Raw genomic sequence first — 102428 nt, 5'->3', positions numbered from 1 at the left:
ACCCCGAACCAGCCCCCACCGGATCGGTCGCCGAGGCGACGTCGGCGCTCGCCGCACTCACGGGCGTTCCGGGGGCCACGTTCCACGACGGTCAGCTCGAGGCGATCCTCGCGCTCGTCGACGAACATCGTCGTGCGCTCGTCGTCCAGCGCACCGGTTGGGGCAAGTCCGCCGTCTACTTCATCGCGACCGCCCTCCTGCGCCGACGGGGCGCCGGGCCGACCCTGTTGGTCTCGCCGTTGCTCGCGCTCATGCGCGACCAGGTGGCGGCCGCCGAACGCGCCGGCGTGCGCGCGGTGGCGATCAACTCGGCCAACGCGCACGAATGGGACGACGTCCGGGCGCGGCTGGAGGCAGACGAGGTCGACGTCCTGCTCGTTTCACCCGAGCGGCTCAACAATCCGCGCTTCCGCGATGAGCAGCTCCCGACCCTCGTGGCCCGTACGGGCATGCTGGTGGTGGACGAGGCGCACTGCATCTCCGACTGGGGTCACGACTTCCGACCCGACTACCGTCGGCTCGCCGAACTGATCGGGCGTCTTCCTACCGAGGTCCCGGTCTTGGCGACCACCGCGACGGCCAACGCACGCGTCGTCCGCGACATCGCCGAGCAGCTCACCGCACCCGGTGCCGCAGGCTCCCGCGGAGCCGAGGTGCTCACCATCCGTGGCTCACTCGCGAGGGCGTCCCTCCGGCTCGGCGTGCTCCGGCTGCCGGAGTCACGGGACCGCCTCACCTGGCTGCTCAGCCACCTCGGCGGGCTCACCGGGTCCGGCATCATCTACACGCTCACGGTGTCCGCCGCGGAGGACACCGCGCGGCTGCTGCGAGAGGCCGGTCACGAGGTCCGGGCCTACACCGGCCGGACCGATCCCGACGAACGCGAGGAGTCCGAACGGCTCCTCAAGGAGAACCGCCTGAAGGCGCTGGTCGCGACGAGCGCGCTCGGCATGGGGTTCGACAAACCGGACCTCGGGTTCGTCGTGCATCTCGGCGCTCCGTCCTCGCCGGTCGCGTACTACCAGCAGGTCGGCCGTGCGGGCCGTGCCACCGAGCACGCAGACGTCCTGCTCCTGCCCGGAGCTGAGGACGAGGAGATCTGGCAGTACTTCGCGACCGCGTCGATGCCGGACGAAGCGCGGGCCACCGCGGTCCTCGACGCACTCGACAGCCAGCCGCGGTCCACGCCCGCGCTCGAGGCACTCGTGAACCTGCGTCGCACACCCCTCGAACTCCTCCTCAAGGTGCTCGACGTGGACGGCGCGGTCCAGCGGGTGGCCGGGGGGTGGGTGTCGACCGGGCAGCCGTGGGTCTACGACCGTGAGCGGTATCGGCGGATCGCCGAGGCCAGGGTGGCGGAGCAGCAGGCGATGCTGGCCTACGAGCGGGGCGACGAGTGCCGGATGCTCGTGCTGCAACGTGAGCTCGACGACGCGAGCGCGGTGCCCTGTGGCCGATGCGACCGGTGCGCCGGGCCGTGGTTCCCCACCGAACTCGACAGTGCGGCGGCCGCTTCGGCGTCGGAGGCGCTCGGGCGGGTGGGCGTCGAGCTCGAACCGCGGGCGCAATGGCCGACGGGAGCCGACCGCCTCGGCGTCACCGCGGACGGCGCAGCGGTGAAGGGACGCATCGCGCTCGAGGACCGCCTCGAGGCCGGGCGCGCCCTCGCTCGGCTCACCGACCTCGGCTGGGGCGGTGTCCTCCGCGAGCTCTTCGCCGCGGGCGCGCCCGATGCTCCCGCCTCCCGCGCGGTCATCGACGCGAGCGTCCGCGTCCTGGCGGATTGGCCGTGGACGCAACGACCGGCCGCCGTGGTCAGTGTGCCGTCACGGTCGCGTCCGCAGCTCGTCGACTCCGTGGCGAGGGGCATCGCGTCGCTCGGGCGACTGCCCTACCTCGGGGAGCTCGACCTCGTCGGCGACGGCCCGCGCGGTGGTCCCGGCGGCAACAGCGCCTACCGGCTGGCCGGGGTCTGGGACGCCTTCACCGTCGGATCCGAACTCCGGGCGCAGCTCGCAGCGCTCGAGGGTGCGCCGGTCCTGCTCGTCGACGACCGCGCCGACAGTCGGTGGACGCTCACCGTCGCCGGTCGCGCGCTCCGTCGCGCAGGGGCCGGCCCGGTCCTCCCGTTCGCGCTCGGGATCGTGGGCTGATCGCCCGTCAGCCCTCGTGGAGACTGGAGCGGGCGTCCTTGGCCAGGTGCCGCGGCAGCAGGATCGTGCAGACGAGTCCGACGACGGCTGCTGCAGCGCAGATCGCGAAGCTCAGGCGGAAGGCGTCCGCACTGGGTGTCGTGACAGCTCCGTCGGTCACGACCTGGGAGGCCAGGATGGCGCCGATCACCGCACTCGCGATCGTGGAACCGAGCGTCCGCATGACGGAGTTGAGTCCGTTGGACGCCGCCGTCTCGCTGGGCGGGACGGCACCCATGATGAGCGTCGGCATGGCGGCGTAGGCGAACCCCACCCCGAAGCCGACCGCGGTGGCCGTGAGCACGGTGTGCCAGACCTCGGTCATGAGTCCGATCGCGATCGCGTAGCCGACCGCGATGATCGCGATGCCGATCAGCAGGCTCAACCGGGCGCCCTTGGCTGCGGTCAACCGCGCGGCGACCGGCGACATCGCCCACATGATGAGACCGCTCGGCATGAGGCAGAGGCTCGCGATGAGCATGTTCTGCCCGAGACCGACCCCGGTGCCGACCGGCGCCTCGAGGATGCCCGGGAGGACGACCGTGCTGCCGAAGAAGGCGAAGCCGACCGTGATGGACGCGAGGTTCGTGAAGAGCACCGTCCGCCTGGCGGCGATGCGCAGGTCGACGAGCGGGCTGGCGGAGCGTACCTCGAACCACCCCCAGAGCAGGAGCACGACGACGCCGCCGATCAAGCAGCCGAGCGTCCCGACGCTCGTCCAACCCCACTCGTTGCCCTTCGAGACGGCGAGGAGGATGGGGACGAGGCCGGCGGCGAGACCGATCGCGCCGATCCAGTCGAAACCACCTTCACTCCGAAGGGTGCTCACCGGGACGAAGCGTGCGACGAGGACGAAGCCGATGAGCCCGAGGGCGCCGGCGACCCAGAACAGCACGTGCCAGTCGAGGTACTGCGAGATCACCGCGGAGATCGGCAGACCGACGGCACCACCGATACCGAGCGTGGCACTCACGAGCGCGACCGCGGGGCCGAGCCGCTTCGCGTGGAGCACGTCGCGCAGGATGCTGATGCCGAGCGGGATCACGCCCATCGCCATCCCCTGGAGGGCCCGGGCGACGATGAGCGGGACGATCGTGGATGAGAAGGCGGCGAGCGCCGAACCGGCCATCATGATCCCGAGCAGGACGAGCACCATCCGTCGTTTGCCGTAGAGGTCGCCGAGCCGACCGGCGATCGGGGTCGCGACCGCGGCCGACAGGAGCGTCGCCGTCACGACCCACATGCTGTCGGAGGCGTGCACGCCGAGGATCGTGGGGAGCGACGGCACGAGCGGGGTGACGAGCGTCATCATGAACGCCGCGACGAGACCGGTGAACGCGAGGCTCGTGACGACCGCGCGCTCCGGAAGCGGCTTGCGGAGCGCCGCCCGCTCCTCGTCGCTGAGCCAGGGACGCTCGGCCTCAGGCTGGTCCTCGTCGTGGTCGTCGGGCTGCGCTGAATCCTGCGTCACGGGTCCTGTTCCTGTGGAGAGTCGATGCGGCCGAGGCCACTCGGAGTCGAACACCGTCCGTCGGTGCGGTATTCCCGGCTCGGCCGGGCCGATGTCGTCCGGCCTCGTCGTCGGTTCAGCGCGGGAGGCGGGGGATCGCCGCGATGAGCTGCTTCGTGTAGGCCTCGGCGGGATCATGGAGGATCTGAGCGGTGGCGCCGGCCTCGACGACCTGCCCGTGTCGGAGGACCACCGTGCGTTCACACAGCGCTGCCACCGTGCCGAGGTCGTGCGAGACCATGACCAGGGCCAGGCCGTTCGAAGCCCGCAGCTCGGCGAGGAGCTCGATGATCTGGATCCGGGTGCTCATGTCGAGGGCGCTGACGGGCTCATCGGCGAGGAGGAGCCGGGGGTTCGGGACGATCGCGCGGGCGATGGCGATCCGCTGCCGCTGGCCGCCCGAGAACTCGTGCGGGAACCGCGACGCCGCGTCGGCGGGCAGTCCCACCGCCTCGAGCGCCGCGGACGCGCGGACGGCCGCCTGCTCGGTGGTCGCCAGCCGGAGGGAGCGCAACGGTTCGGCCACGATGCGCCCGATACGTTGCCGCGGGTCGAGCGAAGAGTACGGATCCTGGAAGACGGCCTGCACCGATGCGCGGAATCGACGGACCCGCGTCCGGTCGCGCGGGTCCAGCGCGCCACCGTCGAACCGGACCGAGCCCGAGGTCGGCCGGTCGAGGCCGAGCAGCAGTCGGAGGAGGGTGCTCTTGCCGGCGCCGGACTGACCGACGATCCCGACGGCCTCGCCTGCACCGACGGCCAGCGAGACGCCGTCCAGGGCCTCCTGACCACCGCGGTATCGGAAACCGACCGCGTCCAGCTCGAGGATCGGCGTCGTCGTGATCGGTGCATCGGTCATCGCGGGTCCTCCAGCGCGTCGTCGAGCGCGCGGGCGCTGGCGACCAGACGACGGGTGTCCTCGTGCTGCGGTGCCGTCAGCACCTGCGCCACCGCGCCACGTTCCACGGCCCGACCATCGCTCAGCACGACGACCTCGTCGACCATGGCCGACACGACGGCGAGGTCGTGACTGATGAACAGGAGCGCCATGCCGCGTTCCCGGACGAGCCGGTCGATGAGCGCGAGCACCTCCGCCTGGACGGTCACGTCGAGGGCCGTCGTCGGCTCGTCCGCGATCAGGAGCTGCGGGCGACCGGCGAGCGCGATGGCGATCGCGACCCGCTGCCGCTGCCCGCCGGACAGCTCATGGGGGTAGGAGGCGGCGATGCGGGCGGTGTCGGTGAGGGACACCTCGACGAGGGCCGCTTCGACGGCCTCCTCGAGCCGTTCGCCCCGGAGCCCCAGATGGCGACGCAGGGGCTCGGCGAGTTGGGCGCCGACCCGCATGAGCGGGTCGAGTGCGGTCAGCGGCTCCTGGAAGACGAGTCCCGCCACCCGGCCGCGGAGCGGCCGCAGCGCGCGGTCCGGGGCGCCGATCACCTGGGTGCCGGCCAGTTCGACGCTGCCGCTCGCGCTCAGCTGCTCGCCGAGCAGCCCGATCACTGCGAGGGAGGTCAAGGACTTCCCGGACCCGGAACCGCCGATGAGGCCGAGGCGACCCCCGGCGGCGATGGTCAGGTCCAGCCCGTCGAGGAGCGGCCGGTCCGTGCCGTCGGGAGCTCCGCGCCGGATGCCTCGGGTGATGGTCAGGCCGGAGATGTCGAGGAGATCGCTCATGCGCCGCGCCTCCTCGTCGGATCGCCGAGGTCCCGCAGGCCGTCCGCGATGAAGTTCACGCCCACCACGAGCATCACCACGGCGACGCCCGGAGCGATCGCGCCGATCGGTGCCGTCGTGACGGTGGCCTGGGCCTCCTGCAGCAGGCGTCCCCAGGAGGCGTTCGGCGGTGGCGCACCGAGGCCGAGGTACGACAGGCTCGCTTCGGCGAGGACGGCGATGCCGAACTGCAGTGCGAGGTTGACGCTCAGGGTGGGCCAGATGTTCGGGAGCACGTGCTGGCCGATGACACCGGCCCAGCTCGTCCCGGCGGTCCTGGCCGCGACGACGTACTGCTCGCTGAGGACCCGCTTCGTGAGGATCCGGGTCAGGCGGGCCACGATGGCCGACATGGCGAGTCCGATCGCGATGATCGCGGTGCCGAGTGACGCGCCCTGCGCGGCCACGATGAGCATGGCGAGCAGGAGCACCGGGAAGGCGATCACGACGTCGAGCGCGGCGGAGATCGTGTCGTCCAGCCAGGCCGATGCGAAGGCCGCGGCGAGTCCCACGGTGATCCCGATGACCGCCCCGACCGCGACGGCCCCGGCGCCGGTCACGAGCGCGATGCGCGCGCCGATCATGAGCTGGGTCATGAGGTCGCGACCGAGCTTGTCGGTACCGAGCCAGTGGGTGCCGGTCGGACCTTCGAGACGACCGCCGGCGGTGTCCGTGGGGGCGAAGGGCAACCACACGAGCGAGACGGCCGCCAGGACGGCGATGACGCCGACGAGGACCAGTCCGACGGTCAGCGTCGCGGACCTGGCGCGTCGCCGCACCGGGCGGCGGTCGGTGAGCGCGGTCTGGGCGTCGACGGCGCTCATCGGAGCCCGTTCCCCGAGATCGAGGTGCGCAGACGCGGATCGATGAGCCGCTGCGCGATGTCGGCGACGAAGCCCGTCAGGAGGACGACGAGGGTCGAGACGAGGAGGATGCCCTGGATGTTCGGGTAGTCGTGCTGCTGGATCGCCGTCAGGAGCATCGACCCGAGGCCCGGCAGGCTGAACACGCTCTCGACCACGACGGCGCCGAGGAAGGTGGTGGCGAGCTCGATGCCGAGGATCGCGACGACGGGCACCGCGGCGTTCCGGGCGCCGTGTCGGAGCAGGGCCTCGCCGAAGCCGGCTCCCTGCGCCCGCGAGGACCGAAGGTAGTCGCTGCCGACCACGTCGAGCGTGGCGGAACGGACGTACCGGGTGATCGACGCACTCATGACGATGGCGATGGTGATGACCGGAAGGGCGAGGCTCGTGAGCGCCGCGGCGGGGTCGGCCCAGTCGTCGCGCGGGAAGCCGCCGGACGGGAACAGCCGGAGCGTCACCGCGAACACGCTGACGAGCAGGATGCCGACCCAGAACACCGGCACGGCTATCCCGAGCTGCGAGAGGCCGGACAACGCGATGCCGTACCAGCGGTCGGCTCGCAGCGCGGACACGACACCGGCCACGAGGGCGAGCACCACGGCGAGGAGGAACGCGAAGAGCGTCAGCGGCACGGTGACCTGGAGGCGCGACGCGATCTCGGGCCCGACCGGGAGCGAACTCACGAACGAGGAACCGAGGTCGAGGGTCAGGACGCCGCCGAACCAGGCCGCGAACTGCTCGCCGAGCGGCCGGTCGGCTCCCACCTGCTCGCGTGCAGCGTCGATCTGCTCCTGCGTGGCGTTCACCGAGAGGAGGGCATTCGACGGGTCGCCCGGCAGCAGGCGGAGCAGCACGAACAGCACGGTCATGGCGACGAGGAACGACACCACGAGGAACGCGGATCGGCGCAGCAGGTAAGCGAGCATGGTGGACCTCAGCGTAGCGAGGCCCGGGCCGACCGGGCGGTGCCGGTCGGCCCGGGCGACGACTACTTGCGGACGATGTCCGCCACGAAGAACTGCGAGTTCAGTCCGTTGACGCCGTATCCCGAGACATCACTCGCGGCGACGACGATCTGCGGGTAGAGGTACAGCCACACGCTCGCCGCGTCCTCGGCGATCTGCTCGTTGACGAGCTTCAGCTTCGCGGTCTGCTCCTCGGTGGTCGTCGCCTGTTCGGCCTCCGACACCCACTGGGTCACCTCGGGGTTGTCGTAGCCCCAGTAGAAGTCCGGGTTGCCGTACCAGACGACGTCACGGTCGTTCACATGCTCCTGGAGCGTCGCCTGGAAGTCGCGTTCCTTGAACACCTTCGAGTACCACTCGTCGGCACTGATCGTGTTGATCTGGACCGTGATGCCGACCTTCGCGAGTTCACTCTGGAGGAACTCGGCGACGGCCGGGTGCGGGTCGTAGCTCGGGGTGTCGAGCGTGAACGTGAAGCCGTCGGCGAAGCCCGCTTCGGCGAGCTGCTGCTTGGCGAGCTCGGGGTCGTAGGGGTTCACCTGCGTGAGGTCCTCGTACCAGGGGTCCGTCGGCGGGACCATCGACCCGATGAGTGTGCCGTAGTCACCCCAGATGGACGAGAGCAGCTTCTTGGTGTCGATCGCGGAGTACACGGCCTTCCGGACGAGCGCCTGGTCGAACGGGGCGACCCGGTCGTTGAAGGCGAGCAGCTCCTTCGTCGTGGAGTCGCCGTCGGAGACGACGTAGTCCGCGTTGTCGGTGAACTGGCTCAGCTGGTCGGGGCTCTGCACGCTCGTGATGATGTCGATCTGCTTCGTGACGAGCGCATTGCTGAGCGCGGTCGCGTCGGTGAAGTAGGTGAAGACCACCTCCGCGTTCTTGGCGGGCTCACCCCAGTAGTCGTCCCAGCGCTCGAGGCTCAGGGTGCTGCCGCGCTTCCAGTCGCCGAGCGTGTACGGACCTGTGCCGTCCTCGGTCGTCTTGAGGTCCTTCGCCGCGTCGTTGACGATCCAGACGTAGCTCAGGTTGTAGATGAAGGAGATGGAGCGCTCGGAGAGGGTGATGACGACGGTCTTGTCGTCGGGGGTCGCGATGTCCGAGATCACCGCGAAGCTGCTCTTCCGCGCCGACTGCGAGTCCTCGGCGGTCACGGCCTCGATGCTCGACTTCACATCTGCCGAGGTGAGCGGGTCGCCGGAATGGAAGGTGACGCCGTCCTTGAGGGTGAAGGTGTACGTCAGGCCGTCGTCGCTCACGGTGCTGTCGGCGGCGAGCACGGGCTCGACCTCACCGTCGTCCGTGAGGCGGTAGAGGCCCTCGTACACGTTGCCGGTGAAGGCCTCCGTGACGCCCTGGCCGCCGCCGCCGGTGTTGCTGAGGTTCTGCGGCTCGTAGAGCGAGCCGACGGCGATGGTCGCGTCGTCGCCCGTCGCCGAGCTGCCACCACCACCGGCGCAGCCGGCGAGGGCGACGGCGGCGGCGACGGACAGGGCGACGAGCCCGATGGTTCTCTTCACGGATACTCCTGTGGTGTGGGGGTGCTGGTGCTGGGTGCGGGCTGTGGGGTATGGCGGTGTGGACGGGTCAGACGGCGTAGAGGTCGAAGCCCTCGCGGAACCGGACGATCCGTTCCCCGGCGAGGACCGCTCCGGCGAACCGGTTCTGCGGCGGCGGCATCGGACAGTTGTACTGCACGGAGAAGCCGCAGGGCGGCACGAACGCGCGGTTGAAGTCGAGGACGACCTCGCCCGCCGTGCCGAAGCCGCCGTCGTCGGTCCGCTGCACGAACAGGAACCGGCCGGCGCCGTAGGTGCCCGATTCGTCGTCGCGACCGTTCGTCGCGTCGCCGAACACGAGGAGCAGCGTGCCGCCGTCGTCGAAGGCACTCATCGTGTACTCGACCCCGTCTCGCGTGAACACGATGTCGCCGGGGACGACGAGCTCCCGTGATCCGCCGTTGTCGCGGATGTGCTCGAAGGGCACGGTCCGCGAGCCGTCGACCGGCGTGAACCGCGCCGTCTGGACCCAGGCGGGGTCGTACGGGAAGACGTCGATGCCCTCGAACGCGCGGATGGCGGGTGCGTTCGCGTCCCAGCGGCGGACACTGACCTCGTCCTGGCCCGTGTCGAGGTGGGTGCGGCGGAGCGTCGTCACCGTGACGCCGCTCGGCTGCTCGGCGGCGATGGCGGCTGCGGCCTCGTCGACGGTGGCCGGCGTCTCCTCCGCGAGCCACCGTGTCTCGACCAGGGCGAGGTTGCCGAGCGGCGAGGTCACTGCGGCTCGGCGGTCGTCGCGCCAGGCGTCGTGCTCGGCGATCGCGTTCGGCTGCGGGGCGGTGTGGATCGGCATGTCTCGATTCTCCGGATGACGGCGGGCGGGTCCCAATCGTGTGTCCTTCGGAGTCCAGCTCGTTTCGGGCGGGAACTATTCCCGAGCCCGGCGACGACCCTGCGCAGGACGGCGAGCGACGGGGTCGCGCCGTTCTGGGAGGATGTCCTCATGAACGCCACGCTCGTCCGCATGCCCGCCGATCGACTGCGGGGGTGGATGCTCGCCGCGAACGCGCAGTACCGCCTCGAACGCATCGAAGCGGGGGAGACCGAGGCGGAGGCGACGGCGAAGGCGGCGCAGTCCCTCGCCGAGACGTTCCCGGCCGGCCGGCTCCAGGTCGGACACCTCGTCTTCGAGGTGGTCCTCGACGACGCCGCGGTCGGCGTGCTCTGGATCGGACCGCGGAGCACGAGCCACCCGGACGAGTGGTGGGTCTGGGACGTGGAGATCGACGAGTCGTTCCGTGGCCGTGGGCTCGGTCGGCAGGCCATGCAGCTCGCCGAGACGGCGGCGAAGGAGCAGGGCGCGAAGACGCTGGGGCTGAACGTGTTCGGGTTCAACCGGATCGCGCGCGGCCTGTACGAGTCGCTCGGCTACGAGACGATGGCCGTGCAGATGCGCAAGGCGCTCTAACGCGGGTCCAGCCCGTCGATCAGCTCGGTCATGACCCGGTCGGCGAGTGATGGAGGCTTCGGGTGCCCGTCGGCGGTGGTCCGCGAGGTCGTCGCGCGGTCGAGCGCGAGGACCTCTCCGTGGAGGTGCTCCATCTTCGCGTCGAGCCTGGAGGCCGCTTCGGCGGCGTGCTTGAGCTCGGCGAGCAGGCTGTCCGGCACGGCCTTGTCGTACTTGTAGTAGATCTTGTGTTCGAGGCTCGCCCAGAAGTCCATGGCGATCGTCCGGAACTGGATCTCGACGGGCACCTGCACGACGCCGTCGGACATGAACACCGGAACCTCGACGATCACGTGGAGGCTCTGGTACCCGTTCGGCTTCGGGTTCGCGATGTAGTCCTTGACCTTCACCACGGTGATGTCCTGCTGGCTCGTCAGGAGTTCGAACACCTTGTACGTGTCGGAGATGAAGCTGCAGGTGACGCGGATGCCCGCGATGTCCGTGATGTGTTCGCGGATGTCGTCGATGTCCTGCCCGTACTGCTTGCGTTCGATCTTGCCGATGATGCTCTCCGGCGACTTCAACCGCGAGCTGATGTGCTCGATCGGGTTGTAGTCGTGGATCTGCGTGAACTCCTCCTTGAGGATGTTGAGCTTCGTGGTGATCTCGTCGATGCCGAACTTGTACAGCATCATGAACCGCGTGAACTCGTCCTTGAGGCGCTTCAGCTCCTCGAGGTTGTCCGACGACGTTGGTCCGGTCATGGGCGTGCACTCCAGCTCTGTCTCCGACGGGCCGACGGCCCGCTCGCACTCTACTGAAGCGGCCTTGGAACGCCTCTCAGCCTCCTGTGAATCAGGACCGTGCCGGGCGCTTCAGTGCTGCAGGGCCGCGCGGCGGCGTGACGAGGCCTGGAGCCGGCGGGCGCGCCCGGCGGTCAGCATCAGGCCGAGGACGACCCCGGCGACGGCACCGGACGTGTTCGCGAGGAGGTCGCGGGGATCGCTCACGCGTCCGGGGATCGCGAGCTGCGCGGCCTCGATGCCGACCGTCAGCGCCGCTGCGACGAGGATGGCGAGCCACCAGCGCCGCCGTCCGAGCAGGAGCAGGAAGAAGACGCCGATCGGGACGAACATGGCGATGTTCGCCCCGAACTCGAGGCGTGCGTAGGTGATCCAAGCCGTCGACTCCCACCGAGCGAGGACGTCGACGAGTCGGTACACGAGGGATTCGGTCCTGCCGTCGAAGGGCCGAGGGCCGAGGGTGATGGTCGCCACGAGCGCGAGGTACACCACGGTGAGGGTGCTGAGCACGGGATGGCGGCGGAACATCGGCCCAGCATGCCCGAGTCACCTTGGCGGCGCTTGAGTGTTCCCTGGACGGGGTCGATGCGTCGCCGATGAGGCCGGTCGGATCGTCAGCAGCGCGTCAGCGCCCTCGCAACCGCTCGATGTCGCGTCGTTCACGCTTCGTCGGTCGACCGGCGCCCCGGTCGCGGACGGCCACGACCTGCCGTTCCGCCGGCGTCGGCAGCGGGGGAGAGCGGTCGATGAGACATTCCGCCGCGACGTCCGCGCCGACCCGTTTCACGATGAGGCGCCGGACCTCCACGATCCGGTCGAAGCCCGCCACGCGGAGCCGGACCTCGTCGCCGATCCTGACGGCCTGTGCCGGCTTCGCCCGATCGCCGTTGACCCGGACGTGGCCGGCTCGGCAGGCGGTCGCGCCGGCCGAGCGGGTCTTCGTCAGCCGGACCGCCCAGATCCATGCGTCGACGCGTACGCTCGACGGGCTGTCCATCCTCCGATGGTAGAGCAGCCCATCGGTAGACTCGACCCGTGACTGACGGGGCGGGGCGCGGGGCTCGACGGACCGGTGAAGACCGCGTCGTCACCCTCCCGAACGCGCTCAGCGTCTTCCGGATCCTCCTCGTCCCGGTCTTCCTGATCCTCCTCGTGCAGGGGCAGGACCTGTTGGCCCTCGCGACGCTCGCGTTCTCCGGCGTCACCGACCTGCTCGACGGGTGGATCGCGAGACGGTTCGACCAGATGACGAAGCTCGGCCGTCAACTCGATCCGGCCGCCGATCGCCTCTACATCCTCGCGGCGTTGATCGGTCTCGCGGCCCGCGGACTGATCCCGTGGTGGTTGCTCGTCGTCGTCTTCGCCCGCGACCTGCTGCTCGTCGGGCTCGCCGTCGCGCTCCACCGGTCCGGCACCGGCGTGCTGCCGGTCATCCGCGTGGGGAAGTGGGGTACGGCGCTGCTCTTCATCGGGCTCCCGGTCCTCATGCTCGGCCAGGCGTTCCCAGCCGTCGCGATGATCGCGGCGCCGCTCGGTTGGGTGTCGGTGATCGCCGGAGCGACGCTCTACTGGTGGGCCGGCATCCTCTATCTGCTGCAGACCGTGCGCATCTCGGGGGATGCCCGTTCGAAGCAGCGGGAACGGGCCGGATCCGGCGGGTCACCCTCGACCGGGCGGCTCGACAGCGACGCCACATCGGATACGCTTGACGGAGAGGAGGTCGACGGTGGCTGAGCACGATGAGAAGTATCCCGCGACCGGGGCGTACACGCCGGGAGCCGTCGACGACGGTGCCCCGACGAGCGGCTCGGGCGATCGGGAAGTCGACACGACACTCACCTTCGGTGAAGACCTCGGAGCGGCCCTCGCGGCGATCGACTCCGACGTCACCGCTGAGGAGCACGAGGCGATAGCGGCCCTGCCGTCCGGCTCCGCCCTGCTGATCGTCCGTCGTGGTCCGAACGCCGGTGCGCGGTTCCTCCTCGACGCCGACGTCACGACCGTCGGACGTCACCCCGAGGCCGACATCTTCCTCGACGACGTCACGGTGTCGCGTCGGCACACCGAGTTCCACCGTCACGGGACCGCGTTCGAGATCCGCGACCTCAACTCGCTGAACGGCACGTACTTCGACGGTGTCCGCATCGACAAGGCGATCCTGCGTGACGCCGCCGAGGTGCAGATCGGCAAGTTCCGCCTCACCTTCTACGCGTCGCGGATCGACCTCGCCTCCCAGCTGGGAAGCTAGTGGCGGCAGCCAGCGCGAACGCGCGAAGCGATGGCGCTCCGCTGCTGAGCATCGGGCAGGTGCTCGCACGCCTCACTCCGGAGTTCCCCGAACTGAGCAATTCGAAGCTCCGGTTCCTCGAGGAGCAGGGGCTGGTGTCCCCGGCACGGACGAAGTCGGGCTACCGGAAGTTCTCGAGTGAGGATCTCGAACGTCTGCGGCTGATCCTGTCGATGCAGCGCGACCACTACTTCCCCCTCAAGGTCATCCGCACCTACCTCGTCGAGGTCGACGCGGGACGCTCGCCCCTGTTCCCGGGCAGCGGGCAAGCCGTCGGCGCGCCGTCGATCCATCCCGGCGTTCGCAGGTTCTCGCGGAACGAATTGATCCGCGAAGCCGGCGCCACCCCGATGCTCTTCAACGACGCCGTGAGCGCGTCGCTGATCCTGCCCGCCGAGAACTACGGCGAGGACGTCGCGTCCCTCCTGAGGATCCTGGTGGAGTTGCAGCGCTCCGGCATCGAACCACGGCACCTCCGCGGGTTCCGCGCCTCGATCGAGCGCGAGGTCGGGCTCATCGAGAGCGCGTTGAGCGCCGTCGCCAAGCGGAACGACGCCGCCGGCCGGGCACGCACCGCCGACCGGGCGCTGGAGATCGCCGCACAGCTCGAGGGCGTGCGGTCGAACCTCGTCCGCTCGGCACTCGAGCGACACCAATCCTCCTGATCGACCTCCCAGGGCGTAGACTGCCCTCATCCATCACGGCCAGGTCACAGTTCGATCACTCGTCACGACACGCCGTCCGTTTCGAACGGATGTCGCAGCGTTGACCGGGGCGGATCGGTAGCGTGGTGGGAGTGGTCAAGCCGTCTCGACGCCCCCGTCGAGACCGTACCGACCGTGCAGCGAACATCGAGGAGAAGCAGACATGAGTGAACTCAGTCGCGACGGGGCGTCACGGTACGGTGACCTCGGGCTGCTGTTCACCGACGGGCTTCCAGAACTCGAAGAGGGCCAGGGCTACCGCGGAGCGGTCGCCGCCCGCGCAGCCGGCATCAGCTACCGCCAGCTCGACTACTGGGCCCGGACGGGTCTGGTCGAGCCCACCGTCCGCGGCGCATCCGGATCCGGAACGCAGCGCCTCTACGGCTTCCGCGACATCCTCGTCCTCAAGCTCGTCAAGCGACTGCTCGACACGGGCATCTCCCTGCAGCAGATCCGCACGGCGGTCGACCAGCTCCGCGAAGCGGGCATCGTCGACCTCGCTCAGACCACGCTCATGAGCGACGGCGCGAGTGTCTACCTCTGCACCTCGAACGACGAGGTCATCGACCTCGTCAGCCGCGGACAGGGCGTCTTCGGCATCGCCGTCGGCAAGGTGCTGCGCGAGGTGGAGTCCACGCTCATCGAGTTCGACGCACAGTCGGCCGACCCCATGGACGAGCTCGCAGCACGTCGCTCCGCTCGTAGCGCCTGACCCGAGCCCGAGCCGCCGGTCGCTGGGCCTGACGAAAGGCCGCTCCCTGAGCTGGTCGAAGCGCTCACCGACGCGCGCCGAACGTTCCCTGAGCGCTCCCACCGGAGCCTCAGGGCTTCCGCCTGCCCCTCAGCGCTTCCGCCGGCCCCTGAGCCTGTCGAAGGGCAGAGCGAGCGCCTGCCTGGTCCGTGAGCCGACCGAATCGTCTCGCCGCGACCTCAGCTGTCGGTGGAAGGCGCTTCGACGGCGGCGGGGCTGGTGACGGCAGCCGGCTCCGGGGGAGCGCCGTCGGCGTACTCGCCGACGCGGCCCGTGCGCAACACGCGGTCGAGGAGTGAGTCGAAGTTCTTCGCCATCTCCTGCGCCGTGTCACCCGGCCACACGTGGACGGGCTTGGCGGCACCCTGCGCCTGCTGGAGGGACGTGCGCTCCAGCAGCTGCGGGTTGAGGATGAGGGGACCGAACATGTCGCGCAGTTCCTTGATGCGGAACTGGTGCTCCATCGACTGCGGACGCACCCGGTTGACGATGATGCCGAGCGGCTGCAGCCGGGGGCTCAGCCCGCGACGGATCTCCTCGACGGCGCGGAGGGCGCGGTCGGCTGCGGAGACCGAGAACAGGCCCGGCTCCGTGACGACGGCGACGCGGTCGCTCGCCGCCCAGGCGGTGCGGGTGAGCGCGTTGAGCGAGGGGGCGCTGTCGATGAGGACGAGGTCGTACTCCTCCTCGACGTGCGCGAGTGCCTCTTCCAGGCGCCAGATGTCGCGGATGCTGGGGTGCGGGCCGTCGAAGTTGATCGCAGACGGGCTGCCGATCATGACGTCCATCTTGCCCGGGTGGATCTTCGTCCAGCCGCTCGCCACGATCGCCTGCTCGACGATCTTCTTCTTCGGCGAGGTCAGCACATCCGTCACCGTGAGGTGCCCTGCGACGTCGACGGCCATGCCGGTCGAGACGTCGGATTGGGGGTCGAGATCCACGACCAGCGTGCGGATGTCCTTCGAGAACGCGGCGGAAGCCAGGCCAAGGGTGACGGTGGTCTTGCCGACGCCCCCCTTCAGGGAGCTAACGCTGAGTACATGCACAAGGCTCAACGTTACCGTGACTAGGCTAGGGAATCTCAACGTTTGCTGAGTTGGCTGTTGTGGGAAGGGTTCCATGTTCAGGAAGATTCTTGTCGCCAATCGCGGAGAGATCGCCATCCGGGCGTTCCGTGCCGCGTACGAGCTGGGGGCGAAGACGGTTGCGGTGTTCCCCTATGAGGACCGCAACTCGATGCATCGGCTGAAGGCCGATGAGGCTTACCAGATCGGCACGGAGGGTCATCCGGTGCGCGCCTACCTCGACGTCTCGGAGATCATCCGTGTCGCGAAGGAGTCGGGCGCCGACGCGATCTACCCCGGATACGGCTTCCTCTCCGAGAATCCGGAACTGGCCGAGGCCGCCCGGGCAGCCGGCATCACCTTCATCGGTCCGCCGTCCTCCGTCCTGGAGATGGCCGGTAACAAGGTGACCGCCAAGGAGCACGCCATCGCGGCCGGGGTCCCGGTCCTGAAGTCGACGCCGGCCAGCCGCGACATCGAAGAGTTGCTCGCCGGTGCCGCCGACATCGGGTTCCCGATCTTCGCGAAGGCGGTCGCCGGTGGTGGCGGGCGTGGCATGCGCCGCGTCGACAACGCCGAGGACCTCCGCGGAGCCCTCGAGGCCGCCATGCGCGAGGCGGACAGCGCCTTCGGCGACCCGACGATGTTCCTCGAGCAGGCCGTCGTCCGCCCCCGGCACATCGAGGTCCAGATCCTGGCGAGCGCCGACGGCGAGACCATCCACCTCTTCGAGCGCGACTGCTCGGTGCAGCGCCGGCACCAGAAGGTCGTCGAGATCGCGCCGGCCCCGAACCTCGACGAGGACACCCGTCAGGCGATGTACCGCGACGCCATCGCGTTCGCCAAGTCGATCGGCTACGTCAATGCCGGGACGGTCGAGTTCCTCCTCGACACCGCGGGGGAGCGGGCCGGCCAGCACGTGTTCATCGAGATGAACCCGCGCATCCAGGTCGAGCACACCGTCACCGAGGAGGTCACCGACGTCGACCTCGTCCAGTCGCAGATGCGCATCGCCGCCGGCGAGTCGCTCGGCGACCTCGGCCTCACGCAGGAGTCCCTGCACCTCCGCGGCTTCGCGCTCCAGTGCCGCATCACCACCGAGGACCCCACGGCGGGCTTCCGTCCCGACACCGGGAAGATTACGACCTACCGTTCTCCGGGCGGCGGCGGCATCCGACTCGACGGCGGTACGGTCGCCTCCGGCGCCCAGATCAGCCCCCACTTCGACTCGATGCTCGCGAAGCTCACCTGCCGCGGGCGCACCTTCGAGGCGGCCGTCACCCGCGCCAAACGCGCCCTCGCCGAGTTCCGCATCCGCGGCGTCTCCACGAACATCCCGTTCCTGCAGGCGGTCCTCGAAGACGTCTCGTTCGTGGCCGGCGACCTCAGCACCTCCTTCATCGACGAGCGTCCGCAGCTCCTCCGCGGGCACGTCTCGAAGGACCGCGGGACGAAGATCGTCAACTGGCTCGCCGACGTCACGGTCAACCAGCCCAACGGGTCGCGTCCGTCCGGACCGGACCCGGTCGAGAAGCTGCCCGCGATCGACATCACGGCCGACGCCCCGGCCGGCTCGCGTCAGCGGCTGCTCGAGCTCGGACCGAAGGGCTTCGCTGACGCCCTCCGCGCCCAGACCGCCCTCGCCGTGACCGAGACCACCTTCCGCGACGCCCACCAGTCGCTCCTGGCCACGCGCGTCCGGACGAAGGACCTGCTCGCGGTCGCACCGTTCGTGTCGCGGCTCACCCCGGAACTGCTCTCCGTCGAGGCCTGGGGTGGCGCGACGTACGACGTGGCCCTCCGCTTCCTCGGTGAGGAGCCGTGGGAGCGACTGGCCTCGCTGCGTCAGGCGATGCCGAACATCGCGATCCAGATGCTGCTGCGCGGCCGGAACACCGTCGGCTACACGCCCTATCCCACGGAGGTGACGAACGCCTTCGTGCGGGAGGCCGCCGACACCGGTATCGACATCTTCCGGATCTTCGACGCCCTCAACGACGTGTCGCAGATGCGCCCGGCCATCGATGCGGTCCTGGAGACGGGGACGACCGTCGCAGAGGTCGCGGTCTGCTACACCGGGGACCTGCTGAACCCGGCCGAGGACCTGTACACCCTCGACTACTACCTCCGTCTCGCCGAGAAGATCGTCGAGTCCGGTGCCCACGTGCTCGCCATCAAGGACATGGCGGGGCTCCTCCGTCCATCCGCGGCGGCCAAGCTCGTCGCGGCGTTCCGCGAGCGGTTCGACCTGCCGGTCCACGTGCACACGCACGACACCCCCGGTGGACAGCTGGCGACCCTCCTCGCGGCGAGCAACGCGGGCGCCGACGCGGTCGACGTCGCGAGCGCGCCGATGGCCGGCACGACGAGTCAGCCGTCCGCGTCCTCGCTGGTCGCCGCGCTGGCCCACACCGAGCGCGACACCGGCATCTCCCTGCAGGGGATCGCCGACCTCGAGCCCTACTGGGAGGCCGTCCGCGCGATGTACCGGCCGTTCGAGTCAGGACTCGCGGGCCCGACCGGTCGCGTGTACACGCACGAGATCCCGGGCGGTCAGCTGTCGAACCTCCGCCAGCAGGCGATCGCGCTCGGACTCGCAGACCACTTCGAGCTCATCGAGGACATGTACGCGGCCTCCAACAAGATCCTCGGTCGGGTGCCCAAGGTGACCCCGTCGAGCAAGGTCGTCGGCGACCTCGCCCTCCACCTCGCCGCCGTCAAGGCGGATCCGGCGGACTTCGAGGCCAACCCCGACAAGTACGACGTCCCGGATTCCGTCGTGGGGTTCATGGCGGGCGAACTCGGGGAGCTCCCGGGCGGATGGCCGGAGCCGTTCCGCTCGAAGGTCCTCGCCGGTCGTTCGGTCGACATCGGGATCACGCCGATCTCCGCTGAGGACCAGGCCTCGCTCGACGGCGAGTCCACCGAGCGCCGCTCGACCCTCAACCGCCTGTTGTTCCCGGCGCCGACCAAGCAGTTCGAGCAGCAGCGCGACCTGTACGGCGACCTCTCCGTCGTCGACACCGCCGACTACCTGTACGGCCTCGAGCCGGGCATGGAGCACGTCGTCGAGATCGACAAGGGCGTCCGGCTGTTCGTCGGGCTCGAAGCGATCGGTGCGGCCGACGAGAAGGGCATGCGCACCGTCATGGCGACCCTCAACGGTCAGCTGCGGCCGGTGTTCGTCCGCGACCGCAGCATCGAGGTCGACTCCCGCGCGGCCGAGAAGGCCGACACCTCCGTCCCCGGCCAGGTGGCCGCCCCGTTCTCCGGTGTCGTGACCGTGAAGGTCGCCGTCGGCGACCGCGTCGAGGCCGGCCAGCCGGTCGCCTCGATCGAGGCCATGAAGATGGAGGCGGCGATCACGACCGCCGTCGCCGGCGTCGTCGAGCGCCTCGCCATCCCGGCGACCCAGCAGGTCGAGGCGGGCGACCTGCTCGTCGTCGTGAAGCCGAGCGCCTGACCCTCCCGAGACCGGCCGCGTCCCTCCTCGAGGCGACGCGGCCGGTCTCCGCGTCCACCACACCTGTCCCGCCCGGAAGGATCCAACCCGTGACGACACGACCCATCAGACACTTCGGCGACCCGGTCCTGAAGGCTCCGACGGCCGAGGTCGTCACGATCGACGACGACATCCGCAGCCTCGTCCGCGATCTCGTGGACAGCGTGGAGCTCCCCGGCCGTGCCGGCGTCGCCGCGACGCAGATCGGCGTCGGACTCCGCGTGTTCAGCTACAACGTCGACGGCGTCATCGGGTACCTCATCAACCCGAAGCTCGTCGAGGTGCGCGGCGAACTCGAGGAGATCGGCGAGGGCTGCCTGTCGGTGCCCGGACTCTGGTTCCCGACGCCGCGCCATCCCTACGCCCGTGCCGTCGGCATCGACCTCGACGGGCAGGAGCTCGTCGTCGAGGGTGAAGGACTCCTCGCCCAGGCGTTGCAGCACGAGACCGACCACCTCGACGGCATGCTCTACCTCGACCGGCTGTCGAAGGAGCACCGCCGCGAGGCGATGAAGCAGGTCCGCGAGAGCGACTGGTTCTAGACGCCGGTCGACGGGCCCGGCGGTCGTCGACCGACCGCCGAGCCCGTCGAGGCGCTACTTCAGGGACATCCCCTGGGTCTCGGGCGAACCCGCTCCGAGGTACATGCCCTCGATCGTCTCCGCGAAGTCCTTGAGGATCACGTTCCGCTTGATGCTGAGCTTCGGCGTGAGGTGCCCGCTCGCCTCCGTGAGCTCGTCGTCGAGGATGACGAACTTGCGGATCGACTCCGCGCGGGACACCTTGGTGTTGGCCTCGTCGATGGCGCGCTGGACGGCGGCGAGCACCGCGGGGTTCCGAGCAGCCTCGGCGGCGCTCATCGAGGCGTCCTGGCCGTTGTTGGCGAGCCATGACGGCAGCATCTCGGTGTCGAGCGTGATGAGGGCGCTGATGAACGGCTTCTGATCGCCGACGACGACGACCTGGCCGACGACCGGGGTCGCGCGGATCGGGTCCTCGAGCGCCGCCGGGGCGACGTTCTTCCCGCCGGCGGTGACGATGATCTCCTTCTTCCGCCCGGTGATCGTGAGGAAGCCGTCGGCGTCGAAGGAGCCGATGTCGCCGGTGCGGAACCAGCCGTCGTCGAAGGCCTCCGCCGTCGCCTCGGGGTTCTGCCAGTACTCCTTGAAGACGTTGATCCCGCGCACCTCGACCTCGCCGTCGTCGGCAATGCGGAGGGAGACGCCGGGGAGCGCCGGTCCGACCGTCCCGATCTTCGACTTCTGGGCGAGGTTGACCGTCGCGGGCGCGGTGGTCTCGGTGAGGCCGTAGCCCTCGAGGATCACGATGCCGAGCGCGTGGAAGAAGTGACCGAGTCGCGGACCGAGTGGAGCGCTGCCGGAGACCGCGTACCGCACCCGGCCGCCCATGGCCGTGCGGATCTTCGACAGCACGAGGCGGTCGAGGACCCGGAACTTCACCTTCAGGCCGAACGGCACGGAACCGCTCTCGAGGGCCTTCGAGTAGGCGATCCCGGTCTCGGCGGCTGCACGGAAGATCTTGCCCGTGCCGCCGGCCTCCGCCTTCTGCTCGGAGGAGTTGTAGACCTTCTCGAAGACCCGGGGGACCGCGAGGAGGAACGTCGGCTTGAACGTGCCGAGCGAGGGGAGCAGCTGCTTCGTGTCGGGCTGATGGCCCGTCTTCACGCCGGAGTGCACGCACAGCACGGCGATGAAGCGCGCGAAGATGTGCGCCGTCGTGATGAAGAGGAGGGTGGAGGCACCGGGAGCGGACACGACGTCCTTGAGTGCGACTGCCGAGTTCCGCGACAGCTCGACGAAGTTCGAGTGGGTGAGGACGCACCCCTTCGGCCGACCGGTCGAGCCGGAGGTGTAGATGAGGGTCGCCATGTCGGAACCCACGGCGAGGTTGCGACGGCGTTCGATCTCCTCGTCGGGGACGTCGACGCCGGCGGCCGCGATCTTGTCGAGGTCACCGAGGTCGATCTGCCAGACCCGCGCGACGTCGGGGAGGTCACCGTGCACCTCGTCGAAGCGGGCGAACTGGTCGGGTGTCTCGACCAGCACGCTGGTCGCTCCCGAGTCGCTGAGGATCCACTGCACCTGGCTCGGCGAGCTGGTCTCGTAGATCGGGACGAGGAGTGCTCCGGCGAACCAGACGGCGAAGTCGATGAGGGTCCACTCGTACCGGGTCTTGCACATGAGCCCGATCTTGTCGCCGGGTTCGATCCCCGCGGCGACGAGGCCCTTCGCCAGGGCGACGACCTGCGCGTGGAATTCGGCGGTGGTCACGTCCACCCACTCCGACCCGCGGGGAACGGCGAACAGCGCGGCGTCGGGCGCAGCAGCCAGGCGCTTCACGAGCAGATCGGTCGCATTGGCGGATGGGTCTGCTGCGACGACTGCAGGGACGTCGAACTGTTCCACGGCAACTCCTTCGGTACCAGGTCGGCAAGATGTTGCTCCATCCTAGAGCACGGGTGTTTGCGCGGTTTCTGTGGCGCGCAGACGCTCAGTAGACTCGACTGCGGCGCGCGGGCGACCGACTCGACTGACGGTCGGTCACACGCCGCTGCCGGTATCGGCGACATCAGGACAGGGAGACGGCACCGTTATGGCAAACGCGATCGGCATCGACATCGGCGGGACGAAGATCGCGGGCGGGGTCGTCGACGACGACGGCCGGATCCTCGCGGCCGGGCGCACGCCGACGCAGGCCTCCGATCCCGACGCCATCATCGACGACGTCGTCGCCATGGTCCGGTCCTTGGACGACGGCAGCATCTCGAGCGTGGGCGTCGCAGCGCCGGGGTTCTTCGACGCCACGCGCTCGACCGTCTACTACTCGCCGAACATCGCCTGGCGGAACGAGCCCCTGCAGGCCCGGCTGGCCGCGCGGCTGCCCGACAAGGTCGTGACGATCGAGAACGACGCGAACGCCGCGGGTTGGGCCGAGTTCCGGTTCGGTGCGGGGCGCGAGGAACGCAGCATGGTCATGGTGACGATCGGCACGGGAGTCGGCGGGGCGATCGTCCTCGACGACCGGCTGCTGACCGGTGGCTTCGGCAGCGGTGCGGAACTGGGACACATGCGCCTCATCCCGGACGGTCTGCCCTGCGGCTGCGGCGCGCGTGGCTGCGTCGAGCAGTACTGCTCGGGGAACGCGTTGCTCCGGCTCGCGAACGAGGCAGCGGACGCCGGTGGCGACGGTGCCGCCCTCGCCCGAGCCCGTGCCGCGGCCGGCGGGCTGCTGAACGGACACCACGTCTCCGCCCTGCTCGAGTCCGGCGATCCCGGCGCGCTCCGGTGCCTCAATGAGCTCGCCGATCTGCTGGGGCAGGCTCTTGCGAGCATGTCGGCCATCCTCGACCCCAACATCTTCGTGATCGGCGGCGGCGTCGCCCAGGCCGGCGACCTCCTCCTGGACCCCGTTCGTGAGGCGTTCCTGACACACCTCCCGGCGCGCGGGTTCCACCCGGAGCCGTCCTTCAGCATCGCGCAGCTCGTGAACGACGCCGGGGTCATCGGCGCCGGCGATCTCGCCAGGAGCGCCCTCGTCCTCGGCTGACGACGACGGCAAGACGGAGGAGCACGATGTTCTACTGGTTCATGAAGTACCTGGTCGCCGGCCCGATCCTCAAGTCGATCTTCCGGCCGTGGGTGATCGGCGCCGAGAACATCCCGGAGCACGGCGGCGCGATCATCGCCAGCAACCACCTGTCCTTCATCGACTCGGTGATCCTCCCGCTGTGCGTCGATCGGCGGATCTCCTTCCTGGCCAAGAGCGAGTACTTCCGCGGCAAGGGTTTCGGCGGCTGGGCCACGAAGACCTTCATGCTCGGCACGGGGCAGCTCCCGATCGACCGGTCGGGAGGTAAGGCCTCCGAGGCCTCGCTCAACACCGGACTCGCGGTCCTCGGTGGCGGTCACCTGCTGGGGATCTATCCGGAGGGCACCCGTAGCCCCGACGGGACGATGTACCGCGGCCGCACCGGCGTCGCGCGGATGGTGCTCGAGGCCGGGGTCCCCATCGTCCCCGTCGCGATGATCGACACCGAGAAGGTCATGCCCATCGGCACGAAGCTGCCCCGGATCCGTCGGATCGGGATCGTCATCGGCAAGCCGCTCGACTTCTCGCGGTTCGAGGGCATGGAGGGGGACCGCTTCATCCTCCGCAGCGTCACGGACGAGTTGATGGTCGAGCTCCGCAAGCTCTCGGGCCAGGACTATCGCGACGTCTACGCCACGAGCGTCAAGGAGCGCGCCGCGTCGGCGTGACGCTAAGCTGAAAAACCGGGCCGCGATCGCGGTCCGTTCCCCCTTCCGGGCGGGCTCCGGAGCGCGTCCGGTCGAAGAGAAACAGGAAATCCGTGTCCCACGCTACAGAACCAGTCGTCATGGCCGAACCCTCGGTGATCGCCGGACTGGACTATTGGCGTGAGCTGCCGATCAAGCAGCAGCCGTCATGGCCGGACCAGGCCGCGGTGGCGCGTGCCTCCGCCGAACTTGCGACCCTCCCTCCGCTGGTCTTCGCCGGCGAGGTCGACATCCTGCGCGACCGGTTGGCCCGGGCGGCGAGCGGCAACGCGTTCCTGCTCCAGGGCGGCGATTGCGCCGAGACCTTCGCCGGTGCGACGGCCGAGCAGATCCGCAACCGCGTGAAGACGGTTCTGCAGATGGCCGTCGTGCTCACGTACGGTGCGTCGATGCCGGTCGTCAAGATGGGCCGGATGGCCGGGCAGTTCGCCAAGCCGCGCTCCAACGACTCCGAGACGCGGGGCGACGTCACCCTGCCCGCCTACCGCGGCGACATCGTCAACGGCTACGACTTCACCCCGGAGTCGCGCACGGCCGACCCCGCTCGGCTCGTCAAGGGGTACCACACCTCCGCATCGACGCTGAACCTCATCCGGGCGTTCACCCAGGGCGGGTTCGCCGACCTCCGCGAGGTCCACAGCTGGAACAAGGGGTTCGCCGCCAACCCGGTGAACCACCGCTACGAGGGACTGGCGCGCGACATCGATCGTGCGATCAAGTTCATGGAGGCGGCCGGAGCCGACTTCGACCAGCTGCGGGGTGTCGAGTTCTACTCGAGCCACGAGGCGTTGCTCATGGACTACGAGCGACCGATGACGCGGATCGACTCGCGGACCGGCACGCCGTACAACACCTCCGCCCACTTCGTGTGGATCGGGGAGCGGACCCGCGAGCTCGACGGCGCGCACGTCGACTTCCTGTCGCGAGTCCGCAACCCGATCGGCGTGAAGCTCGGCCCGACCACCTCGGCCGACGACATGCTGCGTCTCATCGACAAGCTCGACCCCGAGCGTGAGCCCGGGCGCCTGACGTTCATCACGCGGATGGGTGCGGGCAAGATCAGGGACGCCCTGCCTCCGCTGCTCGAGGCGATCAAGGGTGCCGACGCGACGCCGCTCTGGGTCACCGATCCGATGCACGGCAACGGACTCACGACGCCCACCGGCTACAAGACGCGTCGCTTCGACGACGTCGTGGACGAGGTCAAGGGGTTCTTCGAAGCCCACCGCTCCGCAGGGACGCACCCCGGCGGCATCCACGTCGAGCTCACCGGCGACGACGTCACCGAGTGCCTGGGCGGCTCGGAGCAGATCGACGAGGCCACCTTGGCGACGCGGTACGAGTCGCTGTGCGATCCTCGCCTCAACCACATGCAGTCGCTGGAGCTCGCCTTCCTCGTGGCGGAGGAACTCGCCGCCGCGAAGTAGGTCTCACACGACGAAGCGCCCGTGCCGGATCCGGCATGGGCGCTTCGACGTGTGACAGCCGTGTGGGTCGAGCAGGTGTCGCCGTGGCTACAGACCGAAGTCGGTGATGTTGACGGTCGAGCCCTTCTTGACGGACTTGCCCGCCGGGGGATCGGTCTTCTTCACCTTGAAGATGTCGCGGAAGGCCTCTGCCACGGCGATGTCACCGACGGTGAACCCGGCGTCCTGGAGTGTCGTGATGGCCTGATTGATCGTCTGGCCGGTGGTGTCGGGGACGGCGACCAACTCGACGCCCTTGGACACGATCAAGGTCACGTCGTCGCCCGGGATGAAGGCCGTCTCGTTCCCGTCCGCATCGGTCTTGGCCTGGATGCCGATGACCTGCCCAGCGGGGATCGTGTCGTCGAACGCCTCGTCGGAGGTCCCCACGCCGAGCCCGACGGATTCGAGGGCGTCGCGCGCCTGATCCGGCGTCATCCCCGAGACCGAGGGCACCTGTCCGGCCGACACGAGCAGCGTCACCGTGGAGCCTTGGAAGGACGGCCCACCCTGGCTGTAGTCGGCTCCCGAGGTCGCGTCGGTCGCCGCGAGCACGATGTCCTTCGCGATGCTCGGGTCGAACTGCTGGTTCACGGTGCCGACGGCGACGCCGAGCGCGTCCAACTGCTGTTCGGCGTCGGACTGTGCGAGCCCGGCGAGGACCGGGATGTCCACCGGCTGCGGTCCCTGGGAGACGAGGACCGTGACGGAGCTGCCCTTGTCGATCTTCGAGCCGGACGGCGGATCACTGCCGGCGACCGTGCCGGCCGGGACGGTGAGGCTGAACGTCGCGCCTTCGACGGGCACGAAGCCCAGCTCCACGAGTTTGGCTGACGCCTGGTCGAAACTCCCGTCGGCGACGTTCGGGACCTCGACGAGCGAGCCGGGGCCCTGGCCGAAGTACCATCCGGTCCCACCGGCGAGCGCGGCGAGCATGAGGACGATCGTGAACAGCGCGACGCCCACGCGGCTGCGCTTGCGCGCCTTCGTGGCGAGCTTGCCCGGACCGTCCGTCGCGTCGGCGCGCACCGGGACCTGCTGCGGTTTGGTGTTGCGGCCGATGACCTGGGTGACGTCGTCGGCGTGCTCGCTCGAGTAGGAGGCCGGCATGACGATCGTGGGCTGCGCCCCGGTGGCGACCGAGGTGAACCCGAGACTGGACTCGATGGACCGCAGGCGCTCGAGCATCTCGCCGGCGTTGGACGGACGATCGTCCGGTTCGCGCTCCGTGGCCCAGAACACGAGGTCGTCGAGTTCCTTCGGGACGGCGGGGTTCTTGGCGCTCGGTGCGGGGACCGACTCGTTGGCGTGCTGGTAGGCGATCTGCATCGGCTGCTCGCCCTTGTAGGGCTGCTCGCCGGTGAGCATCTCGTAGAGCATGATCCCGAGTGCGTAGATGTCGCTCCGCGCGTCGGCCTGTCCACGGGTGACGAGTTCGGGGGAGAGGTAGGCGATCGTCCCGAGGAGTGCCTGGCCGGTGGCCGTGTTCGCGCTCGCGGCTCTCGCGAGGCCGAAGTCGCCGATCTTGATGCGCCCGTCGTCGGCGAGCAGGACGTTCTCCGGCTTGACGTCGCGGTGGACGATGCCGGCGCGGTGCGCGGCGGCGAGACCGGACAGCACGGCGTCGAGGATGTCGGCGGCCTGCCGAGGGGTGAGCGTGCCGTTGTCGCGGATGAGGTCGCGGAGGGTGATCCCCGGCAGGTGCTCCATGACGAGGTAGGCCATGTCGGAGTCCTGGCCCTGGTCGAACACGCTGACGACGTGAGGGTTCGCGAGCCGGGCGGCGGAGCGCGCCTCCTGGATGAAGCGGTTCTTGAACGTCGTGTCGTCCGAGAGATGGCCGTGCATGACCTTGATCGCGACGCGCCGTTCCAGCCGGAGATCGGTGGCGAGGTACACCGTCGCCATGCCGCCCCGGGCGATGCGTGAGCGCACCTGATATCTCCCGTCGAGGAGACGGCCGATCATCGGATCGGTCTGCTGGTTGCTACTCACCAGTCGAGTGTATGGAACGTCGGGCGCGAAGAGCTGTCAACACCCCGGGAGGGCGGCGAGGCGCCCGGATCGTTACCCGAACGCGATCCGACGGCGCCGAGCGGAGCGCGGTCGTGGCAGACTGCTGTGCGTGACTGAGCAGAATTCCGAACTCGTGTGGTTCACCCTTCCCGATCTGGCGACCGAACTCGGGCTGCCGATCCGACGCATCCGCCAGTACCTCGAGGAGCGCGACCTCCTCGCCGTCCGGCGCGACGGCGTGCTGCAGGTGCCGTCGTCGTTCATCGCGGACGGCGGGCCGGTGCACAACCTGCGCGGCACGCTCACGCTGCTGTCCGACAACGGCTTCGACGACGAGGCCGCGATGGTCTGGATGCTCGAGGACGACGACGCGATCGGGACCTCCCCGATCCAAGCCCTCCGCGAGGGACGTCGTTCCGAGGTCCGCCGGGTGGCTCAGGCGCTCGCCTGATCCTGAGCTGTCCGAGCCGGACGGCTCAGGTCTCGCGGCGTGCGACCGCGACCGCGAGGCCGCGCAGGTGGGCCCGGGCGTCGTCGTTGATCGGAGCCTCGCCCAGTGCGGAGAGTGCCCTTGCGACGTGGTCCTGGATGAGCTTCTCCACCTGGTCGACGGCCCCGCTGTCGCGGATGGTCGCCTGGAGCAGGCCGATCTGGTCGTCGTCGAGTTCGGGGTCCCCGAGCAGCTCGTCGAGGATGGCGCGCGCGCCCGGCTGGAGGGCCTCCCTCGTGAGCGCGATGAGGATGGTCCGCTTGCCCTCGCGGAGGTCGTCGCCACTCGGCTTGCCGGTCACAGCGGGATCGCCGTAGACGCCGAGGAGGTCGTCGCGCAGCTGGAACGCGATGCCGAGGGGGAGGCCGTACCCGCGGAGCGACGCGAGCTGCTGTTCGTTCCCGCCGCCGAGGAGCGCCCCGAGCGCGAGCGGGGACTCGATGCTGTACTTGGCCGATTTGAAGATGAGGACGCGCTCGGCCCGGCGGCGCTGTTCGTCGTCGGCGGCGTCGCGCCAGGCGCGCTCCTCGAGGATGTCGAGGTACTGGCCGGCCGTGACCTCGGTCCGCATCCGGTTGAACTCGGCCCGCGCTGCGCGAGCGGCGGTGCGGTCGTCCAGCTGGTCGAGTCCGTCGTCGAGGAGTTCGTCACTCCAGCCGAGGAGCAGGTCGCCGAGGAGCGTGGCGGCTCCGGTACCGAAGGTGGTCGGGTCGCCGTCCCATCTGCTGCGGCGGTGCAACTCCGCGAAGGAGACGTGAGCCGACGGTGCGCCACGGCGGGTGTCGGAGTTGTCGATGATGTCGTCGTGGACGAGCGCTGCGGCATGGAACAGCTCGAGTGCTCCACAGGTCGCGATGACGGTCTCGAGGCCGCCCTGACCGCTGGCGTGTCTCCCGGTCGAGACGGCCTGCCAGCCCCGGAAGCAGAACTGTGCTCGGAACCGCTTCCCACCGCTGAGAAATTCCCGGGAGAAGTCGAGGAACGGGGAGAGCTCCGGGCCGATCTGCGCGACAATGGAGCTTCGCGAGGAGAGAAAGTCGGAGAGCCCGCGGCCCACCAGGGTGGCGAGTTCATTGCTTTCGATCACGCACCTAGCCTAGTCATGCTTCGGTGGCTAGACTCGATCAACAACGTCGCGTCGTGTGACCTTGAGGGGAATCAGATGCCACTTTCAGAGCAGGAGCAACGGCTCCTCGATGAGATGGAACGCCACCTCTACCGCAGCGATGCCGATTTCGTCTCCAAGGTCAGCGCTGGCGCGGGCAAACCGAGTTACCGCGGAATCGCGCTCGGCTCCCTCATCGCGGTGGTCGGGGCGATCGGCCTCGTGCTCGGAGTCGTGATCCAGCAGCCCATCGTCGGTCTGCTCGGGTTCGCGATCATGCTCACGGGCGTGCTCGTGGCGACGAAACCGACCCGGGCTCCGCTCGAACAGCCGCGTCCTCGTCAGGCGGCTCCGGCCGGCCAGAAGTCGTCGCGTCTGATGGACCGCTTCAACGATCGCTGGGACAAGCGTCAGTCAGGCGACGAACGCTAGCGAGGCCCGGTCACCCGGTCGCTCCTCGGTCGGCCACCTGACTCCACTTCGCTCCCTCGCGGCGCCGCCGCACCACGACCCTGAACGGGGCCGATCTTCGGATCGGCCCCGTTTCGTCGTTTCGGGCCCTCCCTGATCGTCCCGGGTATGACAAAACCCCTCCATTTCCCTCCACCCCGCAGAGTCCTGACTTTGCGGGGTTTTTTCATGGGCAAATGGACCAATGTGGGGGAATGTGCTGCATTGGTGGTGCAAAGTGGAGTAAAGTGGAGCCCAACCAAGATGTTGGCCAGAACGATTGGGGGCGGGGGCGTATGTTCCTCGGTAGTCACGCCCCCAAACTCGACGAAAAAGGCCGCATCATCCTGCCGGCGAAGTTCCGCGATGAGCTCTCCGGCGGGGTCGTCATGACTCGAGGCCAGGAGCACTGCATCTACGTCTTCAGCACGCGGGAGTTCGAGGCGCTCCACGAGAAGATCCGCCAGGCTCCGGTCACCAGCAAGCAGGCCCGCGACTACCTGCGCGTGTTCCTCTCCGGAGCGAGCGCCGAGACGCCCGACAAGCAGCACCGCGTGACCATTCCGTCCAACCTCCGCCAGTACGCCGGGCTCAGCCGCGACCTCGTGGTCATCGGCGCCGGCAGCCGCGCGGAGATCTGGGACGCCGAGGCATGGGAGTCCTACCTCGCCGAACAGGAGAGCGTCTTCTCCGAGACCGCCGAGGAGGTGATCCCCGGACTCTTCTAGTGCCCTGCCCTCTGACTCCCAGCCGTCCCGCCCTGACACACTTCCCCGGTGCCAGGTCGGAGCCCGCCCTGACACACTTCCCCGGTGCCAGGTCGGAACGGATGGGGATCAGGGGTCAGGGACCGTCCGGATTACGCATATGGCCATCAACGACATCCACACACCGGTCCTCCTCGAGCGATGCATCGAGTTGCTCGCCCCCGCCGTGTCACACGAGGGCGCGGTCCTCATCGACGCCACACTCGGCATGGCGGGACACGCCGAGGCCATGCTCGAGCGGTTCCCGCAGTTGACCCTCATCGGGCTCGACCGCGACCTCGACGCGCTCGACATCGCTCAGGAGCGGCTCGCGCGCTTCGGGTCGCGCGCTCGGTTCGTCAAAGCCGTCTACGACGACATCGACGAGGCGGCCGAGGAGCTCGGGTTCCCGCAGGTGGACGGGATCCTGTTCGACCTCGGTGTCTCCTCGCTGCAGCTCGATCGGACCGAACGCGGCTTCTCGTACTCGCAGGACGCGCCCCTCGACATGCGGATGGACGCGTCGAGCGAGCTGACGGCGGAGACGATCCTCGCCACCTACGACGAGGTCGCGCTTCGGAAGATCTTCTGGGAGTACGGCGACGAGAAGTTGGCGCAGCGCTACGCACGCCGCATCGTCGAGGAACGCCAGCAGCGACCCCTGACGAGTTCCGGTCAGCTCGTCGAACTCATCGATCGGGCCACTCCGGCGGCCGCACGTCGCACCGGACACCCGGCCAAGCGGGTCTTCCAGGCGCTGCGCATCGAGGTCAACGCGGAGCTGTCGGTCCTCGAGGCCGCCGTGCCCCGCGCTCTCGACCTGCTTCGGGTCGGAGGCCGGATCGTGTTCCTGTCGTACCAGTCGCTCGAGGACCGGATCGTCAAGCGCGAGCTCCAGGCGCGGGCGAAGTCGACCACGCCGGCGGGGCTGCCCGTCGAGCTCCCCGAGCACAGCGCGGAGCTGAAGCTCCTCGTCAAGGGCGCCGAACTCGCCACCGAGCCCGAGATCGACGAGAACCCCAGAGCGAAACCCGTGCGACTCCGCGCGGCCGAACGGCTGAGGAGGCCAGCATGAGCGGAGCGACCGCAGCACTCGATCTCGCACCAGAACGGCTCGGACGCGCTCGGCCGCAGCCGACCCGGACGGCCCCCGAACGGCAGCACATCCGTGCGGTCACGACCGGGGCGCGCTCGAAGCTCCGACCACGGCCGATGTACGCGGTCATCGTCGTCGGTGCGGTCGTCGCCATCGTCGTCGGTCAGTTGCTCCTCAGCGTCGGGTTGAGCCAGGGCGCATACCAGATCCAGCAGCTCGAGGGGAAGCAGGTCGAACTCGGCCGCACCTCGGCCGCGCTGGCCGAGGACCTCGACCGCCTGGCCTCGCCCCAGTACCTCGCCGTGAACGCGCAGGCACTCGGCATGGTGGGCAACTCGCTCCCGACCTACCTCCGACTCTCCGACGGTGCCGTGCTGGGGACGCCCACGCCGGCGTCGGCGAGCACGAGTCCGATCTTCAACGCCGCCCTCGTGCCGAACGCACAGGCCGCGACGCTCCCGCTCGTCGGCGGGCAGAACGCCGCCGCCGCAGACGGCGCGTCGAGCCAGGAAGCGGTCACCCCGCCCGTACCGTTGCAGGACGGGCTGCCGTCGCCGACCACACGATGACCGGACGGCTCACGGTGAAGGACGACGCCCTGCTCGGAGGTGCGACGTCGGGAGAGGACGCGGTGCGGGCATCATGGTGAGACACACGAAGACCACGCGCCGACGCCTCGCGTTCACCATCGTCGCGGTCTCCATCGTGATGACGCTCTTCGTCCTGCGTCTGGTGGACATCCAAGTGGTCCGCGCGAGTGCCTTGAGCGCCGAATCCCTCGAGAAGACCGAGACGGGTGACACGATCCTCGCCACCCGCGGCAACATCCTCGCCTCCGACGGTTCGGTGCTCGCCGAAGCGGTCATGCGGTACAGCATGGCGGCATCTCCGAAGGACGCCGGTCCGTTCGAACGCGACGTCGACGGCGCCGAGCAGACGATCACCCTCGAGCAGGCGACGAACGAGATCGGCGCGATCATCGGCAAGCCCGGTCCGGAGGTCCTCGCGCTCATCACGGATGCCCTCGCCGCGGACAAGGACTCGCTTTACGCCCTCATCGCGAAGAAGCTCACGCTCGACCAGCTCCGAGCGCTCAAGGCGCTGGAGATCCCGTGGACGACCTTCAAGGAGGAGCCCTACCGGGTGTACCCGAACGGTGCGGTCGCCGGCAACATCGTCGGCTTCGTGGGCGAGGAGGGCGAGGCCCAGGCGGGCGTCGAACTCATGGAGAACTCCTGCCTCGCCGGCAAGGACGGTCGCACGACGTACGAGAAGGGCAGCGGCGGTCTCCCACTCCCCGGCACCACGGTGACGAAGCCGGCGAAGGACGGCGGCGACGTCGTGCTCACGCTCGACAAGGACATCCAGTGGTTCTCGCAGCAGTCGCTCGCCGCGCAGGCCGAAGCGGTCGGTGCGAGCTGGGGCGTCGTCACGGTGATGGAGGTCAAGACCGGCAAGCTCCTCGCCGTCGCCGAGTACCCGGCCGTCGACCCCGGCAACGTCAGCGCGACGCCGTCCGAGGACCGAGGCTCACGGGCCTTCGCCGCGCCGTTCGAACCGGGATCGACGTACAAGTCGCTCACCGCCGCGGCGCTCATCGATCAGGGTGTCGCGAATCCGAACTCCCAGGTGGTCGCTCCGTTCCGGTACAAGCCCTCGAACGGTGCCGACATCAACGACAGCGAGTTCCACGCGGATCTGAACCTCACTCTGTCGGGTGTCATGGTCGAATCGTCCAACACGGGGATCTCGCAGTTCGGCGAGAAGATGAGCGCCGACACCCGCTACGCGTACTTCCAGAAGTTCGGTCAGCTCCAGAAGACCGAGGTCGGCTTCCCGAGCGAGTCCGGTGGCCTCATGGCGGACCCTGCGGACTGGGACAACCAGACGGACTACGCGACCATGTTCGGTCAGGGCTTCTCGACGACCGCGATCCAGGGCGCCAGCCTGTACCAGACGATCGCGAACGGCGGTGTCCGCATGCCCGTCCAGCTGGTCGAGGGGTGCCGGAACGCCGACGGCACCATGACCGACGTCCCCGACGCGACCGGAACCCAGGTCGTCTCCGCCGACGCGGCGAAGCAGGTCAGCGACATGCTCGAGATGGTCGACCAGGAGAGCTGGGTCGCCAAGAACGTCGACGTCCCCGGCTACCGGGTGGCCATGAAGACCGGTACCGCACAGCAGCCCGACGGCGACGGCGGCTACAGCTCGAGCTACCTCGTCTCGATGGCCGGTTTCGCCCCTGCGGAAGCGCCGCAGTTCGTCGTTTCGGTGAACCTGGCCGACCCGGTTAAGATGAATTCATCGGCTGCAGTCGCTCCCATCTTCCGGGATGTGACCACCCAGGTGCTGAAGAGCAGGGGAGTGCAGCCGTCCACGGAGCCGGCACCGAACCTGCCGCTCAGATTTTGAACGACCTCATGAAGGATGGGCTCAGCGTGAACAATCAGGGCCCGATCAGCCTCAGGCCGGAACATCCGCAACGGCGGGCGCTCTCGCAGCTGGTGACCGAATTCGACCTCGACCTGCACGGCTCGGCCGACGGCGTGGAGATCAGCGGCGTCAGTCTGAGCTCCGGTGCCGTCGAGCCCGGTGACCTCTACATCGGCATGCCGGGTGTCCGCGCCCACGGTGCCGCGTATGCGGAGCAGGCGAAGGAACGCGGCGCGGTCGCCGTGCTCACCGACGACACCGGACGAGACCTGGCCGCAGCGGCCGGCTTGCCGATCATCGTCGTGCCCGAGCCGCGTGCCGCGCTCGGGCACCTCGCAGCCTGGGTCTACCGCACCGCCGAGGAGCCGCCGACGCTGTTCGGCGTGACCGGCACCAACGGCAAGACGAGCGTGGTCTACCTCCTGAGCGGCATGCTCGCGCAACTCGGGATCGTCGCCGGGCTGAGCTCCACTGCGGAGCGGCGCATCGGCGACCTCGCGGTGACGAGCTCCCTCACCACGCCGGAGGCCAGTGAGCTGCACGCGCTACTCGCACGCATGCGCGAGTCCGAAGTGCGCGCGGTCGCCATCGAGGTCTCCGCCCAGGCGCTGACCAGGCACCGCGTCGACGGCATCGTCTTCGACGTCGTCGGCTTCACCAATCTCAGTCACGACCACTTCGACGACTACGGCGACTTCGACGAGTACTTCGCGGCCAAGCGGGAGCTGTTCGAACCCGATCGCGCACGACGTGGTGTCGTCACGATCGATTCCGAGTGGGGCGGCCGACTTGTCGAGCAGAGCCGGATCCCGGTGACGACCCTGACGACCCGCCCGGAGGTCGACGCCGACTGGCGCATGACGATCCTCGAGGAGACCGCCGGTTCCACGTCGTTCCGCCTCGACGGCCCCGGCGACCAGGTGCTCGTGACGAGCGTGCCGCTGCTCGGCTGGTTCATGGCGGCGAACGCCGCGCTCGCGATCGTGATGCTCGTCGAGTCCGGTGTGGAGTTCGACATGATCGCCCAGGCCCTCGAACGGGACGGTGGGATCGACGCCTACATCCCCGGGCGTGCCGAGCGGATCAGCGGCGACCGCGGCCCGGTCGTGTACATCGACTACGGGCACAGCCCCGACGCGTTCCTCAACACCCTCGCGGCCATCCGCGCCGTCACGCCGGGCCGCGTCATCATGGTGTTCGGCGCCGACGGAGACCGCGACACGACGAAGCGTCGCGACATGGGCGCGATCGCGGCCCGGGGTGCCGACGTCGTGGTGGTCACCGACTTCCATCCCCGGAGCGAGGACCCGGCGTCGATCCGACGCGTGCTCCTCGAGGCCGCCCGCGAAGCCGCACCGGACGGCGAGCTGCACGAGGTCGCCGACCCGGCGACCGCGTTCCGCACGGCGCTGGCGCTGGCCGGTCAGGGCGACACCATCCTCTACGCCGGACCCGGGCACGAGGACTACCACGAGGTGGCCGGCGTGAAGCTCCCGTACTCGGCGCGCGACGACTCGCGCGACGCGCTGCGTGAGGCAGGGTGGCTCTGATGATCGACCTGACCCTCACCGAGATCGCCGCGGCGACTGACGGCCGACTGATCCCCGGTCCGGCTGACCCCGGCCTCGTCGTGTCCGGCGTCGCCGACACCGACTCCCGACTCGTCACGCCCGGCGACATCTTCGTCGCGAAGCCCGGCGAGGAGACCGACGGACACCTGTTCGCCGATGCGGCGGTCGCCAACGGCGCCGCCCTGCTCATCGTCGAACGGGAGCTGGCCGTCGCCGTGCCGCAGATCGTCGTCGAGAACTCCGTGACCGCGCTCGGTGCCCTCGCCACCGAGGTCATCACGAGGGTGCGCGCGCTCGGACGACTCCGGATCGTCGGTATCACCGGCTCCAACGGCAAGACCACGACCAAGAACCTCCTCGCCGCGGTCCTCGAGCGCGTCGGGGAGACGGTCAGCCCCAAGGCCTCCTTCAACAACGAGGTCGGAGCGCCGATCACCATGCTGCGCGTGACGAACGAGACGCGGTTCCTCGTCGCGGAGATGGGTGCCAGCGGCATCGGCGAGATCGCCAGACTCATCCGCATGGCGAAGCCCGACATCGGCGTGGTCCTGAAGGTCGGACTCGCGCACGCGGGGGAGTTCGGCGGGATCGAAGCGACCGTCACGGCGAAGACCGAGATGGTGTCCGAGCTGCTCCCGGAGGACGTCGCCGTCCTCAACCTCGACGATCCACGGGTGGCCGGTATGGCCTATGCCACCCAGGCACGCGTGCTCTGGTTCGGCCTCGACGATCGCGCCGCCGTTCGCGCGACCGACATCGCCGCGACGGCGTCCGGAACCGCGTTCACGCTGCACCTGCCCGACGGTTCCTCAGCGCCCGTCCGGTTCAAGGTGCTCGGTGAGCACCACGTCATGAACGCCCTCGCCGCGGCCGCAGCCGCCCACGAACTCGGTGTGGAGATCGACCTCATCGTCGACGCCCTCGAGAGCGTGAGTCGGGCGGAGCGCTGGCGGATGGAGCCCCTCGGTGGACGCCACGACGTGTCCATCATCAACGACGCCTACAACGCCAGCCCCGACTCGATGTCGGCCGCCATCCGGACCCTCGCCCAGATCGGTGCTGAACGCGGCCGGACCATCGCGGTGCTCGGTGCCATGAGCGAACTGGGCGACTGGGCGGGCGAGGAACACGACCGGATCGGGCTTCAGGTCGTCCGGCTCGGCATCGGCCGCCTCGTCGTGGTCGGCCCCGAGGCCCGCCGCATGCACATCACCGCGATCAACGAGGGGTCGTGGGACGGGGAGTCGGTGTACTTCGCGACCGCGGACGAGGCGTTCGCGTACTTGAGCGCGGAGATCGCCCCGGGCGACACCGTGCTCGTCAAATCGTCCAACGCGGCCGGACTCCGGTTGCTGGGCGATCGACTGGGGGAGTTGTACGCATGAGAGTCCTGTTGGCCGCGGGAGCGATCTCGCTGGCGTTCTCCCTCTTCTTGACCCCGTTGTTCATCAGAGCGTTCCGCAAGCTGGCCTGGGGCCAGTTCATCCGTGACGACGGACCACAGAGCCACCACACGAAGCGCGGGACCGCGACGATGGGCGGCGTCATCATCATCGTCGGCACCCTCGTCGGTTTCTTCGCGAGCTATCTGATCTTCCAGGAGCAGGTCGGGGTCTCGGCGCTCCTGGTCCTGCTCATGATGGTCGGCCTCGGCATCGTCGGATTCATCGACGACTTCCTGAAGGTCCGGAAGAAGCAGAGCCTCGGCCTCGGCGGGTGGGCGAAGGTCGCCGGGCAACTCATCGTCGCGACGGTCTTCGCCGTCCTCGCGATCAACTTCCCGAACACCGAGGGGTTCACCCCGGCGTCGACGAACATCTCGATCATCCGCGACATCCCGATCAACTTCATGGCGATCGGCATCCCGGTGATCGGCATCCTGCTGTACATCCTCTGGACCTCGGTGATCGTGGCCGCGACGTCGAACGGCGTGAACGTCACCGACGGGCTCGACGGGCTCGCCACCGGCGCCTCGATCCTCGCGATCGGCTCGTACATCATCATCGGCTTCTGGCAGTTCAACCAGTCGTGCTTCAGCTCTTCGCTCGCCTCCGACGTCGCCTACAAGTGTTACGACGTCAGGGATCCACTCGACCTCGCCGTGGTCGCAGCGGCGATCGTGGGAGCACTCATCGGGTTCCTCTGGTGGAACACCTCGCCGGCGCAGATCTTCATGGGTGACAGCGGGTCGTTGGCGCTCGGTGGAGCGCTCGCGGCTCTGGCCATCCTCAGCAAGACCGAGCTCCTCCTGGTGCTCGTCGGTGGTCTCTTCGTCATCGAGGCCGGTTCCGTGATCGTTCAGCGGGTCTACTTCAAGGCGACCCACGGCAAGCGCATCTTCCTCATGAGCCCCATCCACCACCACTTCGAGCTCAAGGGTTGGGCCGAGGTCACCGTCGTCGTCCGCTTCTGGATCATCGGCGGTCTGCTCGTCGCCGCGGGTGTGGGTTCCTTCTACCTCGAGTGGCTGAGCCGATGAGCGCTGAGCGCCTCGACGGGCTCCGCAGCTGGCACGCCGACTGGCGTGGTCTGCGGGTCGCCGTCCTGGGACTCGGGATGAGCGGGTTCTCCGTCGCTGACACCCTCGCCGAGCTCGGCTCGGAGGTACTGGTCCTGGCAGGCGAGGCCGCGGACGAACGCGCCGAACTCGTCGGCGTCATCGGTGCGCGGCTCATCCAGCGGGACCTGTCGACCGTGCCGTCAGAGCTCGTCGAGTTCGCTCCGGAGCTCGTCGTCGTCTCACCCGGATTCCACCCCGACCACGCCGTCGTCACGTGGGCGCAGGCGGCCGGGGTCGCCGTCTGGGGTGACATCGAGCTCGCCTGGCGGGTCCGCGACAAGGTCGGCACCCCGGCCGAGTGGATCTGCGTCACCGGCACGAACGGCAAGACCACCACCGTTCAGCTGACGGCGTCGATGCTCGTCGAGGCGGGCTTCCGCGCGGCGCCCTGCGGCAACATCGGCGTCCCGGTCCTGGACGCCGTCCGTGATCCGCAGGGCTTCGACTTCTTCGTCGTCGAGCTCTCCAGTTACCAGTTGCACACCCTCGGCCTGCAGGGCGGTCGGAGCATCGTCTCACCGCTCGCCAGCGTCTGCCTGAACCTCGCCGACGACCACCTCGACTGGCACGGCTCAGCCGAGGCGTACCGGGCGGCGAAGGCCGTGGTGTACGAGAACACGAAGGTCGCGTGCGTCTACAACCGCGCTGACGCGGCGACCATGTCGATGGTCGAGGAGGCCGAGGTCGTCGACGGCGCCCGCGCCGTCGGGTTCGGCCTCGACGTCCCCGGACCGAGCGACTTCGGCGTCGTGGACGGCATCCTGGTGGACCGCGCGTTCCTCGACGACCGTCGGACGAGCGCCCTCGAGATCACGACGGTCGAAGCGCTCGCCCAGCGCGGACTCGCCGCTCCGCACATCGTCGCCAACATCCTGGCGGCCGCGGCACTCGCCCGGGCCGCCGGCATCACGGTCGAGGCGGTGCGCGACACCCTGCTGTCGTTCGGCCTGGACGCGCACCGGATCCAGCTCATCGCGCGAAGGCTCGAGGTGGACTGGATCGACGACTCGAAGGCCACCAACCCGCACGCCGCCGACGCCTCGCTCGCCGCCTACCGCTCGGTGGTGTGGATCGTCGGAGGCCTGTTGAAGGGCGTCTCGATCGATCGTCTGGTGGAGCGGCACGCCGACCACCTGCGCGCGGCCGTCGTGATCGGCGCCGACCGCTCGGAGGTCCTCGCGGCATTCGCGCGACACGCGCCGACGCTGACCGTCATCGAGGTCGACGCAGCGGAGACTGAACACGTCATGCCGGAGGCCGTTCGCCGGGCCGCCGAGGTCGCGCAGGCAGGGGACACCGTGCTCCTCGCTCCTGCAGCCGCCTCGATGGACCAGTTCACGGACTACGGACACCGTGGTCGCCTGTTCCAGGCCGCCGTCGAAGCAGAGCTGGGAGGTGAGGCGGATGATCGATCCGCCTCGCGCTGACCCGCGCCGCGCGCGGTCCTCGTCGTCCCGGATGACGACGACCGCCTCAGGCAGTGGGACACCCGACGCGCCGACGTCGCCGAAGGGCATGTCGAGTGCACGGATCTCGCTGGGCAAGGTGCTGCGTCCGGAGTCGAAAAACTATTTCCTCCTCCTGGGTGTCACCCTCTTCCTCGTCGGGCTCGGGCTCGTCATGGTGCTGTCCTCGTCCTCCGTCGAGTCCTACGAGGCCGGCGACGGGTATTTCGGGCTGTTCTGGCGCCAGGCGACCTTCGCGATGATCGGTGTCCCGCTCATGCTGATCGTGAGCCGCTTCCCGGCACGGTTCTGGAAGAAGTGGGCGTGGGTGTTCCTCCTCGTCGCCATGGGCCTGCAACTGCTCGTCTTCACACCGCTCGGCTACGAGATCGGCGGCAACCGCAACTGGATCGAGATCGGCGGCTTCACCGCGCAGCCCTCGGAAGCGGTCAAGCTCGCGCTGGTCGTGTGGCTCGGGCTCGTGCTGACGATCAAGCAGCCGCGTCTCCTCGAATGGAAGCACGCCCTGATCCCGGTCATCCCCTTCGCCGGTCTCTCCATCGGCCTCGTCCTGCTCGGTGGCGACCTCGGTACCGTCGTGATCATGGCCCTCATCGTGTTCTCGGCGCTGTACTTCGCCGGAGTGCGACTGCGCTACATCGCGATCCCGGTGGTCGCCGGGGCCGTGCTGTTCCTCATCATGGCCGTCACGAGCGCCAACCGCATGCAGCGCATCATGGCGTTCTTCGGCGACGGCAAGGGCGACTACGAGAACGCCGACTGGCAGTCGACCCACGGCACGTGGGCCCTGGCGAACGGCGGCCTCTGGGGCGTCGGTCTCGGCAACTCGCGCGCGAAGTACGGATGGCTGCCGGCGATCTCGAACGACTTCATCTTCGCGGCGATCGGCGAGGAGCTGGGCCTCATCGGCGCCGTCCTCGTCCTCGGACTGTTCGTCTTCCTCGCCGTCATGTTCATCCGGGTGATCCGTACCAGCGACGACTCCTTCGTCCGGATCACCACCGGCGCCATCATGGCCTGGATCATCGGCCAGGCACTCGTGAACATCGGCGTCGTCCTCGGAGTCCTCCCCGTGCTCGGCGTGCCGTTACCGCTCCTGTCCTCGGGCGGCACGGCGCTGCTCACCACCCTCGTCGCGATCGGGATCGTCCTGTCGTTCGCCCGGGAGCGGGGGCGCCCCGCGTCCCAGCAGTCCCGTCGGTCACCCGCTCGACGTCCCCAATCCTCCGGAGTCACCCGATGACGACCTTCCTCCTGGCCGGCGGCGGCACCGCCGGCCATGTCAATCCGCTGTTGGCGGTGGCCGACGGCCTCCGCGCCAGAGACCCTGAGGCGACCATCCTCGTGGTCGGTACGGCGGAGGGCCTCGAGGCGCGACTCGTCCCGGAACGCGGCTACGAACTGCTCACGATCCCCAAACTGCCCTTCCCCCGCCGGCCGAACATCGATGCGCTCCGCTTCCCCGGTCGCCTCCGCCGGACGGTCGCAGCCGTGGTCGCGATGATCCGGGAGCACCGGGTGGACGTCGTGATCGGTTTCGGCGGCTACGCGGCCGCACCGGCGTACACGGCGGCCAGGCGCGCCGGTGTTCCGCTGGTCATCCACGAGGCGAACGCCCGTCCGGGCCTCGCGAACCGGCTCGGCGCGAGGTACACGCCTTACGTCGGTGTCGCCTTCCACCACACGCCCATCCGCAACGCACGCTTCGTCGGCATGCCGCTGCGTCGCGAGATCGAGGAGCTGGACCGCGAGGCGCTCCGGCCGGCGGCCCTCGCGGAGTTCGGCCTCGTGCCGGACCGACCACTGCTGCTCGTCACCGGCGGTTCGCTCGGTGCGAGACGGATCAACGCGACGATGAGCCAGAGCGCCGAAGACGTCGTCGCGGCAGGTTGGCAGGTGCTCCACATCACGGGTGCGAAGAGCGAGATCTCGGATCCCGGTGTCGACCACTACCACCTCCTCGAGTACTGCTCCCGGATGGAACTCGCCATCGCCGCCGCCGACTTCGCGGTGTCGCGTGCCGGCAGCGCCACGGTCAGCGAGCTGTGCGCGGTCGGGCTCCCGGCCGTCTACGTCCCCTATCCGGTCGGCAACGGTGAGCAGCGCTTCAACGCCGCCGACGTCGTGCGGGCCGGGGGAGCGGTTATGGTAGATGACGCGCAGTTCGTGCCGGTCTGGGTGCGTGAGCACCTCGTCCCGTTGCTGAGCGATCGGCACCGGGTGGACGACCTGGCCGCCCAATCCAAGAGCGTCGGCGTCTCCGACGGCACGGCTCGCGTCATCGCCCTCATCGATGAGGCGCTCCAACCATCGGTGCAGCGCGTGCGCGGCCGGTGATCCAGTCTTCCCAGAAAGCGTGACACCGTGATCAAGCCAGACCCCACCGTCGAGATCCCCGCCGACCTCGGCGTCGTGCACTTCGTCGGCATCGGCGGCAGCGGGATGAGCGGCATCGCCCGGTTGTTCGTGAGCGCCGGATCGCGTGTGACCGGCTCGGACGTGCGCGAGTCGAAGAACATCGACGCACTGCGCGAGCTCGGCATCCCGGTCGCCATCGGGCACGATGCACGGAACGTCGGCGACGCTGACACCCTCGTCGTGACCGGAGCGCTCTGGGCTGACAATCCCGAGTACCTGCTCGCGAAGGAACGGGGTCTCACGATCCTGCATCGATCACAGGCGCTCGCATGGCTGACCTCCGGGACGCGACTCATCTCCGTCGCGGGGGCCCACGGGAAGACGACGTCGACCGGCATGATCATCACGGCGCTCCTGGAGCTCGGTGCCGACCCCAGCTTCGTCAACGGTGGCGTGATCGAGTCCCTTGGGCTGAGCTCGGCCAGAGGCGCCGGAGAGCTGTTCGTCGTCGAGGCGGACGAGTCGGACGGTTCGTTCCTGCTCTACGACACGGCGGTCGCGCTCATCACGAACATCGACCCGGACCACTTGGACCACTACGGCTCGCTCGAAGCGTTCGAGCAGGCGTTCGTGACCTTCGCCCAGCAGGCACGCGAACTCGTCGTCATCTCCTCGGACGACGCCGGTGCGGTCCGGATCACCCCGGCGCTCCGCGAGGCCGCGGACGGCAAGCGTGTGCTGACGTTCGGAGAGGCCGCCGACGCGGACGTCCGACTGCACGACGTCGGCTCCACCGGTCCGGTCTCCTTCCAACTCAGCTACGAGGGCACCAGCTACGCGGCTACCCTCCGCGTGCCCGGGCGCCACAACGCCGTCAACGCGGCCGGCGCCTTCGCGGTCCTCGTCGGTGTCGGATTCGACCCGGCGGACGCGCTCCGAGGCATCACCGCCTTCGGCGGGACGCAGCGCCGATTCGAACTGCACGGTGTCGTCGACGGTGTGAGCGTCTACGACGACTACGCGCACCACCCCACCGAGGTCGCCGCAGCCCTCGCCGCAGCGCGCACCGTGGTCGGCGACGGACGCATCATCGCCGTCCACCAACCGCACCTGTACAGCCGGACCCGACTGTTCGCCCAGGAGTTCGCCGACGCCCTCGAACGGTACGCCGACCACACGGTCGTGCTCGAGGTCTACGGTGCGCGCGAGGACCCCGAGCCCGGCGTGACCGGTGCGACCGTGTCGACCCGGTTCTCCGACGCGGACCGCGTCGCGTACATCGACGACTGGCAGCGCGCCGCGGACTACACGGCGACGGTCGTGCGACCAGGCGACTTCGTCATCACGCTCGGATGCGGCGACGTCTACCGGATCGTTCCGCAGCTCCTCGAGGCCATCGCCGGTCGCGAGTCCGTCTGATGGGCGTCCGGTGAAGCGCCCGGACGGCTTCGACCCCGCGGCCAGTCCGCGCCCCGAGCGTCAGACACGGCCGGCGGTGTCGGCCCCGGTCGACCGTGGCGGTGTGCCCGCTGAGCCCGGCGGCGAGCAGGAGACGGACGTCATCGAGCTGGACGCCGCGCGGCTCCGGCCGAAGCGGTCGGACGCCGGCGCACCGTCCAAGCCGTCGGGCTCCACGGCGAAGGCGAAGTCGAAGTCGGCGTCAGGCACATCGACGGCGGCGCCGTCCTCGACGGTCGGAGCGAAGCCGGCGGCGACGTCCTCCGCCTCGTCTACGGCGACCATGGAGCGCCCGGACGAACCGGAGGACGAGGCGTTCCTCACCCCGCGTGAGGCCGCCAAGCTGCGACGTCGTCATGAACGCCAGGAGATCCGTCGGTTCACGGCCCGCAAGCGAGGCCGCCACCGTCCCTGGGTGATCGCCGCCGCGATCCTCGGCGTGCTGATCGTCGTCTCGCTCGCGGGCGCCTATTCGCCCCTGCTGGCCGTCCGGTCCATCGAGGTCGTCGGTGCGAGCCGGGTGAACCAGGCCGAGATCACCGAGGCGCTCAGCGACCAGCTGGGTCGCCCGCTCGCCCTGGTCGACGCTGGCGCCGTCAAGGCGGTACTCGTCGGGTACCCGCTCATCGCGAGCTACTCCCTCGAATCCCAGCCCCCGAGCACGCTCGTCGTGCGGATCGTCGAACGCGAGCCGGTGGGCGTCCTGCAATCAGGGTCGGTGTACACCCTCGTCGACGCCGCCGGGGTCACCATCGAGCGCAGCGACCAACCGATCGCCGGGTATCCCACGCTCATGGTCACCGGTGGCCCGACCTCCAAAGGCTTCGTCGCCGCGGCCGCAGTGATCCGGGCGTTGCCGACGGATCTGCGCGCCCGAGTGGCGTCCGTTTCGGCGTCGACCGCGGACGACGTCACCCTCACGCTCGTGGACTCGCCCGCCGAAGTCGTGTGGGGGAGTGCGGAGGACTCGGTCCTCAAAGCGCGGATCCTCGCGACCACGATGGCGGCCACCGACCCGTCCCAGGTGAACCAGTACGACGTGTCGTCGCCGTCCGCCGCCATCGTCCGCTGAGGAAGCGCACCGGGATATTCCCGTCGATGTGCCGACACGCCCGGAAGCGTCCCGACACGGTCGGGGCTGGGCCCTAACGTCGTGCTCAGGACAGAAAATGCATACGCAGCATAACTTTAAACCTTAACTAGAGGTTGAGAGTTCTCACGGAGGCCTGAAGTGACTACAAACCAGAACTACCTCGCCGTCATCAAGGTCGTCGGTATCGGCGGCGGCGGTGTCAACGCGGTCAACCGCATGATCGAGCTCGGCCTCCGAGGCGTGGAATTCATCGCCATCAACACGGACGCGCAAGCGCTGCTGATGAGCGATGCCGACGTCAAGCTCGACGTCGGCCGCGAGATCACCCGCGGCCTCGGCGCCGGTGCCGACCCCGAGGTCGGACGCCGCGCGGCGGAGGATCACGCCGAGGAGATCGAAGAGGCGATCGCCGGAGCCGACATGGTGTTCGTCACCGCCGGCGAGGGTGGCGGCACCGGAACCGGTGGCGCACCCGTCGTGGCGCGGATCGCGAAGTCGATCGGTGCGCTGACCATCGGTGTCGTCACGAAGCCCTTCGGCTTCGAGGGTCGTCGCCGTCAGGCCCAGGCCGAGCTCGGCGTCGCCCGCCTGAAGGAGGAGGTCGACACGCTCATCGTCGTGCCGAACGACCGCCTGCTGGAGATCAGCGACCGCGGCATCAGCATGCTCGAGGCGTTCGCGACCGCCGACCAGGTACTCCTCGCCGGTGTCCAGGGCATCACCGACCTCATCACCACCCCCGGCCTCATCAACCTCGACTTCGCCGACGTCAAGTCGGTCATGCAGGGAGCCGGCTCCGCCCTCATGGGTATCGGCTCCTCGCGCGGCGCGGACCGTGCCATCAAGGCGGCTGAACTCGCCGTCGCCTCCCCGCTGCTCGAAGCGAGCATCGAGGGTGCCCACGGTGTCCTGCTGTCCATCCAGGGTGGCTCGAACCTCGGTATCTTCGAGATCAACGACGCCGCCAAGCTCGTCCAGGAGGCCGTGCACCCCGAGGCGAACATCATCTTCGGTGCGGTCGTCGACGACACCCTCGGCGACGAGGTGCGCGTCACGGTCATCGCCGCCGGATTCGACGGTGGCGAGCCCCTCACCAGGACGGCGGCCTCGCCTGCCGACGCGGTCATCTCGGGCGGCGTCATGAGCACCTCGGACGAGGCACCCAGTGCTCCGATCAGCACCTCGGCCAGCGCGGCCTCCGAGTCGTCCGAGCACCGCTCGGCACCTGCTGCGGCGCCGGTCGCCTCCGGCGGTGACTGGGGCTCCAGGCAGAACGCGTCCTCGCCCTTCTCCGGCGCGACGCACCGCCAGCCTGAAGCGGTCGTCGAGACCGCCGTCGTCGACCCCTCGTTCGACGACGAGGGCGAGCTGGACATCCCCGACTTCCTGAAGTAGTGGGCGGCGACTCGATCACCCCGGCCGGATCGGGCTCTTCGGAGCCCGATCCGGCTCTGGTCGATCGCCTCGCGGCGATCCGCGGCCGCGTCGCAGACGCCGCCCGGGCGGCCGGCCGCTCCCACGAGCCGACGCTCATCGTCGTGACGAAGTTCCATCCGGTCGCACTCGTGCAGCAGCTCGCGGCCGCGGGGATCACCGACGTGGGGGAGAACCGACACCCGGAGGCCCGAGACAAGGCCGAGGCGGCCGCCGGACTCGGGTTGCGGTGGCACTTCATCGGCCAGTTGCAGACGAACAAGGCCAAGCAGGTGCGCCGATACGTCGACGCTGTGCACTCGGTGGACCGCCCCGAACTCCTGCGCGCGCTGTCATCACCGGACCGCCTCCTCGAGGTGTTCCTCCAGGTGAACCTGACCGACGACCCGGGTCGCGGCGGTGTGGTCGGCGATGCGGCGCTGGAAGCGCTCGCCACGGAGACGCTCGAAGCCCAAGGCGTCCTCCTGCGAGGTGTGATGGCCGTCGCCCCGCTCGACGAGCCACCGGCCGATGCGTTCGCGCGCGTCGTCGCGGCGTCCGCGCGGGTGCGATCCCTCGCTCCGCAGGCCGACGGTCTGTCGATCGGGATGAGCCACGACTACGTCGAGGCGATCGAAGCGGGCGCGACACACCTACGCATCGGCACGGCAATCACCGGGAATCGTCCGGTGTGACGTTAATCTCGAAGGTGCAAGGACCGCAGATCACGGAGGAAACGATGTCGAACCCACTGAAGAAGACCATGGTGTACCTCGGGCTCGCCGACGATGATCTCGAGTACGAGCAGCAGCACGCTGCCCAGGCCGAGCCCACGCAGCAGGCCGAGCCTCGCCGGGCGGAACGTCCTGAGCGCGCAGAGCGGGTCGAGCGCGTCGAGAAGGCCGCTCCCGTGACCCCGCTGCGCAAGCCGGTCCCGGTCCGTCAGCCGGTCGCCCCGAGCTCCGACCTCAACGAGATCCTCACGGTGCACCCCAAGCAGTACCGCGACGCTCAGATCATCGCCGAGAGCTTCCGCGACGGTGTGCCGGTCATCATCAACCTCTCCCAGATGAGCGACGGCGACGCCCGACGCCTCATCGACTTCGCCAGTGGCCTCTCACAGGGCCTCTACGGGAAGATCGAGCGAGTGACGAGCAAGGTCTTCCTGCTCTCGCCCGAACACGTCGCCGTTTCCGGCGACAACGGGCAGGGTGCACCGGAAGCGACCGAGGCGACCTTCTTCGCTCAGTCATAATCGAGGGGTGGCTTCTCTCATCTCCGTGATCGGCACGATCCTCTATCTCGCGCTGCTCCTGTACTTCTTCGTCCTCTGGGCGCGGTTCATCCTCGACCTGGCTCGGGTGCTCCGCCCGCAGTGGCGACCGTCGGGCGTCGGCCTGGTCCTCGCCGAGCTGAGTTTCACGGTAACCGACCCGCCGATCCGGTTCTTCCGCCGCGTCCTGCCGCGCGTCGCGGTCGGTCCCGTCGCGCTCGACTTCGGTTGGACGCTGACGATGCTGTGTTGCATCATCGCGATGACGCTCGTCCAGCTCCTGTAGCCGCCGACGTCGATGCCCGCGCAGGGTTCACGACGATTGTGCGGCTACGATAGAACGCCCGTCACCTGACGGGAAGCTCCGACGCTGACAACATGTCTCACCCACTGGGTCAGACTTTGCTAGCGTGGGGGCGTTGTACACAGATTTTCGATTCGACAGTGAAGGTGGTTCGCTATGGCGCTCACTCCCGAAGACGTGGTCCAGAAGCGGTTTCAGCAGACCAAGTTCCGCGAAGGCTACGACCAGGACGAGGTGGACGACTTCCTCGACGAGGTCGTCGTCGAACTGCGTCGCCTCATCCAGGAGAAGGACGAGGTCCAGCAGAAGCTGACCGCGGCCGAGGCCAAGGTCGCCGAGCTGCAGAAGGGCGGCTCCTCCGCTCCCGCCGCGCTCGCGAAGGCTGAGCCCGCTCCCGCACCGGCTCCGGTCGTCGCACCCGCGGCGGCTCCTGCCGCCGAGTCGACCGACAACACGGCCGAGAGCTCCAACAACCTCCTGCAGCTGGCGCGCCGCCTGCACGACGAGCACGTCGCAGAGGGCGCTCAGCGTCGCGACGCACTCATCGCCGAAGGTCACGCGACCGCAGCACGTGTCGTCGCCGAGGCCGAGGCCAAGCAGCGCGCACAGATGCAGATCCTCGAGCAGGAGCGCTCCGTGCTGGAGCACAAGATCGACGAGCTGCGCAACTTCGAGCGTGAGTACCGCTCGCAGCTCCGCAGCTACATCGAGGGTCAGCTGAAGGACCTCGACGCCTCGTCGTCGAGCTCCGCTCCCGATGCGAAGTCCGGCGTCACCGCCGACAGCGCAGCGGTCTAGCGCAGACACCCGGTTGTCTCCCGCATCACCGTCGAAGGCCAGCGCCAGGACTCTCGCAGTCCTGGCGCTGGTTGCCGTCGTGGCCTATTCGGCCGATCAGTTCACGAAGTTCCTCGTCACCACCAACCTGACGGTCGGTGAGTCCGTCCCCGTCTTCGGGCAGGCGCTGGTCCTGTACTTCGTCAAGAATTCGGGTGCCGCCTTCTCGCTGGGGGCGGGTTACACCTGGATCTTCTCGATCCTCGCCGCGGTGGTCGTCGTCGTCATCGTCTGGTTCGCGCGCCGCATCCGTTCGCGCGCCTGGGCGATCGTCTTCGGTCTGCTCCTCGGCGGCGTGCTCGGCAACCTGACCGACCGCCTCTTCCGCGAGCCGTCCTTCGGCCTCGGCCACGTCGTCGACTTCATCTCGACGCCCTGGATGCTCCCCGCGATCTACAACGTCGCCGACATCTGCATCGTGGTCAGCATGGCGCTGTTCATCCTTCTGACGCTCTTCGGCGTCAACCTAGACGGCACGCGCACGACGCGCGCGAGCGAGCGGGCAGCCCAGGAGGCGGAGGACCGTGAGGCTGCAGCAGACACGGACCCCCTCGATCCCGCGGAGCCCGGCGACGCGAGCCCGGACGCAGGTCGCCGGTGAACGAGTCCCGCAGTCTGTACGTCCCCGACGGACTCGACGGCGAGCGCGTCGACGCCGGACTCGCCAAGCTCCTGGGCTTCTCGCGCAGCTATGCGGCCGAGGTGGCCGTGGCCGGCGGAGTGGCCATGAACGGGAAGTCGGTCGACAAGTCCGATCGCCTGCTCGGAGGCGCCTGGCTCGAGATCGAATGGACGCCTCGACGGGAGGCCGTGATCGTCCCGATCGCGGTCCCCGACCTCGGCATCGTCCACGACGACGACGAGATCGTCGTCGTCGACAAGCCTGCGGGCGTCGCGGCGCATCCCTCGGTCGGTTGGGAGGGACCGACGGTGCTCGGTGCCCTTGCGGCTGCGGGCTTCCGCATCTCGACCTCCGGAGCCGCCGAGCGCGCGGGCATCGTCCATCGGCTGGACGCCGGGACGAGCGGCCTCATGGTCGTCGCGAAGACCGAGCGGGCCTACACCTGGCTCAAGCGGGCCTTCCACGACCGCGAGGTCGAGAAGATCTACCGCGCTGTGGTGCAGGGGCACCCCGATCCACTCGCGGGCACCATCGACGGACCGATCGGCCGCCATCCGCGTCACGACTGGCGGTTCGCCGTGACCGCCGACGGCAAGCCGTCGATCACCCACTACGAGACGCTCGAGGCGTTCCCGTACGCCTCGCTGCTCGAGGTGCACCTGGAGACCGGCCGCACCCACCAGATCCGCGTGCACATGGCGGCCCAGCGGCACCCCTGCGTCGGCGACACGATGTACGGAGCCGACGCTGCGCTCTCAGCGCGGCTGGGGCTCACCCGCCAGTGGCTCCACGCCACGAAGCTGGGGTTCGCCCACCCGGCCACGGGGGAGTTCGTGCGGTTCGAGGCTGCCTATCCGGCGGACCTCCAGCACGCCCTGTCCGTGCTCGAACTCGACTGAGCCGACGCCCAGCCCTCCCGTCGCCATGCGTGACGACGTCGCAGGAGTCGACCGTCAGCGGTGACGGTTAGGCTGGATCACAGACCACCTCGGCGTCCGCGCCGAACCCCACAGCACGATCCCCGGAGGCGCCGTCCGTGCCCACGTCCACCGATTCGTTCGTCCATCTGCACGTCCACAGCGAGTATTCGATGCTCGACGGAGCAGCCCGCGTGAAGCCGCTCATCCAGGCCGCGGTCGAGCAGGGCATGCCCGCCGTCGCCGTGACCGACCACGGCAACATGTTCGGCGCCTTCGACTTCTGGCGCACGGCGACCGATGCCGGGATCAAGCCGATCATCGGGACCGAGGCGTACATCACCCCGGGGACCGCGCGCGGTGACCGGACGCGGATCAAGTGGGGCGACGGCGGGGGAGACGACGTCTCCGGCGCCGGCGCCTACACGCACATGACCTTGCTCTCGGAGACGACCGAGGGGATGCACAACCTCTTCCGGCTCTCGTCGAAGGCGTCGATCGAGGGGTACTACTTCAAGCCGCGCATGGACCGGGAGATCCTGAGCCAGTACAGCGCCGGTCTCATCGCGACGACCGGCTGCCCGAGCGGCGAGGTGCAGACGAGACTCCGTCTCGGCCAGTACGACGAAGCGGTCAAGGCCGCTGCGGACTTCCGCGACATCTTCGGCGCGGAGAACTACTTCTGCGAGATCATGGACCACGGGCTCGGGATCGAGCGCCGGATCATGGCCGATCTCATCAGGCTGTCGAAAGACCTCGGTCTCCCGCTCCTCGCGACGAACGACCTCCACTACACGCACGCCGCGGACGCCAAAGCGCACGCCGCCCTCCTCTGCGTGCAGTCCGGTTCCACGCTCAACGACCCGAACCGCTTCAAGTTCGACGCCGACGAGTTCTACCTGAAGTCCGCGGATGAGATGCGCCGGCTGTTCCGCGAGTACCCCGAGGCGTGCGACAACACCCTCGCGATCGCCGAGCGGTGCGACGTCGCCTTCGACACCTCGGCCAACTACATGCCGCGGTTCCCCGTGCCGGAGGGCGAGAACGAGGAGAGCTGGTTCATCAAGGAGGTCGAGACCGGGCTGAACCTGCGGTACCCGAACGGGATCCCCGCCGACGTCCGGGAACGGGCGAACTACGAGACGCGTGTCATCGTGCAGATGGGTTTCCCCGGGTACTTCCTCGTCGTCGCCGACTTCATCCAGTGGTCAAAGCGCAACGGCATCCGCGTCGGGCCCGGTCGTGGTTCCGGTGCGGGGTCCATGGCGGCGTACGCGATGCAGATCACCGACCTCGACCCACTCCGCCACGGGCTCATCTTCGAGCGGTTCCTCAACCCCGACCGCGTGTCGATGCCCGACTTCGACGTCGACTTCGACGACCGCCGACGCGGCGAGGTCATCAAGTACGTCACCGAGAAGTACGGCGACGAGCGCGTCGCGCAGATCGTCACGTACGGCACCATCAAGGCCAAGCAGGCGCTCAAGGACTCGTCGCGCGTCCTCGGCTTCCCGTTCGGCATGGGCGACAAGCTGACGAAGGCGATGCCGCCGGCGGTCATGGGCAAGGACATCCCGCTCGAGGGCATCCTCGACACCAAGCACCCGCGGTACAAGGAGGCGGTCGACCTCCGTGGCATCCTCGACACCGACCCGGAGGCCCGGACCGTCTTCGAGACCGCGCTCGGCATCGAGAACCTGAAGCGTCAGTGGGGCGTGCACGCGGCCGGCGTGATCATGTCGAGCGACCCGCTCATCGACATCATCCCGATCATGAAGCGCGAGCAGGACGGCCAGATCGTCACGCAGTTCGACTACCCGGCGTGCGAGTCCCTCGGATTGATCAAGATGGACTTCCTCGGGTTGCGCAACCTGACGATCATCAACGACGCCCTCGACAACATCAAGAGCAACCGCGATCTCGACCTCGTCCTCGAGGATCTCGAGCTCGACGACCGCGGCGCCTACGAACTCCTGTCCCGAGGCGACACCCTCGGGGTGTTCCAACTCGACGGCGGACCGATGCGCGCGCTGCTGCGCCTCATGAAGCCCGACAACTTCGAGGACATCTCGGCGCTGATCGCCCTGTACCGGCCCGGGCCGATGGGCGCGAACTCGCACACGAACTACGCGCTGCGGAAGAACGGCCTGCAGGAGATCACCCCGATCCATCCGCAGCTCGAGGAACCGCTCTCCGAGATCCTGTCGACGAGCTACGGCCTCATCATCTATCAGGAGCAGGTGATGGCGATCGCGCAGAAGGTCGCCGGCTTCTCCCTCGGACAGGCCGACATCCTCCGTCGTGCGATGGGCAAGAAGAAGAAGTCCGAACTGGACAAGCAGTTCGAGGGCTTCTCCGGCGGCATGGTCGCGAACGGCTTCTCGATGGAGGCCGTCAACAAGCTGTGGGAGATCCTCCTCCCGTTCTCGGACTACGCCTTCAACAAAGCGCACTCCGCCGCCTACGGGGTCATCTCCTACTGGACGGCGTACCTCAAGGCGCACTACCCGGCCGAGTACATGGCCGGTCTGCTGACGAGTGTCGGCGATTCCAAGGACAAGATGGCGCTCTACCTCAACGAGTGCCGCCGCATGGGGATCCAGGTCCTGCCGCCCGACGTCAACGAGTCCATCGGGTTCTTCGCCGCAGTCGGGGAGGACATCCGGTTCGGTCTGGGTGCCGTCCGCAACGTCGGTTCGAACGTCGTGGAGCTGATCCGGCAGGCACGCGAGCGCGAGGGCCGGTTCACCTCCTTCCACGACTTCCTCCGCAAGGTGCCGCTGCCGGTGGCGAACAAGCGGACCATCGAGTCGCTCATCAAGGCCGGCGCGTTCGACTCCATGGGCGACAGCAGACGTGCGCTCTACGAGATCCACGAGGACGCCGTCGACTCGGTCGTGAAGGACAAGCGTGCCGAGGCGTCCGGGAGCATCGGCTTCGACTTCGACAGCCTGTTCGCCGAGGTCGGCGAGGTGCCGCTCGCGAGCGTCCCCGCGCGTCCCGACTGGAGCAAGCGCGACAAGCTCAACTTCGAGCGGGAGATGCTGGGGCTGTACGTCTCGGACCACCCGCTGGCCGGACTCGAGATCGAGTTGGCGAAGCACGCCACGACGACCATCACCGACCTCATGACCTCCGAGGGCATGGACGGCGAGACCGTCGTGATCTCGGGGCTCGTCACGAGTGTCCAGCATCGGATCGCCAAGGCCTCCGGCAACCAGTACGGCATGATCCAGGTCGAGGACTTCGGCGGCGAGATGACCGCCATGTTCATGGGCAAGGCGTATCAGGAGTTCGCCTCCGAACTCGTCGGCGACTCGATCGTGGTGGTCCGCGGACGGGTCAGTGTCCGAGACGACGGGATGAACCTCCACGCGTACAGCATCTTCTCGCCCGAACTGCCAGAGGCCGGTGCCGACCGCATGCTCCAGCTGTCGATGGCGGACGCCCGGGCGACGACCGAGACGGTGACCACGCTCAGCGACGTCCTGACGCGGCACGCCGGGTCGACCGAGGTCCGGTTGAAGCTCATCCGAGGCGAGATCGCGCGGGTGTTCGAGCTGCCCCATCGCGTCAGTCTCTCGTCCGGACTCTTCGGCGAGCTGAAGTCCCTGCTCGGCCCGAACTGTCTCGGCTGACCCCGCTGGGGCGCTGGCGGCAGCCGGGACGGACCGCTGCGGACGATAGGCTGTGACGGCCATGATCACCACCATTGACCTCAGGGGAGTGCGGCCGAGCCGCACCGAGCTCCTGGACATGCTGCCCCGTCCCGTCGTCGACATCACCGCGGCAGCGCATGCCGCTCAGACGCTGATCGACGACGTCCGAGCGGACGGTTCCGAGGCCCTCTCGGCGCAGGCGGACCGGTTCGACGGGGGACGCCCTGAGCGGATCCGCGTCCCACAGGCCGAGATCGACGCCGCCGTCACGGCACTCGAGCCGGCCGTGCGCGCCGCGCTCGTGGAGGCCATCGACCGGGTCCGGACCGCCACGAGAGCGCAGGTCCCGCCGGAGCGTACGACCGAACTCGGCGACGGCGCGACCGTCGTGCAGCGCTGGGCCCCGGTCGGTCGCGTCGGCCTCTACGTCCCGGGCGGGAAGGCCGTCTACCCCTCGAGTGTGGTCATGAACGTCGTGCCGGCCCAGGAGGCCGGCGTCGGTTCCGTGGCGCTCGCTTCGCCCCCGCAGCGCGAGTTCGGCGGGCGCGTCCACCCGACGATCCTCGGCGCCGCCGGGCTGCTCGGGGTGACCGAGGTCTACGCCATGGGTGGTGCCGGAGCGATCGGTGCGTTCGCCTACGGAGTACCCGACCTCGCCCTCGATCCTGTCGACGTCGTGACCGGCCCGGGCAACATCTTCGTGGCGGCCGCCAAGCGCCTCGTGAAGGGGCAGGTGGGGATCGATGCCGAGGCTGGGACCACCGAGATCCTGGTCATCGCGGACGCCGGCGCCGATGCCCGGCTCGTCGCGGCCGACCTCGTGAGCCAGGCGGAACACGACGAGGCGGCGGCATCGCTGCTCGTCACCGACAGCGCGACGCTCGCGACCGCGGTGGAGGAGTGGCTGCAGCGGTACGCCGCAGGCACGCGTCACGGATCGCGCGTCGTCGAGGCCCTGGGCGGACCGCAGTCGGCGATCGTGCTCGTCGACGACCTGGAGGCGGCCGTGGCGTTCAGCAACGCGTACGGGCCGGAGCACCTCGAGGTGCAGACGCGCGACCCGGAGTCGCTCCTCGGCTCCATCACGAACGCCGGCGCGATCTTCCTCGGCGATCACACCCCGGTGAGCCTCGGAGACTACCTGGCCGGGTCGAACCACGTCCTCCCGACGGGCGGCCAGGCGCGGTTCTCCTCGGGCCTCGGAGCGTTCACCTTCCTCCGGCCGCAGCAGGTCGTCCGGTACGACGAACCGGCGCTCCGCGAGGTCTCGGCCCACATCGTGGCCCTCTCGGGCTCGGAGGACCTGCCGGCGCACGGCGAGGCGGTGACGGCCCGCTTCGGGCTCGTCGATGCCGAGATCCGTGCGGCCGACGACACCACCGCCCCCACCGCCCCCGAGGGAGCCCGCTGATGTACTGCCCGTTCTGCCGCCACCCTGACTCCCGGGTGATCGACTCCCGCACCAGCGACGACGGACTCGCCATCCGCCGACGTCGGCAGTGCCCTGAGTGCGGGAGGCGCTTCAGCACCATGGAGACCTCGAGTCTGGGTGTGATCAAGCGTTCCGGCGTGGTTGAGCCCTTCAGCCGGGAGAAGGTCGTGAGCGGTGTCCGCAAGGCTTGCCAGGGTCGCCCGGTGACGGACTCGGACCTCGCCGTCCTGGCTCAGCGGGTGGAGGAGTCCATCCGCGCCACCGGCGCGTCGCAGATCGACGCGAACGACATCGGTCTGGCGATCCTCGCGCCGTTGCGGGAGCTGGACGAGGTCGCGTACCTCCGCTTCGCCAGTGTCTACCAGGCCTTCGAATCGCTCGACGACTTCGAGTCCGCGATCGCGCTGCTCCGCGTCGAGCACGCTTCCGGTGCCGCCCCCGTGCCGTCCGAGGAGCTCTGAGCCGTGTACCGCTTCCTCTTCGCCCAGGTGCTGTCCAAGCTCGATCCCGAACGCGCACACCACCTGGCCTTCGACGTCATCCGCGCGCTTCCCGCGACCGGCCTCGGCCCCGCCATCAGGCGCTGGACGCTGCCGCGACTCGACCAGTCGGTGGAGACGCTGGGGCTGCGGTTCGAGACCCCGTTCGGTGTCGCCGCCGGTTTCGACAAGGACGGCAAGGGCGTCCTCGGTCTCGGACTCCTCGGGTTCGGCCATGTCGAGGTGGGCACGATCACGGCGATCCCGCAGCCGGGCAATCCCAAGCCCCGACTGTTCCGACTCATCGCCGATCGGGCGGTCGTCAACCGCATGGGCTTCAACAACGGCGGAGCCGACCAGGCCAGGCGTCGGCTCGAACGGACCGCACGGGTGAGCCGCCGACCCGTCCTCGGCGTGAACATCGGCAAGAGCCGTGTCGTGGACGTCGCCGACGCCACGGCCGACTACGTCCGGAGCGCGACGCTCCTCGCGCCCGTGGCCGACTACCTCGTGGTCAACGTCAGCTCGCCGAACACCCCGGGACTCCGAGGCCTCCAGGAGCTCGACCAGCTCGCGCCGCTGCTCGAGGCCGTCCGTGCCGCCGCCGGTTCGACGCCGTTGCTCGTCAAGATCGCACCCGACCTCAGCGATGCGGAGGTCGACCGCATCGCAGAGCTGGTCGTGGAACTCGGCCTGGACGGCGTCATCGCGACGAACACGACCATCTCGCGCGACGGACTGACCACCGATCCCGCCATCGTCGAGGCGGCCGGGGCCGGTGGACTGTCCGGAGCACCGCTGGCCGCCCGCTCGCTCGTCGTCCTGCGGCGCATCCGGGCCATCGTGCCCCCGGAGTTGTGCGTCATCTCGGTCGGAGGCGTCGACACCGCCGAAGACGTCCAGGAGCGCTTGGACGCGGGAGCAACCCTGGTGCAGGGCTACACGGCGTTCCTCTACCGCGGGCCGCTCTGGGCGAGGCACATCAACCGCGGGCTCGACCGACTGGCTCGGAACGCCCGCTGAGCGGCACCACCCGCAATCGACGACGAACGCCCGCCGGTCTTGGACCGGCGGGCGTTCGGTTTCGCGGGACTACTTGTTGGGGAACTGACCGCGCTTGACCTGCGGCTTCGGCAGACGGAGCGGGCGCAGCTGCAGCGCGCGCATGGCGGCGTACCAGCGCACGCCTCGCTCGTCCTGCCCGAACTTCGCCCGCAGCGCCTTCCGGACGCGGAAGCCGAGGAAGAAGCAGTCGGCGATCGCGATGATGAAGAACACCCAGAGGGTGAGCATGCCGTAGACCTGGATCTCGGGCACCGGCATGAACGTCAGGATGATCACGAGGAACATCACCGGGATCATGAACTCACCGATGTTGAACCGGGCGTCGACGTAGTCGCGGACGAACTTCTTCTGCGGGCCGCGCTCGCGTGCCGGGAGGAACTTGTCGTCGCCGGCGGCCATGCCGGCCTGCGCCCGCCGCCGTGCCTCGGCCTGCTGCGCCTTCGCCGCCTTCGAGGCCTCCTTGCGGTCGGAGGGGACGAGTGGACGCTTGTTCTGCGCCTCGCGTTCCGCCCGGGACGGGGTCGGTCGACCCTTCGCCTCCTTGGCGCCGCGGGCGAGGCGCTCAGCCGTCTGCGCTGCGGTCTCGACGATCGGCTCTGATGCCGGGGTGCTCTGCTGTTTGGCCACGATGGAACGTCCTTGATTCGGGGATTCCCTTAAGATTACTCGCATGACGACAGGTACCACGACGGAATCGACCCAAGACCCACGCAACGACCAGGAAGTCCTCGATCGGCTGCGCGAATCCGTCGCCGGTGCGTTGCCGTCGTCGATAGCCGATCTGTCGGCGCTCGTCCGTATCCCCTCGGTGTCGTGGTCGGCGTTCGACGCGGCCGAGGTGACGCGGAGTGCCGAGGCGGTCGCGGAGCTCGCACGCGGTCTCGGTGTCTTCGACGAGGTCTCGGTGCGGCGGTCCGCCATTGACGGCGGAGCGGAGCTCGGGCAGCCCGCCGTGCTGGCCCGCCGCGAACCACGGAACGGCCGACCGACCGTGCTGCTCTACGCGCACCACGACGTCCAGCCCCCCGGAAGCGACGACAAGTGGGACTCGCCGCCGTTCGAGCCGACCGTCCGTGACGGCCGCATCTACGGACGGGGCGCGGCTGACGACAAGGCCGGCGTCATGTCCCACATCGCCGCGATCCGAGCCGTCACCGAGGTCCTCGGTTCCGACCTCGACCTCGGTATCGTGCTGTTCATCGAGGGCGAGGAGGAGTTCGGCTCGCGGTCCTTCGGTTCCTTCCTGGAGGAGCACCGCGACACCCTCGCTGCGGACGTGATCGTCGTCGCCGACAGCGACAACTGGGACGAGCGGACGCCGGCGCTGACGATCGGTCTGCGCGGCAACGTCACGTTCCGGCTGCGCGTGAAGACCCTCGACCACGCCTCCCACTCCGGGATGCTCGGGGGAGCGGTGCCGGACGCGATGCTGGCCGCGGTCACCCTGCTCGCGACACTGTGGGACGCGGACGGTTCGGTGGCGGTCGCCGGACTCACCTCGCACGACGCCGTCACCCCGGAGTTCGACGAGGCGCAGCTCCGCGCCGAGTCAGGTCTGTCCGAGGGGGTCACGCCGATCGGACGCGGCTCGATCCTCAGCCGGATCTGGTCGCAGCCCGCGATCACCGTCACGGGCATCGACGCACCGTCGGTGGCCAACGCCTCGAACACGCTCATCCCGGAGGTGTCGGTTCGCATCAGTGCGCGGATCGCCCCCGGGCAGGATCCGGCCGAGGCCTACCGTGCACTCGAGGCCCACCTCCTCGCCAACAGCCCGTTCGGCGCGCAGCTGACGATCGACGAGGTCGACCAGGGGAGCCCGTTCCTCGTGGACACGAGCGGTTGGGCCGTCGCCGAGGCGAAGCGCGCCATGGCCGACGCCTGGGAGGTCGAGCCCGTGGAGACGGGTGTCGGCGGATCGATCCCGTTCATCGCCGACCTCGTCCGGGTCTTCCCGGACGCCCAGATCCTCGTCACCGGTGTCGAGGACCCGCACTCGCGCGCCCACAGCCCGAACGAGTCGCTGCACCTCGGCGTCTTCCAGAAGGCGATCCTCACAGAGGCGGTGCTCCTCGCTCGCCTGGCGGCCGCACCCCGTCCGTCCTCGGACGCGTAGACGCGACGGACGCGCCGCCGCACTTCCAGGGGTGCGTCCGTCGCGGCAGGCGGTAGAATCTCACACAGGCGTCGACCCGGCGCCGCCAGACCTCGCGAGGAGCATCATGAGCGACACCATCCTGACCGAGACCAAGATCGACGCGGCTCACGGCGTCGGCCTGTCCGACACGGCGGCGCAGAAGGTCAAGAGCCTCCTCGAGCAGGAGGGTCGCGACGACCTCCGTCTCCGCGTGGCCGTGCAGCCGGGTGGATGCTCGGGCCTCATCTACCAGCTGTACTTCGACGAGCGCATGCTCGACGGCGACGCCACGGTCGACTTCGACGGCGTCGAGGTCATCGTCGACAAGATGAGCGTCCCCTACCTCGACGGCGCCAAGATCGACTTCGAGGACACCATCCAGAAGCAGGGGTTCACCATCGACAACCCCAACGCCGAGGGCAGCTGCGCCTGCGGCGACAGCTTCCACTGAGCCAGATTCTTCCTGAAGGGGAAATTGCCCGGTCCCGGGTGGTTTCCCCTTCGTCATTCCGGTCACGATCCCGCACCGCGGACGCGAATGGTCCGGCGTTCACCGCCCATCCCCACTAGACTGGGGGGCGATCCACAGGTGTGTATTCGAAAGGTTTCAGAGGTGCGCTCGACTCGTCGTCTCAGATGGGCTGCCATTCCGGTCGCAGCCACACTCGCCATAGTCCTGGCGGGTTGTACGCAGGCGGAACTGCATGGTTACCTGCCGGGATTCGTCGAGGGCGAATCTCCCGTCACGAACCATACGGACCGCATCGCGGGCCTGTGGGTGACGGCATGGCTGGTGCTGCTCGCAGTCGGCGTCATCACGTGGGGGCTCATCATCTGGGCCGTCATCGTGTACCGACGCCGCAAGGGGCAGACCGGTCTCCCGGTCCAGCTGCGGTACAACATGCCGATCGAGATCTTCTACACGATCGTCCCGCTCATCCTGGTGCTCGGCTTCTTCGCCTTCACGGCGCGCGACCAGAACGCGATCGAGACCCAGTACGAGGATCCCGACGTGGCCATCGAGGTCTTCGCCAAGCAGTGGGCGTGGGACTTCGTGTACGACGAGGCCGTCGACGGCCAGGACGTCTGGACCGCAGGCGTGCAGGCCGATGAGAAGCCCGGTGGCGTCATCGACCAGGACGCACTCCCCACGCTCTACCTGCCCGTCGGCAAGACGGTGAAGATCGCGCTGCAGTCGCGCGACGTCATCCACTCCTTCTGGGTCATCGACTTCCTCTACAAGAAGGACATGATCCCGGGCAAGACGAACTACATGTCCTTCACCCCTGAGCGCGAGGGCACGTACGCCGGCAAGTGCGCCGAGCTCTGCGGCGAGTACCACTCGCTCATGCTCTTCAACGTGAAGGTCGTCTCGCAGGCCGAGTACGACAAGCACCTCGAAGACCTGGCCGAGTCGGGCAACATCGGCGACTACGGCACGGCATACGACCGCAACAGCAACCTCCCCGGCACCAAGGCGCCGGCAGGTCTCGAAGAGCACGGAGACGGGGAATGACCTCCACCACGCTTCCCGCAGGCCAGGCGAGCGTCGTCGGACGCACGTCGGTCGAGCGCAAGGGCAACATCCTGGTCAAGTGGATCACCTCCACCGACCACAAGACCATCGGGTACATGTACCTGATCGCCTCGTTCATCTTCTTCTGCCTCGGCGGCGTGATGGCGCTCATCATCCGCGCCCAGCTCTTCGAGCCCGGCGGCACGATCGTGGAGACCAAGGAGCAGTACAACCAGCTCTTCACGATGCACGGCACGATCATGCTCCTCATGTTCGCGACGCCGCTCTTCGCAGGGTTCGCGAACGCGCTCATGCCGCTGCAGATCGGCGCACCGGACGTCGCCTTCCCGCGACTGAACGCCTTCGCGTTCTGGCTCTACGCCTTCGGTAGCCTCATCGCCGTCGGTGGCTTCCTCACCCCGCAGGGTGCCGCCGCCTTCGGCTGGTTCGCCTATGCGCCACTGTCGAGTACGACGTTCTCGCCAGGGCTCGGAGGCAATCTCTGGGTCCTCGGACTGGCGCTCAGCGGCTTCGGCACCATCCTCGGTGGCGTCAACTTCATCACCACGATCATCACGATGCGCGCCCCCGGCATGACGATGTTCCGCATGCCGATCTTCACGTGGAACGTCCTCGTGACGTCCATCCTCGTCCTGATGGCGTTCCCGGTGCTCGCGGCGGCCCTCTTCGGCCTTGCCGCGGACCGCGTGTTCGACGCCCACATCTACGACGCGGCCAACGGCGGCGTCATCCTGTGGCAGCACCTGTTCTGGTTCTTCGGGCACCCCGAGGTCTACATCATCGCGCTGCCGTTCTTCGGCATCGTGTCCGAGATCTTCCCGGTGTTCAGCCGCAAGCCGATCTTCGGCTACAAGACCCTGATCTACGCGACGATCGCGATCGCGGCCCTCTCCGTGACGGTGTGGGCACACCACATGTACGTCACCGGATCGGTGCTCCTGCCGTTCTTCGCCCTCATGACGATGCTCATCGCGGTTCCGACCGGCGTGAAGATCTTCAACTGGCTGGGCACGATGTGGCGCGGTTCGGTGACCTTCGAGACCCCGATGCTCTGGTCGATCGGCTTCCTGATCACCTTCGTCTTCGGTGGACTCACCGGTGTCATCCTCGCTTCGCCGCCGCTCGACTTCCACGTCTCCGACTCCTACTTCGTCGTGGCGCACTTCCACTACGTCGTGTTCGGCACGGTCGTGTTCGCCATGTTCGCCGGCTTCTACTTCTGGTGGCCGAAGTGGACGGGCAAGATGCTCAACGAGAAGCTCGGCTACTGGCACTTCTGGCTGCTCTTCATCGGCTTCCACACGACGTTCCTCATCCAGCACTGGTTGGGCGTCATCGGGTTCCCGCGCCGCTACGCGACGTACTCGCCTGAGGACGGCTTCACCTGGATGAACCAGCTGTCGACCGTGGGCTCGTTCATCCTCGCCATCTCGCTGCTGCCCTTCTTCCTGAACGTGTACATCACGATCCGGAAGGCTCCTCGAGTCACCGAGGACGACCCGTGGGGGTACGGTGGATCGCTCGAGTGGGCGACCAGCTCGCCTCCGCCGCGTCACAACTTCGTCTCCATACCGCGCATCCGCTCGGAGCGCCCGGCCTTCGACCTCCACCACCCCGAGGTCGGTATCCCGGTCGGCGTCGGTCCCGCGAAGGACGCACCTGACGCACCCACGCTCGACATCGACGCCGGAAAGGTGAAGTAGCCGCCATGCGCGCCAATATCATCCTCTTCACGATCCTGACGGTGTTCTGCGCCCTCCTCTGTGCGGTCTACACGGTGTGGTCGCTCGTCGACCCGCTGCACGGCCGGGTCGAATGGGTCGGCACGGTCACCCTGGCTCTCGCCGCGATCCTGAGCGCCTTCCTCGGCTTCTACCTCAGCCGGGTGCACAAGAGCCAGGGCGCCGAGCTCCCCGAGGACACGCTGACGGCGAACATCGACGACGGCGACCCGGAGATCGGGCACTTCAGCCCGTGGAGCTGGTGGCCCATCATCCTCGCCGGTGCGTGTGGTCTGCTCGTACTCGGTCTGGCGGTCGGGTTCTGGATCGCGATCATCGGCATCCCGCTGGTCGTCATCGCGGTCGTCGGTTGGAACTACGAGTACTACCGCGGATACTTCGCACGCTGATGGTCGCCTCGTTCAGCATCCGTCGCGGTCAGCCCGACGACCGTTCAGCCGTCTTCGCGCTGGCCGGCCAGCTGATCACCGGGTCCATCCCTCCTGCGGCGGACGACTTCATGGCCGCGTACAACAACGTCATGCGCCCTCGTGAAGACGAGACCAACGTGCTGTACGTCGCGGTCGACGAGGCGAACCGCGTTGTCGGATACACCCTGATGACGGTGTCGCGGCTGCTGCATGCGGCCGGCCTGACCGCCCACCTGCAGGAGCTCGTCGTCGACGAGACCGCCCGCGGTGCCGGCATCGGATCGGCCCTCGTCGAGGCGAACGAGCACTATGCCGTCGAGCGCGGTGCGCGCCAGCTGACGATGTCCACCTCTCGAGCCGGCGACTTCTACCGTCGTCTCGGCTACAACGTGACTGCGGAGTTCTACAAGAAGATCCTCCCGCTGGGCTGATCCCCAAGCTGTCATCGAAGAGCCCCCGAGCCACCGCTCGGGGGCTTTTTCGTGTTCTGGTGCGCGCCTAGACGTGGAGAACAAGCAGCTGGCAAGGTGTGGGGACCGCCCCTGAAGGTCGTGAGCGTCACCCTTCGGTTCGTCGAGAGTTCACGGTGGCAGCCGTATTCAGGTGACACCCCCCCTCACGCCTTGTAGACCGGAGGAGCGCCCGTCGGTCCCTGAGGCTGTCGAGAGGCACACGCCGCCCTCAGCGGACTCAGCGTGCGTGCGAACAGACCTGGCGTAGGCCGTTCCCCGGTCCCTGAGCCCGTCGACGGGCAGGCGTCGTCCGGTGGCTCCTCTGTACGGTCCCGATCAGCCTGTGACGGGAACGTCGGATCCGAAGCCGGTCGACAGGCTCACATCGTCTGCGGTCGCGCAGGAAGGGCGGTGTACCGCGGTGAGCGATCACAGGTCTCCGAAGCTTGTCGACGTGCTCATACCGCCGCAGCGGCCTTCCGCGCCCGGAGAGCGGGGGAGCGGGATCGCACGGACCTCCATTGTCGCCGCGTCGTGTCGCAGCACGGTTCCACGAATCCCCGCCGCAGAACGACGAAAGCCCCGCAGTCCGTGAGGACTGCGGGGCTTTCCAGTGGGATCCGCCTAGTGGTGGTCGCCGTGGGAACGTTCGATCTCCGTGTTCGTGACGGGAGCGATCCGATCCTCGAAGAACCAGCGGGACATCGCGGCGCGAGCCTTCTGGACACCGGTGATCTTGCCCTTGGCGTTCGGACGGATCATCAACGGCTTGTGGTCGTCGTAGCTCGCGAGGCGCCAGCGCTCGTACTCGTCGACGGGCTCGTGGACCTCGATGAACTCGCCACCGGGGAGGCGGACGATGCGCCCGGTCTCGTAGCCGTGGAGGAGGATCTCGCGATCCTTCTTCTGCAGCGCCAGGCAGGTGCGCTTCGCGATGAAGTAGGCGATGAACGGTCCGAGGATGAGGATCGCCTGCAGCGTGTGGATCACGCCCTCCATCGTCACCTTGAAGTGGGTGGCGATGATGTCCGAGCTCGCAGCAGCCCAGAGGGCGGCGTAGAAGGTGACACCGGCAGCACCGATCGCGGTGCGGGTCGGCGCGTTGCGCGGACGGTCGAGGATGTGGTGCTCGCGCTTGTCACCCGTGATCCACGCCTCGACGAACGGGTAGATGAACACCGTGACGATGAACAGACCCAGGACGAGGACGGGAAGGATGATGTTGAACGAGAACGTGTGATCCCAGAGGACGAACTCGAGGTGTGGCGGAACCAGCCGGAGCGCGCCGTCGGCGAACCCGATGTACCAGTCAGGCTGCGTACCTGCCGAGACCGGGGAGGGGTCGTATGGCCCGTAGTTCCAGATCGGGTTGATCGTGAACAGCGAGGCGATGAGCATCACGACACCGAAGACGATGAAGAAGAAGCCACCGGCCTTCGCCGCGTAGACGGGGAGGACGGGGAATCCGACCACGTTCTGCTCGGTGCGACCGGCGCCCGGGAACTGCGTGTGCTTGTGCACGACGACGAACACCAGGTGCAGGGCGATGAAGAGCAGCACCAGCGCCGGCAGGAGCAGGATGTGGAGCGTGTAGAGGCGGCCGACGATGTCGGTGCCCGGGAACTCTCCACCGAACAGCAGGAAGGTCGTCCACGTACCGATGATGGGCAGACCCTTCACCATGCCGTCGATGATCCGCAGACCGTTACCGGAGAGCAGGTCGTCGGGCAGCGAGTATCCGGTGAAGCCCTCGGCCATGGCGAGGATGAACAGGACGAAACCGATCACCCAGTTCAGCTCACGCGGCTTGCGGAACGCACCGGTGAAGAAGATGCGCAGCATGTGCAGGCCGATGGATGCCACGAACAGCAGGGCAGCCCAGTGGTGCACCTGACGCATCAGGAGGCCGCCGCGGATGTCGAAGGAGATGTCGAGCGTCGACGCCATGGCGACGGACATCTCGATGTTCTTCAGCGGGACGAAGGACCCGTCGTAGTGGACCTCCGCCATCGATGCCTGGAAGAAGAAGGTGAGGAAGGAGCCCGACAGCAGGATGATGACGAAGCTGTAGAGCGCGACCTCGCCGAGGAGGAACGACCAGTGGTCGGGGAAGATCTTGCGGCCGAACTCCTTGACGGCGACCGAGATGGACGTCCGCTCTTCGAGGTAGTTCGCTGCAGCGCCGGTGAATCCACCGGAGCTCTTCGCCGGAGCGGCCTTGGCCTGCTCAGGGGCGCGTGTTGCGGTCGAGGTGCTCAATGACGCTCCCAGAAGCTCGGGCCGACAGGTTCGTGGAAGTCGCTCCGCGCGACGAGGTAACCCTCGTCGTCGACGGTGATCGGCAGCTGCGGAAGCGGCCGGGCGGCCGGTCCGAAGATGACCGCGCAGTGGTTCGTGACGTCGAACTGCGACTGGTGGCAGGGGCAGAGGAGGTGGTGCGTCTGCTGCTCGTAGAGCGCGACAGGGCAACCGACGTGCGTGCACACCTTGGAGTAGGCGACGATGCCGTCGTAGGACCAGTCCTTCTTGGACTCCTCCTCGACGAGGTCTTCGGGCTTCAGCCGCATGAGCAGCACGATCGCCTTCGCCTTCTCGTTGAGGACGTGGTCGGCCTCGTGGAGGTTCTCGGGGATCACGTGGAACGCGCTGCCGAGCGTCACGTCGGACGCCTTGATGGGCGTTCCGGAAGGGTCACGGGCGAGGCGCGTGCCTTCCTTCCACATCGTGTGCTGCATGAGCTCGACGGGGTCTTCGTCGTACGGCGCGAGGCCACGGAACAGCGCGATGCCCGGGAGCGGGAAGACGATGAGGGAACCGATGAGGCTGTTGCGGATGAGCGCGCGTCGACCGATGCCGGACTCGACGTTCGCCTGGTGCATGATCTCCACCGCGCGATCGCGGCTGACCTGGTTGCCGCCGACCTTGTGACGGTAGTCGATGCCTTCCTCGTCGTGCATGAGGGCCTTGCCCCAGTGCACGGCACCGATACCGATCGCGAGCAGGGCCAACGCCATGCCGAGACCGATGAACAGGTTGTTCAGACGGACCGAGGCGATGTCCTCGGGCTCGATCGGGAACGCCATGTAGGCGGCGACCGCCCAGACGCTGCCGGCGATCGACAGGTAGAAGAGGGTGTAGACGGCGCGCTCGGCCCGCTTGTCCTTCTTGGGGTCGAGGTCCGTGACGCGCTTCCGGTGGGGAGGCAGGCCGGGGTCGACGACGGCATCGCGGGAGATGACCCCGGTACCGGTCGCGACCTGCAGCTCCTGCCCGTGGGCGGACGGATCGGCAGACGAGTCGGCGGCTGGGTGACCCGAGCCGCTCGAGTTGTCGTGAGCCATGGTGCTCCTTCTTACGTGTTGTCGATCCGCGTCGGTCAGTTCGACTTCGCGGTGATCCAGACGGTGAGGGCCACGATCGAGCCGAGGCCGAAGATCCAGAGGAACAGGCCCTCGGAGACGGGGCCGAGCGAGCCGAGGTCGTTGCCGCCCGGTGACGGGTTCTTCTCCATGAACTTGAGCGCGGTGATGATGTCGCGCTTGTCCTCGGGGGAGAGGTTCATGTCGTTGAAGACGGGCATGTTCTGCGGGCCGGTGATCATGGCCTCGTAGATGTGGGCGGCGCTGACGCCGACGAGCGAGGGAGCGTACTTGCCCTCGGTCAGGGCGCCACCGGCGGCTGCGACGTTGTGGCACATCGCGCAGTTGATGCGGAACAGCTGGGCGCCGTTGGAGGCGTCGCCCTCGCCGTCGAGGTACTGCTCCTCGGGGATCTCCGGGCCGGGTGCGACCGAGGCGACGTAGGCCGCGAGGGAGGAGATCTGCTCCTCGGTGAACTGCACGGGCTTCTCCGGGGCCTGCGGGCCCTGGTTCTGCAGCGGCATCCGGCCGGTGCCGACCTGGAAGTCGACGGCGGCGGCACCGACGCCGAGGAGGCTCGGTCCGGCGGTCGTGCCCTGCATGTCGAGGCCGTGGCAGGTGGCGCAGTTCGCGGAGAAGAGCTTCTCGCCCTCGTCGACGGAGGCCTGCGACTTGGCGGCGGCGACGGGCTCGGCGCTGGCCGTGCTGACGCTGACGGCTGCGTAGGCGCCTCCGGTGACGAGGAGGCCGATCGCGAGCAGCGCCGCCGAGGCGAACGGGCTGCGGCGGCCACTCTTGCGCGTGGCACGGGCGGCCTTCTTGGACGCCTTGGTGGTCGTCGTCTGGGTGGGGTCAGTCTTCATGGAGGCAGTCATTCCGGGTCAGCGCAGGATGTAGATGACGAAGTAGAGGCCGATCCACACGACGTCGACGAAGTGCCAGTAGTACGAGACGACGATGGCACTCGTCGCCTCCTTGTGGCCGAATCGTTTGACGGCGTAGGCACGGCCGATCACGAGGAGGAAGGCGATGAGGCCGCCGGTCACGTGCAGGCCGTGGAAGCCGGTCGTGAGGTAGAACGCCGAGCCGTACGCGTTCGAGCTGAGGGAGATGCCCTCGCTGACGAGCGTCGCGTACTCGAGGATCTGGCCGGCGACGAACACGGCACCCAGGGCGTAGGTGAGGAAGAACCACTCGACCATGCCCCACTTGCGCGGGCTCCAGCCGGTCATGCGGGGCTGCATGCGCTCCGCTGCGAAGACGCCGAACTGGCACGTGAACGACGAGGACACGAGGATGATCGTGTTGATCGTCGAGTACGGGACGTTCAGGCGACCGGCCTCGGCCGCCCACAGTTCGGGAGCCATCGATCGCAGCGTGAAGTAGATCGCGAAGAGGCCGGCGAAGAACATGACCTCGCTGCCCAGCCAGACGATCGTTCCAACCGCGACCGTGTTCGGTCGGTTGATCCGGGGCGCGCTCGGCGCAAGGTTGATTGAGGTGCTCGTCACCCCTCCATTATGGCCGAAAGCCGGAGCGGTTTTTCGCATTTCGGCGGCGGCGAGCACGGTCGGATCAGTAAGGGTAGCCTTATTTCCTGACCGGGATCTTCGGTTCTGCTGCGGGATTCATGTGATCTTCGCCTCCACTGGCCGCTCGAGGCGTCGGCGAGTCGCGCTTGTAAGATCGTCGACATGCCTCTCACGACCTGGCCGACGCTCATCGGCGACCTGCTCGCCGGAACCGATCTCAGTGTGTCGGAGTCGACGTGGGCGATGGAACGGATCATGACCGGCCAGGTGACGGACGCTCAACTGGCCGGCTTCCTGATCGCGTTGCGCCGCAAGGGGGAGACGGTCGACGAGATCGTCGGGTTCCGCGATGCGATCCTCGACCACGCGAAGCCCCTCGTCGCCCCGTCCCGGGCCCTCGACATCGTCGGCACCGGCGGCGACCGCTTCGGCACGGTCAACATCTCGACGACCGCGTCCATCGTCGCGGCCGCGACGGGCATCCCCGTGATCAAGCACGGCAACCGCGCGGCGAGCTCCGCCTCGGGATCGAGCGACGTGCTCTCGGCGCTCGGCGTCGACCTCGCCCTGCCGACGGACCTGGTGGGGGAGGTGCTGGCGTCGACGGGCATCACCTTCGCGTACGCGGCGGCGTTCCACCCCGGTTTCGGCCACGCAGGGGCGGTCCGTGCGGAGCTCGGCGTGCCGACGGTCTTCAACTTCCTCGGTCCGCTCGTCAACCCGGCCCGCCCGGAGGCGTCGGCGGTCGGCGTCGCGCACGCCGACCGCATCCCGCTGTTCGTGGGCGTGTTCCAGACGCGTGGGGCGACCGCCCTCGTCTTCCGGGGCGACGACGGACTCGACGAGCTGACGACGACTGGACACAGCCACCTCTGGGAGATCACCCGCGGAGCCGTCACCGAGCACGACCTGGATCCCCGGGAACTCGGCATCCGCCGTGCGTCGATCGACGATCTCATCGGCGGTGACGCCCAGCACAACGCCGGTGTCGTGCGCGCCACGCTCGCCGGCGAGGAGGGTCCCGTCCGCGACATCGTCCTGCTGAACGCCGCGGCGGGGATCGTGGCGTTCGAGCTGTCGGAGGATCCGATGCAGGCGCAGCGGCCGATCCTCGAGCGGTTCGCCGCAGGGCTCGTGTCCGCCGCGGCCGTCATCGACTCGGGTGCGGCGACCACGACACTCGACGCCTGGGTGGACGCCACCCGTACGCTCGGCTCGCGCTGATCCGCGCCGTGGCCGGGTCCTCCGGCCCTACCGGCGGTGGGCCGCAGCGCGTAGGTTGAGACCCGATGCCGGCATACCCGGTCGGCGGACCCGAACCGATCTTGCAGGAGGATTCAATGAAGAAGCTCATCAATGATCCCAAAGACGTCGTCGTCGAGGCGGTGGCCGGATTCGGCGCCGCGCACCCCGACCTCGTCACCGTGTCGCTCGACCCGGTGTTCATCGCCCGAGCCGATGCCCCGGTCGCCGGGAAGGTGGGGATCGTGAGCGGCGGCGGCAGCGGGCACGAGCCCCTCCACGGCGGGTTCGTCGGATTCGGGATGCTCGACGCCGCCGTGCCCGGCCCGGTGTTCACCTCGCCCACTCCGGACCCCATCCTCGCCGCCACGAAGGCGGTGGACGGTGGTGCCGGCGTCCTGCACATCGTCAAGAACTACACGGGTGACGTGCTCAACTTCGAGACCGCGGCCGATCTCGCGCTGGCCGAGGGCATCGAGGTGCGCTCGGTCATCGTCGACGACGACGTCGCGGTGAAGGATTCGCTCTACACGGCGGGACGTCGGGGTGTCGCCGGCACCGTCCTCGTGGAGAAGCTCGCCGGGGCTCGTGCCGAGGCCGGGGGAGGCCTCGACGAGGTCGCCGACCTCGCGACCAAGGTCAACGAGCGCACCCGCACGATGGGCGTTGCACTCACCCCGTGCGTCGTCCCGCACGCGGGCGAGCCGAGTTTCACCCTGGCCGACGACGAGATCGAGATCGGGATCGGTATCCACGGTGAGCCCGGCCGTGAACGCATCCCCCTGGAGCCCGCCGACCGGATCGTCGACCGGCTGCTCGCCGCCATCCTCGAGGACCTTCCGTACGCACCCGACGAGCGTGCCCTCGTCCTGGTGAACGGGATGGGCGGGACGCCGCAGGTCGAGCTGCTCATCGTCTTCCGCCGTGTGGCCGAGGCGCTCACGGAGCGCGGGATCGAGGTGGCACGGTCGCTCGTGGGGAACTACACGACCAGCCTCGAGATGCAGGGTGTGTCGATCACCCTCCTGAAACTCGACGATGAACTGATCGAATTGTGGGACGCCCCGGTGCAGACCGCGGCGCTCCGGTGGGGGCGGTAGACGGATGGGATTGGACGGAGCCTGGGCGATCGCCTGGATGCGGGGGAGTGCGGCGGTCGTCGCGGAGCATCGCGTGGAGCTGATCACGCTCGACCGTGACATCGGGGACGGCGACCACGGCGAGAACCTGGACCGCGGGTTCTCCGCGATCCTGCCGAAGCTCGACGAGCAGCCTGACGATGCGACACCCGCCGACATCCTCAAGCTCGCCGCGACGACGCTCATCTCGACCGTCGGAGGAGCGAGCGGCCCGCTGTACGGCACCGCGCTGCTCAAGGCGTCGATCGCCGTGGCCGGTCAGGAGGATCTCGACGCCGATGCCGTCGTCGCCCTGCTGACGGCGGCGCGCGACGGGATCGTGCTCCGTGGCAAGGCCGAGGTCGGCGACAAGACCATGGTCGACGCGTGGACGCCCGCCGTCGACGCTGCATCCGCTGCGGCGGCAGCGGGGGAGTCGCCGGCACGGGTGCTGGCTGCCGCTGCAGACGCCGCGTGGGGTGGCGCCGCGGCGACCGAGCCGCTCGTCGCCCGCAAGGGTCGCGCCAGCTACCTCGGTGAACGGGCCGTCGGGCATCGCGACCCTGGGGCGCAGTCCACCTCCTATCTCCTGCAAGCTGCGGCGGCGGCCGCTGAGGAGGGCGCTGCATGAGCGGGGGAGCCGTCGGCCTCGTCTTCGTCTCGCACAGCGCGCTGATCGCGGAGGGGCTCATCGCCCTGGCCCGGCAGATGGCGCCCGACGCGGCCCTCGCCGCGGCCGGTGGTACCGATGACGGAGGGATCGGCACGAGCTTCGAGCTCGTTTCCGCCGGGATCGGCGCGGTGGACTCCGGGGACGGGGTGGTGGTGCTGTGCGATCTGGGGTCGGCGATCCTGACCGCTGAGACGGCACTCGACTTCCTCGACGACGACGTCCGAGGCCGGGTACGCATCGTCGACGCCCCGCTCGTCGAAGGCGGGGTCGCCGCAGCCGTGGCCGCGCAGACCGGCGCGACGCTCGACGAGGTCGTGGACGCCGCGCGGTCGGCAGCCGGCGGTGACCCTGCCCGGCACGGCGCCGACGAGGCGACTCGGGCGGGTGGGTCCGACGACCCGACGGCGCCCCACGCCGCAGCCTCCGTGACCCTGCGGAACAAGGACGGGCTCCACGCTCGACCCGCTGCGGAGTTCGTGAAGCTGGCGAGCACGTTCGCGGCCAAGGTGGTCGTGAACGGGAAGGACGCCAAGAGCCTGCTCGGGATCATGTCACTGGGCCTTGTCAAAGGGGCGGTCGTGGAGCTGCAGGCGGACGGTCCGGATGCGGAGGATGCCATCGGGGCACTGGCGTCGCTCATCGAATCCGGCTTCGGAGAGGTCTGACGGGTCGCGCTCGGGGCGGAAGCAGGTCGGCGCCCCGTGCGCAACGGGGTGGTCGACGCCGACGGTCGGCGTAGCATGACCCGCATGAACGAGCAGACGAAGACGTCGGACACCGAAGACCGCCAGTGCACGGTCTGTGGCCATCCGCTCGCCGAGCACACCTTCGACCGTTCCTCCGGGCACGATCACTTCATGACCTGCCCGACGGGGGAGCGGCTTCCGGACCCGGCGCAGTCCGCCGTCCCGGTCAACGAGTTCGGGATGCCGCTCTGGGACCAGGACCCCGATCGACCTGCTCCGTCGGCCTGACGACCCCGCTGGCCTGAGCCGTCATCCGAGGAGGAGCAACGACCGGACGGCGACACTGACACCGGTTTCGCGCGACGCCGACGTCTCGTGGAGAGCACTGCCGTCGATGAGCCAGCGCACCCATCGGACGAGTTGCTCCGGTGTGGCGTCGGAGCGGGCTGCGGTGGTGCGAACCGCCTCGGTGATGTGGTCGAGCAGGAAGCGGTCGACCATGTCCCGCTCGACGTCGAGGACGGCCGCCACGTCGTGGACGTGCGCCATGCCCTGGACCGCGCGAGCGAAACCGGCCGTCTGGTCGGCAGCCCGCTGGCGGTCGAGTGTGCCGAGGTAGGTGGCCAAGGCGGGTCGCCCAAGCCCGGCGCGCGTGGCGAGGTGCAGTTGCTCCTCGGTCCAGGCGGCGCTCACCCGCAGCAGCGTGACCAGGATGTGGAGCTTGGTGGGGAAGTAGTGGAACAGGGTCCCGGAGGAGATGTCCGCCGCCCGGCAGATGTCCGCCGTCGAGGTGGTCTCATACCCTTCGGCGGCGAAACAGCGGTAGGCCGCAGCGAGGATCGCGGTCTGGCGCGCGGTGAACCGCTGTGGGTCGACGATCCTCGGCATGACTGCTCCCATATTCCTAGAGCGCCTACTCTAGCGCACGCGCTCTATGAATTCGGACCAGATCAGAGGCGATTTCTGTTCCGATCGATTGTTGCGCGCAGCTCGGAGTGTGGAGCGACGATGGTTCTCATCGAGCACTCCGCCGTCCTGTGGACGGCCGGGCGATCATGGGGGAGCAGGCGGGACAGTCCACCTGCCGGACCCGCCCTGCCCGCGTGAGCTCGAGGTGTACGGGTGCATCGTCGTCGGGCTGTCGGATCGCGTGATGTCCGGCGCTTCCAACTATCGCCCCCGCGGTGGATATGCACGTCGACAGCATCTTCGCCGAGTCGCACCTGCACGATCGGATCCACGCGGTGACGACCCTGGGGCAGGACCTCCGGAACGGGCGGCTTGGCATGCCGGATGAAGCCGAGTTGACATAATTTGCATTATCGGCTCTTTCCAGCCCGCCGCGAGCGGGGCCGGATCGGGTCACGTCGGCATGCATCACCGACCTGAGGATCGCGACGATGACCGGGGCGCGTCAGGAGCCGATGTACCGAGCGAGATGTTCTCCGGTCAGCGTCGAGCGATCGGCGACGAGCGCTGCGGGCGTCCCGGTGAACACCAGACGTCCGCCGTCGTGACCTGCGCCGGGTCCGAGGTCGACGATCCAGTCCGCATGCGCCATGACCGCCTGATGATGCTCGATGACGATGACCGACTTGCCGGAGTCCACCAGTCGGTCCAGGAGTCCGAGCAGGTTCTCCACGTCAGCGAGGTGCAGGCCCGTCGTCGGCTCGTCCAGGATGTAGACCTCGCCCGAGTCGGCCATCTGCGTCGCCAGTTTGAGTCGCTGTCGTTCGCCTCCTGACAGGGTCGTCAACGGCTGTCCGAGGCTGACGTAACCGAGCCCGACGTCCACGAGTCTCGCCAGGATGAGGTGCGCGGCGGGCGTCCGGGCCGGCCCGTCGGCGAAGAAGGCCTCGGCCTCCGTCACCGACATCGCGAGCACCTCGCTGATGTCCCGCTCCCCCAACTGATATTCCAGAACGGAAGCATCGAACCGGCGACCCTCGCACACCTCGCAGACGGTCGAGACGCTCGCCATGACGCCGAGATCGGTGAAGACGACACCTGCGCCGTTGCAGTTCGGGCAGGCTCCCGCCGAGTTCGAGCTGAACAGCGCCGGCTTGACCCCGTTGGCCTTCGCGAACGCCTTGCGGATGGGCTCGAGCAGACCCGTGTACGTCGCCGGGTTACTGCGACGCGAGCCGCGGATCGGGCTCTGATCGACCGTCACCACACCGGGACGCCCGGCGACCGAGCCGTGGATGAGCGAACTCTTGCCCGAGCCGGCGACACCCGTGACGACCACGAGGACGCCGAGCGGCACGTCGACGTCGACGCCCTGCAGGTTGTGCCGGTCGGCGCCGCGGATCTCGATGACACCGGTCGGTCGACGCAACACCGGCTTGAGCGTGGCGCGGTCGTCGAAGTGGCGTCCGGTGAGCGTGTCGCTCGCTCGGAGGCCGTCCACACTCCCCTGGAACGTCACCTGTCCCCCGCCGGTCCCGGCTCCGGGACCGAGGTCGACGACGTGGTCGGCGATCGTGATCGTCTCCGGCTTGTGTTCCACGACGAGGACGGTGTTCCCCTTGTCGCGGAGCCGCAGGAGCAGTTCGTTCATCCGCTGGATGTCATGCGGGTGCAGTCCGACGGTCGGCTCGTCGAACACGTAGGTCACGTCGGTGAGCGACGACCCCAGGTGGCGGATCATCTTCGTGCGCTGCGCCTCCCCACCAGAGAGGGTGCCCGTCGTGCGGTCGAGTGACAGGTACCCCAGCCCGATGGCGACGAAGGAGTCGAGCGTCTCCTGGAGGACCGTCAGGAGTGGGCGCACCGACGGTTCGTCGAGCGCCCGGGTCCACGCCGCGAGGTCGCTGATCTGCATCGCGCACAGTTCGGCGATGTTCCGACCGGCGATGCGCGAACTCCGTGCGCCCTCGCTCAGTCGGGTCCCGTCGCACGCCGGGCACGTGGTGAAGGTGACGGCGCGGTCGACGAATGCGCGGATGTGCGGCTGCATCGCCTCACGGTCCTTCGAGAGGAACGACTTCTGCACCTTCGGGATCAGGCCCTCGTAGGTCATGTTGATGTCGCCGACCTTGACCTTCACCGGCTCCTTGTGGAGGAAGTCGTGGAGCTCCCGCTCCGTGTAGTCCTGGATGGGCTTGTCCGCGTCGAGGAATCCGGATCCCGTGAAGATCCGTACGCCCCAGCCGTCTGCTGTGTACCCGGGGATCGTGAGCGCGCCCTGGTTGAGCGACTTCGAGGCGTCGTAGAGCTGGGAGCGGTCGATGTCGTTCACCGTCCCCATCCCCTCGCACCGCGGGCACATGCCACCGGTGATCGAGAAGCTCCGCCGTTCCTTCGTGCTCTGGCCCCCGCGCTCGATGGTCACCGCTCCGGCGCCACTGATCGAGGCGACGTTGAAGGAGAAGGCCTGCGGAGAGCCGATGGACGGGTCTCCGATCCGACTGAAGAGGATGCGCAGCATGGTGTTCGCGTCGGTCGCCGTGCCCACCGTCGAACGCGAGTTCGCGCCCATCCGCTCCTGGTCGACGATGATCGCCGTGGTGAGTCCCTCGAGCACGTCGACGTCGGGCCGCGCCTGCGATGGCATGAAGCCCTGGACGAACGCGCTGTAGGTCTCGTTGATCATCCGCTGTGACTCGGCGGCGATCGTCCCGAAGACGAGGGAGCTCTTCCCCGAGCCGGACACGCCCGTGAACACGGTGAGGCGGCGCTTGGGGAGGTCGACGTCGACGTCGCGCAGATTGTGCTCGCGGGCACCCCTGACCCTGATGACCTCGTGGCTGTCGGCGGCCCTGGTGTGCATCGGCGTCTCGGTCATGGCGATCAGCGTATCCGTCGTCATCGGCCGGCGTCTCGCCTCGATCGACACTGGATCCGCTCGACATGGAAGGTCATGCTGTGAAACACCTGTGTGAATGCGTCACACTGGTGGAACGCACCCGGTCCGCTCGGGAGCGCCGCACTGTCCACCGTCAGGAGCCGACCATGTCCGAACCAGCCACCACCACCTACACGCTGAACTCCGCCAAGCTGACCGCGAGCCAGATCTCCGGTGTCCGATGGGCCTTCGCCGTCGGCGGGATCCTCACGATCCTCTTGGGTGTCTTCTTGCTGGTCGCGCCGAAGGCCTCGCTGGTCGCCGTCGCGTGGATCTTCGCCGTCTACTTCCTGATCGCCGGGATCGCCCGCATCGCGCGTGGGGTCGTGGCCCGGGAGCACGGCGGACTCTGGCGGGTCCTCACGATCGTGTTCGGAGTGCTGTTGCTGGCGGCCGGTGTCTACATCTTCATCGATCCGCTGCTCGGCATCGGCGCACTCGTCTTCGTGATCGGTGTCTCCTGGATCGTCGAGGGCGTGGCCTCGCTGTTCGACTCGGCACCGGACGTGTCGCGGTGGATCACCGTCCTCTACGGCGTCATCAGCGTCGTCGCCGGCGTGTTCGTCCTCGCGAACCCGCTGCTCGCCGCCGTGACCCTCCTGCTCGTCACCGCGTTCTTCCTCATCGCGGCCGGCGTCGTCGAGATCATCCAGGCGATCACCTTCGGCAAGCAGGTGAAGCGGGCCGGTCTCACCGGCTGACCCCGGGTGGCAGGACGACGAACGCCCGGCCCTCGAGGGACCGGGCGTTCGTCGCGTCGGGATCGTCGCCTACTCGGCGGTGAAGTCGCTCGTGTCCCCCACGTAGCGGGTGTGGTCCTCGGGGATCGGGTCCACGGCGGCCGAGGCGACCTCGGCCGCGAACTCGCCCACGTTGTAGAGGCGACCGGCCGACTCCTTGCGGGAGCTGATCGCACCGGGGTTGGCGCGTTCGAGGAGGGTCGCGGTGATGGTCCCCTCGATCATGTCGCCCGAGACGACCACGAACTCGACGCCGGCGGCGTCGAACTGGTCCTGCTTGGCGCGGAGCGCGTCCTCGCCCGCGCGCTTGGAGGTCGCGACCGGCACGTACTCGGGCATCGTCGGCGTGGTCCGGATGAAGTGCGCCTGGTGGCTCGTGACGAACACGATCCGCGAGCCGGGGCGGAGCAGCGGGAGCGCGTGTTCGACGACGCTCACCTGTGCGTCCCGGTTGAGCTGCATCGCGTAGCCCTCGGCCATGCCGCTCTCCATCCCTCCGGAGGCGTTCAGCACCAGGACGTCGAGGTCGCCGAGTTCGGCCTTCGTCGTCGCGAACATCGCGGCGACCGAGGCGGGGTCGGTGAGGTCGGCCCCGACCACCAGGGCCTGCACACCGAGGGCTCGCACCTCGTCGGCGAGCTTGACGGCGCGAGCCTCCTTGTTCCGGTAGTTGATCACGACGTTGGCGCCGGCACAGGCGAAGTACCGGATGGTGTCGGCACCGATGCCGCGGGACGAGCCCGTCACGAGGACGTTCTTCCCGGAGAGGGATCCGGCGGCCAGGGGGTTCGTCACGTGAGGGCTCCTTCAGATCTGGGGCCGCTCATCGGCGGCTGGTTCCAGCCAACGACCTTACCAACAACCGGCAGACGGATCCGGTTCGATGGTCCGCCCAGCTGATAGCGTTGAACCCGACCGGCGCACCGTCTCGCGCTCCCCCGGACTGCGAGGCGGCAGACGAGAGAGCCGATCCGGGAGGAATCCGCACCATGGACGTCATCACCGAGTACGCCTGGATCGCCTGGTTGGTCCTGATCCTCGTGTTCGTCATCATCGAGATCCTGTCGCTCGAGTTCACCTTCCTCATGCTCGCGCTCGGCGGCACCGTCGGGCTGCTCTCCGGCCTCCTCGGCGCTCCGTGGTGGCTCCAGCTGCTCATCGCAGCCGCTGCCGCCCTCCTGCTCCTGTTGGCCGTCAGGCCGCCGCTGCTCCGAGCGCTGCAACGCGGTGCTGACCCGGCGAAGAGCAACGTCGATGCGCTCCTCGGCATGCCGGGGCTCGTGCTCTCGACGGTCACCCCGCACGGTGGCCAGGTGAAGCTCGGCAACGGCGAGGTCTGGACCGCCAGGACCCCGCACGACTCCCCCGCGTCGTCTCTCGAGCCCGGCACGCGCATCGTCCTGTCCGTCGTCGACGGCGCCACCGCCGTCGTCGTCCCCGTCCCGACCCACCCGGCACCGCTGGGCGAGCAGAAGGAGTAGTCGTGAACGACATCTCATCAGGAGCGATCATCGGTTGGGTGATCGCGGCCATCGTCGTCGTCTTCGTACTGGTGGTGCTGTTCCGATCCATCCGCATCATCCCGCAGGCGAGCGCCGGTGTGGTCGAGCGGCTCGGCAAGTACCACAAGACCCTTTTGCCGGGGCTGAACCTGCTCATCCCCTTCATCGACCGGTTGCGGCCGCTCATCGATCTGCGCGAGACCGTCGTCTCCTTCCCGCCGCAGCCGGTGATCACCGAGGACAACCTCGTCGTCTCGATCGACACGGTCGTCTACTTCCAGGTGACCGACGCCCGAGCCGCGACGTACGAGATCGCGAACTACCTGGGTGCCGTCGAGCAGCTGACCACGACGACCCTTCGAAACGTCGTCGGTGGGCTGAACCTCGAGGAGGCGCTGACGAGCCGCGACGAGATCAACAGCAAGCTCCGCATCGTGCTCGACGAGGCGACCGGCAAGTGGGGCATCCGCGTCGGACGCGTCGAGCTCAAGGCGATCGACCCGCCGCTCTCCATCCAGGACTCCATGGAGAAGCAGATGCGGGCAGAGCGCGACCGTCGAGCCCTCATCCTCACCGCCGAGGGAACCAAGCAGTCGGCCATCCTGACGGCGGAGGGTGCGCGGCAGGCGGAGATCCTCCGCGCCGAGGGTGATGCCCAGGCGGCTGTGCTCCGTGCACAGGGTGAGGCGTCCGCCATCCAGACGGTGTTCAAGGCCATCCACGACGGCGACCCCGACGAGAAGCTCCTGGGCTACCAGTACCTGCAGATGCTCCCGAAGCTCGCGGAAGGCCAGGCGAACAAGCTCTGGGTCATCCCGAGCGAACTGACCGAGGCGCTCAAGGGCATCGGCTCCGCCTTCGGGCCGGGCAACACCCGCGACCCTGCGGCCACGGCACGGGCGGCGGCCGCAGCTGCGCAGGCGCCCTCCTTCGCCGCAGCGCCGGCCGCGTCACCCCAGACGCCTCCAGCACCGACGACCCCCGTCCAGTCCGAGGGCTGAGCACGCGGTGACGACAGCGGTCCTCCCCTACTTCCGTCCGGCCCGCCCTCGGGTCCTCGCCCATCGAGGGCTGGCCGGGCCGGGGGTTCCCGAGAACACGCTGTCGTCCTTCCGTCGTGCCCTGGCCGCCGGCGCCGAGTACGTCGAGACCGATGCGCACTGCACGCGCGACGGACACGCCGTCCTCTTCCACGACCCGTCCCTGCGCCGCATCACGGGCGATCCGAGACCGATCGCCGACCTCGAACTCGCGGATCTCCAGCGGATCGACCTCGGCGGCGATCGCATCCCGACGTTGTCGGAGGCGCTGGCCGAGTTCCCCGGAGCACGCTTCAACCTCGACATCAAGGCCGCGGCCGCGGCTGCACCGGCGGCTGCCGCCATCATCGGTGCCGACGCCGCCGATCGGGTGCTTGTCACCTCCTTCGATGAAGGCAGACGTTCCGCGATCGTGCGGGCCGTGGGGCTGGAGGCCGGTGCCGACTCCGTGGCATCATCCGCGTCGGCCCGGATCCTGCTCCGCGTCCTCCCCGCAGCCGCCCTCGGGCTCCGCGGAGCGCTCCGCCGGTCGCTCGCCGGTGTCCAGGCGCTCCAGGTGCCCGAACGGTTCCGCGGCGTGCCCGTCGTGACGAAGCGCCTCCTTGCACAGATGCACGCCCTCGGCGTCGAGGTGCACGTGTGGACGGTCAACGACCCCGCCGACATGCGACGCCTACTGGATCTCGGCGTCGACGGCCTCGTCACCGACCGCTGTGATCTCGCGCTCGACGTGGTCCGATCACGCTGACGGCTCAGTTCTCCGCATCCGGCGTGGCTCCAGCTGGGCATGAGCTGATAGCTAGATGGGTGAACGGAACAGTTTACCCAGCTTGTGGGTTTATAACTGTGGATGCCGAGCGAGAGGAGACCACACAATGGCAGATCGCAGTTTGCGCGGAATGCGCCTGGGCGCCCAGAGTCTACAAACGGAAGAGGGCGTCATATTCTCGGCGCGGAGCAACCACATCTACCGGTGTCAGAGTTGCGAGCGCGAGACCACGATGACCTTCGCCGCCGACGCGGAAGTCCCCGAACTGTGGGAGTGCCGGCACTGCGGTGCGGAGGCCGTCCTCCTCGTCGACTCGAAGCCCGTCGTCGTCGACCGCGGTGACGTGAAGACGCCCCGCAGCCACTGGGACATGCTGCTCGAGCGCCGCTCGCGCGATGAGCTCGAGGAGCTGCTCGAAGAGCGCCTCTCATATCTCCGGGCCCGGCGCGGCCAGCAGAAGAGCGCGTGACACCGAGCCCCTGACAGGCCTCCCCTCGATCGGCTGATCCGATATCGGATCAGCCGATCGTCATGTCCGGGGACGGTTCGAGATGCGCCGAGGCCTGGCGGCGAACCCGGCGAGGACCAGCGAGGCGAGTCCCATGCCACCGATGAACATCTCGAGCTGGTGACCGAAGGCCATCGACGGCGTGACCGTGTCCGCGAGCGGCACCTCGGAGACCATCGATCCGGGGCGGAAGGCCGGGATGCTGTCGATCGTCGATCCGTCTGGGCCGATGATCTGACTGGTCCCCACGGTCGAGATGTTCACGACCGATCGTGCCGACTCGATCGCCCGGAGTCGAGCGATGGCCAGCTGCTGTTGATTCTCGTCCGTCTGCCCGAAGTCCGCGTTGTTGGTCTGGGCGAACACGATGCGCGCGCCACCCGCCACCGCGTCTCGGGTGAGCCGGTCGTCGGCGATGTCGAAGCAGATGCTGATCCCTGCGAGCACCCCGTCGATGTCGAAGACGTTGTCCTTCGTACCCGGGGTGTACTCGCGCTGGATGAGGCCGATGAGGTCGGGTGCGAACGGCTCCCAGAACGTCCGGTCCGGGACGTATTCGCCGAACGGGACCGGGTGCTTCTTGTCGTAGACGTCGCGGACGCCGTCCGAGGCGTCCCAGAGGAGCGACGAGTTGTAGTAGCGATCGCCGCGCTGAGAGATCGCACCGACGACGAACGGTGCGTCCATGCGGCGGCTCAACGCGTCGAGGGCTGCAGCCGATTGGGGAACCCGCTGCGGGTCGAGGTCTGCGCTGCCCTCCGGCCAGACCACGACGTCGACGTCCGCATCGAGCACCTGCAGCGTCTCGTCGATCTGGGTCTGCATGACGGTGCCGGGTGCTGCGGCGTCGAAGTAGCCGGCGGGGCCGTTGCCCTGGATGGCAGCCACCCGCATGCTCCCGGTCGTCGCCGTCGGCCATGCCGGCACCACGAGTACCGCGATGACCGCGAGGACCGCGGTCCCGACCCGGCTGACCGTCGGGAGCTCCGCGGTCGCGGCGAGCTGCAGGGCGAGTGCCACGAGCAGCACCATGAGGAACGACAGCCCCGAGAACCCGACCCAGGCGACGAGCGGGGCGAACGGGCTCTCGGACTGGCTGAGCGCCATCCTCGCCCACGGGAATCCGCCGTAGGGCCAGGTGCTCACGAGCGTCTCGCGCGCGGTCCATAGGGCGGCGACCACCGCGGCGGTCAACCAGACCCGTCCCCCGACCCCTGGGAAGGCGCGCGGTACCCAGCGGTACGCCAGGGTGATGAGCACGGCTCCGAGCGCGAAGAAGATGGCCTCGAGTGTCGACAGCGCCGCCCAGGGGACGGGACCCAGGTAGGCGGTCGCCCACTCGATGTGGATCAGGTAGAACGACTCCCCCGCCAGGAAGCCGATCAGGAGCGCACCGCCGACGCTGCGTCCCATGAGGGTGAGGAGGACGAGGGCGATGCCGACGAACGTCAGGGGCCAGACCCCGCGGTCCGGGAAGCCGGCGTCGAGGACCGGCCCGGCGGCGATGGCCACGACGGCCGCGAGCCAGAGCGGGAGCGGTGGACGACGATCGACCAGCGCGTCGATCGGTCGGAGCCGGCGGCTCCGACCGTGCGGGGACCTCACAGCGAGCTGTACGCGACGATGCCGCGTCGGATCGAGTCGAGCGCCTCGCGCGAATGACGGCCCACCGGTCCATCGACGACGCGGAGCTGATCGAGCAGGTCGATGGTCTGCTTGCACCACCGCACGAAGTCCCCGGCGGCGAGTTCCGCCTCGATGAGCACCGTGTCGAGGTTCGCGCCCTTGGCCCACTGGTGCATGGCGAGCGAGAGTCCGGTCGAGATCGGGTTGCTCCCCGGGAGGCGGTGCTCCCGTTCGCTGTCGTCGAGGCGACTCCAGAGGTCCTGCGTCCGTTCGAGTGCGGACCGGAACGGGCCGCGGGGCAGGAAGCGTTCCGGGGTGTTCTGCTCCTCGCGCCGTGGTTCGTACACGATCGCGGCGGCCATCGCGGCGAGGGATGCGGCGTCGAGGTCGTTCCACGCACCGGTGCGCAGGCATTCCGCCACGAGGAGGTCCCGTTCTCCGTAGATGCGCTTCAAGGTGCGTCCGGGAGCCGCGACGACGACCGCGCCGTGCTCGTCGCGTGCCAGGTACTCGTACTCGAGCAGCACGTCGACGACCCGGTCGAACACGCGCGCGACCGCGCCCGTCCGCGTCTGGATCTGCTGTCGCAGCTGGTCGGTCTGCTTCTTGAGCTTGAACCATCGTTCCGCCCAGCGAGCGTGGTCCTCGCGGTGCGGGCAGACGTGGCAGGCGTGAGCCCGCATGCGCTTGCGGAGTTCGGCGAGCTTGCGTTGGCGACGGTCCTTCGACGCGCGCGAGCCGTTCGGCTCGCCCTTGCGTTCGAGGTCCGTGAGCTCGCGCCGGATTCCCGCGTACTCGACGAAGTTCCCGAGGTGGCACGACATGGACTTCTCGTAGCCGGCGAGCGAGGACTCCTGCTCGCGCACCTTCCGGGCGATCCCGACGACGGCCCGGTCCGCCTGGAACTGTGCGAAGGACGACTCGAGGATCTGACGGGTGCGTTGACGGCCGAACTGGTCGATCAGGTTGACCGCCATGTTGTAGGTCGGGCGGAAGCTGGAGTTGAGCGGGTAGGTGCGTCGGGAGGCCAGCGAGGCGACGGACTGCGGGTGCAGCCCCTCGGTCCACTGGATCACGGCGTGGCCCTCGACGTCGATGCCACGGCGTCCGGCGCGCCCGGTGATCTGGGTGTACTCCCCCGGGGTGATCGGGACGCGTGCCTCACCGTTGAACTTCTCGAGCTTCTCGAGGACGACCGTCCTGGCCGGCATGTTGATGCCGAGCGCGAGGGTCTCGGTCGCGAAGACGACCTTCACGAGCTTCCGCCGGAAGAGCTCCTCGACGACCTCCTTGAACGCCGGCAGGAGACCGGCGTGGTGGGCGGCGAGGCCCCGCTCCAGACCGTCGAGCCACTCCCAGTAGCCGAGGACGGCGAGGTCCTCGTCGAGCAGGGTGCGACAGTGCTCGTCGACGATCTGACGGATCTCGTCGCGTTCGTGCGCCTCGGTCAGCCTGATGCCGGAACGGAGGACCTGCTTCACCGCCTGGTCGCACCCGACGCGGCTGAAGACGAAGAAGATCGCCGGGAGCAGGAGGTGGTCGTCGAGCATCTGGACGAAATGCCCGCGGTCGAGCTTCTCGGCCCGATGCGGGGCTCGGCGCTGGTTGTAGCGGCTGATGTCCTTGTACTGACGACTGTTCGGTGCACGGCCACCGAACTGCGCCATACGGACGAGCTCCGGGTTGACCTGGTGGGTGTCGGCGAGGCTCGGCGCGGCGAACAGGTCGATGAGCTTGTTCCGCATGAGCACGTGCTGGGTGAGCGGCACCGGGCGATCCTCGGACACGATCACGGCGGTGTCGCCGCGGACGGCCTGCAGCCAGTCACCGAACTCCTCGGCGTTCGACACGGTCGCGCTCAGCGACACCATCCTGACGGCCTGCGGGAGGTGGATGATGACCTCCTCCCACACCGCTCCGCGGAACCGGTCCGCCAGGTAGTGCACCTCGTCCATGATGACGAAGGCGAGATCGGTCAGCGCGTCGGAGTCCGCGTACAGCATGTTGCGGAGGACCTCGGTCGTCATGACGACGATGCGGGCGTTGCCGTTCACGTTCGTGTCGCCCGTGAGCAGGCCGACGTGCTCGGACCCGTACTCGGCGGTGAGTTCTTGGAACTTCTGGTTGCTGAGCGCCTTCATCGGCGTGGTGTAGAAGACCTTGCCGCGGTCGCCGTGCATGGCGAGGGCGATCGCGAACTCGGCGACGATGGTCTTTCCGGCCCCCGTCGGTGCGGCGACGAGGACGCTGCTGCCGTTCTCGATCCGCTCGCACGCTTCGAGTTGGAACGCGTCGAGGTCGAAACGCTGCCTCGCGCGGAACTCCTGGAGCCTCGGTGTCGCGTTCCGGACCGCCGCTGCCCGATACCGCTCGGCAGGCGAAGCGGTGTCGCTCATGCGAGCCCCGTGCTACCGAGTTCGGCGTCGATGCGTCGCTGCCGCTTGGCCGCACTGCGGTCGTGGAGGACGGCGACGCCGTACGCCGCGAAGTACAACAGGACCATCGGGATCGCGAGGACGAACATCGACACGATGTCGGCGGCGGGCGTGGCGATGGCCGTGAAGAGCACGATGACGAGGATCGCGACCCGCCACGCCTTGATGATCGCCGCTGCGGAGAGCACACCGACGAAGTTCAACAGGACGAGGAACACCGGCAGCACGAAGGCGACACCGACCGCGAGCACCAGCTTCAGGACGAAGTCGTAATAGGTGGTGGCGTCGAGGAAGTTGGCCGCCGCCGTCGGGGTGAAGCCGAGCATGAGCTCGACGATGTGCGGCAACACGAACCAGCCCGCGTAGCAGCCCGCCAGGAACAAGGGCACCGCGGTCGCGAAGAACCCGATCGCGTATTTCAGCTCCTTGCGCGTCAGGCCGGGAACGAGGAAGGCCCAGATCTGGTAGAGCCATACCGGGCTGGACAGGACGACGCCGGCGGTGAGGGCGATCTTCATCCGCAGGTCGAACGCGCTCGTGACGTTGGTGAAGTTCAGGAACGCCTGGCCGCGATCGTCGGCGATGACGAGGATGGGGGCGCTCATCGCCTCGATAATCCACTCGGAGGCGATGAAGCCCGCGACCATGCCGACGATGATGCCGATGGCGGAGTAGAACAGACGCTTCCGCAACTCGACGAGGTGCTCGCCGAGTGACATCCGCCCTTCGCGGTTCTGTTTCTTGGGACGCTTCTCGGTCAGGGCCACGGCGACATCGTCCGTTCCTGAGCAGCGTGTTCGAGGCGCACTCGTCGGGGGCCAGGTGCTGGCGTCATCGGGCTCGGGTGGTCCTCAGGGTTACGGCTTGACCGGCGGGTCGGTCGGCTTCTGCGGGGCCGTCGCGGCCGGGGTCTGGTCGGCGGGTGCCGCACTCGCGGGCGGAACCGTGCCCGTCGCGTCGGGCGAGGCGGGCTCGTCGTCGCGCATGCTCTTGACCTCGCTCTTGAAGATCCGCATCGACTGACCGACGCTGCGGGCGAGACCCGGGAGCTTCGGTGCTCCGAACAGCAGCAGGACGATGAGGAGGATGATGACGAGGTGCCACCCGGTGAATGCATTGCCGAACATAGTCTTCGTTCCTGATCTTCGAGGTCGAGGTCCACTCACTCTACCCTGCATCTCCCGTTCGACCGCCGGGAGTCTCGGGAGTCAGCTCCCGGATGTCGTGCGGTACTGCGCGAGACCGGCGGCCGCCCAATCGGCGACCGCCTCGCGCGCGTCCGCCGGCCCGAGCACCGTGATGAGCCCGGGGTGCGCGGCGACCAGTCGTTTGAGGCCGTGATGGTGAGCGAGGCGCAGGGTCGCGGTCACCTCGACATCGGCGTCCTCGCGGGCTGCGGGGCCACCTGGCGCGCTGTCGACGGCGACCACGTAGTCGTCGATGAGCGGGAGGACCGAGCGTCGGACGAGCACGGTGACGTTGCGATCGGAGTCGCTCGGCTCGAACAACGCGGTCGGGACGACGACGTCCGCTTCGCGGAACACGACCTCGGCATCGGTCTCGCGCAGCTCGGTCATCCGATCGAGACGGAAGCGACGCGTCGCCTCGCGCAGGTGGCACCACCCGTAGAGGTACCAGTCCTGGTCCTGGGATTCGAGACGCAGTGGGTCCACCAGTCTCGCCTCGGTCGCCCCGCTCGCATCGACGTAGTCGAACGCGACGCTGTGGCCGGCGGCCAGGGCCGACCGGATGATGCCCACCGCGTGCGCGGAGTAGGACTCGGTGACCGCGAGCTGGCCCGGAGCCGACGACGCCCCGCGGGCGAGTTTCGCCATCACGCCCCCGATGACGTCGCTGTCGACGAACTCGGGGAGGCGCTGGAGCGACTGCAGACCGGCGATGAGGGCCGAGGCCTCGCGGGCTGAGAAGCGAGGACTGTCGTCGAGCGCGACCCGGTGGGTGAGGACGATCTCGTCGTCCTCCTCGAAGCTGCCCCAGTCGATGTCGAAGAGGTCGCCGGCGAGGTACTGCCGGGTGTCGCCCGGCACGCCGGACACCGTCAGGAGCTCGACCGCTTCGCGGATCTGGCGCGGGGACAGGCCGAAATGCCGCGCGGCCTCGTCGACCGTTACCCGCTCGCGGTCGATGAGGTACGGCACGAGCGAGAGGAGGAAGATCAGCTTGTCCTGGGCGCGGGGCGCCGCCGGTCGCTTAGCCACGGGCGGCCTCCTCGGGGTGGGGTGCGTCGTCGGTCGCGCGGTGGCGGGCGACGACCAGCTCGAGTCTGGACGCCACGGCCTCGACGAGTGCCGGAGGATCGAGGACGACGACCTCCGGGCCGAACCCGGCGAGCTCGTCGGCGAGGATGTGGTGGTCGAGGTACGGGATGGTGAGTTCCGTGCGCTCCGTGTCGCTGACGCCGTAGCGGTTGCCGAGGCGGGCCGCGGCGTCGGTCCCGGGCCGGACACGGACGAGGGCACGCTGCGACGAGGACACGCGGCGCAGGCCGTCGATCGCGTCGGCGGCGTGGTCGCGGTCCTCGGCGGGGAACGACTCCCCCGTCGGCTTGACCGGACCGACGATCCGCGACAGGAGGAACGTCCGGGGCTCATCCACCGTCCGGTCGGTGGCGTAGAGGTGCCAACGACCCTCGTGCTGGACGAGCGCCAACGGTGCGACGGTGCGGACGCGTGGCCGCGCCTCGCCGGGCTTCAGGTAGGGGAAGGCGACCACGGACCGACGTTCGAGCGCCGCGTCGAGCGGTTCGAACGAGGCCTCCCGGGTGCGGAGTCTCGGCGCGTATCCGATGATCGGTTCGTCGGGCTCGATGCCGAGCGACCGCAACTTCGTCATCGCGCGCTGCGACTGGCCGGAGAGCGACCCCTCACGCCACACCGTGGCGGCGAGCGACAGCAGTGACAGCTCCGCCGGGGTGAACCGGACGTCGGGGGGAAGCTCGTAGGCGCCCTTCGGGATCCGATAGCGCATCGACTGGTTGTTGCCGGGTTCACCCGGCTGTTCGATCGTCTCGAGCGGGACGCCGAGTTCGCGGATGTTGTCCTTGTCGCGCTCGAACTGTCGCTCGAGGCTGGCGTTGCCGCCGCCACTCGAATACTGCTGGCGGTACCCCTGGACGGTCGACAGGATCTCGTTCTTCGTCAGGCCGGTCTGCGTGGCGAGGAGCGCGAGCACGAGGCTGAAGAGTCGCTCCTCCACCGGGACCGGCTTCGGGGACTCGCTGGCTGAGGACACCGGTCCAGTCTACCGACGGACGGCCCGTCCCCCACCCGCGACGCGGGCGTTGGACGGGCCGTCTCCGAGGCGTGTCGGTTACTGTGCCGCGCGCTGGGTGCCGAGCACGTCGATGACGAACACGAGCGTCGCGCCGGCCGGGACGCTGCCCGACCCCTGCTCGCCGTAGCCGTCCTTCGGCGCCACCACGAGGAGGATCTGCGAGCCGACCTGCTGGCCGACGACCGCGTCGTTGAAGGCCTTGATCATCTGACCGCCGTCGGCCTGGAAGACGAGGGGCTGACCCTTCTCCCAGCTGCTGTCGAAGACGCTCTTCTGATCCCACAGCACACCGGTGTAGTTGACGATGACCTGGTCGCCGGCCTTGACCGTGGCACCGTCGCCGACGCGGGACAGGGTGTGCTTCGTCTCGGTCGGGGCGGGGGCCGCCGGGATGGTGATACCGGGCTGGCCGCTCGGAGCGGTCACGACGGACGGGAACCCCGACGGGATCGGGCGCTCGGCGCCGTCGGCCTTGGGCAGCGCCGCACCCTGGATGTCGGCGACGAGGATGATCGCGTCGTCCTTCTTGATGCCGTTCGCCTCGCTGCCACCGCTCGGGCCGAAGGCGTCCTCGGGTGAGATCGCCGCGACGACACGGGATCCGACCGTCGTGCAGGCGAACGCCTTCGCGAAGCCGGGGAGGCTTCCGGACAGGGCGATGAGGGTGCTCGCGGGCCCGTTGAAGTCCGTCTGCTGCAGGACGTCGCCAGTGCGTCCGTTGAGGAGCATCAGGTTGAGGTTGACGGTGCCGTCGGCCGAGACCTGCTGACCGTCGCCCTGGATGACGACCTGGCGCTCCGTCGTCTTCGTGTACAGCGGCGTCGGGAGCTCCACCTTCGGGGTGGCGCCGAAGTCACCCGACACGCTGATGAGCTTCGTCGCGTCGCCGGCGGACGCCGCGGTGTCGCAGGAGGCCGAGCCCGGCGCGGTGCACCCGGTGAGGGAGACGAGCAGGAGGCCTGCTGCGGCGATGAGAGCTGGTGCAGTGCGCACGGATCCTCGTTTCGGTGGTACGGGTGGGACGGCAGGTCGCCGTCGCACAGTTTAGTCGACGTGAACCCGGGTCAACGATCGTCGCCGAGAGGTGACTCATCGGCGGACGGTTCGATCGACCCGTCGGCCCCAGCGCTGTCGCCGTCGAGGCCCCGCGCACGGGACAGCTCGGCACTCGCCCCGGCGCTCCTCGCGCGCTTCCGCAGGATCTTCGCGCTCGCGGAGCGTTCCCCGAGGGCGCCCGGCGTCCACAGCTCGACGTCCTCGGCGCTGAAGTCGCTCTTCGAGGCGCGCCGCTTGAGCTCGGGCAGGACCGTGCCTGGCGCGAGCTTCCGTGCGGTGATGAGGAAGCCCGTGTGCCCGATCATCCGGTGGTCCGGTCGCACGGCGAGCCCCTCGACGTGCCACCCGCGCATCATCGTCTCGTTCGACTGCGGGTTCGTGAAGCCGCCCGTCCCCCGGATCGCCTCGGCGACCCGGGACAGCTGGGTGACGGTGGCGACGTAGCAGAGGATCACTCCGCCGGGCTTCAGCGCCTCCCAGGCGACGTCGAGGCACTCCCATGGTGCGAGCATGTCGAGCACCACGCGGTCGACGGACTCCGCGGGCATCGTGTCGGGCAGGGTCTCCTGGAGGTCGCCGACCGTGACCGACCAGTTCTGCGGGTCGTAGCCGAAGAAGGTCGCGACGTTGCCTCGCGCGACGTCGGCGAACTCGTCCCGACGCTCGAAGGAGGCCAGTCTGCCCGACGGCCCGATGGCCCGGAGGAGCCAGAGGGAGAGCGCGCCGGAACCGACACCGGCCTCGACGACCGTCGCGCCGGGGAAGATGTCCGCCTGTCCGATGATCTCGGCCGCGTCCTTCGGGTAGATGATGGCGGCACCACGAGGCATCGACATCACGAAGTCGACCAGCAGCGGCCGGAGCGCGAGGTGCTCGATGCCCTCGGTGTTGGCGACGACGCTGCCGTCCGGCAGGCCGATGATCGAGGTGTGCTCGATCATCCCGCGGTGCGTGTGGAAGACCTTGCCGGCCTCCAGCGTGACGGTGTTCTTCCGCCCCTTCGGTCCGGTCAGCTGCACGCGGTCGCCCTCGCGGAAGGGGCCGCTGTTCGCCGGCTGGTGGTTCGCGCTCATCGCTGTGCTGCCTCTGTCTCGGGGTGGTGGGTGGTGCCGCTCGCGGCCGAGCGAAGCTCGGCGAGGTCGGCGACGGAGCGCCCGGCGAGGGTGTCCCAGGTGGTGTGGTGCGGTCCCTCGGGGATCGGCACGATGTGCGGCACGGACACGGCGATGGTCCCCGCCGCGAGCGCGGACGCGAGACCGGTGGCGGAGTCCTCGATCGCGATGCACTCGCGCGGGTCGACCCCGAGTGCCGCTGCGGCCCTGAGGTAGGGGTCAGGATGGGGCTTGGGCTGCTCGACCTCGTCGCCGGCGACGATGAGGTCGAACGCGTCGAACGGGATGCCGCCTGCGATGTCCTCGGCCATGGACCGGATCGACATGGTGACGAGCGCCGTCGGCACGCCGGCCTCCCGGAGCTCGCGGAGCAGCTCCTGGGCACCGGGACGGAACGGGACGCCGCGTTCCTGGATGAGGCGCCGGACGTGGTCCGTGAGGTGGGTGACGATCGTGTCCGCGTCCAGCGCGACGCCGCGGCCCTGGAGGACGGCGGCGGAGTCCCAGAGGCCGTTCCCGACGAGCAGGAGGCCGTCCTCATGGGTCCAGGTGCCGCCGTGGGCCGCGACCAGCTCGGTCTCGGCCTCCATCCAGTAGGGCTCGGTGTCGACGACGGTGCCGTCCATGTCCCAGAGGACTGCGGCAGGGAGGAGAGTGGTCACGGGGTGCCATGCTACCGGGTGCTGAAGCGCCTATCCTGGATGGATGGTCGCGGAAGGTCCCCGTGCACCGAGGAGTGAGACGTGACGGAAGACACCAAGGAGCCGCTGGGCGGTCGCCTGCTCGTCGTGGCGTTCGAGGGTTGGAACGACGCCGGCGAGGCGGCGAGCGGCGCGGTGCGCGTGCTTCGCGACTCGCTCGCCCTCCGCCCGCTGCTCGAGATCGACCCGGAGCCCTACTACGACTACCAGTTCAACCGGCCGACGGTCGGCGTCGACGAGGACGGCAAACGGTCCCTGACCTGGCCCGGTACCACGATCTCGGGGCCCGACCCCGAGGCGGCGAAGCCCGCGACCCCCTTGGCGGAGGACGCCGCGCTCCGCGTCAGCGAGGGCGGCGGCGACAACGTCTACGTGCTGCTCGGTGCCGAGCCGTCGCGCGGATGGAAGGCGTTCGTCGACGAGATCCTCGCCGTGATCACCGAGCAGCGCATCACCGGCATGGTGATGCTCGGTGCGATGCTCGCCGACGTCCCGCACACGCGACCGATCTCGGTCTTCGCCTCGAGCGAGAACGCTGAGCTGCGGCAGGCGCTGCAGCTCGAACGCAGCACCTACGAAGGACCGGTCGGCATCCTCAGCGTGCTGGCCGACGCCGCCGAGCGGCAGGGCGTCCAGAGTCTGTCGGTCTGGGCCTCGGTCCCCCACTACGTGCACAGCGCGCCCTCCCCCAAAGCCGTGTTGGCGCTGATCGACAAGCTCGAGGAACTCATCGACGTCGTCATCCCCCGCGGAGCCCTCGTCGAGGAGTCCGGTGAGTGGCAGAGCGGGATCGACACGCTCGCCGCCGAAGACGAGGACATGGCCGCCTACATCCAGCAGCTGGAGCAGGCGCGCGACACCGTCGAGTCGCCCGAGGCGAGCGGCGAGGCCATCGCCAAGGAGTTCGAGCGGTACCTCCGTCGGGACGAGGGCAAGGGCGACGAGCCCTGGCGGAAGGACCGCGAGTAGCCCGGTCCCATCGCGGTGGGGTGACTCCGGTGAGCCGCCGTCCTGCTCAGCGCACGCCGAGGAGCGCGTCGACGGCCGACCGCGCGAGGTCGGCGTCGTCGACGCCGGTCGTCGCTGCGGCGTCGACGAGTGCGATGGCACCCGGGGTGTCGAGGTCGTCCGCCAGTCGGACCCGCATCGCCTGCAGCAGCTCGACGGCGGACGCTCCACTCGCGGCGTCCGTCGCGAAGGCCGAACGCCAGGTCTTGAGCCGACGATCGGCCAGGACGAGGTGCTCGTCGTGCCACTCCCAGTCGCTGCGGTAGTGGTTCGCGAGGATCGCGAGTCGGATGGCCGAGGGGTCTGCTCCGTCGGCGGCCAGGCGCGAGACGAGGACGAGGTTGCCGAGGGACTTCGACATCTTCGTGCCCTCGTAGGCGACCATGCCGGCGTGGCTGAAGACCTTGGCGAGTGGACGACCGGACAGCGCCGCGGCGTGCCCGGCGCTCAGGTCGTGGTGTGGGAAGACGAGGTCGGAGCCGCCGCCTTGGACCGTGAAGTCCGATCCGAGATGCTGGAGGGCGATGACCGAGCACTCGATGTGCCAACCGGGACGCCCTCGGCCGACGGGTGACTCCCAGCTCGGCTCGCCGTCGCGCGCCGCCCGCCAGAGCAGCGGATCGAAGGCGTCGCGTTTCCCGGCGCGGTCGGGGTCTCCCCCGCGCTCGGCGAAGAACGCGGCCATCGTGGCCTCGTCGAGCCCACTCTCCGCACCGAGGTGCCAGACGTCGTCGGCCGCGGCGCGCACGTCGAAGTAGACGTCGTCTCCGGCGGCACTGTCCGGGGTGTCGACCGTGTAGGCGACACCGCGTTCGATCAGGAGCGCGACGGCGTCGGCGATCGGTCCGATGACCTCGGTGACCGCGACGTAGTCTTCGGGTGGGAGGATGCTGAGGCGTTCCATGTCGCTCCGGAAGAGTTCGACCTGGCTCGCTGCGAGTTCGACCCAGTCGACGCCGGTCGCGGTGGCCCGCTCGAGCAGCGGGTCGTCCACATCGGTGACGTTCTGGGCGTAGTGCACCTCGTAGCCGGCGTCCAGCCAGACGCGCTGCAGGGTGTCGTAGGCGAGGTAGCTCGACGCGTGGCCGAGGTGGGTCGCGTCGTATGGCGTGATGCCGCAGACGTACAACCGCGCCGTGCGTTCGGCGGAGGCTTCGATGAGCCCGGCGCTCGGGGTGTCCCAGAGACACGGGGCCGCGCCGGAGCCGGGCAGCTTCGGGACGACCGGGGCGGACCAGGCCCTCACGCGTTGATCACGCCCGTGCCGAGCAGCACCAGCAGGACGACGCCGAGCACGATGCGGTAGACGACGAAGGGCAGGAAGCTGCGCTTCGAGATGTAACTCATGAAGAACGCGATGACCGCGAGGCCGACGACGAACGCGATGACGGTGGCGACGAGCGTCTCGACCGGTCCGTACGGGCTCGGCTCGCCGATGCTCTTGACGACCTGGTAGAAGCCGCTGCCGAACACCGCGGGGATCGCGAGCAGGAAGGCGTACCGCGCCGCAGCACGGCGCTCGTAGCCCATGAACAGTCCGGCGGTGATCGTGCCGCCGGAGCGGGAGACGCCGGGGATGAGAGCGAGGGCCTGGGCGCCTCCGAAGATCGCGCCGTCGCGGTAGGTCAGGCTCTTCAGACGTCGCTTCTTCGCACCGACCGCGTCGGCGACACCGAGCAGGATGCCGAACACGATGAGCATGATCGCGACGATCCACAGCGACCGGAAGGTCGTCTCGATCTCGTCCTGGAACAACAGGCCGAGCACGACGATGGGGAGGCTGCCGATGATGATCAGCCACCCCATGCGGGCGTCGGCGTCATCCCTCGGGATCTTGCCGACGAGGGCTTTGCACCAGGACGAGATGATGCGGACGATGTCGCGCCAGAAGAACACCACGACGGCGGCCTCGGTACCGATCTGGGTGATCGCCGTGAACGCCGCGCCAGGGTCCTTCGCTCCGGGGAGGAACTCGCCGAGGATGCGCAGGTGTGCGCTCGACGAGATCGGGAGGAACTCGGTGAGTCCCTGGACGAGTCCGAGGATGATGGCGTTGATGAGGTCCACAGGGCACCTTTCTGCAGCCGGATGGCTGGTGTTCGGCCGGATCCGGCAGTCGTCGGCGGGGCGGCTCCTGGAGCGTCTCGCGGCTCGGAGGGTGCGGAGACGGATCGTGGGAAGTCAGTAGTCGAGGAGGAGGTCCGTGAGGACCTGCTTGCCAAACCCTAGCGCGTCGAGCGGCACACGCTCGTCGACTCCGTGGAACATCGCGGGGAAGTCCAGGTGTTCCGGCAGCCGCAGCGGAGCGAAGCCGTACCCGGTGATCCCGAGGAGTGACAGCGCCTTGTTGTCGGTACCGCCGGAGAGCATGTACGGGAGCACCGGGGCGCCGGGGTCATGGCGCCCGAGGGTCTCGACGACCGCGTCGACGAGCGGACCCGAGAACGGGGTCTCGAGGCCGATGTCGCGGTGCATGACGACGATCTCGATGTCCTCGCCGACGATCTCCGCGACGCGCGCGAGCACGGCGTCCTCCTCGCCGGGCAGGGTGCGGATGTCGACGAGCGCCTCGGCGCGATCGGGGATCACGTTGTGCTTGTATCCGGCCTGCAGCAGGGTCGGGTTGCTCGTCGTGCGGAGCGAGGCCTGGATGAAGCCGGAGGCCGTACCCGTCGCGAGGGCGAGCTCGTCCGGGCCGAGCCGTTCGGGCGTGGTGCCGAGGATGGAGGCGATCTCACGGAGCAGCTGCTCGGTGGTGTCGGTGAGTCGGACGGGCCACTCGGTGCGTCCGATGGCCGCCACCGCTTCCGCGAGGCGGGTGACGGCGTTGTCCTGCACGTAGCGGGATCCGTGGGCCGCCCGTCCGGTCGCGACCAGTTTGATCCAGACGAGGGCCTTCTCCGAGGTCTGGAGGAGGTAGGAGCGGCGTCCGCCGAAGGTGATCGAGTACCCGCCGACCTCGCTGATCGCCTCGGTCGCGCCGGCGAAGAGCTCCGGTCGTTCGGTCACGAGGTGGTGGGAGCCGAACACGCCGCCGTTCTCCTCGTCCGAGAACATCGCGACCACGAGGTCGCGTTCCGGCCGACGGCCGCTGCCGAGGATCTCGCGGAGCGACGCGAGGATCATCGCGTCCATGTTCTTCATGTCGACGGCCCCGCGTCCCCACAGCAGGCCGTCCTTGATCTCGCCGCCGAAGGGGTCCACCGACCAGTTCGCAGGATCGGCGGGCACCACGTCGAGGTGCCCGTGCACGACGAGCGCCGGCTTCTCGGGGTTCGCACCGGCGACCCGTGCGACCACGCTGGTCCGGCCCGGAGCGGCGTCGATCAGCTCCGGCTCCAGACCGAGGTCGCGGAGGTACGCCTCGACGTACTCGGCGGCCTCCGTCTCGCCGTTGGAGCGGCCCTCGCCGTAGTTCGTCGTGTCCATGCGGATGAGGTCCCGCGCGATCCGCGTGGTCTCGTCGAGTGTCAGGTCGGATGCGTCTGAGCCGGAGGTCATGGCTCCACGGTACCCGTCGGCCCTGACCGCTGCACCTCTCCCCCGATCGCACGGCCGACGCACGGCCGGAGGGCGTCGAGCAGATCCTCCGGCGGTACGAGGTGGTGAACGGCTGTCGAAATCCGTGCTAGAGTTTCTTCTCGTGCCCAGCGAAAGCCGGACACGATCACAACACGCGCGGGTGGCGGAAATGGCAGACGCGCTAGCTTGAGGTGCTAGTGCCCTTACGGGCGTGGGGGTTCAAGTCCCCCTTCGCGCACACCGTGTTGAGACGGCGAACGGCCGGAGCGAAAGCTCCGGCCGTTCTTGTTTTCCCGCCGCACTCCACGACACGCCGACACCCGAGATCATCTTCGGCTCGAGCGGAATCTGGCGCAGCTCCGCCGGTCCCTGAGCATTGCTCCGCCGGTCCCTGAGGCTTGCTCCGCCGGTCCCTGAGCCTGTCGAAGGGTGGCTCCGGTCTTCCGACCGCGAAGCAGGAGAACGCGCGCCGAGAGGCGCTGCCTCAGTGCCCGTGACCCAGGCGCCGACGGAGCAGATCGATGCGGGCCTGTAGCTGGGTCACGCTCGCCTGTGCCACCGCGGGTCCGCCGCAGACGCGTCGCAGTTCGGCGTGCACGAGTCCGTGCGGCTCCTTCGTGTGCTTCGCGTAGAGACCGACCAGGGTGTTGAGCACCTGGCGCTGTTCCTTGAGTGTGCGGTAGAGCGGAGCGGGGATGTCCGCCTGCGGACTCGGCGAGGCTGCGTTCTTGTCGACGAACGCCCCGCGCTTGGCCTGCCGGCTCTGGCGTTGCACGAGCAACTCGTGCACCTGTTCAGGTTCGAGGAGCCCGGGGAACCCGATGAAGTCGAACTCCTCCTCGGTGCCGGGCTGGGCGAGCTCGCCGAACTCGTCGCCGTCGAACACGACCCGGTCGAAGTGCGCGTCCGAGGAGACGGCCTGCCAGGTGAACTCCTCGAGGAGTGAATCGGAAGCCTTGTCCTCGCGCTCCGCGGCCGCCATCATCGCGTCCTCCGGATTGAAGAGGTCGCCCTCCGCGTCCGGATCGCTCGGGCGGTCGAGTGCGTGGTCGCGTTCGAGCTCGAGTTTCTCCGCGAGGGCCATCAGGTTCGGCACGTTCGGGAGGAAGATGCTCGCGATCTCGCCGCGTCGTCTGGCCCGGACGAATCGCCCGATCGCCTGCGCGAAGAACAGTGGCGTGGCGGACGACGTCGCGTAGACGCCGACGGCGAGTCGTGGGACGTCCACGCCTTCCGACACCATGCGGACCGCGACCATCCAGCGCTTGGTGTTGCCCGAGAAGTCGGCGATCCGGTCGCTGGCCTCCTTCTCGTCGGAGAGGACGACGGTGGGCTGCTCCCCCGTCAGCTCGTGCAGGATGGCCGCGTAGGCTCGGGCGGTCGTCTGGTCGGTGGCGATCACGAGTCCCCCGGCGTCCGGGACCGCCTGACGGACCTCGGACAGCCGGAGGTCGGCGGACTTCAGGACCGCCGGGATCCAGTCGCCCTGCGGGTCGAGTGCGGTGCGCCAGGCGGCGGAGGTGATGTCCTTCGTGTTGCCCTCGCCGAGGCGGGCCTCCATCTCGTCGCCGGCCTTGGTCCGCCAGCGCATGTGGCCGGCGTAGACCATGAAGAGCACCGGACGGACGACCCCGTCCTGGAGCGCGCGACCGTATCCGTAGTTGTAGTCGGTGACGGAGGTCCGGATGCCCTGGTGATCAGGCTGGTAGACCACGAACGGGATCGGCGCCGTGTCTGACCGGAACGGGGTCCCGGTCAGGGACAGCCGGCGGGTCGCCCGCGAGAACGCCTCGTGGATGCCGTCGCCCCAGCTCAAGGCGTCGCCGCCGTGGTGGACCTCGTCGAGGATGACGAGGGTGCGACCCGAATCGGTCGTGCGCTGATGGACGGGCGGGTTCGCCGCCACCTGGGCATAGGTGACGGCGACGCCGTGGTAGTGGCGGCCGAAGACCTGGTCGCGGTTCGCGAAGTTCGGGTCGAGGCGGATGCCGACCCGGCTCGCGGCCTCGGCCCACTGACGCTTCAGGTGGTCGGTCGGGGCGACGACCGTGATGCGGTCGATCGTGCCGCGATGGAGGAGTTCGGAGGCGAGCCGCAGCGCGAACGTCGTCTTGCCTGCGCCCGGTGTCGCCGCCGCGAGGAAGTCACGGGGTTCGGTGGTGAAGTACTGCTCGAGCGCCTCGGCCTGCCAGGCTCGAAGCTTGCTCGCCGTGCCCCACGCTGCGCGTTCCGGGAAGGCCGGTGAGAGGTGTTCGGCTGCGGACCCGCCCAGGTGCTGGGTCGAAGAGATTTCCGCGTTCACTGGAGACCACTGTACCCGGCCGAACCGACACCGCCGACCATCGCGTGCGGCCTCGACAGCCGTCCGGATGTCCGACTCGCGACTGATCCGCCAGCCGAGGGGCGGGCGTACGCTGGAGGTTCCGGATGCACAGCAGGAGGAACCACCCATGACCGAACAGCACCATCCCTGGTCGCGGTACGTCGCGATCGGCGACTCGTTCACCGAGGGGATCGGCGATCCCGAGCCGGGTGCGCCGGGCGGGCACCGCGGGTGGGCCGATCGGGTCGCCGAGGTGTTGGCCGCGCAGAACTCGGACTTCGCCTACGCCAACCTCGCGGTGCGCGGCAAGCTCGCACAGCAGATCCTCGACGACCAGGTGGAGCCGGCCCTGGAGCTGCACCCGGACCTCATCACGATCTCCGCGGGCGGCAACGACGTGATCCGGCCCGGCACCGACCCCGATGACATCGCCAGACGACTCGAGCAGGCGATCATCCGGCTCCGGAGCGACGGAGCGACGGTCGTGCTGTTCACCGGCGTGGACGTCGGCTTCTCCCCCGTGTTCCGGAGCATCCGCGGCAAGGTCGCGATCTACAACGAGAACCTGCGGGCCATCGCTGCCCGACACGACTGCATCATCGCCGATCAGTGGTCGCTCCAGGCGATCCAGGATCCGCGGATGTGGGCCCCGGACCGGCTGCATCTGAACGCGCTCGGCCATCACGAGGTCGCCCGTCTCGTCCTCCACGCGCTGAACGTGGAGAACGACCTCAAGCCGCTGCAGCCGGAGCCGCTCCCCGTGCGGCGTTGGCGTCAGGCCCGGACCGAGGACCTCGCCTGGGCGCGGGAGTACCTCGTGCCCTGGGTGCTCCGCCGGGTGCGGCACCAGTCGTCCGGCGACCACATCACCGCCAAGCGACCGATCGCCGGTCCGTTCCTGACGGTTGCAGCCCAGGACCAGGAACTCGACGTCTGACCATCCGGCCGACCACCCGGGCTCCGGCGTCTGGCGCGGTCACGGGTTGGTCAGGCGCCACCAGGGCGTGACCGGGGCGATGTCCGCGTCGAGAGCCAGCGGGACGTCGATCGTCGCCGCACCGCCCTCCGCGCCGGCACCCACGGTGTAGCTGAGCTTCCCGACCGTCGAACCGGCGGCACCCGCCTCGATGGCTCTGGCGCGGCTCTCGACGGTGATCGGGGTGTCCTGCCAGACCAGCACGGAGGCGTCGGACGCCACGACGACCTTCGCCGCCTCGTCCCACGCGGTCGAGTAGGAGCCGACCGATTGCCCGGCGGTGGCGAGCTGGACCTGGTGGAATCCGGCCGGCACGCTCTGCAACAGGGAGACCACGGCCTCGTTGAGCACGGTGTGGTCGTCGGCACCGAGGATGACGCCGACGACGGTCACCGTCCGCCCCGCCACCTGGAGGTCCGCGGAGAACAGCAGGCAGGCGCCCGAGGCGTCGTCGGTCCCCGTCTTCATGCCGGTCACCCCGTACTGACCGAGGAGGGCGTTCGTGTTCTCGACCTCGCCGATGGCGGGCAGTACCGCCGTGGGCTCCTTGACGATCGACGAGAGTACCGGGTCGGCGAGCACGAGCTTACCGATGGTCACGAGGTCGCTCGGGGTGCTGACATTCGTCTCGCCCAGGCCGCTCGTGTTCGTGACGGTCGTGCCGGTCAGCCCGTGTGCGTCGAGCCAGGCGCGCGCCGCGTCGAGGTACGCGTCGACCGAACCGAAGGCCCAGACGGCGAGCGAGATGCTGTAGTTGTTCGCCGACGGGAGGAGGAGCGCTTCGAGCATCTGCCGCTGGGTGAACACCGACCCGGCGACGACGGGTGCCGCTGAACCGTTCTCCGCGATGGTGTCGTAGTAGAACCCGACGTCGGCGTCGGTCAGCGTGATGGACGGCCCCTGGTCGCCCGCGGCGAGCGGCTTGGCCTCCAGCACGACGAGGGAGGTGATCGTCTTCGTGATGCTCGCGATGGGGAACGGCGTCTGTTCGCCACTCGAACTCAGGACGCCGTCGAACCCGACGGCACCGAGGGCGCCCCGCCCGAATCCGGGCCAGGCGACCGGTGTGGTCTGCTGGACGAGCGAGGTCGTGAGGGCGTCGCCGGCTTCGAGCGTCGCAGCCGCGGCCGGGACCGGTCGGAGCAGCGCGCCTGCGCTGTACCCGAACAGGCCGATCAGGAGGGCGAGGACGCCGAAGACGGCGAGACGGCGGCGGCGATAGATCTGTCGTCTCGTGAGTGGCACCCGGTCATGCTACCCGGCGCTCCTGCGCGTCCCCTGTCGCGACCTGCCGCCGTGCCGGTGGTCTTCGAGCAGCGTTGGACCGTGGTCAGCGGACCCGGAGCTCCCAGAGGGCGACGGCACTGGCCGACGCGACGTTCAGCGAGTCGACGCCGTGGAGCATCGGGATGGTCACGATCGTGTCGGCGGCGGCGAGGGCCGAGGCGCTCAGACCGTCACCTTCAGCGCCGAGCACGATGGCGAGCCGTTCCGGGGCGGTCCGAGCATAGGTGTCGAGGTCCACGGCGTCGTCGGCCAGAGCGAGGGCGGCCGTCTCGAAGCCGGCATCCCGCAGGACGTCGGATGCGACATCCCATTCCGGCAGGCGGGTCCACGGCACCTGCAGGACCGTGCCCATGCTGACGCGGACGCTTCGACGGTACAGCGGGTCGGCGCAGCGCGGGGTGATCAGGACCGCGTCGGCACCGAGGCCGGCGACGGAGCGGAAGATGGCGCCGACGTTGGTGTGGTCGACGATGTCTTCGAGGATGACCACCCGGCGGGCGTCGGCGAGGAGTTCGGCGGGGTCGGCGAGCGGTGGGCGGTGCATCGCCGCGAGCGCTCCCCGGTGCAGGTGGAAGCCCGTCAGCTGCTCCAGGAGTGCGGGCTCGCCGACGAAGACCGGGACGTCGTGGTCCTCGAGGAGTGGCGAGACGTCGTCGAGCCACTTCTCCTGCAGCAGGACCGATCGCGGTCGGTGCCCGGCGCGCAGCGCACGTTCCATGACCTTCGTGGACTCGGCGATGTACAGGCCACCCGCGGGTTCGGACACCCGGCGGAGGGCGACGTCCGTCAGCCGCGCGTAGTCGTCGAGTCGTCCGTCGTCGAGATCGGTGATCCGGATGACCTGCATGGGAGACGTCCTCTCGACGCGATGTTCGACCTCCACCTTGCCAGAGTGGGAACACGATCGAAAACGAGGCCGTTTAGACTCAGGGGAAGCGATGGCCCGGAGCACTCCGATCATCGCCGACGGATGGACGGAGCAGGCATGAGCACGCTGATCGCAGCAGGGGATCCCGCTGACGAGACGGCCGAGGCCGGGCTCGAACGGGCGATCGAGCTGCTCGCGGACCGACGCGTCGCCTTCCTCACCGGGGCCGGCGTCAGCACGGACTCCGGCATCCCCGACTATCGGGGCCAGGGCGCTCCGGTGCGGACCCCCATGACGGTCGACCAGTTCCTGTCCAACGACGACGCCGCGCGCAAACGCTACTGGGCCGGCAGCCACCTCGGGTGGAAGCGGTTCGACGGCGCTCGACCGAACGCCGGCCACCGGGCGATCGCGCTCCTCGAGGAGGCCGGCATCGCCGACGGCGTCATCACGCAGAACGTCGACGGCCTCCACGTCAGGGCCGGCTCGCGCCGCGTCGTCGACCTGCACGGGTCGATGGACCGCGTCAGCTGTCTCTCCTGTGGGCAGAGCTACGCCAGGTCGAGCATCGCGGAGCGCATGACGTCGCTGAACCCCTGGCTCGACACCGAGACGGACGTGACGATCAACCCGGACGGCGATGCCGAGGTCGGGCGCGTGGACGAGATCGTCGTCCCCGTGTGCACGGTCTGCGGTGGCATGTTGAAGCCGGACGTGGTCTTCTTCGGCGAGTTCATCCCCACGGAGAAGTACGCCGAGGCGGCGGCACTCGTGCGCGGCGCCGACGCACTCGTGATCGCCGGGTCGTCGCTCGTGGTCAACTCGGGCATCCGGCTCCTCGAACTCGCCCGCCGGAAGCGGTTGCCGATCGTCGTCATCAACCGTGGCGTCACGAAGGCGGACGGCCGTGCGGACGTGAAGCTCGACGCGGGTGCCAGTGAGACGCTCACCGGGATCGCCGCTCGCCTGGTCCCGTCCGCGTTCACGAGCGTCGTCTCGCAGGAGGCGACCGACGCCTGACGCCTCAGGCGTCGGTGTGGTCGTCCGCGAGGAACGCGGTGAGGCGTTGCGCCGCGTCGTGCGGCTCCTCGTAGTGGATGAGGTGTCCGACGCCCGGGATGACGTGCAGCTGCGCGTCGGCGAACCGCTTCGCGAGCGCGTACTGCGCGGCCACGGGCGTGATGTCGTCGCGCTCGGCGGCGATGAGCAGCGTGCGGCTGGGGATGCGGTCGGCGTACTCGCTGACGTCGTGGCTGACCGAGGCGGTGAACGACTCGAGGACGACCTCCCGGTCGGCGAAGGCGCTGAAGTACTGGTCGTGCTGCGCGTGGATCCACCGACGGAGCGTCGGGTCCTTCGTCTTCGCCATCGCGACGCTCATGATGCGGACGACACCCTTGTTGCGGAGGAACGCGAAGCCCAGGCGTTTCGGGAGCTTCGCGGACGACCAGTAGTAGAAGACCGCGAGCCTCGTCAGGACACCTCGAGGGCCCTGGAGCGCCGGGGCGGCGATCGGGTTCACGAGGACGAGATCGTCCGGTCGGAGTCCCCCGGCGACGGCGGCGCTCGACACGATCGAGCCGAACGAGTGCCCGAGCAGGACGACCCGGCCGGTCAGGTGCAGCTCCTCGATGAACCGTCCCAGCCAGGCTGCGTACCCCTCGACGGAGTGGGTGGCGTCGGGGAAGGGTGCGGAGCTGCCGAAGCCGGGGAGGTCCGGAGCGATGATCCGGAATCCGGAGAGCTGCGCGACGACCGGTTCGAGGCCGTGGTGGTCGCCGCGGAACCCGTGCACCATGACGATCGTCGTCGACGCCTCGTGGTCGCCGTAGTCCCAGAACCGGGTCTCGGCTCCGTCCACGATGAGCGAGCGCTCCCGGACGGGGATGCGGTCGAGCTGGTCGGCGTACGGTGATTCGACGGGCATCCACTCAGTCTAGGGAGTCCGGCTCCGCGTTCACCCGACGACGCGGAGCGTGCCGTCCCGGCGTGGCACAGGCCTCTGTCGGAGGTGCGTCATAGGGTGAAGGCGTGAACACGGTCGACGCGAACCCCCACTGGACGGACCGCCTGGCGGTCTTCGATCTCGAGACGACCGGCATCGAGGTGGAGACGAGTCGCATCGTGACCGCCTTCGTCGGTGTCATCGCCGCGGACGGTTCGGTCGAACGCTCGTGGTCGTGGATGGCCGACCCCGGGGTCGAGATCCCCGCTCGCGCCGCCGAGATCCACGGCGTCACGACGGAGCGTGCCCGGGCGGAGGGGCGTCCGGCACCGGCCGTCGTCGGAGAGATCGTGTCCGTCCTCACCGAACTGTTCGCCGCACGGACCCCGGTGGTCGCCTACAACGCGCCCTACGACTTCTCCCTCCTGCACTTCGAGGCGGAGCGACACGGGGTGACCTCGATCACCGCCCCGTCCCCCGTCGTCGACCCGCTGATCCTCGACCGACGGCTCGACACGTTCCGCCGCGGCAAGCGGACGCTCGAGGTCGTCGCCGCCCTGCACGGCGTTCCACTGGAGGGTGCGCACGACGCGGGCGTGGACGCCGTCGCCGCCGGACGCGTCGCTCAGGCCATCGGCCGACGCTACGCCGACGCGTTGCCGACGAGCGTGGACGAGCTGCACGAGGCTCAGCGGACCTGGTCGGTCGAGCAGGCGGAGAGCTTCCAGTCCTACATGCGCCGCGTGCGCGACCCCGAGTTCGTCGCCGACGGCGCTTGGCCCATCCGCACCGGACGCCCTGCCGCTCGACCCGAGACGCCGGTCATCGTCCCAGCAGACCAGCTGCCCATCGGTATCTGAGTCGCACGGACTCCCCACGACGACGAACGCCCCGATCCGAGGATCGGGGCGTTCGTGTATGACAGCGGAAGGACTACTTGCCGAAGCCCTTGAAGCGCTGGTTGAACTTCTCGACGCGACCGGCGGAGTCCATGATGCGCTGCTTGCCCGTGTAGAACGGGTGCGACTCGGACGAGATCTCCACGTCGATCAC

The 102428-nt window shown here is 68.8% G+C and carries 95 protein-coding genes and 1 tRNA gene (1 of these 96 only partly in view); 57 read left to right on the top strand and 39 right to left on the bottom strand.

Annotated elements, in window-relative coordinates:
• The coding region (locus tag A4X17_RS18040) for an ATP-dependent DNA helicase RecQ (RefSeq protein ID WP_064297024.1) at window positions 1–2153 on the top strand (2153 nt) is incomplete at its 5' end.
• A 7-nt stretch (window positions 2154–2160) separates the two neighbouring features.
• Here A4X17_RS18040 and A4X17_RS18035 read toward each other — a convergent pair.
• The 7 genes from A4X17_RS18035 to A4X17_RS18005 form a co-directional block, all read right to left on the bottom strand.
• The gene (locus tag A4X17_RS18035; protein ID WP_231884436.1) at window positions 2161–3663 is read right to left on the bottom strand and encodes an MFS transporter; all 1503 of its coding nucleotides are present in this window, start codon (window positions 3661–3663) and stop codon (window positions 2161–2163) included.
• A gap of 115 nt (window positions 3664–3778) precedes the next feature.
• Window positions 3779–4561 carry an ABC transporter ATP-binding protein gene (locus A4X17_RS18030; RefSeq protein WP_064297023.1) on the bottom strand — a complete coding sequence of 261 codons (783 nt, stop codon included), beginning with the start codon at window positions 4559–4561 and terminating at the stop codon, window positions 3779–3781.
• Complete coding sequence (locus tag A4X17_RS18025; protein WP_064297022.1) at window positions 4558–5379, bottom strand: ABC transporter ATP-binding protein; 822 nt, start codon at window positions 5377–5379, stop codon at window positions 4558–4560. The genes A4X17_RS18030 and A4X17_RS18025 overlap by 4 nt, the downstream gene beginning before the upstream one ends.
• A complete protein-coding gene (locus tag A4X17_RS18020; RefSeq protein WP_064297021.1) occupies window positions 5376–6242 on the bottom strand; it encodes an ABC transporter permease in 867 nt (288 codons plus the stop codon). The genes A4X17_RS18025 and A4X17_RS18020 overlap by 4 nt, the downstream gene beginning before the upstream one ends.
• Window positions 6239–7207, bottom strand: coding sequence for an ABC transporter permease (locus A4X17_RS18015; protein ID WP_064297020.1), 969 nt, complete (start codon window positions 7205–7207; stop codon window positions 6239–6241). Before A4X17_RS18015 ends, A4X17_RS18020 begins: the two co-directional genes overlap by 4 nt.
• A gap of 62 nt (window positions 7208–7269) precedes the next feature.
• Window positions 7270–8763 (bottom strand): ABC transporter substrate-binding protein, encoded by a 1494-nt coding sequence (locus tag A4X17_RS18010; protein WP_064297019.1) that lies wholly within the window; start codon window positions 8761–8763, stop codon window positions 7270–7272.
• Window positions 8764–8830: 67 nt separating this feature from the next.
• Window positions 8831–9595, bottom strand: a complete 765-nt coding sequence (locus A4X17_RS18005; protein WP_082916275.1) for a DUF1684 domain-containing protein — start codon at window positions 9593–9595, stop codon at window positions 8831–8833.
• Window positions 9596–9745: 150 nt separating this feature from the next.
• Between A4X17_RS18005 and A4X17_RS18000 the strand changes: the two genes are divergently transcribed.
• Window positions 9746–10210 carry an N-acetyltransferase gene (locus tag A4X17_RS18000; RefSeq protein ID WP_064297018.1) on the top strand — a complete coding sequence of 155 codons (465 nt, stop codon included), beginning with the start codon at window positions 9746–9748 and terminating at the stop codon, window positions 10208–10210.
• On the opposite strand, the gene A4X17_RS17995 is transcribed toward A4X17_RS18000, so the two are convergent.
• From A4X17_RS17995 to A4X17_RS17985, 3 genes are all read right to left on the bottom strand, one after another.
• Entirely contained in the window at window positions 10207–10953 is a 747-nt protein-coding gene (locus tag A4X17_RS17995; RefSeq protein WP_082916274.1) for a GTP pyrophosphokinase family protein, read from the bottom strand. The genes A4X17_RS18000 and A4X17_RS17995 overlap by 4 nt on opposite strands.
• A 111-nt stretch (window positions 10954–11064) precedes the next feature.
• Window positions 11065–11520: a VanZ family protein gene (locus tag A4X17_RS17990; RefSeq protein WP_082916273.1), complete on the bottom strand. Its 456-nt coding sequence runs from the start codon at window positions 11518–11520 to the stop codon at window positions 11065–11067.
• Window positions 11521–11617: 97 nt separating this feature from the next.
• A complete protein-coding gene (locus A4X17_RS17985) occupies window positions 11618–11989 on the bottom strand; it encodes an RNA-binding S4 domain-containing protein (protein WP_064297017.1) in 372 nt (123 codons plus the stop codon).
• 38 nt (window positions 11990–12027) lie between these two features.
• Here A4X17_RS17985 and A4X17_RS17980 point away from each other — a divergent pair, with 38 nt between their 5' ends.
• The 4 genes from A4X17_RS17980 to A4X17_RS17965 all read left to right on the top strand — a co-directional run bounded on the left by A4X17_RS17980 (window position 12028) and on the right by A4X17_RS17965 (window position 14695).
• Window positions 12028–12726 (top strand): CDP-alcohol phosphatidyltransferase family protein, encoded by a 699-nt coding sequence (locus tag A4X17_RS17980; RefSeq protein ID WP_064297016.1) that lies wholly within the window; start codon window positions 12028–12030, stop codon window positions 12724–12726.
• Window positions 12719–13240, top strand: coding sequence for an FHA domain-containing protein (locus A4X17_RS19060; protein WP_086473205.1), 522 nt, complete (start codon window positions 12719–12721; stop codon window positions 13238–13240). The genes A4X17_RS17980 and A4X17_RS19060 overlap by 8 nt, the downstream gene beginning before the upstream one ends.
• Window positions 13240–13944, top strand: a complete 705-nt coding sequence (locus A4X17_RS17970; protein ID WP_064297015.1) for a MerR family transcriptional regulator — start codon at window positions 13240–13242, stop codon at window positions 13942–13944. Before A4X17_RS19060 ends, A4X17_RS17970 begins: the two co-directional genes overlap by 1 nt.
• 202 nt (window positions 13945–14146) lie before the next feature.
• On the top strand, window positions 14147–14695 hold the full coding sequence (locus A4X17_RS17965; protein WP_064297014.1) for a MerR family transcriptional regulator: 549 nt from the start codon (window positions 14147–14149) through the stop codon (window positions 14693–14695).
• A gap of 218 nt (window positions 14696–14913) precedes the next feature.
• Here A4X17_RS17965 and A4X17_RS17960 read toward each other — a convergent pair whose 3' ends face one another.
• The gene (locus tag A4X17_RS17960; protein ID WP_079002579.1) at window positions 14914–15780 is read right to left on the bottom strand and encodes a ParA family protein; all 867 of its coding nucleotides are present in this window, start codon (window positions 15778–15780) and stop codon (window positions 14914–14916) included.
• A 73-nt stretch (window positions 15781–15853) separates the two neighbouring features.
• Here A4X17_RS17960 and A4X17_RS17955 point away from each other — a divergent pair, with 73 nt between their 5' ends.
• Window positions 15854–19261 (top strand): pyruvate carboxylase, encoded by a 3408-nt coding sequence (locus A4X17_RS17955; RefSeq protein ID WP_064297013.1) that lies wholly within the window; start codon window positions 15854–15856, stop codon window positions 19259–19261.
• A gap of 89 nt (window positions 19262–19350) precedes the next feature.
• Window positions 19351–19842 (top strand): peptide deformylase, encoded by a 492-nt coding sequence (locus A4X17_RS17950; RefSeq protein WP_064297012.1) that lies wholly within the window; start codon window positions 19351–19353, stop codon window positions 19840–19842.
• 54 nt (window positions 19843–19896) lie between these two features.
• Here the strand turns inward: A4X17_RS17950 and A4X17_RS17945 are convergent, their stop codons facing one another.
• Complete coding sequence (locus A4X17_RS17945; protein ID WP_064297011.1) at window positions 19897–21726, bottom strand: long-chain fatty acid--CoA ligase; 1830 nt, start codon at window positions 21724–21726, stop codon at window positions 19897–19899.
• 187 nt (window positions 21727–21913) lie between these two features.
• Here A4X17_RS17945 and A4X17_RS17940 point away from each other — a divergent pair, with 187 nt between their 5' ends.
• The 3 genes from A4X17_RS17940 (at window position 21914) to A4X17_RS17930 (ending at window position 25043) form a co-directional block, all read left to right on the top strand.
• A complete protein-coding gene (locus A4X17_RS17940; protein WP_064297010.1) occupies window positions 21914–22867 on the top strand; it encodes an ROK family glucokinase in 954 nt (317 codons plus the stop codon).
• 26 nt (window positions 22868–22893) lie between these two features.
• On the top strand, window positions 22894–23577 hold the full coding sequence (locus tag A4X17_RS17935) for a 1-acyl-sn-glycerol-3-phosphate acyltransferase (RefSeq protein ID WP_064297009.1): 684 nt from the start codon (window positions 22894–22896) through the stop codon (window positions 23575–23577).
• 119 nt (window positions 23578–23696) lie between these two features.
• On the top strand, window positions 23697–25043 hold the full coding sequence (locus tag A4X17_RS17930; RefSeq protein ID WP_064297008.1) for a class II 3-deoxy-7-phosphoheptulonate synthase: 1347 nt from the start codon (window positions 23697–23699) through the stop codon (window positions 25041–25043).
• Between the two features lie 87 nt (window positions 25044–25130).
• Here the strand turns inward: A4X17_RS17930 and pknB are convergent, their stop codons facing one another.
• The gene (gene pknB / locus A4X17_RS17925; protein ID WP_064297007.1) at window positions 25131–27077 is read right to left on the bottom strand and encodes a Stk1 family PASTA domain-containing Ser/Thr kinase; all 1947 of its coding nucleotides are present in this window, start codon (window positions 27075–27077) and stop codon (window positions 25131–25133) included.
• Between the two features lie 130 nt (window positions 27078–27207).
• On the opposite strand from pknB, the gene A4X17_RS17920 reads away from it, so the two are divergent.
• Window positions 27208–27549: an Rv2175c family DNA-binding protein gene (locus A4X17_RS17920; protein WP_064297006.1), complete on the top strand. Its 342-nt coding sequence runs from the start codon at window positions 27208–27210 to the stop codon at window positions 27547–27549.
• A 25-nt stretch (window positions 27550–27574) separates the two neighbouring features.
• On the opposite strand, the gene A4X17_RS17915 is transcribed toward A4X17_RS17920, so the two are convergent.
• Entirely contained in the window at window positions 27575–28675 is a 1101-nt protein-coding gene (locus A4X17_RS17915) for a polyprenyl synthetase family protein (protein ID WP_064297005.1), read from the bottom strand.
• Window positions 28676–28750: 75 nt separating this feature from the next.
• Here A4X17_RS17915 and A4X17_RS17910 point away from each other — a divergent pair, with 75 nt between their 5' ends.
• The 24 genes from A4X17_RS17910 (at window position 28751) to A4X17_RS17795 (ending at window position 55886) form a co-directional block, all read left to right on the top strand.
• Window positions 28751–29125 (top strand): DUF3040 domain-containing protein, encoded by a 375-nt coding sequence (locus tag A4X17_RS17910; RefSeq protein ID WP_064297004.1) that lies wholly within the window; start codon window positions 28751–28753, stop codon window positions 29123–29125.
• Between the two features lie 314 nt (window positions 29126–29439).
• Window positions 29440–29871 (top strand): division/cell wall cluster transcriptional repressor MraZ, encoded by a 432-nt coding sequence (gene mraZ, locus A4X17_RS17905; protein WP_064297003.1) that lies wholly within the window; start codon window positions 29440–29442, stop codon window positions 29869–29871.
• A gap of 139 nt (window positions 29872–30010) precedes the next feature.
• Complete coding sequence (rsmH, locus tag A4X17_RS17900) at window positions 30011–30964, top strand: 16S rRNA (cytosine(1402)-N(4))-methyltransferase RsmH (RefSeq protein WP_064297002.1); 954 nt, start codon at window positions 30011–30013, stop codon at window positions 30962–30964.
• Complete coding sequence (locus A4X17_RS17895) at window positions 30961–31554, top strand: hypothetical protein (RefSeq protein WP_064297001.1); 594 nt, start codon at window positions 30961–30963, stop codon at window positions 31552–31554. Before rsmH ends, A4X17_RS17895 begins: the two co-directional genes overlap by 4 nt.
• Before the next feature lie 73 nt (window positions 31555–31627).
• Window positions 31628–33400 carry a penicillin-binding protein 2 gene (locus tag A4X17_RS17890; RefSeq protein WP_064297000.1) on the top strand — a complete coding sequence of 591 codons (1773 nt, stop codon included), beginning with the start codon at window positions 31628–31630 and terminating at the stop codon, window positions 33398–33400.
• Between the two features lie 26 nt (window positions 33401–33426).
• The gene (locus A4X17_RS17885; RefSeq protein WP_231884435.1) at window positions 33427–34971 is read left to right on the top strand and encodes a Mur ligase family protein; all 1545 of its coding nucleotides are present in this window, start codon (window positions 33427–33429) and stop codon (window positions 34969–34971) included.
• A complete protein-coding gene (gene murF, locus A4X17_RS17880) occupies window positions 34971–36377 on the top strand; it encodes a UDP-N-acetylmuramoyl-tripeptide--D-alanyl-D-alanine ligase (RefSeq protein ID WP_064297039.1) in 1407 nt (468 codons plus the stop codon). Before A4X17_RS17885 ends, murF begins: the two co-directional genes overlap by 1 nt.
• Window positions 36374–37471, top strand: a complete 1098-nt coding sequence (mraY, locus tag A4X17_RS17875) for a phospho-N-acetylmuramoyl-pentapeptide-transferase (RefSeq protein WP_064296998.1) — start codon at window positions 36374–36376, stop codon at window positions 37469–37471. Before murF ends, mraY begins: the two co-directional genes overlap by 4 nt.
• A complete protein-coding gene (gene murD / locus A4X17_RS17870; protein WP_064296997.1) occupies window positions 37468–38979 on the top strand; it encodes a UDP-N-acetylmuramoyl-L-alanine--D-glutamate ligase in 1512 nt (503 codons plus the stop codon). Before mraY ends, murD begins: the two co-directional genes overlap by 4 nt.
• Window positions 38957–40261 (top strand): putative lipid II flippase FtsW, encoded by a 1305-nt coding sequence (ftsW, locus tag A4X17_RS17865; protein ID WP_064296996.1) that lies wholly within the window; start codon window positions 38957–38959, stop codon window positions 40259–40261. The genes murD and ftsW overlap by 23 nt, the downstream gene beginning before the upstream one ends.
• The gene (locus tag A4X17_RS17860) at window positions 40258–41355 is read left to right on the top strand and encodes a glycosyltransferase (protein ID WP_064296995.1); all 1098 of its coding nucleotides are present in this window, start codon (window positions 40258–40260) and stop codon (window positions 41353–41355) included. Before ftsW ends, A4X17_RS17860 begins: the two co-directional genes overlap by 4 nt.
• A 27-nt stretch (window positions 41356–41382) precedes the next feature.
• On the top strand, window positions 41383–42795 hold the full coding sequence (gene murC, locus A4X17_RS17855) for a UDP-N-acetylmuramate--L-alanine ligase (protein ID WP_064296994.1): 1413 nt from the start codon (window positions 41383–41385) through the stop codon (window positions 42793–42795).
• A gap of 10 nt (window positions 42796–42805) precedes the next feature.
• Entirely contained in the window at window positions 42806–43906 is a 1101-nt protein-coding gene (locus A4X17_RS17850) for an FtsQ-type POTRA domain-containing protein (RefSeq protein ID WP_231884434.1), read from the top strand.
• A 159-nt stretch (window positions 43907–44065) separates the two neighbouring features.
• Window positions 44066–45322 (top strand): cell division protein FtsZ, encoded by a 1257-nt coding sequence (gene ftsZ / locus A4X17_RS17845; RefSeq protein WP_064296993.1) that lies wholly within the window; start codon window positions 44066–44068, stop codon window positions 45320–45322.
• Entirely contained in the window at window positions 45322–46035 is a 714-nt protein-coding gene (locus A4X17_RS17840; protein WP_231884433.1) for a YggS family pyridoxal phosphate-dependent enzyme, read from the top strand. Before ftsZ ends, A4X17_RS17840 begins: the two co-directional genes overlap by 1 nt.
• A 44-nt stretch (window positions 46036–46079) precedes the next feature.
• Window positions 46080–46595 carry a cell division protein SepF gene (locus tag A4X17_RS17835; protein ID WP_064296992.1) on the top strand — a complete coding sequence of 172 codons (516 nt, stop codon included), beginning with the start codon at window positions 46080–46082 and terminating at the stop codon, window positions 46593–46595.
• Window positions 46596–46602: 7 nt separating this feature from the next.
• Entirely contained in the window at window positions 46603–46899 is a 297-nt protein-coding gene (locus A4X17_RS17830; protein WP_064296991.1) for a YggT family protein, read from the top strand.
• A 174-nt stretch (window positions 46900–47073) separates the two neighbouring features.
• Complete coding sequence (locus A4X17_RS17825; RefSeq protein ID WP_064296990.1) at window positions 47074–47715, top strand: DivIVA domain-containing protein; 642 nt, start codon at window positions 47074–47076, stop codon at window positions 47713–47715.
• Window positions 47675–48355 carry a signal peptidase II gene (lspA, locus tag A4X17_RS17820; RefSeq protein ID WP_082916269.1) on the top strand — a complete coding sequence of 227 codons (681 nt, stop codon included), beginning with the start codon at window positions 47675–47677 and terminating at the stop codon, window positions 48353–48355. The genes A4X17_RS17825 and lspA overlap by 41 nt, the downstream gene beginning before the upstream one ends.
• Complete coding sequence (locus A4X17_RS17815) at window positions 48352–49275, top strand: RluA family pseudouridine synthase (protein ID WP_064296988.1); 924 nt, start codon at window positions 48352–48354, stop codon at window positions 49273–49275. The genes lspA and A4X17_RS17815 overlap by 4 nt, the downstream gene beginning before the upstream one ends.
• 191 nt (window positions 49276–49466) lie before the next feature.
• Window positions 49467–52931, top strand: coding sequence for a DNA polymerase III subunit alpha (gene dnaE / locus A4X17_RS17810; RefSeq protein ID WP_064297037.1), 3465 nt, complete (start codon window positions 49467–49469; stop codon window positions 52929–52931).
• Between the two features lie 61 nt (window positions 52932–52992).
• Complete coding sequence (gene hisD / locus A4X17_RS17805; RefSeq protein WP_064297036.1) at window positions 52993–54363, top strand: histidinol dehydrogenase; 1371 nt, start codon at window positions 52993–52995, stop codon at window positions 54361–54363.
• On the top strand, window positions 54363–54845 hold the full coding sequence (gene nrdR, locus A4X17_RS17800; protein WP_064296987.1) for a transcriptional regulator NrdR: 483 nt from the start codon (window positions 54363–54365) through the stop codon (window positions 54843–54845). Before hisD ends, nrdR begins: the two co-directional genes overlap by 1 nt.
• A gap of 3 nt (window positions 54846–54848) precedes the next feature.
• Complete coding sequence (locus A4X17_RS17795; protein ID WP_064296986.1) at window positions 54849–55886, top strand: quinone-dependent dihydroorotate dehydrogenase; 1038 nt, start codon at window positions 54849–54851, stop codon at window positions 55884–55886.
• Window positions 55887–55955: 69 nt separating this feature from the next.
• Here A4X17_RS17795 and A4X17_RS17790 read toward each other — a convergent pair whose 3' ends face one another.
• Window positions 55956–56555 (bottom strand): DUF3043 domain-containing protein, encoded by a 600-nt coding sequence (locus A4X17_RS17790; protein ID WP_064296985.1) that lies wholly within the window; start codon window positions 56553–56555, stop codon window positions 55956–55958.
• Between the two features lie 43 nt (window positions 56556–56598).
• Here A4X17_RS17790 and A4X17_RS17785 point away from each other — a divergent pair, with 43 nt between their 5' ends.
• The 6 genes from A4X17_RS17785 (at window position 56599) to A4X17_RS17760 (ending at window position 62185) form a co-directional block, all read left to right on the top strand.
• Window positions 56599–58044 carry a dipeptidase gene (locus A4X17_RS17785; protein WP_064296984.1) on the top strand — a complete coding sequence of 482 codons (1446 nt, stop codon included), beginning with the start codon at window positions 56599–56601 and terminating at the stop codon, window positions 58042–58044.
• Window positions 58045–58150: 106 nt separating this feature from the next.
• A complete protein-coding gene (erpA, locus tag A4X17_RS17780; protein ID WP_064296983.1) occupies window positions 58151–58516 on the top strand; it encodes an iron-sulfur cluster insertion protein ErpA in 366 nt (121 codons plus the stop codon).
• 162 nt (window positions 58517–58678) lie between these two features.
• Window positions 58679–59581 (top strand): cytochrome c oxidase subunit II, encoded by a 903-nt coding sequence (gene coxB / locus A4X17_RS17775; protein ID WP_064296982.1) that lies wholly within the window; start codon window positions 58679–58681, stop codon window positions 59579–59581.
• Window positions 59578–61305, top strand: a complete 1728-nt coding sequence (gene ctaD / locus A4X17_RS17770) for a cytochrome c oxidase subunit I (RefSeq protein ID WP_064296981.1) — start codon at window positions 59578–59580, stop codon at window positions 61303–61305. Before coxB ends, ctaD begins: the two co-directional genes overlap by 4 nt.
• 5 nt (window positions 61306–61310) lie before the next feature.
• Window positions 61311–61733 (top strand): cytochrome c oxidase subunit 4, encoded by a 423-nt coding sequence (locus A4X17_RS17765; RefSeq protein WP_064296980.1) that lies wholly within the window; start codon window positions 61311–61313, stop codon window positions 61731–61733.
• Complete coding sequence (locus A4X17_RS17760) at window positions 61733–62185, top strand: GNAT family N-acetyltransferase (RefSeq protein WP_064296979.1); 453 nt, start codon at window positions 61733–61735, stop codon at window positions 62183–62185. The genes A4X17_RS17765 and A4X17_RS17760 overlap by 1 nt, the downstream gene beginning before the upstream one ends.
• A 645-nt stretch (window positions 62186–62830) precedes the next feature.
• Here A4X17_RS17760 and A4X17_RS17755 read toward each other — a convergent pair.
• From A4X17_RS17755 to A4X17_RS17740, 4 genes are read right to left on the bottom strand one after another with little or no spacing between them, the layout of a single operon-like run.
• Entirely contained in the window at window positions 62831–64465 is a 1635-nt protein-coding gene (locus A4X17_RS17755; RefSeq protein WP_064296978.1) for a ubiquinol-cytochrome c reductase cytochrome b subunit, read from the bottom strand.
• Window positions 64462–65547: a ubiquinol-cytochrome c reductase iron-sulfur subunit gene (locus tag A4X17_RS17750; protein WP_064296977.1), complete on the bottom strand. Its 1086-nt coding sequence runs from the start codon at window positions 65545–65547 to the stop codon at window positions 64462–64464. The genes A4X17_RS17755 and A4X17_RS17750 overlap by 4 nt, the downstream gene beginning before the upstream one ends.
• A 35-nt stretch (window positions 65548–65582) precedes the next feature.
• Window positions 65583–66428 carry a cytochrome c gene (locus A4X17_RS17745; RefSeq protein WP_064296976.1) on the bottom strand — a complete coding sequence of 282 codons (846 nt, stop codon included), beginning with the start codon at window positions 66426–66428 and terminating at the stop codon, window positions 65583–65585.
• Between the two features lie 18 nt (window positions 66429–66446).
• Entirely contained in the window at window positions 66447–67115 is a 669-nt protein-coding gene (locus A4X17_RS17740) for a heme-copper oxidase subunit III (RefSeq protein WP_079003936.1), read from the bottom strand.
• 144 nt (window positions 67116–67259) lie between these two features.
• Here A4X17_RS17740 and trpD point away from each other — a divergent pair, with 144 nt between their 5' ends.
• From trpD to A4X17_RS17715, 5 genes are all read left to right on the top strand, one after another.
• On the top strand, window positions 67260–68321 hold the full coding sequence (gene trpD / locus A4X17_RS17735; protein WP_064296975.1) for an anthranilate phosphoribosyltransferase: 1062 nt from the start codon (window positions 67260–67262) through the stop codon (window positions 68319–68321).
• A 116-nt stretch (window positions 68322–68437) separates the two neighbouring features.
• Window positions 68438–69439 (top strand): dihydroxyacetone kinase subunit DhaK, encoded by a 1002-nt coding sequence (gene dhaK, locus A4X17_RS17730; protein WP_064296974.1) that lies wholly within the window; start codon window positions 68438–68440, stop codon window positions 69437–69439.
• Window positions 69440–69443: 4 nt separating this feature from the next.
• The gene (dhaL, locus tag A4X17_RS17725) at window positions 69444–70088 is read left to right on the top strand and encodes a dihydroxyacetone kinase subunit DhaL (protein ID WP_064296973.1); all 645 of its coding nucleotides are present in this window, start codon (window positions 69444–69446) and stop codon (window positions 70086–70088) included.
• Complete coding sequence (gene dhaM, locus A4X17_RS17720; RefSeq protein WP_064296972.1) at window positions 70085–70795, top strand: dihydroxyacetone kinase phosphoryl donor subunit DhaM; 711 nt, start codon at window positions 70085–70087, stop codon at window positions 70793–70795. Before dhaL ends, dhaM begins: the two co-directional genes overlap by 4 nt.
• Before the next feature lie 84 nt (window positions 70796–70879).
• Window positions 70880–71104: a hypothetical protein gene (locus tag A4X17_RS17715; protein ID WP_133059937.1), complete on the top strand. Its 225-nt coding sequence runs from the start codon at window positions 70880–70882 to the stop codon at window positions 71102–71104.
• Window positions 71105–71125: 21 nt separating this feature from the next.
• On the opposite strand, the gene A4X17_RS19565 is transcribed toward A4X17_RS17715, so the two are convergent.
• On the bottom strand, window positions 71126–71704 hold the full coding sequence (locus A4X17_RS19565) for a TetR/AcrR family transcriptional regulator (RefSeq protein WP_064296970.1): 579 nt from the start codon (window positions 71702–71704) through the stop codon (window positions 71126–71128).
• A gap of 526 nt (window positions 71705–72230) precedes the next feature.
• Window positions 72231–74603 (bottom strand): excinuclease ABC subunit UvrA, encoded by a 2373-nt coding sequence (locus A4X17_RS17705; protein WP_064297034.1) that lies wholly within the window; start codon window positions 74601–74603, stop codon window positions 72231–72233.
• Window positions 74604–74770: 167 nt separating this feature from the next.
• On the opposite strand from A4X17_RS17705, the gene A4X17_RS17700 reads away from it, so the two are divergent.
• Window positions 74771–75364 (top strand): HdeD family acid-resistance protein, encoded by a 594-nt coding sequence (locus A4X17_RS17700; RefSeq protein ID WP_197479116.1) that lies wholly within the window; start codon window positions 74771–74773, stop codon window positions 75362–75364.
• Window positions 75365–75433: 69 nt separating this feature from the next.
• Here the strand turns inward: A4X17_RS17700 and A4X17_RS17695 are convergent, their stop codons facing one another.
• Window positions 75434–76198 carry an SDR family oxidoreductase gene (locus A4X17_RS17695; protein ID WP_064296969.1) on the bottom strand — a complete coding sequence of 255 codons (765 nt, stop codon included), beginning with the start codon at window positions 76196–76198 and terminating at the stop codon, window positions 75434–75436.
• 194 nt (window positions 76199–76392) lie between these two features.
• Between A4X17_RS17695 and A4X17_RS17690 the strand changes: the two genes are divergently transcribed.
• The 4 genes from A4X17_RS17690 to A4X17_RS17675 all read left to right on the top strand — a co-directional run bounded on the left by A4X17_RS17690 (window position 76393) and on the right by A4X17_RS17675 (window position 79183).
• On the top strand, window positions 76393–76884 hold the full coding sequence (locus A4X17_RS17690; RefSeq protein WP_064296968.1) for an NfeD family protein: 492 nt from the start codon (window positions 76393–76395) through the stop codon (window positions 76882–76884).
• Between the two features lie 2 nt (window positions 76885–76886).
• Window positions 76887–77906, top strand: a complete 1020-nt coding sequence (locus A4X17_RS17685; protein WP_064296967.1) for an SPFH domain-containing protein — start codon at window positions 76887–76889, stop codon at window positions 77904–77906.
• 7 nt (window positions 77907–77913) lie between these two features.
• A complete protein-coding gene (locus A4X17_RS17680; RefSeq protein ID WP_064296966.1) occupies window positions 77914–78693 on the top strand; it encodes a glycerophosphodiester phosphodiesterase family protein in 780 nt (259 codons plus the stop codon).
• Window positions 78694–78820: 127 nt separating this feature from the next.
• Complete coding sequence (locus A4X17_RS17675) at window positions 78821–79183, top strand: RNA polymerase-binding protein RbpA (RefSeq protein WP_064296965.1); 363 nt, start codon at window positions 78821–78823, stop codon at window positions 79181–79183.
• Between the two features lie 60 nt (window positions 79184–79243).
• Here A4X17_RS17675 and lnt read toward each other — a convergent pair whose 3' ends face one another.
• The 9 genes from lnt to A4X17_RS17630 all read right to left on the bottom strand — a co-directional run bounded on the left by lnt (window position 79244) and on the right by A4X17_RS17630 (window position 89407).
• Window positions 79244–80827, bottom strand: a complete 1584-nt coding sequence (gene lnt, locus A4X17_RS17670; RefSeq protein ID WP_231884431.1) for an apolipoprotein N-acyltransferase — start codon at window positions 80825–80827, stop codon at window positions 79244–79246.
• On the bottom strand, window positions 80824–83244 hold the full coding sequence (locus tag A4X17_RS17665; protein WP_064296964.1) for an RNA helicase: 2421 nt from the start codon (window positions 83242–83244) through the stop codon (window positions 80824–80826). The genes lnt and A4X17_RS17665 overlap by 4 nt, the downstream gene beginning before the upstream one ends.
• Window positions 83241–84002 carry a twin-arginine translocase subunit TatC gene (gene tatC / locus A4X17_RS17660; protein WP_064297031.1) on the bottom strand — a complete coding sequence of 254 codons (762 nt, stop codon included), beginning with the start codon at window positions 84000–84002 and terminating at the stop codon, window positions 83241–83243. The genes A4X17_RS17665 and tatC overlap by 4 nt, the downstream gene beginning before the upstream one ends.
• 138 nt (window positions 84003–84140) lie before the next feature.
• On the bottom strand, window positions 84141–84410 hold the full coding sequence (gene tatA / locus A4X17_RS17655) for a Sec-independent protein translocase subunit TatA (RefSeq protein ID WP_064296963.1): 270 nt from the start codon (window positions 84408–84410) through the stop codon (window positions 84141–84143).
• A gap of 81 nt (window positions 84411–84491) precedes the next feature.
• Window positions 84492–85502: a YafY family protein gene (locus tag A4X17_RS17650; protein WP_064296962.1), complete on the bottom strand. Its 1011-nt coding sequence runs from the start codon at window positions 85500–85502 to the stop codon at window positions 84492–84494.
• Window positions 85495–86535 (bottom strand): YafY family protein, encoded by a 1041-nt coding sequence (locus A4X17_RS17645; RefSeq protein ID WP_064296961.1) that lies wholly within the window; start codon window positions 86533–86535, stop codon window positions 85495–85497. Before A4X17_RS17645 ends, A4X17_RS17650 begins: the two co-directional genes overlap by 8 nt.
• A gap of 78 nt (window positions 86536–86613) precedes the next feature.
• Window positions 86614–87570 (bottom strand): FKBP-type peptidyl-prolyl cis-trans isomerase, encoded by a 957-nt coding sequence (locus A4X17_RS17640; protein WP_064296960.1) that lies wholly within the window; start codon window positions 87568–87570, stop codon window positions 86614–86616.
• Between the two features lie 71 nt (window positions 87571–87641).
• The gene (locus A4X17_RS17635) at window positions 87642–88706 is read right to left on the bottom strand and encodes a tRNA (adenine-N1)-methyltransferase (RefSeq protein ID WP_064296959.1); all 1065 of its coding nucleotides are present in this window, start codon (window positions 88704–88706) and stop codon (window positions 87642–87644) included.
• Window positions 88703–89407 carry an HAD family phosphatase gene (locus tag A4X17_RS17630; RefSeq protein ID WP_231884430.1) on the bottom strand — a complete coding sequence of 235 codons (705 nt, stop codon included), beginning with the start codon at window positions 89405–89407 and terminating at the stop codon, window positions 88703–88705. Before A4X17_RS17630 ends, A4X17_RS17635 begins: the two co-directional genes overlap by 4 nt.
• An 81-nt stretch (window positions 89408–89488) precedes the next feature.
• Between A4X17_RS17630 and A4X17_RS17625 the strand changes: the two genes are divergently transcribed.
• On the top strand, window positions 89489–90415 hold the full coding sequence (locus A4X17_RS17625; RefSeq protein WP_064296958.1) for a PAC2 family protein: 927 nt from the start codon (window positions 89489–89491) through the stop codon (window positions 90413–90415).
• Between the two features lie 46 nt (window positions 90416–90461).
• On the opposite strand, the gene mshC is transcribed toward A4X17_RS17625, so the two are convergent.
• The 3 genes from mshC to A4X17_RS17610 form a co-directional block, all read right to left on the bottom strand.
• A complete protein-coding gene (mshC, locus tag A4X17_RS17620) occupies window positions 90462–91700 on the bottom strand; it encodes a cysteine--1-D-myo-inosityl 2-amino-2-deoxy-alpha-D-glucopyranoside ligase (protein ID WP_064296957.1) in 1239 nt (412 codons plus the stop codon).
• Window positions 91697–92521 carry an undecaprenyl-diphosphate phosphatase gene (locus A4X17_RS17615; RefSeq protein ID WP_064296956.1) on the bottom strand — a complete coding sequence of 275 codons (825 nt, stop codon included), beginning with the start codon at window positions 92519–92521 and terminating at the stop codon, window positions 91697–91699. The genes mshC and A4X17_RS17615 overlap by 4 nt, the downstream gene beginning before the upstream one ends.
• A gap of 114 nt (window positions 92522–92635) precedes the next feature.
• A complete protein-coding gene (locus A4X17_RS17610; RefSeq protein WP_064296955.1) occupies window positions 92636–93955 on the bottom strand; it encodes a M20/M25/M40 family metallo-hydrolase in 1320 nt (439 codons plus the stop codon).
• A gap of 175 nt (window positions 93956–94130) precedes the next feature.
• Between A4X17_RS17610 and A4X17_RS17605 the strand changes: the two genes are divergently transcribed.
• Window positions 94131–94214: transfer RNA gene (locus A4X17_RS17605), tRNA-Leu, on the top strand.
• A gap of 246 nt (window positions 94215–94460) precedes the next feature.
• Here the strand turns inward: A4X17_RS17605 and A4X17_RS17600 are convergent.
• Window positions 94461–96278, bottom strand: a complete 1818-nt coding sequence (locus tag A4X17_RS17600) for a DEAD/DEAH box helicase (protein ID WP_064296954.1) — start codon at window positions 96276–96278, stop codon at window positions 94461–94463.
• A 148-nt stretch (window positions 96279–96426) separates the two neighbouring features.
• Between A4X17_RS17600 and A4X17_RS17595 the strand changes: the two genes are divergently transcribed.
• The gene (locus A4X17_RS17595) at window positions 96427–97236 is read left to right on the top strand and encodes an SGNH/GDSL hydrolase family protein (protein ID WP_064296953.1); all 810 of its coding nucleotides are present in this window, start codon (window positions 96427–96429) and stop codon (window positions 97234–97236) included.
• Between the two features lie 39 nt (window positions 97237–97275).
• Here A4X17_RS17595 and A4X17_RS17590 read toward each other — a convergent pair whose 3' ends face one another.
• Together A4X17_RS17590 and A4X17_RS17585 are read right to left on the bottom strand one after the other, a co-directional pair.
• On the bottom strand, window positions 97276–98520 hold the full coding sequence (locus tag A4X17_RS17590; RefSeq protein ID WP_153303434.1) for a D-alanyl-D-alanine carboxypeptidase family protein: 1245 nt from the start codon (window positions 98518–98520) through the stop codon (window positions 97276–97278).
• 85 nt (window positions 98521–98605) lie between these two features.
• Window positions 98606–99409, bottom strand: coding sequence for an RNA methyltransferase (locus A4X17_RS17585; protein WP_064296952.1), 804 nt, complete (start codon window positions 99407–99409; stop codon window positions 98606–98608).
• Window positions 99410–99547: 138 nt separating this feature from the next.
• On the opposite strand from A4X17_RS17585, the gene A4X17_RS17580 reads away from it, so the two are divergent.
• The gene (locus A4X17_RS17580; protein ID WP_064296951.1) at window positions 99548–100450 is read left to right on the top strand and encodes a Sir2 family NAD-dependent protein deacetylase; all 903 of its coding nucleotides are present in this window, start codon (window positions 99548–99550) and stop codon (window positions 100448–100450) included.
• 4 nt (window positions 100451–100454) lie between these two features.
• Here A4X17_RS17580 and A4X17_RS17575 read toward each other — a convergent pair whose 3' ends face one another.
• Window positions 100455–101357: an alpha/beta fold hydrolase gene (locus tag A4X17_RS17575; protein ID WP_064296950.1), complete on the bottom strand. Its 903-nt coding sequence runs from the start codon at window positions 101355–101357 to the stop codon at window positions 100455–100457.
• A gap of 104 nt (window positions 101358–101461) precedes the next feature.
• On the opposite strand from A4X17_RS17575, the gene A4X17_RS17570 reads away from it, so the two are divergent.
• On the top strand, window positions 101462–102235 hold the full coding sequence (locus tag A4X17_RS17570; RefSeq protein ID WP_064296949.1) for a 3'-5' exonuclease: 774 nt from the start codon (window positions 101462–101464) through the stop codon (window positions 102233–102235).
• A 73-nt stretch (window positions 102236–102308) separates the two neighbouring features.
• Here the strand turns inward: A4X17_RS17570 and A4X17_RS17565 are convergent, their stop codons facing one another.
• On the bottom strand, window positions 102309–102428 hold the 3' end of the coding sequence (locus A4X17_RS17565) for a type B 50S ribosomal protein L31 (RefSeq protein ID WP_056005588.1). 129 nt of this gene lie beyond the right edge of the window; the window shows 120 of its 249 coding nt (coding positions 130–249); its start codon lies off the right edge, out of view — the gene reads right to left on this strand; the stop codon is at window positions 102309–102311.

This window comes from Plantibacter sp. H53, assembly GCF_001650455.1.
In the GTDB taxonomy this organism is placed as follows: Bacteria; Actinomycetota; Actinomycetes; order Actinomycetales; family Microbacteriaceae; genus Plantibacter; species Plantibacter flavus_A.
This window is presented reverse-complemented; position numbering and strand designations above follow the sequence as displayed.

Bases quoted from the DNA above. Each gene is read 5' to 3' on its own strand.
- A4X17_RS17890 (WP_064297000.1), top strand. From the start codon at position 31,628: ATGGTGAGACACACGAAGACCACGCGCCGACGCCTCGCGTTCACCATC.
- dhaL (WP_064296973.1), top strand. From the start codon at position 69,444: ATGGGATTGGACGGAGCCTGGGCGATCGCCTGGATGCGGGGGAGTGCG.
- mraZ (WP_064297003.1), top strand. From the start codon at position 29,440: ATGTTCCTCGGTAGTCACGCCCCCAAACTCGACGAAAAAGGCCGCATC.
- A4X17_RS17955 (WP_064297013.1), top strand. From the start codon at position 15,854: ATGTTCAGGAAGATTCTTGTCGCCAATCGCGGAGAGATCGCCATCCGG.
- A4X17_RS17910 (WP_064297004.1), top strand. From the start codon at position 28,751: ATGCCACTTTCAGAGCAGGAGCAACGGCTCCTCGATGAGATGGAACGC.
- murD (WP_064296997.1), top strand. From the start codon at position 37,468: ATGAGCGCTGAGCGCCTCGACGGGCTCCGCAGCTGGCACGCCGACTGG.
- A4X17_RS17585 (WP_064296952.1), bottom strand. From the start codon at position 99,409: ATGCAGGTCATCCGGATCACCGATCTCGACGACGGACGACTCGACGAC.
- A4X17_RS17990 (WP_082916273.1), bottom strand. From the start codon at position 11,520: ATGTTCCGCCGCCATCCCGTGCTCAGCACCCTCACCGTGGTGTACCTC.
- A4X17_RS17705 (WP_064297034.1), bottom strand. From the start codon at position 74,603: ATGACCGAGACGCCGATGCACACCAGGGCCGCCGACAGCCACGAGGTC.
- A4X17_RS17610 (WP_064296955.1), bottom strand. From the start codon at position 93,955: ATGACCTCCGGCTCAGACGCATCCGACCTGACACTCGACGAGACCACG.
- A4X17_RS17690 (WP_064296968.1), top strand. From the start codon at position 76,393: ATGGACGTCATCACCGAGTACGCCTGGATCGCCTGGTTGGTCCTGATC.
- A4X17_RS17635 (WP_064296959.1), bottom strand. From the start codon at position 88,706: ATGAGCGCGAACCACCAGCCGGCGAACAGCGGCCCCTTCCGCGAGGGC.
- A4X17_RS18025 (WP_064297022.1), bottom strand. From the start codon at position 5,379: ATGAGCGATCTCCTCGACATCTCCGGCCTGACCATCACCCGAGGCATC.
- A4X17_RS17985 (WP_064297017.1), bottom strand. From the start codon at position 11,989: ATGGACAGCCCGTCGAGCGTACGCGTCGACGCATGGATCTGGGCGGTC.
- A4X17_RS17665 (WP_064296964.1), bottom strand. From the start codon at position 83,244: ATGAGCGACACCGCTTCGCCTGCCGAGCGGTATCGGGCAGCGGCGGTC.
- nrdR (WP_064296987.1), top strand. From the start codon at position 54,363: ATGTACTGCCCGTTCTGCCGCCACCCTGACTCCCGGGTGATCGACTCC.
- A4X17_RS17675 (WP_064296965.1), top strand. From the start codon at position 78,821: ATGGCAGATCGCAGTTTGCGCGGAATGCGCCTGGGCGCCCAGAGTCTA.
- A4X17_RS17765 (WP_064296980.1), top strand. From the start codon at position 61,311: ATGCGCGCCAATATCATCCTCTTCACGATCCTGACGGTGTTCTGCGCC.
- A4X17_RS17940 (WP_064297010.1), top strand. From the start codon at position 21,914: ATGGCAAACGCGATCGGCATCGACATCGGCGGGACGAAGATCGCGGGC.
- A4X17_RS17595 (WP_064296953.1), top strand. From the start codon at position 96,427: ATGACCGAACAGCACCATCCCTGGTCGCGGTACGTCGCGATCGGCGAC.
- A4X17_RS17860 (WP_064296995.1), top strand. From the start codon at position 40,258: ATGACGACCTTCCTCCTGGCCGGCGGCGGCACCGCCGGCCATGTCAAT.
- A4X17_RS17995 (WP_082916274.1), bottom strand. From the start codon at position 10,953: ATGACCGGACCAACGTCGTCGGACAACCTCGAGGAGCTGAAGCGCCTC.
- A4X17_RS17760 (WP_064296979.1), top strand. From the start codon at position 61,733: ATGGTCGCCTCGTTCAGCATCCGTCGCGGTCAGCCCGACGACCGTTCA.
- A4X17_RS17740 (WP_079003936.1), bottom strand. From the start codon at position 67,115: ATGCGAAAAACCGCTCCGGCTTTCGGCCATAATGGAGGGGTGACGAGC.
- tatA (WP_064296963.1), bottom strand. From the start codon at position 84,410: ATGTTCGGCAATGCATTCACCGGGTGGCACCTCGTCATCATCCTCCTC.
- lspA (WP_082916269.1), top strand. From the start codon at position 47,675: ATGCGAAGTCCGGCGTCACCGCCGACAGCGCAGCGGTCTAGCGCAGAC.
- dhaM (WP_064296972.1), top strand. From the start codon at position 70,085: ATGAGCGGGGGAGCCGTCGGCCTCGTCTTCGTCTCGCACAGCGCGCTG.
- rsmH (WP_064297002.1), top strand. From the start codon at position 30,011: ATGGCCATCAACGACATCCACACACCGGTCCTCCTCGAGCGATGCATC.
- A4X17_RS17930 (WP_064297008.1), top strand. From the start codon at position 23,697: ATGGCCGAACCCTCGGTGATCGCCGGACTGGACTATTGGCGTGAGCTG.
- A4X17_RS17895 (WP_064297001.1), top strand. From the start codon at position 30,961: ATGAGCGGAGCGACCGCAGCACTCGATCTCGCACCAGAACGGCTCGGA.
- dnaE (WP_064297037.1), top strand. From the start codon at position 49,467: ATGCTCGACGGAGCAGCCCGCGTGAAGCCGCTCATCCAGGCCGCGGTC.
- erpA (WP_064296983.1), top strand. From the start codon at position 58,151: ATGAGCGACACCATCCTGACCGAGACCAAGATCGACGCGGCTCACGGC.
- A4X17_RS17580 (WP_064296951.1), top strand. From the start codon at position 99,548: ATGAGCACGCTGATCGCAGCAGGGGATCCCGCTGACGAGACGGCCGAG.
- A4X17_RS17785 (WP_064296984.1), top strand. From the start codon at position 56,599: ATGACGACAGGTACCACGACGGAATCGACCCAAGACCCACGCAACGAC.
- A4X17_RS18000 (WP_064297018.1), top strand. From the start codon at position 9,746: ATGAACGCCACGCTCGTCCGCATGCCCGCCGATCGACTGCGGGGGTGG.
- ctaD (WP_064296981.1), top strand. From the start codon at position 59,578: ATGACCTCCACCACGCTTCCCGCAGGCCAGGCGAGCGTCGTCGGACGC.
- A4X17_RS18005 (WP_082916275.1), bottom strand. From the start codon at position 9,595: ATGCCGATCCACACCGCCCCGCAGCCGAACGCGATCGCCGAGCACGAC.
- A4X17_RS19565 (WP_064296970.1), bottom strand. From the start codon at position 71,704: ATGCCGAGGATCGTCGACCCACAGCGGTTCACCGCGCGCCAGACCGCG.
- trpD (WP_064296975.1), top strand. From the start codon at position 67,260: ATGCCTCTCACGACCTGGCCGACGCTCATCGGCGACCTGCTCGCCGGA.
- A4X17_RS17750 (WP_064296977.1), bottom strand. From the start codon at position 65,547: ATGGCTCACGACAACTCGAGCGGCTCGGGTCACCCAGCCGCCGACTCG.
- A4X17_RS18020 (WP_064297021.1), bottom strand. From the start codon at position 6,242: ATGAGCGCCGTCGACGCCCAGACCGCGCTCACCGACCGCCGCCCGGTG.
- A4X17_RS17835 (WP_064296992.1), top strand. From the start codon at position 46,080: ATGTCGAACCCACTGAAGAAGACCATGGTGTACCTCGGGCTCGCCGAC.
- tatC (WP_064297031.1), bottom strand. From the start codon at position 84,002: ATGTCACTCGGCGAGCACCTCGTCGAGTTGCGGAAGCGTCTGTTCTAC.
- hisD (WP_064297036.1), top strand. From the start codon at position 52,993: ATGATCACCACCATTGACCTCAGGGGAGTGCGGCCGAGCCGCACCGAG.
- A4X17_RS17745 (WP_064296976.1), bottom strand. From the start codon at position 66,428: ATGAAGACTGACCCCACCCAGACGACGACCACCAAGGCGTCCAAGAAG.
- A4X17_RS17935 (WP_064297009.1), top strand. From the start codon at position 22,894: ATGTTCTACTGGTTCATGAAGTACCTGGTCGCCGGCCCGATCCTCAAG.
- A4X17_RS17700 (WP_197479116.1), top strand. From the start codon at position 74,771: ATGTCCGAACCAGCCACCACCACCTACACGCTGAACTCCGCCAAGCTG.
- A4X17_RS18015 (WP_064297020.1), bottom strand. From the start codon at position 7,207: ATGCTCGCTTACCTGCTGCGCCGATCCGCGTTCCTCGTGGTGTCGTTC.
- A4X17_RS18030 (WP_064297023.1), bottom strand. From the start codon at position 4,561: ATGACCGATGCACCGATCACGACGACGCCGATCCTCGAGCTGGACGCG.
- A4X17_RS17575 (WP_064296950.1), bottom strand. From the start codon at position 101,357: ATGCCCGTCGAATCACCGTACGCCGACCAGCTCGACCGCATCCCCGTC.
- murF (WP_064297039.1), top strand. From the start codon at position 34,971: ATGATCGACCTGACCCTCACCGAGATCGCCGCGGCGACTGACGGCCGA.
- A4X17_RS17715 (WP_133059937.1), top strand. From the start codon at position 70,880: ATGAACGAGCAGACGAAGACGTCGGACACCGAAGACCGCCAGTGCACG.
- A4X17_RS17825 (WP_064296990.1), top strand. From the start codon at position 47,074: ATGGCGCTCACTCCCGAAGACGTGGTCCAGAAGCGGTTTCAGCAGACC.
- A4X17_RS17965 (WP_064297014.1), top strand. From the start codon at position 14,147: ATGAGTGAACTCAGTCGCGACGGGGCGTCACGGTACGGTGACCTCGGG.
- mraY (WP_064296998.1), top strand. From the start codon at position 36,374: ATGAGAGTCCTGTTGGCCGCGGGAGCGATCTCGCTGGCGTTCTCCCTC.
- dhaK (WP_064296974.1), top strand. From the start codon at position 68,438: ATGAAGAAGCTCATCAATGATCCCAAAGACGTCGTCGTCGAGGCGGTG.
- ftsW (WP_064296996.1), top strand. From the start codon at position 38,957: ATGATCGATCCGCCTCGCGCTGACCCGCGCCGCGCGCGGTCCTCGTCG.